Origin of the sequence: Enterobacter sp. JMULE2 (assembly GCF_013337145.1) — a bacterium.
Taxonomy (GTDB): Bacteria; Pseudomonadota; Gammaproteobacteria; order Enterobacterales; family Enterobacteriaceae; genus Enterobacter; species Enterobacter mori.
Window position 1 is genome coordinate 115344 of sequence record NZ_SGWD01000012.1, and the last position, 114296, is coordinate 229639.

At 54.6% G+C, this 114296-nt stretch carries 104 protein-coding genes, 4 tRNA genes and 4 pseudogenes (2 of these 112 cut by a window edge); 64 read left to right on the forward strand and 48 right to left on the reverse strand.

Annotation, left to right across the window (positions count from 1 at the left end; all coding sequences use genetic code 11):
- A protein-coding gene (gene ygfZ, locus EXW94_RS11615; protein WP_174340159.1) for a tRNA-modifying protein YgfZ crosses the window boundary here: on the reverse strand, positions 1-819 show its 5' portion. 162 nt of this gene lie to the left of the window's left edge; only the first 819 of its 981 coding nucleotides appear in the window; the start codon lies at positions 817-819; its stop codon lies off the left edge, out of view.
- A gap of 294 nt (positions 820-1113) precedes the next feature.
- Here ygfZ and sdhE point away from each other — a divergent pair, with 294 nt between their 5' ends.
- Positions 1114-1380, forward strand: a complete 267-nt coding sequence (sdhE, locus tag EXW94_RS11620) for an FAD assembly factor SdhE (RefSeq protein ID WP_010435322.1) — start codon at positions 1114-1116, stop codon at positions 1378-1380.
- A complete protein-coding gene (locus EXW94_RS11625; protein ID WP_010435320.1) occupies positions 1361-1771 on the forward strand; it encodes a protein YgfX in 411 nt (136 codons plus the stop codon). The genes sdhE and EXW94_RS11625 overlap by 20 nt, the downstream gene beginning before the upstream one ends.
- A 7-nt stretch (positions 1772-1778) precedes the next feature.
- Here the strand turns inward: EXW94_RS11625 and fldB are convergent, their stop codons facing one another.
- A complete protein-coding gene (gene fldB, locus EXW94_RS11630) occupies positions 1779-2300 on the reverse strand; it encodes a flavodoxin FldB (protein WP_010435318.1) in 522 nt (173 codons plus the stop codon).
- Between the two features lie 101 nt (positions 2301-2401).
- On the opposite strand from fldB, the gene xerD reads away from it, so the two are divergent.
- The 5 genes from xerD (at position 2402) to lysS (ending at position 8494) form a co-directional block, all read left to right on the forward strand.
- Positions 2402-3298 carry a site-specific tyrosine recombinase XerD gene (gene xerD / locus EXW94_RS11635; RefSeq protein ID WP_089600303.1) on the forward strand — a complete coding sequence of 299 codons (897 nt, stop codon included), beginning with the start codon at positions 2402-2404 and terminating at the stop codon, positions 3296-3298.
- 28 nt (positions 3299-3326) lie between these two features.
- Entirely contained in the window at positions 3327-4040 is a 714-nt protein-coding gene (gene dsbC, locus EXW94_RS11640; RefSeq protein ID WP_010435313.1) for a bifunctional protein-disulfide isomerase/oxidoreductase DsbC, read from the forward strand.
- Positions 4041-4045: 5 nt separating this feature from the next.
- On the forward strand, positions 4046-5779 hold the full coding sequence (recJ, locus tag EXW94_RS11645; protein WP_174340160.1) for a single-stranded-DNA-specific exonuclease RecJ: 1734 nt from the start codon (positions 4046-4048) through the stop codon (positions 5777-5779).
- 89 nt (positions 5780-5868) lie between these two features.
- Positions 5869-6967, forward strand: a protein-coding gene (gene prfB, locus EXW94_RS11650; RefSeq protein WP_108416304.1) for a peptide chain release factor 2 whose coding sequence is annotated in 2 segments (ribosomal slippage) — positions 5869-5943 and positions 5945-6967 — 1098 coding nt in all. Because the reading frame shifts where the segments join, the coding sequence is not laid out codon by codon here.
- A gap of 9 nt (positions 6968-6976) precedes the next feature.
- Positions 6977-8494 carry a lysine--tRNA ligase gene (gene lysS / locus EXW94_RS11655; protein WP_010435299.1) on the forward strand — a complete coding sequence of 506 codons (1518 nt, stop codon included), beginning with the start codon at positions 6977-6979 and terminating at the stop codon, positions 8492-8494.
- Positions 8495-8532: 38 nt separating this feature from the next.
- On the opposite strand, the gene idi is transcribed toward lysS, so the two are convergent.
- Positions 8533-9075, reverse strand: coding sequence for an isopentenyl-diphosphate Delta-isomerase (gene idi, locus EXW94_RS11660; protein WP_108416305.1), 543 nt, complete (start codon positions 9073-9075; stop codon positions 8533-8535).
- A gap of 160 nt (positions 9076-9235) precedes the next feature.
- Between idi and actS the strand changes: the two genes are divergently transcribed.
- Both actS and EXW94_RS11670 read left to right on the forward strand, forming a co-directional pair.
- Entirely contained in the window at positions 9236-9961 is a 726-nt protein-coding gene (gene actS, locus EXW94_RS11665; RefSeq protein WP_174340161.1) for an amidase activator ActS, read from the forward strand.
- Positions 9962-10041: 80 nt separating this feature from the next.
- A tRNA-Gly gene (locus EXW94_RS11670) sits at positions 10042-10115 on the forward strand.
- Here EXW94_RS11670 and EXW94_RS11675 read toward each other — a convergent pair.
- The 8 genes from EXW94_RS11675 to EXW94_RS11710 all read right to left on the reverse strand — a co-directional run bounded on the left by EXW94_RS11675 (position 10082) and on the right by EXW94_RS11710 (position 18374).
- The gene (locus EXW94_RS11675; protein ID WP_174340162.1) at positions 10082-10711 is read right to left on the reverse strand and encodes a Crp/Fnr family transcriptional regulator; all 630 of its coding nucleotides are present in this window, start codon (positions 10709-10711) and stop codon (positions 10082-10084) included. The genes EXW94_RS11670 and EXW94_RS11675 overlap by 34 nt on opposite strands.
- Positions 10712-10818: 107 nt before the next feature.
- Positions 10819-11298: a hypothetical protein gene (locus EXW94_RS11680; RefSeq protein ID WP_108416308.1), complete on the reverse strand. Its 480-nt coding sequence runs from the start codon at positions 11296-11298 to the stop codon at positions 10819-10821.
- Positions 11295-12074, reverse strand: a complete 780-nt coding sequence (locus EXW94_RS11685) for a winged helix-turn-helix domain-containing protein (protein ID WP_120158694.1) — start codon at positions 12072-12074, stop codon at positions 11295-11297. The genes EXW94_RS11680 and EXW94_RS11685 overlap by 4 nt, the downstream gene beginning before the upstream one ends.
- Before the next feature lie 17 nt (positions 12075-12091).
- Complete coding sequence (locus EXW94_RS11690; RefSeq protein WP_174340163.1) at positions 12092-13279, reverse strand: HD-GYP domain-containing protein; 1188 nt, start codon at positions 13277-13279, stop codon at positions 12092-12094.
- 54 nt (positions 13280-13333) lie between these two features.
- Positions 13334-14506, reverse strand: a complete 1173-nt coding sequence (locus tag EXW94_RS11695; RefSeq protein WP_238140097.1) for a fimbrial protein — start codon at positions 14504-14506, stop codon at positions 13334-13336.
- A 24-nt stretch (positions 14507-14530) separates the two neighbouring features.
- A complete protein-coding gene (locus tag EXW94_RS11700) occupies positions 14531-17035 on the reverse strand; it encodes a fimbria/pilus outer membrane usher protein (RefSeq protein ID WP_254797831.1) in 2505 nt (834 codons plus the stop codon).
- Positions 17036-17067: 32 nt separating this feature from the next.
- Positions 17068-17781, reverse strand: coding sequence for a molecular chaperone (locus EXW94_RS11705; protein ID WP_174340165.1), 714 nt, complete (start codon positions 17779-17781; stop codon positions 17068-17070).
- 32 nt (positions 17782-17813) lie between these two features.
- Positions 17814-18374, reverse strand: a complete 561-nt coding sequence (locus EXW94_RS11710) for a fimbrial protein (protein ID WP_174340166.1) — start codon at positions 18372-18374, stop codon at positions 17814-17816.
- A gap of 549 nt (positions 18375-18923) precedes the next feature.
- Here EXW94_RS11710 and EXW94_RS11715 point away from each other — a divergent pair.
- The 3 genes from EXW94_RS11715 to EXW94_RS11725 all read left to right on the forward strand — a co-directional run bounded on the left by EXW94_RS11715 (position 18924) and on the right by EXW94_RS11725 (position 21507).
- Complete coding sequence (locus tag EXW94_RS11715; RefSeq protein WP_174340167.1) at positions 18924-20099, forward strand: OmpP1/FadL family transporter; 1176 nt, start codon at positions 18924-18926, stop codon at positions 20097-20099.
- Positions 20100-20162: 63 nt separating this feature from the next.
- Complete coding sequence (locus EXW94_RS11720) at positions 20163-20792, forward strand: winged helix-turn-helix transcriptional regulator (protein WP_174340168.1); 630 nt, start codon at positions 20163-20165, stop codon at positions 20790-20792.
- Between the two features lie 100 nt (positions 20793-20892).
- On the forward strand, positions 20893-21507 hold the full coding sequence (locus EXW94_RS11725; RefSeq protein ID WP_148400619.1) for an outer membrane beta-barrel protein: 615 nt from the start codon (positions 20893-20895) through the stop codon (positions 21505-21507).
- Positions 21508-21693: 186 nt separating this feature from the next.
- Here EXW94_RS11725 and EXW94_RS11730 read toward each other — a convergent pair whose 3' ends face one another.
- The gene (locus EXW94_RS11730; protein ID WP_174340169.1) at positions 21694-22092 is read right to left on the reverse strand and encodes a hypothetical protein; all 399 of its coding nucleotides are present in this window, start codon (positions 22090-22092) and stop codon (positions 21694-21696) included.
- A gap of 171 nt (positions 22093-22263) precedes the next feature.
- Between EXW94_RS11730 and EXW94_RS11735 the strand changes: the two genes are divergently transcribed.
- Complete coding sequence (locus EXW94_RS11735) at positions 22264-24246, forward strand: alkyl/aryl-sulfatase (protein ID WP_174340170.1); 1983 nt, start codon at positions 22264-22266, stop codon at positions 24244-24246.
- A gap of 35 nt (positions 24247-24281) precedes the next feature.
- Here the strand turns inward: EXW94_RS11735 and EXW94_RS11740 are convergent, their stop codons facing one another.
- Positions 24282-25166, reverse strand: coding sequence for an SDR family oxidoreductase (locus EXW94_RS11740; protein WP_120158703.1), 885 nt, complete (start codon positions 25164-25166; stop codon positions 24282-24284).
- A 67-nt stretch (positions 25167-25233) separates the two neighbouring features.
- On the reverse strand, positions 25234-25623 hold the full coding sequence (locus EXW94_RS11745; RefSeq protein WP_174340171.1) for a YdeI family stress tolerance OB fold protein: 390 nt from the start codon (positions 25621-25623) through the stop codon (positions 25234-25236).
- Between the two features lie 139 nt (positions 25624-25762).
- Between EXW94_RS11745 and EXW94_RS11750 the strand changes: the two genes are divergently transcribed.
- From EXW94_RS11750 to EXW94_RS11765, 4 genes and pseudogenes are all read left to right on the forward strand, one after another.
- Entirely contained in the window at positions 25763-26266 is a 504-nt protein-coding gene (locus EXW94_RS11750; protein WP_174340212.1) for a hypothetical protein, read from the forward strand.
- Positions 26267-26275: 9 nt separating this feature from the next.
- Positions 26276-26722: a DUF421 domain-containing protein gene (locus tag EXW94_RS11755; RefSeq protein ID WP_174340172.1), complete on the forward strand. Its 447-nt coding sequence runs from the start codon at positions 26276-26278 to the stop codon at positions 26720-26722.
- An 11-nt stretch (positions 26723-26733) separates the two neighbouring features.
- Positions 26734-27248: pseudogene (locus EXW94_RS11760) on the forward strand (2-oxo-tetronate isomerase).
- Positions 27249-27261: 13 nt separating this feature from the next.
- On the forward strand, positions 27262-28248 hold the full coding sequence (locus EXW94_RS11765) for an SDR family oxidoreductase (protein ID WP_120158706.1): 987 nt from the start codon (positions 27262-27264) through the stop codon (positions 28246-28248).
- Here the strand turns inward: EXW94_RS11765 and EXW94_RS11770 are convergent, their stop codons facing one another.
- The 7 genes from EXW94_RS11770 to EXW94_RS11800 form a co-directional block, all read right to left on the reverse strand.
- Positions 28249-29874, reverse strand: a complete 1626-nt coding sequence (locus EXW94_RS11770) for an alpha-amylase family protein (protein ID WP_174340173.1) — start codon at positions 29872-29874, stop codon at positions 28249-28251.
- Positions 29875-29882: 8 nt separating this feature from the next.
- On the reverse strand, positions 29883-30893 hold the full coding sequence (gene cydB / locus EXW94_RS11775; protein ID WP_174340174.1) for a cytochrome d ubiquinol oxidase subunit II: 1011 nt from the start codon (positions 30891-30893) through the stop codon (positions 29883-29885).
- The gene (locus EXW94_RS11780; protein ID WP_042714542.1) at positions 30893-32296 is read right to left on the reverse strand and encodes a cytochrome ubiquinol oxidase subunit I; all 1404 of its coding nucleotides are present in this window, start codon (positions 32294-32296) and stop codon (positions 30893-30895) included. The genes cydB and EXW94_RS11780 overlap by 1 nt, the downstream gene beginning before the upstream one ends.
- Before the next feature lie 69 nt (positions 32297-32365).
- Positions 32366-33238 carry a manganese catalase family protein gene (locus EXW94_RS11785; RefSeq protein ID WP_010435239.1) on the reverse strand — a complete coding sequence of 291 codons (873 nt, stop codon included), beginning with the start codon at positions 33236-33238 and terminating at the stop codon, positions 32366-32368.
- Positions 33239-33255: 17 nt separating this feature from the next.
- On the reverse strand, positions 33256-33762 hold the full coding sequence (locus EXW94_RS11790) for a ferritin-like domain-containing protein (protein ID WP_010435238.1): 507 nt from the start codon (positions 33760-33762) through the stop codon (positions 33256-33258).
- A gap of 59 nt (positions 33763-33821) precedes the next feature.
- The gene (locus EXW94_RS11795; RefSeq protein WP_108416327.1) at positions 33822-34319 is read right to left on the reverse strand and encodes a ferritin-like domain-containing protein; all 498 of its coding nucleotides are present in this window, start codon (positions 34317-34319) and stop codon (positions 33822-33824) included.
- 91 nt (positions 34320-34410) lie between these two features.
- Positions 34411-34596 (reverse strand): general stress protein, encoded by a 186-nt coding sequence (locus tag EXW94_RS11800; protein ID WP_004136767.1) that lies wholly within the window; start codon positions 34594-34596, stop codon positions 34411-34413.
- Between the two features lie 559 nt (positions 34597-35155).
- On the opposite strand from EXW94_RS11800, the gene EXW94_RS11805 reads away from it, so the two are divergent.
- From EXW94_RS11805 to EXW94_RS11830, 6 genes are all read left to right on the forward strand, one after another.
- Positions 35156-36184, forward strand: coding sequence for an isopenicillin N synthase family oxygenase (locus EXW94_RS11805; protein ID WP_174340175.1), 1029 nt, complete (start codon positions 35156-35158; stop codon positions 36182-36184).
- A gap of 24 nt (positions 36185-36208) precedes the next feature.
- Entirely contained in the window at positions 36209-37012 is an 804-nt protein-coding gene (locus EXW94_RS11810; protein WP_371317575.1) for a MetQ/NlpA family ABC transporter substrate-binding protein, read from the forward strand.
- On the forward strand, positions 37005-37793 hold the full coding sequence (locus EXW94_RS11815; RefSeq protein WP_120158710.1) for a methionine ABC transporter ATP-binding protein: 789 nt from the start codon (positions 37005-37007) through the stop codon (positions 37791-37793). The genes EXW94_RS11810 and EXW94_RS11815 overlap by 8 nt, the downstream gene beginning before the upstream one ends.
- Positions 37781-38449: a methionine ABC transporter permease gene (locus tag EXW94_RS11820; RefSeq protein ID WP_120158735.1), complete on the forward strand. Its 669-nt coding sequence runs from the start codon at positions 37781-37783 to the stop codon at positions 38447-38449. Before EXW94_RS11815 ends, EXW94_RS11820 begins: the two co-directional genes overlap by 13 nt.
- A 62-nt stretch (positions 38450-38511) precedes the next feature.
- Complete coding sequence (gene yjdI, locus EXW94_RS11825) at positions 38512-38742, forward strand: 4Fe-4S mono-cluster protein YjdI (RefSeq protein WP_010435213.1); 231 nt, start codon at positions 38512-38514, stop codon at positions 38740-38742.
- Between the two features lie 10 nt (positions 38743-38752).
- Positions 38753-39025, forward strand: a complete 273-nt coding sequence (locus EXW94_RS11830) for a GNAT family N-acetyltransferase (RefSeq protein WP_010435212.1) — start codon at positions 38753-38755, stop codon at positions 39023-39025.
- Between the two features lie 35 nt (positions 39026-39060).
- Here EXW94_RS11830 and EXW94_RS11835 read toward each other — a convergent pair whose 3' ends face one another.
- Both EXW94_RS11835 and EXW94_RS11840 read right to left on the reverse strand, forming a co-directional pair.
- Entirely contained in the window at positions 39061-40290 is a 1230-nt protein-coding gene (locus EXW94_RS11835) for an amino acid permease (protein ID WP_010435209.1), read from the reverse strand.
- 119 nt (positions 40291-40409) lie between these two features.
- Positions 40410-40871, reverse strand: coding sequence for a multidrug/biocide efflux PACE transporter (locus EXW94_RS11840; RefSeq protein WP_042718447.1), 462 nt, complete (start codon positions 40869-40871; stop codon positions 40410-40412).
- 101 nt (positions 40872-40972) lie between these two features.
- Between EXW94_RS11840 and EXW94_RS11845 the strand changes: the two genes are divergently transcribed.
- From EXW94_RS11845 to EXW94_RS11855, 3 genes are all read left to right on the forward strand, one after another.
- Positions 40973-41839, forward strand: a complete 867-nt coding sequence (locus EXW94_RS11845; protein WP_042718446.1) for a LysR family transcriptional regulator — start codon at positions 40973-40975, stop codon at positions 41837-41839.
- A gap of 93 nt (positions 41840-41932) precedes the next feature.
- Entirely contained in the window at positions 41933-43111 is a 1179-nt protein-coding gene (locus EXW94_RS11850) for an acetyl-CoA C-acetyltransferase (protein ID WP_089600353.1), read from the forward strand.
- Positions 43112-43427: 316 nt separating this feature from the next.
- Positions 43428-44111, forward strand: coding sequence for an oligogalacturonate-specific porin KdgM family protein (locus EXW94_RS11855; RefSeq protein ID WP_010435198.1), 684 nt, complete (start codon positions 43428-43430; stop codon positions 44109-44111).
- Positions 44112-44296: 185 nt separating this feature from the next.
- Here EXW94_RS11855 and EXW94_RS11860 read toward each other — a convergent pair whose 3' ends face one another.
- On the reverse strand, positions 44297-45472 hold the full coding sequence (locus EXW94_RS11860) for an oligogalacturonate lyase family protein (protein WP_174340176.1): 1176 nt from the start codon (positions 45470-45472) through the stop codon (positions 44297-44299).
- 297 nt (positions 45473-45769) lie between these two features.
- On the opposite strand from EXW94_RS11860, the gene kduI reads away from it, so the two are divergent.
- The 3 genes from kduI (at position 45770) to EXW94_RS11875 (ending at position 49160) form a co-directional block, all read left to right on the forward strand.
- A complete protein-coding gene (gene kduI, locus EXW94_RS11865; protein ID WP_174340177.1) occupies positions 45770-46606 on the forward strand; it encodes a 5-dehydro-4-deoxy-D-glucuronate isomerase in 837 nt (278 codons plus the stop codon).
- Between the two features lie 63 nt (positions 46607-46669).
- Complete coding sequence (gene kduD / locus EXW94_RS11870) at positions 46670-47431, forward strand: 2-dehydro-3-deoxy-D-gluconate 5-dehydrogenase KduD (RefSeq protein WP_042717044.1); 762 nt, start codon at positions 46670-46672, stop codon at positions 47429-47431.
- A gap of 313 nt (positions 47432-47744) precedes the next feature.
- Positions 47745-49160 (forward strand): sugar porter family MFS transporter, encoded by a 1416-nt coding sequence (locus EXW94_RS11875; RefSeq protein ID WP_108416333.1) that lies wholly within the window; start codon positions 47745-47747, stop codon positions 49158-49160.
- Here the strand turns inward: EXW94_RS11875 and EXW94_RS11880 are convergent, their stop codons facing one another.
- Positions 49161-50156, reverse strand: coding sequence for a LacI family DNA-binding transcriptional regulator (locus tag EXW94_RS11880; protein ID WP_010435186.1), 996 nt, complete (start codon positions 50154-50156; stop codon positions 49161-49163).
- A gap of 221 nt (positions 50157-50377) precedes the next feature.
- Here EXW94_RS11880 and EXW94_RS11885 point away from each other — a divergent pair, with 221 nt between their 5' ends.
- Positions 50378-51619 carry an MFS transporter gene (locus EXW94_RS11885; RefSeq protein WP_089600938.1) on the forward strand — a complete coding sequence of 414 codons (1242 nt, stop codon included), beginning with the start codon at positions 50378-50380 and terminating at the stop codon, positions 51617-51619.
- Positions 51620-51638: 19 nt separating this feature from the next.
- A complete protein-coding gene (locus EXW94_RS11890; protein ID WP_174340178.1) occupies positions 51639-53072 on the forward strand; it encodes a glycoside hydrolase family 32 protein in 1434 nt (477 codons plus the stop codon).
- 85 nt (positions 53073-53157) lie between these two features.
- On the opposite strand, the gene EXW94_RS11895 is transcribed toward EXW94_RS11890, so the two are convergent.
- The 4 genes and pseudogenes from EXW94_RS11895 to EXW94_RS11910 form a co-directional block, all read right to left on the reverse strand.
- Entirely contained in the window at positions 53158-54444 is a 1287-nt protein-coding gene (locus EXW94_RS11895) for an ABC transporter substrate-binding protein (protein WP_174340179.1), read from the reverse strand.
- Positions 54445-54457: 13 nt separating this feature from the next.
- Complete coding sequence (locus EXW94_RS11900) at positions 54458-55585, reverse strand: ABC transporter ATP-binding protein (RefSeq protein ID WP_126815940.1); 1128 nt, start codon at positions 55583-55585, stop codon at positions 54458-54460.
- A 12-nt stretch (positions 55586-55597) separates the two neighbouring features.
- Positions 55598-56522, reverse strand: a pseudogene (locus EXW94_RS11905) (carbohydrate ABC transporter permease).
- Positions 56515-57405: a carbohydrate ABC transporter permease gene (locus tag EXW94_RS11910; RefSeq protein WP_010435175.1), complete on the reverse strand. Its 891-nt coding sequence runs from the start codon at positions 57403-57405 to the stop codon at positions 56515-56517. The pseudogene EXW94_RS11905 and the gene EXW94_RS11910 overlap by 8 nt, the downstream one beginning before the upstream one ends.
- Before the next feature lie 539 nt (positions 57406-57944).
- Between EXW94_RS11910 and wzz(fepE) the strand changes: the two genes are divergently transcribed.
- Positions 57945-59087: an LPS O-antigen length regulator Wzz(fepE) gene (gene wzz(fepE), locus EXW94_RS11915; protein ID WP_108416338.1), complete on the forward strand. Its 1143-nt coding sequence runs from the start codon at positions 57945-57947 to the stop codon at positions 59085-59087.
- 37 nt (positions 59088-59124) lie between these two features.
- Here wzz(fepE) and EXW94_RS11920 read toward each other — a convergent pair whose 3' ends face one another.
- A complete protein-coding gene (locus EXW94_RS11920; RefSeq protein WP_126815941.1) occupies positions 59125-59448 on the reverse strand; it encodes a cupin domain-containing protein in 324 nt (107 codons plus the stop codon).
- A gap of 137 nt (positions 59449-59585) precedes the next feature.
- Here EXW94_RS11920 and EXW94_RS11925 point away from each other — a divergent pair, with 137 nt between their 5' ends.
- On the forward strand, positions 59586-60278 hold the full coding sequence (locus EXW94_RS11925) for an aspartate/glutamate racemase (RefSeq protein ID WP_126815942.1): 693 nt from the start codon (positions 59586-59588) through the stop codon (positions 60276-60278).
- On the opposite strand, the gene EXW94_RS11930 is transcribed toward EXW94_RS11925, so the two are convergent.
- Positions 60273-61199, reverse strand: coding sequence for a LysR family transcriptional regulator (locus EXW94_RS11930; protein ID WP_010435167.1), 927 nt, complete (start codon positions 61197-61199; stop codon positions 60273-60275). The two genes, EXW94_RS11925 and EXW94_RS11930, sit on opposite strands and share 6 nt — an antisense overlap.
- Positions 61200-61324: 125 nt before the next feature.
- Between EXW94_RS11930 and lysA the strand changes: the two genes are divergently transcribed.
- Positions 61325-62587, forward strand: a complete 1263-nt coding sequence (gene lysA, locus EXW94_RS11935) for a diaminopimelate decarboxylase (RefSeq protein WP_174340180.1) — start codon at positions 61325-61327, stop codon at positions 62585-62587.
- Here the strand turns inward: lysA and EXW94_RS11940 are convergent.
- Entirely contained in the window at positions 62557-63594 is a 1038-nt protein-coding gene (locus EXW94_RS11940; protein ID WP_174340181.1) for a LacI family DNA-binding transcriptional regulator, read from the reverse strand. The genes lysA and EXW94_RS11940 overlap by 31 nt on opposite strands.
- 300 nt (positions 63595-63894) lie before the next feature.
- Between EXW94_RS11940 and EXW94_RS11945 the strand changes: the two genes are divergently transcribed.
- The 4 genes from EXW94_RS11945 (at position 63895) to EXW94_RS11960 (ending at position 67979) form a co-directional block, all read left to right on the forward strand.
- Positions 63895-65220, forward strand: coding sequence for a PTS sugar transporter subunit IIC (locus tag EXW94_RS11945; protein ID WP_010435159.1), 1326 nt, complete (start codon positions 63895-63897; stop codon positions 65218-65220).
- Between the two features lie 7 nt (positions 65221-65227).
- Complete coding sequence (locus EXW94_RS11950; RefSeq protein WP_174340182.1) at positions 65228-66655, forward strand: glycoside hydrolase family 1 protein; 1428 nt, start codon at positions 65228-65230, stop codon at positions 66653-66655.
- 77 nt (positions 66656-66732) lie between these two features.
- Entirely contained in the window at positions 66733-67506 is a 774-nt protein-coding gene (locus EXW94_RS11955; protein WP_010435154.1) for a GntR family transcriptional regulator, read from the forward strand.
- Positions 67503-67979, forward strand: coding sequence for a GNAT family N-acetyltransferase (locus tag EXW94_RS11960; protein WP_089601138.1), 477 nt, complete (start codon positions 67503-67505; stop codon positions 67977-67979). Before EXW94_RS11955 ends, EXW94_RS11960 begins: the two co-directional genes overlap by 4 nt.
- On the opposite strand, the gene galR is transcribed toward EXW94_RS11960, so the two are convergent.
- Positions 67940-68956, reverse strand: coding sequence for an HTH-type transcriptional regulator GalR (gene galR, locus EXW94_RS11965; protein ID WP_010435148.1), 1017 nt, complete (start codon positions 68954-68956; stop codon positions 67940-67942). The two genes, EXW94_RS11960 and galR, sit on opposite strands and share 40 nt — an antisense overlap.
- A 622-nt stretch (positions 68957-69578) precedes the next feature.
- On the opposite strand from galR, the gene aas reads away from it, so the two are divergent.
- Together aas and lplT are read left to right on the forward strand one after the other, a co-directional pair.
- The gene (aas, locus tag EXW94_RS11970; RefSeq protein WP_174340183.1) at positions 69579-71738 is read left to right on the forward strand and encodes a bifunctional acyl-ACP--phospholipid O-acyltransferase/long-chain-fatty-acid--ACP ligase; all 2160 of its coding nucleotides are present in this window, start codon (positions 69579-69581) and stop codon (positions 71736-71738) included.
- Entirely contained in the window at positions 71731-72924 is a 1194-nt protein-coding gene (lplT, locus tag EXW94_RS11975; RefSeq protein WP_174340184.1) for a lysophospholipid transporter LplT, read from the forward strand. Before aas ends, lplT begins: the two co-directional genes overlap by 8 nt.
- Positions 72925-73019: 95 nt before the next feature.
- Here the strand turns inward: lplT and EXW94_RS11980 are convergent, their stop codons facing one another.
- The 4 genes and pseudogenes from EXW94_RS11980 to EXW94_RS28210 all read right to left on the reverse strand — a co-directional run.
- Positions 73020-74060: an NADP(H)-dependent aldo-keto reductase gene (locus tag EXW94_RS11980; protein ID WP_174340185.1), complete on the reverse strand. Its 1041-nt coding sequence runs from the start codon at positions 74058-74060 to the stop codon at positions 73020-73022.
- 132 nt (positions 74061-74192) lie between these two features.
- Positions 74193-74411: a YgdI/YgdR family lipoprotein gene (locus EXW94_RS11985; RefSeq protein ID WP_010435144.1), complete on the reverse strand. Its 219-nt coding sequence runs from the start codon at positions 74409-74411 to the stop codon at positions 74193-74195.
- Between the two features lie 129 nt (positions 74412-74540).
- On the reverse strand, positions 74541-75233 hold the full coding sequence (gene mutH / locus EXW94_RS11990; protein WP_109081807.1) for a DNA mismatch repair endonuclease MutH: 693 nt from the start codon (positions 75231-75233) through the stop codon (positions 74541-74543).
- A 154-nt stretch (positions 75234-75387) separates the two neighbouring features.
- A pseudogene (locus EXW94_RS28210) lies at positions 75388-75462 on the reverse strand (hypothetical protein); the annotation flags it as partial.
- Positions 75463-75916: 454 nt separating this feature from the next.
- Here EXW94_RS28210 and rppH point away from each other — a divergent pair.
- The 12 genes and pseudogenes from rppH to recD all read left to right on the forward strand — a co-directional run bounded on the left by rppH (position 75917) and on the right by recD (position 94247).
- The gene (rppH, locus tag EXW94_RS11995) at positions 75917-76447 is read left to right on the forward strand and encodes an RNA pyrophosphohydrolase (RefSeq protein WP_089601146.1); all 531 of its coding nucleotides are present in this window, start codon (positions 75917-75919) and stop codon (positions 76445-76447) included.
- Positions 76448-76459: 12 nt separating this feature from the next.
- Positions 76460-78706, forward strand: a complete 2247-nt coding sequence (gene ptsP, locus EXW94_RS12000) for a phosphoenolpyruvate--protein phosphotransferase (RefSeq protein ID WP_108416347.1) — start codon at positions 76460-76462, stop codon at positions 78704-78706.
- Between the two features lie 206 nt (positions 78707-78912).
- A complete protein-coding gene (gene lgt, locus EXW94_RS12005; protein ID WP_010435139.1) occupies positions 78913-79788 on the forward strand; it encodes a prolipoprotein diacylglyceryl transferase in 876 nt (291 codons plus the stop codon).
- Between the two features lie 6 nt (positions 79789-79794).
- Positions 79795-80589, forward strand: a complete 795-nt coding sequence (gene thyA / locus EXW94_RS12010; protein ID WP_174340186.1) for a thymidylate synthase — start codon at positions 79795-79797, stop codon at positions 80587-80589.
- Between the two features lie 184 nt (positions 80590-80773).
- Positions 80774-81238 (forward strand): prepilin peptidase-dependent protein, encoded by a 465-nt coding sequence (locus EXW94_RS12015; protein WP_174340187.1) that lies wholly within the window; start codon positions 80774-80776, stop codon positions 81236-81238.
- Positions 81229-81789 (forward strand): prepilin peptidase-dependent protein, encoded by a 561-nt coding sequence (locus tag EXW94_RS12020; RefSeq protein WP_174340188.1) that lies wholly within the window; start codon positions 81229-81231, stop codon positions 81787-81789. The genes EXW94_RS12015 and EXW94_RS12020 overlap by 10 nt, the downstream gene beginning before the upstream one ends.
- Positions 81786-82187 (forward strand): DUF2509 family protein, encoded by a 402-nt coding sequence (locus tag EXW94_RS12025; RefSeq protein WP_174340189.1) that lies wholly within the window; start codon positions 81786-81788, stop codon positions 82185-82187. Before EXW94_RS12020 ends, EXW94_RS12025 begins: the two co-directional genes overlap by 4 nt.
- A complete protein-coding gene (locus EXW94_RS12030; RefSeq protein ID WP_174340190.1) occupies positions 82172-82495 on the forward strand; it encodes a prepilin-type N-terminal cleavage/methylation domain-containing protein in 324 nt (107 codons plus the stop codon). Before EXW94_RS12025 ends, EXW94_RS12030 begins: the two co-directional genes overlap by 16 nt.
- A 12-nt stretch (positions 82496-82507) precedes the next feature.
- Complete coding sequence (gene recC, locus EXW94_RS12035) at positions 82508-85882, forward strand: exodeoxyribonuclease V subunit gamma (RefSeq protein WP_174340191.1); 3375 nt, start codon at positions 82508-82510, stop codon at positions 85880-85882.
- A 140-nt stretch (positions 85883-86022) separates the two neighbouring features.
- The gene (gene ptrA, locus EXW94_RS12040) at positions 86023-88890 is read left to right on the forward strand and encodes a pitrilysin (protein WP_174340192.1); all 2868 of its coding nucleotides are present in this window, start codon (positions 86023-86025) and stop codon (positions 88888-88890) included.
- Positions 88887-92429 carry an exodeoxyribonuclease V subunit beta gene (gene recB, locus EXW94_RS12045; protein ID WP_174340193.1) on the forward strand — a complete coding sequence of 1181 codons (3543 nt, stop codon included), beginning with the start codon at positions 88887-88889 and terminating at the stop codon, positions 92427-92429. The genes ptrA and recB overlap by 4 nt, the downstream gene beginning before the upstream one ends.
- Positions 92426-94247, forward strand: a pseudogene (recD, locus tag EXW94_RS12050) (exodeoxyribonuclease V subunit alpha). The gene recB and the pseudogene recD overlap by 4 nt, the downstream one beginning before the upstream one ends.
- 35 nt (positions 94248-94282) lie before the next feature.
- Here the strand turns inward: recD and argA are convergent.
- A complete protein-coding gene (gene argA, locus EXW94_RS12055; protein ID WP_010435120.1) occupies positions 94283-95614 on the reverse strand; it encodes an amino-acid N-acetyltransferase in 1332 nt (443 codons plus the stop codon).
- 227 nt (positions 95615-95841) lie between these two features.
- Here argA and amiC point away from each other — a divergent pair, with 227 nt between their 5' ends.
- Positions 95842-97095, forward strand: coding sequence for an N-acetylmuramoyl-L-alanine amidase AmiC (amiC, locus tag EXW94_RS12060; RefSeq protein WP_089601161.1), 1254 nt, complete (start codon positions 95842-95844; stop codon positions 97093-97095).
- 88 nt (positions 97096-97183) lie between these two features.
- Here the strand turns inward: amiC and EXW94_RS12065 are convergent.
- The 3 genes from EXW94_RS12065 to EXW94_RS12075 form a co-directional block, all read right to left on the reverse strand.
- A tRNA-Met gene (locus EXW94_RS12065) sits at positions 97184-97260 on the reverse strand.
- A gap of 44 nt (positions 97261-97304) precedes the next feature.
- A tRNA-Met gene (locus tag EXW94_RS12070) sits at positions 97305-97381 on the reverse strand.
- Between the two features lie 44 nt (positions 97382-97425).
- Positions 97426-97502: transfer RNA gene (locus EXW94_RS12075), tRNA-Met, on the reverse strand.
- A 208-nt stretch (positions 97503-97710) separates the two neighbouring features.
- Here EXW94_RS12075 and mltA point away from each other — a divergent pair.
- On the forward strand, positions 97711-98808 hold the full coding sequence (mltA, locus tag EXW94_RS12080) for a murein transglycosylase A (RefSeq protein ID WP_108416355.1): 1098 nt from the start codon (positions 97711-97713) through the stop codon (positions 98806-98808).
- A gap of 75 nt (positions 98809-98883) precedes the next feature.
- The gene (tcdA, locus tag EXW94_RS12085) at positions 98884-99690 is read left to right on the forward strand and encodes a tRNA cyclic N6-threonylcarbamoyladenosine(37) synthase TcdA (RefSeq protein ID WP_008499651.1); all 807 of its coding nucleotides are present in this window, start codon (positions 98884-98886) and stop codon (positions 99688-99690) included.
- Here tcdA and csdE read toward each other — a convergent pair.
- Both csdE and csdA read right to left on the reverse strand, forming a co-directional pair.
- A complete protein-coding gene (csdE, locus tag EXW94_RS12090; protein ID WP_174340194.1) occupies positions 99681-100127 on the reverse strand; it encodes a cysteine desulfurase sulfur acceptor subunit CsdE in 447 nt (148 codons plus the stop codon). The genes tcdA and csdE overlap by 10 nt on opposite strands.
- Positions 100127-101332, reverse strand: coding sequence for a cysteine desulfurase CsdA (csdA, locus tag EXW94_RS12095; protein WP_174340213.1), 1206 nt, complete (start codon positions 101330-101332; stop codon positions 100127-100129). Before csdA ends, csdE begins: the two co-directional genes overlap by 1 nt.
- A 192-nt stretch (positions 101333-101524) precedes the next feature.
- On the opposite strand from csdA, the gene EXW94_RS12100 reads away from it, so the two are divergent.
- The 4 genes from EXW94_RS12100 to rlmM all read left to right on the forward strand — a co-directional run bounded on the left by EXW94_RS12100 (position 101525) and on the right by rlmM (position 104546).
- Positions 101525-101752 (forward strand): YgdI/YgdR family lipoprotein, encoded by a 228-nt coding sequence (locus EXW94_RS12100; protein WP_010435104.1) that lies wholly within the window; start codon positions 101525-101527, stop codon positions 101750-101752.
- Between the two features lie 348 nt (positions 101753-102100).
- Positions 102101-103018, forward strand: a complete 918-nt coding sequence (gcvA, locus tag EXW94_RS12105) for a glycine cleavage system transcriptional regulator GcvA (RefSeq protein WP_010435102.1) — start codon at positions 102101-102103, stop codon at positions 103016-103018.
- Positions 103019-103057: 39 nt separating this feature from the next.
- On the forward strand, positions 103058-103453 hold the full coding sequence (locus EXW94_RS12110; RefSeq protein ID WP_010435099.1) for a DUF423 domain-containing protein: 396 nt from the start codon (positions 103058-103060) through the stop codon (positions 103451-103453).
- Complete coding sequence (rlmM, locus tag EXW94_RS12115; RefSeq protein WP_010435097.1) at positions 103446-104546, forward strand: 23S rRNA (cytidine(2498)-2'-O)-methyltransferase RlmM; 1101 nt, start codon at positions 103446-103448, stop codon at positions 104544-104546. Before EXW94_RS12110 ends, rlmM begins: the two co-directional genes overlap by 8 nt.
- Before the next feature lie 39 nt (positions 104547-104585).
- On the opposite strand, the gene xni is transcribed toward rlmM, so the two are convergent.
- The 5 genes from xni to queF form a co-directional block, all read right to left on the reverse strand.
- Positions 104586-105344 carry a flap endonuclease Xni gene (gene xni / locus EXW94_RS12120; RefSeq protein WP_174340195.1) on the reverse strand — a complete coding sequence of 253 codons (759 nt, stop codon included), beginning with the start codon at positions 105342-105344 and terminating at the stop codon, positions 104586-104588.
- 112 nt (positions 105345-105456) lie between these two features.
- Positions 105457-106824 (reverse strand): L-serine ammonia-lyase, encoded by a 1368-nt coding sequence (locus EXW94_RS12125; RefSeq protein ID WP_089601170.1) that lies wholly within the window; start codon positions 106822-106824, stop codon positions 105457-105459.
- A 63-nt stretch (positions 106825-106887) separates the two neighbouring features.
- Positions 106888-108177, reverse strand: coding sequence for an HAAAP family serine/threonine permease (locus EXW94_RS12130; protein ID WP_010435092.1), 1290 nt, complete (start codon positions 108175-108177; stop codon positions 106888-106890).
- 513 nt (positions 108178-108690) lie between these two features.
- A complete protein-coding gene (gene ppnN, locus EXW94_RS12135) occupies positions 108691-110055 on the reverse strand; it encodes a nucleotide 5'-monophosphate nucleosidase PpnN (RefSeq protein WP_174340196.1) in 1365 nt (454 codons plus the stop codon).
- 116 nt (positions 110056-110171) lie between these two features.
- Positions 110172-111014: an NADPH-dependent 7-cyano-7-deazaguanine reductase QueF gene (gene queF / locus EXW94_RS12140; protein WP_108416361.1), complete on the reverse strand. Its 843-nt coding sequence runs from the start codon at positions 111012-111014 to the stop codon at positions 110172-110174.
- Between the two features lie 69 nt (positions 111015-111083).
- Between queF and syd the strand changes: the two genes are divergently transcribed.
- The 5 genes from syd to gudP all read left to right on the forward strand — a co-directional run.
- Positions 111084-111629, forward strand: coding sequence for a SecY-interacting protein (gene syd / locus EXW94_RS12145; RefSeq protein WP_100166312.1), 546 nt, complete (start codon positions 111084-111086; stop codon positions 111627-111629).
- Positions 111630-112261: 632 nt separating this feature from the next.
- The gene (locus EXW94_RS12150; RefSeq protein WP_108416535.1) at positions 112262-112591 is read left to right on the forward strand and encodes a YqcC family protein; all 330 of its coding nucleotides are present in this window, start codon (positions 112262-112264) and stop codon (positions 112589-112591) included.
- Complete coding sequence (gene truC / locus EXW94_RS12155; RefSeq protein WP_042713496.1) at positions 112588-113373, forward strand: tRNA pseudouridine(65) synthase TruC; 786 nt, start codon at positions 112588-112590, stop codon at positions 113371-113373. The genes EXW94_RS12150 and truC overlap by 4 nt, the downstream gene beginning before the upstream one ends.
- A gap of 15 nt (positions 113374-113388) precedes the next feature.
- Positions 113389-113838 (forward strand): flavodoxin, encoded by a 450-nt coding sequence (locus tag EXW94_RS12160; protein ID WP_042713494.1) that lies wholly within the window; start codon positions 113389-113391, stop codon positions 113836-113838.
- A gap of 328 nt (positions 113839-114166) precedes the next feature.
- A protein-coding gene (gene gudP, locus EXW94_RS12165; protein ID WP_089601178.1) for a galactarate/glucarate/glycerate transporter GudP crosses the window boundary here: on the forward strand, positions 114167-114296 show its beginning. The gene runs 1226 nt beyond the window's last position; the window shows 130 of its 1356 coding nt (coding positions 1-130); its start codon is at positions 114167-114169; its stop codon lies off the right edge, out of view.

Below are 114296 nucleotides of genomic sequence, written 5' to 3' on the forward strand. Positions count from 1 at the left end.
CCAGTTTTCACCCATTTTCAATTCGAGATCTTCACCTGCTTCCGGAACCCGGCTGGCGCGGCCCGCCAGGGTCCACAGGGCGCGTTTGTTGGCACCGCGGAATTTTGCACGTGCCACCATCTCCTGACCGGTGTAACAGCCTTTCTTAAAGCTGATGCCACCCAACGCCTGGATGTTTGTCGCCTGCGGAATAAACTGTGCGCTGTTTACCGCGTCAATGACGGGCAAACCCGCTTCAATGTTCAGCGCCAGCCACTGTTGGCTGTTATTCAACTGCGCTTCACCGCGCAGGGCGTCGGTCACGCGCTCAGCGGTGGCAACATCCGTCACCAGCAGGAAACGCTCGGCAGGATGCTCAAACCACAAAATAGAGGTTTCACCTTCGCTGACCACCTGTTTTTCCGCATCCGGCAGTTCGCTGAAGAGATTTTTGAGCGCTGCACGCGCCTGGAAACCTGCCACACCCAGCAATACATGCTCGTCGTCCGGCGCGATGGTGACTTTGGAAAACACCGCATATTTTTTCAGTTCGGTCAGTTGGGCATCACGCAGGCTGCGGCGTTCAATTAAGGCAAACCCATCCTGGCGGCGGAACAGGCGCAGATTGCTCCACATTTTTCCTTTTGGATCGCAGTGCGCTGCCAGCAGGTGCTGGTGTTCAGTCAGCTGCGCAACGTCTGCCGTCACCTGCCCCTGCAGGTATTTTTCGGCGTCGGCACCGGTAAGCGTCGCCAGCGCCCAGTCATCAAGAGTCATCAGCGTCAGCGGCAGACGCGCAGAGGCGGCGGGCTGGCGAGGAGTAAATGGAGTAAATGCCATAGTGATATCCTGAATTGCTTAACGCTTTGATAATGCCTAATGGTAAAAGAGACTACAGCCATTGCAAGCGCTTTCAGCACGCCATTCGTGCCATCGTGCGGTTATGCGTAGCGTCACGCAAAATAATGTAATTCACTGTCTTTAGAGTGGTTATTCTGGAATCCGGCTCGGCGATTGCAATATTCCAGTAAAGGAACGGCCAAAAACACGTTACACTAGCAACTGTTCCCGGAAAGAAATAATGAATACCTAACGGGATACCAACTGTGCCAAACGTAATGCAGGAAACAGAACATGGATATTAACAACAAGGCCCGTATTCACTGGGCGTGCCGTCGCGGCATGCGCGAACTTGATATCTCCATCATGCCGTTCTTTGAATATGAGTATGACAGCTTAAGCGATGACGATAAGCGCCTGTTTGTTCGCCTTCTTGAGTCTGACGATCCGGATTTATTCAACTGGCTGATGAATCACGGCAAACCCGCCGACACCGAGTTGCAACGGATGGTGCAATTAATTCAAACACGGAATCGGGAACGTGGTCCTGTGGCAATCTGATCTTCGCGTCTCATGGCGCTCGCAGTGGATGTCATTACTGCTCCACGGCCTGGTCGCGGCCTTTGTTTTACTGATGCCGTGGCCGCTAAGCTATACGCCTCTGTGGTTATTGCTGCTGTCGTTTGTGGTTTTTGATAGCGTGCGCAGCCAGCGCCGGATCAACGCCCGTCAGGGTGAAATCAAACTGCTGATGGATTCCCGTCTGCGCTGGCAGGGGAAAGAGTGGGAGATCGTCGGTACACCATGGATGCTTAGCGTTGGCATGATGCTGAGACTGCGTCAGCCTGAAGGTGGTCGTCGCCAGCACTTGTGGCTGGCTGCCGACAGTATGGATGCTGCGGAGTGGCGAGATCTGCGCCGGATGATGTTGCAACAACCGACGCAGGACTAAGTTCGCGTTAGCTGAACTTCTCGGCCATTTCACCCAGTATCTGTTCGCACCAGTTTTCCAGGCGTTCGTCGCTGAGGTCGTACTGGTTGGTTTCATCCAGGGCGAGCCCGACAAACAGCTGACCCTCCGCGATAATCGGTTTTTTGCTGGTGAACTCATAGCCTTCTGTTGGCCAGTAGCCGATAAACGTCGCGCCTTTTGGTGCCAGTTTATCGTGCAGCATGCCGAGCGCATCCAGGAACCACTCGCCATAGCCAAGCTGGTCGCCCATGCCGTACATCGCAATGATTTTGCCGTCGAGGTTGAGCGAATCGAGCTGATCCCAGATGGCTTCCCAGTCTTCCTGTATCTCGCCAAAGTCCCAGGTCGGGATGCCGAGGATCAGCACGTCGTACTGTTCCATCAGCGCGACGGCGTCATCTTTCAGGTTATGCAACGTCACCAGCTCCGGGCCGATGATGTCGCGAATTTTTTCCGCTGCCATTTCGGTATAGCAGGTGCTGGAACCATAGAAAAGACCAATATTCATCGCGTAACGTTCTCAATTCTTACTCTGACTTTGCGCGTAGTGTACCAGAAACCGATGGCAATCAGGCATAATGCCCGGATTGCAGAATCAAAGAGGTTGATGTGGAAAAGGATCTCGCACTCATCGAACAGTTTCTCGACGCGCTGTGGCTGGAGAAAAACCTGGCCGAAAACACGCTCAGTGCCTATCGGCGCGATCTCACCATGCTGGTGGAATGGCTGGCACACCGGGAACTGACGCTTGAGAGTGTCCAACGCGATGACCTGCAGGCTCTGCTGGGTGAGCGGATGGACGGTGGCTACAAGGCCACCAGCTCCGCACGCCTGCTTAGCGCAATGCGTCGTCTGTTCCAGCATCTCTACCGTGAGAAGATCCGGGCGGACGATCCTAGTGCGCTGCTGGCATCGCCTAAACTTCCGCAGCGGCTGCCGAAAGATCTCAGCGAAGCGCAAGTTGAGAGATTATTACAATCACCCGCTGTTGACCTGCCGCTGGAGTTACGCGATAAAGCGATGCTTGAACTATTGTATGCTACCGGTTTGCGCGTTTCGGAACTGGTTGGCCTGACGATGAGCGATATCAGCCTGCGTCAGGGCGTGGTTCGCGTGATAGGTAAAGGGAACAAAGAACGGCTCGTCCCGCTGGGTGAAGAGGCGGTGTACTGGCTGGAGACCTATCTGGAGCACGGCAGACCGTGGCTTCTGAATGGCGTGTCTATCGATGTGCTGTTCCCCAGCCAGCGCGCGCAGCAGATGACGCGACAAACCTTCTGGCATCGTATCAAGCATTACGCCACACTGGCAGGCATTGACAGTGAAAAGCTGTCGCCGCACGTTTTGCGTCATGCCTTTGCGACGCATCTGCTAAACCACGGCGCTGATTTGCGCGTGGTGCAGATGCTGTTGGGACACAGCGATCTCTCAACGACGCAAATTTATACCCATGTCGCGACGGAACGCCTGCGGCAGCTACACCAACAGCACCACCCACGCGCGTGAGTGCCGACGAATTGTTACAGGATTAAATATGAAAAAGTCTTTTGCGCTGTTCACCCTGCTGGCAGCCTCATTTACCGGTTTTGCTCATGCTGACGACGCCGCCATCAAACAGTCTCTGACGAAACTGGGTGTTACCAGCAGCGACATTCAGCCCGCGCCCGTTGCGGGAATGAAAACCGTCTTAACCAACAGCGGTGTGCTGTACGTGACCGAAGACGGAAAGCACATCATTCAGGGGCCAATGTATGACGTGAGCGGCGCGCAGCCGGTCAACGTGACCAACCAGCTGCTGATGAAAAACCTGAATGCGCTTGAAAAAGAGATGATCGTTTATAAAGCGGCGCAGGAAAAACACGTCATTACCGTCTTCACCGACATTACCTGCGGCTACTGCCACAAGCTGCATGAAGAGATGAAAGATTACAACGCGCTGGGTATTACCGTGCGTTACCTGGCCTTCCCGCGCGCAGGCGTGCAGAGCCAGCCAGAGCAGGACATGAAGGCTATCTGGTGTGCGAAAGACCGCAACAAGGCCTTTGATGATGCCATGAACGGCAAAGGCGTTAAGCCTGCTTCCTGCGACATTGATATCGCAAATCACTATGCGCTGGGCGTGCAGTTTGGCGTGACCGGTACGCCAGCCATCGTGCTGAGCAACGGCTACGTGGTGCCGGGCTATCAGGGACCAAAAGAGATGAAAGAGTTCCTCGACGCGCACCAGAAACAGACTGCGGGTAAATAATCCGCGTGAAAGCTCCGATAAAACTGCGCCGCCGCGAAGCGGCTGACACGGCTGATTTACCTGACGATCTTTCGCCGCTGCTTAAGCGGCTCTATGCCAGCCGCGGCGTGCGAACGGCGGACGATCTTGAGCGTAGCGTCAAAGGTATGCTGCCCTGGCAGCAGCTAAGCGGCGTCGAAAAGGCCACTGAAATGCTCTACAACGCGTTCCGGGAAGGGACGCGGATTGTGGTGGTGGGCGATTTCGATGCCGACGGCGCAACCAGTACCGCACTGAGCGTGCTCAGCCTGCGCGCGCTGGGCTGCGATAACGTCACCTATCTGGTGCCAAACCGCTTTGAAGACGGTTACGGTCTTAGCCCGGAAGTGGTCGATCAGGCTCACGCGCGCGGTGCGCAGATGATCCTGACCGTGGATAACGGGATCTCCTCCCATGCGGGTGTCGATCATGCGCATGCGCTGGGGATCCCGGTGCTGGTTACCGATCACCACCTGCCGGGCGAAACCCTGCCTGCCGCCGAAGCCATCATTAACCCCAATCTGCGCGACTGCGATTTCCCGTCGAAATCCCTGGCCGGTGTCGGCGTGGCGTTTTATCTGATGCTGGCGCTGCGAACGCTGCTGCGTGATAAGGGCTGGTTTGAGTCGCGCGGGATTGCCGTGCCGAACCTGGCCGAATATCTCGACTTGGTGGCGCTGGGTACCGTGGCGGACGTGGTGCCTCTCGATACCAACAACCGTATTTTGACCTGGCAGGGCTTAAGCCGCATCCGGGCGGGCAAGTGCCGTCCGGGGATTAAGGCGCTGCTGGAAATTTCAAACCGCGATCCGCTCAAGCTGGCGGCAAGCGATCTCGGCTTTGCCCTCGGGCCGCGTCTTAACGCCGCCGGAAGGCTGGACGATATGTCCGTCGGCGTCGCGCTGCTGCTGTGCGACAACATCGGCGAGGCGCGCGTGCTGGCGAACGAGCTGGACGCCCTGAACCAGACCCGTAAAGAGATCGAGCAGGGGATGCAGGCTGAAGCGCTGACCCTGTGTGAAAAGCTGGAACGCAGCGGCGAAACGCTGCCGGGCGGCCTGGCGATGTACCATCCCGAGTGGCATCAGGGGGTGGTCGGTATCCTGGCGTCGCGCATCAAAGAGCGCTTCCACCGTCCGGTGATTGCGTTTGCCCCTGCGGGCGACGGCACGCTGAAAGGCTCCGGTCGTTCAATTCAGGGGCTTCACATGCGCGATGCGCTGGAGCGCCTGGATACGCTTTACCCGGGTCTGATGATCAAGTTTGGCGGTCACGCGATGGCGGCAGGCCTGTCGCTGGAAGAGGCGAAGTTCGACGAGTTTCAGCGGCTGTTTGGTGAGCTGGTGACAGACTGGATTGACCCTGCACTGTTACAGGGCGAAGTGGTCTCCGACGGCGAGCTTTCACCGGCTGAAATGACCATGGAGGTGGCCCAGATGCTGCGTGACGCGGGGCCGTGGGGGCAGATGTTCCCGGAACCGCTGTTCGATGGCCGTTTCCGTCTGCTGCAACAGCGAATTGTTGGCGAACGTCACCTCAAAGTGATGGTCGAGCCAGCCGCTGGCGGCCCGCTGCTGGACGGCATCGCCTTCAACGTTGACACCTCTATTTGGCCGGACAACGGCGTGCGGGAGGTTGAGCTGGCCTATAAGCTTGATATCAACGAGTTTCGTGGTAACCGCTCCCTTCAGATCATCATCGACAATATCTGGCCAATTTAGCGTCAGTAAAGCTACAAAAAAGGGCGTGGATTCGGTACAATCCCGCTCTTATCACCGCATTTTGACAAGCCCATAAAAGAAAACAGACCATGTTTGAAATTAATCCGGTAAAAAACCGCATTCAGGACCTCACGGAGCGCTCTGACGTTCTTAGGGGGTATCTTTGACTATGATGCCAAGAAAGAGCGTCTTGAAGAAGTAAACGCCGAGCTGGAACAGCCGGACGTCTGGAACGAACCTGAACGCGCGCAGGCGCTGGGTAAAGAGCGTTCCTCTCTCGAAGCGATTGTCGATACCCTGGACCAAATGTCTCAGGGGCTGGAAGATGTCTCTGGTCTGTTGGAACTGGCTGTAGAAGCCGACGACGAAGAAACCTTTAACGAAGCCGTGGCAGAACTCGACGTTCTGGAAGAGAAGCTGGCACAGCTCGAATTCCGTCGTATGTTCTCCGGCGAATACGACAGCGCCGACTGCTATCTCGATATTCAGGCCGGTTCTGGCGGTACAGAAGCGCAGGACTGGGCGAGCATGTTGGCGCGTATGTATTTGCGTTGGGCAGAAGCGCGCGGTTTCAAAACCGAAATTATCGAAGAATCTGAAGGTGAAGTCGCGGGTCTGAAATCCATCACCATTAAGATTATTGGTGATTACGCCTACGGCTGGCTGCGTACTGAAACCGGCGTTCATCGTCTGGTACGTAAGAGCCCGTTCGATTCTGGCGGACGCCGTCATACCTCCTTCAGCTCCGCGTTTGTTTACCCGGAAGTGAAAGACGATATCGATATCGAAATCAACCCGGCCGATCTGCGAATCGACGTTTACCGCGCATCCGGTGCGGGTGGTCAGCACGTTAACCGTACGGAATCGGCGGTGCGTATTACCCACATTCCAACCAACACGGTAACGCAGTGCCAGAATGACCGTTCCCAGCATAAGAACAAAGACCAGGCCATGAAGCAGATGAAAGCGAAGCTTTATGAACTGGAAATGCAGAAGAAAAATGCTGAGAAACAGGCGATGGAAGACAACAAGTCCGACATCGGCTGGGGTAGCCAGATCCGTTCTTACGTCCTTGATGACTCCCGCATCAAAGACCTGCGTACCGGGGTTGAAACCCGCAACACGCAGGCGGTGCTGGACGGCAGCCTGGATCAATTTATCGAAGCAAGTTTGAAAGCAGGGTTATGAGGAACCAACATGTCTGAACAACAAGCACAGGGCGCTGACGCGGTAGTCGATCTTAACAACGAACTGAAAACCCGCCGCGAGAAGCTGGCAGCGCTGCGTGAGCAGGGCGTGCCGTTCCCGAACGATTTTCGTCGTGACCACACCTCAGACCAACTGCACGCAGACTTCGACGGTAAAGAGAACGAAGAGCTGGAAGCGCTGAACATCGAAGTGTCTGTGGCTGGCCGTATGATGACCCGTCGTATCATGGGTAAAGCGTCCTTCGTGACGCTGCAGGACGTTGGCGGCCGTATTCAGCTGTACGTTTCCCGTGACGACCTGCCGGAAGGCATCTACAACGAGCAGTTCAAGAAGTGGGACCTGGGCGATATCCTGGGCGCGAAAGGTAAACTGTTCAAAACCAAGACCGGTGAACTCTCTATCCACTGCACCGAGCTGCGTCTGTTGACCAAAGCCCTGCGCCCGCTGCCGGACAAATTCCACGGCCTGCAGGATCAGGAAGCGCGCTACCGTCAGCGTTATCTGGATCTCATCTCTAACGATGAATCCCGCAAGACCTTCAAAATTCGCTCTCAGATCATGGCCGGTATCCGCCAGTTCATGGTCAACCGCGATTTTATGGAAGTAGAAACCCCAATGATGCAGGTGATCCCTGGCGGTGCGTCTGCGCGTCCGTTCATCACCCATCACAACGCCCTGGACCTGGACATGTACCTGCGTATCGCGCCGGAACTGTACCTGAAACGTCTGGTGGTCGGTGGCTTCGACCGCGTGTTCGAAATCAACCGTAACTTCCGTAACGAAGGCATCTCCGTGCGCCATAACCCAGAGTTCACCATGATGGAACTCTATATGGCGTATGCGGATTACAAAGATCTGATCGAGCTGACCGAATCCCTGTTCCGTACCCTGGCGCAGGACATTCTGGGCACCACCGAAGTACCTTACGGTGAAGAAGTCTTCGACTTCGGCAAACCGTTCGTCAAGCTGACCATGCGCGAAGCGATCAAGAAATACCGTCCGGAAACCGAGATGGCCGATCTGGATAACTTCGACTCAGCGAAAGCCATCGCGGAAAGCATCGGTATCAAGGTTGAGAAGAGCTGGGGTCTGGGCCGTATTGTGACCGAGATCTTCGAAGAAGTGGCCGAAGCGCACCTGATTCAGCCGACCTTCATCACCGAATACCCGGCAGAAGTCTCTCCGCTGGCGCGTCGTAATGACGTGAACCCGGAAATCACCGATCGCTTCGAATTCTTCATCGGTGGCCGCGAAATCGGCAACGGCTTCAGCGAGCTGAACGATGCAGAAGATCAGGCGCAGCGTTTCCAGGACCAGGTAGATGCGAAAGCGGCAGGCGACGACGAAGCGATGTTCTTCGACGAAGACTACGTGACCGCGCTGGAGCACGGCCTGCCACCAACGGCGGGTCTGGGGATTGGTATCGACCGTATGGTGATGCTGTTCACCAACAGCCATACCATCCGTGACGTGATTCTGTTCCCGGCGATGCGCCCGGTGAAATAAGGCGTTAAGATGTAAAAAAAGCCCCGAAAGGGGCTTTTTTATTGCGCCGCAAAGGCTTTAAGTTTATCGCGGGCGGTTGTCGCTTCCATGATCATCCACGGGCTAAAGGCCCAGGGCGTCGCGTCCAGCGCGCGGAATAATGTGTCCAGCTCAACCCACTGATAGTCCATCACTTCATTTTCGTTTATCGTTACGTCATTAATGATGCGGGCAGCGAATACCGGGCAAATTTCATTTTCCACGATCCCGGACGGGTCGGCTTCCCGATAGCGAAACTCAGGGGCGACGGCGGTGATATCGGCCAGTTCCGCGCCCACTTCAAAGCGGCAGCGGCGGATTATTGCCTGTTCCATCTCTTCACCTGACTGAGGGTGGCCGCAGACCGAGTTGGTCCAGACGCCGGGCCAGGCTTTTTTGCTTAAGGCGCGTCGGGTAATCAGACATTCGCCGCGGGCATTAAAAAGCCAGGAAGAGAAGGCCAGATGCAACGGGGTATGCGAGGTGTGCGCGGCATATTTTTCCTGAGTGCCAATCACCTTTCCCTGGTCATTTACCAAAATAACGTGTTCTTGAATACTCATTGATGCTCCGGTACCAGATCAGCCGGATCATTATACGGCATTCTTATACGAACGGTTTGGCACCAGGAGCGGAAAAGGGCATGACCCCTGTTCGTTTTGGCTGCTATCATAGTGCGCCATTTACGCTGACCGAGGATCTGTTTTGTTTGCAGGAAGCCTGATGAGAAACCCCATCACTGCCATTTTTTGCCTGACGCTGACGCTACTTCTGGCGGGATGCTCGGGAAGCAAATCGTCGGATATGGGCAGCTATTCCGGTGCGGTCTATACCGTTAAGCGCGGGGATACCCTGTATCGCATTTCACGTGCAACGGGAACCAGCGTAAAGGATCTCGCGCGTCTGAATAACATCCCTCCCCCCTATACCATTGAGGTGGGGCAGAAACTGAAGGTCAATGGCGGCTCCTCTTCAGCCAAAAAATCCTCCTCAAAAGGCAAAACGGCCAAAGTGACGCCGTCGTACCAGGTGCCGAAGTCTTCCTGGCCACCGGTCGGGCAGCGTTGCTGGGTTTGGCCCGCCAGCGGTAAAGTTGTGGTGCCTTATTCACTTTCTGAGGGCGGTAACAAAGGCATTGATATTGCTGCTGCGCGCGGCACGCCGGTCTATGCCTCCGGCGCCGGGAAGGTGGTCTACGTCGGCAACCAGCTGCGTGGATACGGGAATCTGATCATGATTAAGCACGGCGAAGATTACATCACCGCTTATGCGCATAACGACACGATGCTGGTCAATAACGGACAAAACGTGAAGGCGGGGCAGAAGATAGCCACCATGGGCAATACCGGGACGGACTCGGTGAAGCTGCATTTCCAGATCCGCTATAAGGCGACGGCTATCGATCCGCAGCGTTATCTCCCGGCGCAGGGCAGCAAACCGAAGTGCTAAGTGGTTATTAAATCGCCACTTGGTGATGCTGACACTTGTATGAAAAAGCGTAAGGTCTATAATGCCTTACGCACCTCAAAGCGGGCGTAGTTCAATGGTAGAACGAGAGCTTCCCAAGCTCTATACGAGGGTTCGATTCCCTTCGCCCGCTCCAGTCCCTGCTTCATCATCCGGTCCATCAAGCACGACAATCTCTTTTTTATTGATCGACAGTTTACGCTGCGCCGCCAGCGTATCGAATGCGCGAGACAGCGTTGATTGAGAAATACCCAGCAGCTGCGCCAGCTCTTTTTTGCTGAGCGGCAGTTCAAGAATGTTATGCTCGAAGCCATACTCCCTGTTGATATCCACCATAAGTTGAATAAATCCACGCACTTTTTGCACGCCGTCATGATTCACCAGCACGCTGATAAACTGCTGTTTTTCCCTCGCGGAGCGGGAGAGGATAGCAATGATAAAATGGGTGAAGCTGCTGGTTATCTGGCTCAGGTGATAGAAATGGGTATTTTGTAACTCACAAATTTCTACCTCGGTGGCCGCCTGCACGCTGTACTGATAATGCTCGCTAAAGAGCTCCTCTGCCCCGATAACCTGACCGGGGAAGACAATTCCCTGAAGCGTTTGCTGAGCATCATAAATCTTCGCCACCCCACGCCTGAGCGCATACAATGCTTTTACTGTCGTTCCGTGCTGGTAGATAAATTCATTTTTAGCAATACGTTTTTTACGAGCGAAATCTTTAATAAACATGGGTTCCTGATGGTCGAAAAGATACGACTGGCATACCTCAGCAAACCCACATTTTGCACAGCTGACACAATTATTCTTCTTCATAAAATCGGGTTCTTACCAAAACGTCAGGACTGTATAACGCAATTCATCAACGGTGAAAGTGAATTTCCAATCGTAATAAAGTTATTATCATGCTTGTGCAGGTACATAGAATATTCGCCGGTAAGAAATAATATCTTAATGGCAAGAGGCGAGATGGCTGCCGGGACATTGTCATGCGCCATGGTTTCGTGCGAAATGATTTTTATTCTGTAGGCATTATTTTTAATATTGACATAGTTAAACTTTACATAGCGCGAGAACGTGTAGTTTTGTCCCTGATAGGAAACGTCACCGGATAAATTAAATTGTCCGGTTTTGTTCTTTGAAAATTCAAAGAATATGTTTCCTTTGAAATTGAATGCCTTTTCATTTGTGTTATCGGTATAGGTAAAATTGGCAAAGCACCGATCGTCGATATACGCTGAGGTGCGGTTAACCATTCCCCAGATAAGCGCACCTGTCAGGATCAGGACAGTCGCAGAAAGCGTTAGCGCAATCTTCATTTCATTTTCCAGTTAAAGGCGTAGTGATTTTCACAGTACGCTAGCGTTTCGTTTTCAGAATCTAAAGGACAAAAAGAGTAAAAAATGCGTCCGCTGCTGCCATAAAACACGCTGGGCTGAACGTTTACCGTTAACAGTGCTAAATGGTTTGCACATTTTTCTGCAAGCTGCGGCTGTGCCGACAGCAATACCTCATGTAACCGCTGCCGTTCATCGGCAGAAAGATGTTCATAGGTGGTGAGGGTACATTTTTCGAGCTTGCCTATCTCATTGACTCTGGAATAGCGTTCATTGGCTTTTGGCTGACTCCAGACCCATAAATTGGCCGCAATCAGCGCCAAAATAAGAAGCGCCGGGATGCTGTATTTAAGCGGCAACGACGGTATTTTCTTCTTGGCCGCAACGTTATCATCCCCGGGCGCTGGAGCACAGGGCTCATCCAGAAGCTGTACGTCAATATCGGCGGAAAAGTAAAACCCGACTTTGGGGACAACGATGATCGACTCTTCAATATCGGTCAGTGAGGTTAACGTCTTGCGTAAAATACTAATATATTGGTTGAGCGAAGAGCTAGACCCGGTATGCCCGGCGGATTCCCAAACGTGTTCCAGCAGATATTGACGCTCAAGCACTGTGCCCGGGGAAGCAATAAGCAGCGACAGAATACGGTTGGCCGTATTCGTCAGTTTTTGAGCCTCAAGGCGCTCTGCCCCGGGAAGAGTGAATTCCCCGCTCTCTGTATCGTAAATAACTTTGCTGGCAATCAAATATTTCATTAGCTGTTCTTTGGACGTTAACACATCGCGACAAGCGCTTTTACACTGCCAATATTATGGTCCAGCAATGTTACGATGTCCCTGTCCAGTCTGTAATTTCTTACTTCTTCGTGGAGTATAGCCATCGCCTTAGCGCTCTCCATCCCTTGTCTGTAGGGACGGTTTTCCGTCATGGCAGTAAACACATCCGCCACCGCAAGGATGCGAGACGGAATATCAAGTGAGGCGGCGCCTAACCTGAACGGATATCCACTGCCGTCCAGCCGCTCGTGATGGTTGGCGGCCCAACGGATAATATCCCCCAGTTCAGAGATAGGATGCAGCATCACCAGCGTTTTGTAGCTGTGCTGCTTCATCGTGGCGTACTCAAAGGATTCGAGCTTGCCATGCTTTTCCAGGATATGGAGCGGCGTAAAAAGCTTGCCGATATCATGCAGATAGCCTGCAATACAGATCTTTTCTTGCATATCGACATCATAACCGTAGAGTTCAGCCAGGCGGGCCGCAACATGCGCTACGCTGGCGCTATGGGTGCGGGTGAAGCTGCTGTACTTATCGACGATTTTTGAGATGAGCTGGCACACTTCGAGAAAATCATGATGGTCGAGCATGTGGTCGTGTAGCGGGCTGATGGCGTTCAACACCTGGGAAAGCGAAGGATTGCCGAGGCGAAACCAAAAGCCATCCTGACGGGTAGATTCTCGCAGCGCCTGCTCCAGAGGGGCGGGCCACTGAATGGGGTGGGCAAAGAAATCCGAAATGACCCTTTCACGTTGGGTAATAAAATCCCCGTCAATCCCGCGTAAAAAGAGCTCAAAGGTATCCGCCATATTAACCAAATGATGTACCACAGGAAGATCGTCCGAGCCCGAGGAAGACCATGCGGTATGATGGTTCTCAAGGATCGGCGTGACGGGTTGCAGGAAACGGATCCCCGCCGTCATTGAACCCGCCAGCTGTTCGTGCCCATCAAGAAACCCTTCGCTGCCGGGAGAAAGGTGTTCACGGTCTTTACTCAGCGTACCAATGTCGTGCAGCATGCCAGCCAGAAAAGCGTTGCCGATTCCGGTTTTATCCAGCCCAATGCGCTGGCTTAAATACCAGGTGATGATGGCCGTGCGTTGTAAATGATTAACCAGATCGGCAGAGACCGGATGAATAATGTTATGTAATAAGTTAAGCACGGTTTGAACAGATATTTTCATGGCGTTTAATTGGCAGAGGTCTTAAAAAAGAAAGTCATTATCTACGTAAGTGAATTAGTCATAGCCGAACATGATTTGTGCGGTTGCGACCACCGTGCCGGTCGATAAGGCCGAGGCGTCATACACTCTGTAGTAAGCATGCAGAAGAATGTATTGCGTATCCTGAATGTCATCGTCCTTAACAATATCAAGGATCTGAGTGGCATTTCCCATGCTTGTGCTGCTGGAGAGTTTGACCTCTTCGAAATCCCCCATAAAAGATCGACTACGAATAGCAATACCGACCCCGCCCGCGGTTGTTTCATCATTGACCATCGTTTGCGAACTGCCGTCCGTAGCGATCACATCATTGCTGGAAAGCCAGGCCTTAATATTCCGCGTAGATGTTTTTACGCCGGCAAGGTTTCCGCATTTGATAGGAATGGTGAAATCCGCCCCATTCGTTCTGCCGTACGTTTTAAGTTCTTTCAGCGGCGCAGGCGGAAGTTTTACCGTCATGTCACGCGTCATATTGCAGGTGGTTTCTTTCGGCTCGAATTGAATGGTCATTTTCTCGTACGCGAGGAAATAATCGGTATCCCAGCTTTTGCGCGCGGTATCTGACATCATGTTATTCCATGCCCTGGTCGCATACGTTTTAGAGGAGAGCAGGGGCGAGTCGGATCCCGAGCCGGTACCACTCATCACGGCAGGAATGACGCTCAGCGCACCGCTGGTGGTGGTTTTGGTATAGGTCGATACCCCAACAGGCGCCGAGGAAAGTAACTCTGCTCGCAAGGTATATTGCGTCTGGTAGGAGAGCGAGTGTATCCCCACAATACCGCTCACCGTGACTTTACTGCTGCCGGTTATTTCAGAGGTCACCTTAATCCAGTAACTGTTTTCACCATCAGCACTGTTAAAATTCAAATACACCGGGCTGTTATTAAACCCAGTGAAATAGTAGAGGTGATCCTGAAATACTCCCCCAATACCCACGTTGCCATAGGTACAGGTCATACTCCCCGACCAGCTGGTGGTATATGTCTTTTCAACCACCGTCGAGGTGATAAATGCAGACGATAAATTAAGCGACTTATCCGCTTCCGCCACGCTTTTAAATATAATGCCGCTATTACGGCAGGTATCCCCCGTCACGCCTCGGGTCTGTGGTGCCGCCTGGGCCGAAAAGCCAGGGATCGTTATCAGGCTGAATACGGCAACGATGAAAAATAAAGATTTGCTCATGATCGATTTCATACTCGTGGTCGGTTACCGGCAGATATTGACGGCATGCTCTGTCGGCTGCGTAATAACACAGGATTTTTTGACTTTGCCTTTACTGGTATTAATGCGAATTGCCTCTGGCTGTGCGTCAGACTTCACAAAGATTTGGCTCCCCTGGGCGACGTAACCCAGTTCCTGATGATGGCTATCGGAAACCAATGCGCCGAAGGGGAGTTGATTGCCCTCGCTGTCCAGCACGTCGAAGGTATAAACCTTGCGCGTATCGGTCTTGTACTTCAGGTACGTTATGCTGCCTTCGTAAGGGGCAATATTAAGTAAATTCCCCTGTAAATCGACGTCGCTGCTTTTTGAACCATCCTGTTCCAGATGGAAGTTATTCAGCCGGTAAGGCGTTGCGCTGGCGATAAGGGCAATACCGTTGCGATTCGTGCGCGTAGAGGTATCCCCATTGACCACGGCGTTTTCGACGCCAGGGGCCTCAAGAATGACAAAGTTTCGGCCATTGTTTGGTGAGGTGATGACCCCACCGCGCCACGCGAGAATATTGCCGCTTGCGCCGAGGCTGGCCTGACGATACTCGCGCGAAAGCGTCATCCCGCTGTTCAGGCTGGTGACGCTGTTTTTCCAGTTGGTATAGAGATCGGCGGAGCGGGAATTACCCTCACTGTCATGCGCCAGCATAAGGCTGTAATCGACATCCTGGGCGCTGCCGCTCATGCTTATATCTGATGAAGCGTATTTCCCCTGCTGAACCGTCGCATGCGAAGCAACGCTTCCCGGACTGCCGAAGAGTGACATCGGAACATTGACGGAGAAATAAAGATTATTTTCCGTCTTCCCACGGGTGCGCAGCGACGTAACAACATCACCTTCGTAATCTGTTTCATAGTTGTAGTACGACTGAGTGACTTCAGAGCGGCGCAGTGATACCGCATAATTCACGCTGTTAAACGCGTTGCTCCAGGTCAGATTATACTGGCGGCTGGTCTTTTGGCCGCGCCAGTAATCGCGCCAGTACGCCGTCAGGGAAAGTCGACCAAACCCATCGCCCAGCGGCTGGTTGAGGTTGGCGCTAAACGCCTGCTTGCTGTTAATGGTTGACGTGCCGGTGCCGCCATAATCCTGAATATTGGACTTCGCCAACACATAATCGTTAAACGATGCGTAATCCTGCGTGCGATAGTAATACGACGCCAGCGTCAGGTTAGTTTGCGTCGGGAAGGATTTACTCCATGAGAGCGCGTATTTTTCTCCCCTGCGTCGATTATCGCCCGGCAAGCGATACTGCGCTTGTTCAAGCGACGCTGATAGCGATCCTGCATAGGGAACAGAAAGAGCACCGCCGAGCAGAAAGGAGAAATAGTCCGCGCTCCAGATACTCCCGGCTGTGGCGGTTACGTAGTTATTCATTCCGCGAGAGTAGCTGAACTGCGCAAACTGGCTATGGTCATTGATGCCGCGCATGTCCACCTCACCGACGTTAAACTGGTAGTCGCTGGTGCCGGGACGCAGCATGTCCGGGATAGACGAAAAGGGAACCGCAAAGCGCTCTATCGTTCCGCCGCTGTTCTTTACCTCAACAGAGAGATCCCCACGCGAGCCGGTGGGCATTAAATCGCGGATCGTAAAGGGCCCGGCGGGGACAGTAATCTGATGGATAATGTGTCCATCCTGGTAAACGCTGACCACGGCCGAACTGGTGGCAATTCCGCTGATGACCGGCATATACACGCGTTCGCTGTCCGGCAGCATTTGACGGCTTTTATTCAGCGTCAGGCCGCGAAAACGAATCGTGTCAAAATAATCGGACGTGGTGTAGGTACGCCCCACGCGCATTAATGCCTCAATACCGACAATCGGTTTTTCAAGATAGCGTGTGGTGTTAATCCAATACCCTTTACCCATATTGCTGTAGCGCATCCACGTCGAGTTATCGAGGAGATGCCAGCCAGACATATTCAAACCGCTGTTTAGCGATAAATAGATATTATCGCTGTTGGTATACCCTTCACGCAGGCCATAAAAGTTGTAATAATTGAGGTTGTAGTTGGTAAATACCCCATTAATCCCCTGGTCCCATTTTTGTGGGGCCACCCAGTTCTGTTTTTCGGTCACCACAAAGGCCTGGGGTACTTCTAAATCCAGACGCAATTCTCCTGGCGCCAGCGTGCTTTTTCCGCCGTGTAGCAGGGTACTGATGTCGATTTGCCCGTCTGATTTATTCGCGACGAGATCGTCGAGATCGCGAATACCCAGTAGTGGCACATCATCTTTCGGAACAAGCACCGTCCCTTTACCGTCATTGGCAATCGTCATGTCGAATTTCCCGCGCCAGGCGTTATTCACATATACGTCGAGATCGTATGCGCCCGGTGTCATGACCAGTTTTGAATTACTCCAGTCCATATCGGCTGAATTACCGACCAGCAGGCTGCTATTAAATGTCTCACCGCTCGCCCCAAAGGAACATAAGGCGAGGCTGACGGAGTGAACCAACAGGCTTTTACGAAACAGGGATCTGTTCTTCATCAGAATTGAACCAGGCATAGCCATAAAAATAATCAGTGAAGGGTGCTGAATCTTTTGGCGCCGTAATCATCAAGCCATGTAATACGATACTGAGAACCGGCCTGGATTTTGTTGGAAACCAGCGCGCAACCGTAAGGCGGAATAAAAACGGTATCGCTCAGTAAATTATCGTCTCGATTCTGCTTCAATTTTCCGCCCTGCCAGGTCACAACCTGTGGAATGGTTAAATAGTAAGGGGAACTGTTTTTGAGACAGGTTTGACTTCCTGAGGTGGAAATAGTGACCTTTTCGACAATTTTACTGTCCAGTTCCTGCAACGAGGCGGGGCGATAAAACAGTTTAATGCGATTGCGGATCGCCACCTGGAGATAATTATCGTTGCTGCCTTCCGGCGTTGGCGGAACATCCAGCACGTTTAACCAAAATACGCTTTCTCTGTCTGAGGGCAGAGAGGAAGTATTGGTCGCGGCGATTTTCAGCGTTTGACCACTGTGGCCATCCATTTTGACAACCGGCGGCATGACGGAAAAGGGAACTTTAATCTTTTCCGGGGCGGCTGAAGCATCACCTTGATCAAGCCAGGACTGTACCAGGTGAGTTTTATCGCTCTCATTCACTAATTGCACGGTAACGAATTTTGCTTCGCTGGAATAAATCACGCGCGTCTGGTTAATTACCACGCTGGCCTGAGCCGCGTGTGAAGCGAACGCAACGAAGAGAAAGAAAATATGTTTTTTCATGGTCATTAAAAACCGGGGATTGCTCCCCGGTTGGGCTATTAATCGTAGCTAAAGGAGTAAGTTGCGTCGGTAACGACTTTACCGGTCGTCACGGCAGAACCGCCGAAGTTGTAGTAATTCGCGTGCATGGTCAGCGTAACGCCGTCGGTACCGGAAACATCATCAGAAGTCAGACCGGTGTTGAACGCGGTGTCGAATGGAACGGAGGTGGTGCCATCCTTGGTCAGGGTAATACCGACCCCTTCAGCGCCGCTTTCGCTGTAGTTCTTCAGGTATTTACCGTCATCAGACAGGTTGCTGCTTGAGAAGGTGATTTTCAGCGTTTTGGTTGCGGTGTCGGCGGCAGTGCAATTTTTCAGACTCATGGTGAAGTCTTTATTGTTGGCACTGACAACGCCAGTAGTGGTACCCATATCCGTCAGTGATATAGGCGCCAGGTTCACCGTAAAATCGGAACCATTGTTGGTGGTCACGTCACAGGTTGTATCGGATACAGAACCATTGAAGGTGATTGTGCCACCCGCAACGCCGGTGCTTTCCGCTGCCATTGCCGCGCCCGAAAACATCATAGCGACTGCGATAACTGTTTTATTGAACATGCTTTTATTTCCCGTTTTCATCATCATTTTTGTCTCCCAGGCGGTTGAGCGATGTGTTGCAGAACAACGTACCGCACCCCTTGCCTTTGGTTGGAATATAAGACCATCGCTGGTTGTTTTGGTAAACGTAAATATCGTTTAAAGGAATTTTTTAAACTTAAATATCCAGATTTAAGTTTATGTATAGATTTATATGCTGCTTGGTTGCGTTGGCGCAGTGGCAGGGAGAGAGGAATGGCTATTTAAAATTATCGTCAAAATCGTCATTTGACGGAATTTACGCGTGCGATGGAGGGATAATTGAACATGCTGTTAAATAATTTAGTGCTTAATATTAATATATTTAACATTGGATATACATTCATTGCCGTGCGCGCGTGGGTAAGGTGGGTAGAAAAAACGCGAATTGCGGACATGGCATCTAAATTCACATGCTCACTTTCTGCTACAGACGTGCGGGAATATTTAAAATTAAACATCCTTTCTTTTTACCCTTGTTGTTTCTGTTGATATACCTGTCGGCAAATTCGTTATTCACCAGGCTGACAGATGAAAACACGACTCCTTCTGTGCACGGGCTTGTTGGCAACATCCTGCGCCCACGCCAGCGCCCTCTATTTTTATGAAGCAGGCACCGAAGATACCGCACTTGCTGGCGCAGGGCAGGCAGCCCGCGCGCAGGATGCCTCCACAATAATGACCAACCCGGCAGGCATGACGCGATTACCCGATCGTATGATCACCGGTGGGCTACAGGTGATGGACGGCTCCATCGACTACCAGCTGAATAACGATGCGCAGAGAAGCCCCGGCGATGTGATGAAAACCGTTCCCAATGCCAGCGCCTTTTATAGCCAGAAAATGACCGACGATCTCTATGCCGGTATTGGGCTTTACGGCAATTATGGTCTGGGGATCGATTACGGTAACTGGACGGGCGACCGGCTGTTCAAAAAGAGCACCATGGTGGCGATGACGCTCAGCCCGTCCGTGGCGTACACACTCAACGATCGCCTCTCAATCGGGGCTTCCGCCAACGTTAACTACGGCTATTTTTCATTGACCCGCAATGTGAATGACGAAGACCGCCAGCAGAATGACCATGACTGGGCGATGAGCTATCGGCTGGGGCTGTTGATGCAACTGACCGAACAGACGCGAGCCGGTATCACATGGAACAGCAGGACGGACTATCACTACAGTATCGACGGCAAAGCACGCTTAGCGAGTGGCGCATACGAGCTCCCGGTGACGGCACAGGTGAGTGCGCCGCAGCAAATTATGCTCAGCGTTGTGCATGATGTTAACCAGCAATGGTCGGTGATGGGCGATCTCGGCTGGCAGGACTGGAGCCAGTTCGGCGCGCCGCAAATCACGGTGAGCGGGCAGACGCTTAACAACGTCAGCCGCATGAAAGATACCTGGCATGGTGCGCTCGGCGTGCAGTACCGCCCAACAGAACAGTGGCGGTTGAATGCCGGTGTCGCTTTTGATAGCTCGCCGTACCAGAGCCAGAGTGATGTGGCGATAACCTTACCGACCGGCGACGAATGGCGGTTCGGTACAGGCGCGCAGTATCAGATCACGCCAGCCAGCAATATTGGTGTTGCCGTCGAGTATCTTCACATGCAGTCATCGCATGTGAAATCACCCGCTGTCTTTGCTGGAAGCTATGATAACCCCCATCTTTGGTTTGCCAGCGTAAACTATAGCTATCAGTTTTAATTTGGTAACTGCTTAAATTATAGGGTCTATACTGGCAGTTACCCGATGTTATAAGGTTGTGCCATGCATATTTTACCGCCTGTTCGTCCTGAACAATCGATTGAACGACTGACCGCGATCCTTGAGCCGATAGCGGAGAAAATGAAAGTTGTGCCGCGCAAGCGCGTGACGTGGAAGCATAAAGGTCGGCAGCAAATGTATCTCTTTTTAGAGGGCGGATTGTCCCTGCTGCGCGCGTCCGACGGCCTGCTGCTGGTCACGGTATACGAACCCCATCTCTTCGGTATTGCAGAAATGATCCAGCCGACGCAGGGGCATATTCTGCGAGTGGAAACCGAGTCGACGCTTTTACGGGTGGATGCCGAACGTGCGGCGGAACTGTTCCGCGAGCAGGGGGTATGGGAAGAGGTGGCCGCACTTCTCTCCTATCATACAGCCTATTTAATTTATCGGGATGCCCAGGTCCTGCAGCAACGGACTTATTCCGTCATTCGCAACCATCTTCAGGAGATGATCTTATTACCTGAGGAAGCACGAATGCGCACGACGATCCTCGAATATATTCAGGACCGCACGCTGTTGTCGCGCAGCAGTATTCTCAACGTATTATCGGCCCTTAAGCAAGGTCAATATATCTCGTTCAAAAGAGGTGGGTATCTCCTTGAAATCAGAAATTTACCTGAGTCATTTTAATGTAAGTTTAAAATTAAACTAAAAACGAATTAACGATATTCTCGTTTTTGTTTATTGTTTGCTCACCGAAATGAATTTTGACGAAGCAAACAGGATACGTATGAAAAAGACATTGGTAGCTTTAATTCTGGTAAATGCATGTACCGCCACGACCGCTTTTGCCGCCGCAGATGCAGGCACCTGGTATAGCGGGGCGAAATTTGGCTGGTCACATTATTTTGACACCAATACAGGCTCTAAAGCACTCGAGAGTAATAACAGCTCTAACCATTTCGATATTGACCACGATAATGTTGGTGGCGGTATCTATACGGGTTACCAAATTACGCCATGGCTTGCGGTTGAAGGTGGTTATGATTATCTGGGTAATATGCAGATAAAAGGCCAGCATAGCGCGGGTGGACAAATGAAAGCCCAGGGCCTGCAGATGTCTTTAAAAGCCAGCTATGCCCTGACGAACAACTGGGATATCTATGGCCGTGCGGGTGCGATGGGTTACCGTGCTGAATCTGATGTAAGTGGTCACAATCGTTTTGAGACGGGTGTACGCCCGCTTGCCGCAGTCGGTACGGAATACGCATTCAATAAAAACTGGGCTGGCCGCATGGAGTACCAGTGGGTCAGCAACGTGGGCAATGCCAACCAGATTGGCGTTAGCAGCGATATTAGCTCCGTTACGGCGGGGTTGACCTATCGCTTTGGTCAACACGATTAGTCTTTATACCCGTCATACTTCAAGTTGCATGTGCGTTGGCTGCACTCGTTCACCCCAGTCACTTACTTATGTAAGCTCCTGGGGATTCACTCCCTTGCCGCCTTCCTGCAACTCGAATTATTTAGGGTATATGTTCTTCTCGATGATAAAAAAGCCCGGCTACCTTGTAGTCGGGCTTTTCATTGTTTAACCCGTTATTAAGGGTTTAAGGGCAAGATTGATATTTCTCAGACCAGCTTCATTTTTATCCTTCAGGTATTGCTGGTTCACCATATCTAACTGCTCCAGTTTCGTGAGGGAGGCGTAAACGCGCTGGACTGGACTGTCCTCTTTAAAAATATCTTTTGCCGAGGCATCCTGAAGATACTGTGATTTAAGGTTGCGTGTTAATGAATCAATTTGGTGTTTATTCTCCTGGTAGAGCGACGCAATATGTGACGTTTGTACTGCGGGTGGTTTCTCGCCAGGTAAAATTAAAGGAACCTGCAAATGGTTAATCTGTTCGACTTTATCGGGTGGAGCAGAGCGGCAGGCGGTTAAGGTGCTAAGGCTAAATATAACGAAAAAAAGCGGCGTTATCTTCATTGGTTATCCTGGAGTGAATAAATGGAGTGAACATTATCCTGACCGGAAATGACGACAACAGGTTAAGTTTGTTTATTTTTAAACGTTATTTGAATGGGGAAAGAAATAATTGGCTGGTAACCTTATTTCCTAAACACATATCCGAACGTAATGATGACGTGTAGGGGATTTATGAAACTGAAAACTCTCGTTAACGCAATGACCGTTGCCGGTCTGGTATCCACCTCGCTGGTGGCCGCTCCTGCCATGGCGCAGTCAACGGCAAAAGAAGCGACCACCCATACCAAAGCAAATAATGATGCGCTGTATGGCCAGCTGCCGTTTTTTGATAAAACCGATTTTAGCAACGCCCATAAAGGCTTTATTGCTCCGCTGCCACAGGATGTTATTAAGGGTGAAAAGGGCAATGTTATCTGGAACCCGCAGCAGTACGCGTTTATCAAAGAAGGGCAAAAAGCGCCGGATACGGTAAACCCAAGCCTGTGGCGACAGGCGCAGCTGATTAACATCAGCGGTCTGTTTGAAGTGACGGACGGCGTTTACCAGATCCGTAACCTCGACCTGTCAAACATGACCATCATGGAAGGCAAAGAGGGGATCACGGTTATCGATCCGCTGGTCTCTGCCGAAACCGCCAAAGTGGGGATGGATCTCTATTATAAAAACCGCGGTAAACGTCCGGTGGTGGCGGTGATTTATACCCATAGCCACGTTGACCACTATGGCGGCGTGCGCGGCGTGGTTGACGAAGCCGATGTGAAATCTGGCAAAGTGAAAGTCTATGCCCCGGCAGGCTTTATGAAAGAAGCGGTCTCCGAGAACATCATGGCCGGGAATGCGATGAGCCGCCGGGCCAGCTACATGTACGGCAACCTGCTGAAGCCGGACGCAAAAGGCCAGGTTGGCGCGGGTCTCGGGACGACCACGTCTGCCGGGACGGTGACGCTGATCGAGCCGACTCATTACATCACCGAAGATGGTCAGAAAGAGGTTATCGACGGTCTGACGTTTGACTTTATGATGGCGCCGGGGTCAGAAGCGCCGTCTGAAATGCTGTGGTACGTTGAAGAGAAGAAGATGATTGAGGCGGCGGAAGATGTGACCCACACGCTGCATAACACCTACTCATTACGCGGGGCGAAGATCCGCGACCCGCTGGCCTGGTCGAAATACATCAACAGCGCCATTGAGCGTTGGGGCGATAAGGCTGAAATCATCATGGCGCAGCACCACTGGCCGACGTGGGGCAACGACAACGTGGTGAAGCTGATGAAAAGCCAGCGCGATATGTACCGTTATATCAATGACCAGACGCTGAGACTGGCGAACAAAGGGCTGACGCGAGATGAAATCGCGGCCAATTTTGCGGTGCCGGACGGGTTAGCCAAATCCTGGTCGGGCCGCGGCTATTACGGCTCGGTAAGCCATGACGTGAAAGCGACCTATGTGTTTTACCTCGGCTGGTTCAACGGTAATCCGGCAACGCTCGACGAACTCCCACCCGTCGATGCCGCGAAAAAATATGTTCACTATATGGGTGGTGCGAGCGCCATCCTTGAAAAAGCCAAAGCCGATTATGCTCAGGGTAACTACCGCTGGGTCGCGCAGGTGGTAAGCAAGGTTGTGTTTGCCGATCCCTCAAACAAAGCGGCGCGTAATCTGAAAGCGGACGCGCTCGAACAGCTGGGGTATCAGGCGGAGTCGGGCCCGTGGCGTAACTTCTATCTGACCGGCGCGCAGGAACTTCGTAACGGCGTACAGAAATTGCCGACGCCGAATACCGCCAGCCCGGATACGGTTCGCGCCATGTCCCCGGAGATGTTCTTTGATTTCCTCGGGGTGCACATCAACGGCATGAGAGCGGCGAATGCAAAAGCGGTGTTCAACGTTGACCTGGGTAAAGATGGCGGTCAGTACAAGCTGGAGCTTGAGAACGGCGTGCTGAATCACAGCGCGAATACGGTCGCAAAAGCGGCGGATGCCTCAATCACACTCAGCCGCGATACGCTGAACAAAATCATCCTCAAGGAGACCACGCTGAAACAGGCGCAGGAGCAGGGGGATGTGACGGTGACAGGCAATCAGGCGAAGCTTGATGAGCTGCTGAGCTATATGGATAGCTTTGATTTCTGGTTCAACATCGTCACCCCGTAGACGAAAAAAAGGCTGCTCACGCAGCCTTTTTATTTTTAGATAGTCCCGTCGCCCCCGTCCGAGCACCACACTTGCCCGGAGGTAAACGAACATTCGTCAGAGGCTAACGTCACGTACAGCGGCGCGATTTCAACGGGCTGACCCGGACGTCCCAGCGGGGAACTCTCGCCAAAGTGTTTCACTTTCTCCATCGGCTGCCCGCCGCTCGACTGAAGAACCGTCCAGTAAGGCCCCGGCGCAACGGCGTTGACGCGTATCCCTTTAGGTCCCAGCTGTTTCGCTAAGGCCTTAGTAAACACCGCCAGACAGGCTTTCGTCTGCGCGTAATCGAGCAGCACGGCGCTCGGCTGTACCGCCTGCACGGAGGAGGTATTGATGATCGACGCAGGCGCTTTCAGGTGGCGCAGCGCCGCTTTGGTGATCCAGAAGGGCGCGTAGACGTTGGTTTTGAAGGTGGCGTCAAAATCTTCGGTGGTGAGTTCTTCCAGCGTTTCGCGATACTGCTGGCGACCGGCGTTATTGACCAGAATATCCAGCCCGCCAAGTTTTGCTACCGCCTCTTCCACCAGGTTCTGGCAAAAGGTCTCATCACGCACGTCGCCGGGAAGCGCGACGGCTTTCCGTCCCTCGGCTTCGATCAGCGCAATCACCTCAGCGGCGTCCTGCTCCTCTTCGGGCAGATAGTTGATGGCGACATCGGCACCTTCGCGGGCATAGGCAATCGCCACGGCGCGGCCAATCCCTGAATCGCCGCCGGTGATCAACGCCTTCTTACCGGCCAGTCGGCCATGCCCTTTATAGCTCTTTTCCCCGTGATCGGGCACGGGTTGCATCTCGGACGCCAGACCCGGCGGCGTTTGCGGCTGCTCAGGGAACGGCGGTTTTGGGAAAGCGTTGGTACGTTGTGTGGTATCACTCATTGCTGACTCCTTACAGGCCAAGGGGTGAGATTTGATGGATAGTGACAGCGTTAACGCTTCGCTGAATTTATTTCTGCAGATGATCGACGCGTACGACAGGAGGTGATGATTTCTTATCCAGTGAGCCGTTAATACTGATCATCTGATCGGGTTTGACGGTTCTGTCGTCAAACACCGCTTTAGGGATAATGACGTCTATTTTTCCCGTTTTATCCTGGAAAACATATTTGTCGCCGCTTCCGTCAATCAGGTTTCCGCGCAGTGAGATGGTTGCGCCGTCATGCATTCCTTTTGCCTGGTTAATGGTCATAATCCGCGCGTCATCCGTGCCCCGATAACCGTCGTCCAGCGCATGAGGCGGAGGAGGCGCTTCGCCTTTTTGTAACCCGCCGTTATTATCTGCCCAAGCGGAGGGAACCAGTAATATTAATAAGGCTGAAATGACTGATAATTTCATCCGATATCCTTCATTTTGGCTGTCTTGACTTATTAAGTATTGTTGCTATTCCTTTATGTGGCAAATGTGATAAGTCCTAAAAGCATTTGCTTATAGAAATCATAAATTTCGACAAATAAGCGAAGCGGTGAGGGCGACGATGAATCGTAAAAATGAAAAGCTGCCCGGGATAAATGAAAGTTATCGTTTGCTGTCGTTCGAGTATGCATTTCGGCAGGTCGGTTTTATCCTGTTGCTGGCTATTATTATCGCGGCAATTGCCGGTCTGTTTTCGAGCGGGGCGGTCAGTGATACTGAGAAAATCAATTCGGCAAAAACGCTTACTCTCAACTATGAGCGTTTTGGTCGCCGGGAAACAGAGTTTCCGCTGCAGATCGCCTTCCCGGTAAAAACCCAGGGGGAATATGTCATCAGCATGGCGAGCGAGAGCGGTGATGTCTATGAGCCGGGCAGCATCTGGCCGCAGCCTGACAGCATGTACAGCCGGGGAGATACGCTGTTTTTCGTCTATAACAACCTAAAATATAATGAAAAATTCACCGTCAGACTATTTCTGACGCCATCGAAGGCGGGGAAGTGGGCAAATGCAATTCGTGTAAACAACGAGCCAGAAATTCGCTTCTGGCAGTTCATTTACCCTTAGGAGACGAATATGGATATGGTCTTTCGAGCCTTGGCCATTTATCTTTTTTTGGTCGTGGTATTCAAAGTGGCTGGACGGCGCGCGCTGCTGCAAATGACCAGTTTCGACCTGATCCTGCTGCTCATCATCAGTGAAGCAACGCAACAGGCGCTGTTGGGACAAGATTTTTCGGTCACCGGTGCGATGATTACGATCGCCACGCTGGTGGTGGTAGATATTATATTTGGCTTAATGAAAAAGTATTTCTCTCCCGTTGAGAATATTCTGGACGGCACGCCGGTTATATTAGTGGAAAACGGTATTCCACTCATGGATAAGCTTAAAAAAGTGGATGTTTCTTGCGATGATATTCTGGTTTCAGCGCGTCAAAATAACGGCGTGACGGAGTTGAAAGAAATTAAATACGCTATTCTGGAAAGGAATGGTCATATTTCAATCATTCCTTTTGAAAATTAAGAGGCACCGGTATGCATAATCTGATGCATGATAAAAATGAAACCGTCGGGGAGTTAACGAAAAAGCTGGCGACAAAACTCACGGATTTAGGGCTGCGTTTGACCACGGCGGAATCCTGCACGGGCGGCAATCTGGCGGTTGCGCTCTGCGCCGAGGAGAACACGGCAGAATTCTATGATGTCGGGATGGTGGTGTTCAGCGATGAGGCGAAAGAGAGGATCCTGGGCGTTCGTCATGAAACCCTCGCGCGCTTCACCGCCGTCAGTGAACAAACGGTCACCGAAATGGCAGCGAAAATTCGCGATATTGCGCAGGCCGATATCAGTATCGCTATCAGCGGTTATGCGGGGGGCCAGAAGGCGGGGATGACGGTACGGCAGCCGGAACCGTCTGCTTCGCCTGGAATTTAGGCGAGCGTACGGAAACGAGTACCGTGCACTTTTCCGGTGAATGCCAGGATGTGGTGGAAAAAGCGGTCCGCTATGCCTTATCTGAACTGATCGAGAAGCTACCAGGCTTGAAATAAAGGCGGAGGTTGTATGGCTGTAATTGTCATTACCGGCGGGACGGCGGGCGTGGGGAAAGCGACGGCGCTGCACTTTGCGAAAGCGGGTTACGATGTGGGCATTATTGCCCGCGAGGAAGAGAGCCTGCACTCCACGCAAGAGGAGCTACGTCGTTTTGGCGTCAATGCGTATGCCGTGCAGGCCGACGTGGCGGACAGCCAGGCCGTCGTCGATGCCGCCAACGAGATTGAGTACCGCCTGGGTGCAATCGATGTGTGGGTTAATAACGCGATGGGGGCCGTGCTGGCACCGTTTCGCACGATGACGCCCGATGAATTTCGCCGCGTTACGGAGGTCACCTATCTGGGCTACGTGAACGGCACCCGCGCCGCGCTGGAACTGATGGTGCCCCGCGATCGCGGGACGATCGTTCAGGTTGGCTCCGCGCTGGCCTATCGATCCATCCCGCTGCAGTCTGCCTACTGCGGCGCAAAGGCCGCGATCCGCGGATTCACCGACGCGGTGCGTACCGAACTGATGCACGAAAACAGCCGGGTTCAGCTTTCAATGGTGCAAATGCCGGGTCTCAATACGCCGCAGTTTGACTGGGCGAGAAACAAATTTGCCTGGGCGATGCGCCCCGTTCCGCCCGTCTTCCAGCCCGACGTGGCGGCCAGCGCCATTTTTAAGGTCGCGCAGAAACCGGTGCGTGAACTCTGGGTGGGCAGCAGTACCATTCAGTCGATTGTCGGGCAGTTTCTCTTCCCCGGTTTTCTTGACAGGCTGATGGTAAAAAAGGCGTGGGAAGGGCAGATGACCGATAAGCTGAACGCCGAAGATCGCCGGGACTATCTGGATCAGCCGGTCAACGATCTGCACAAAATCCATGGACGCTTTTCTGCCGAAGCGAAGGATCGTGCCACGACCGTCTCCTCCGGTATGCCGGGGAAAGTGTTGCTCGGTTCGCTCGCGGTCGCGGGGCTGGTCATGGCTCGCCTGCTGTCGACCCGGAAAAAATAGTCAGCGCAGCGCGGTGCGGTTGGTCCAGAACCAGCGGTAGCCGTATCCGCCGATATTAAGCTCCACCGTTTTACCGGGCAGTAGCGCATCCTCGTACCGTTTGTCGGCCAGACAGGCGGTCCAGGTGGCGTGCCGGATCCCTTTCGCGGTGAACTGAACCGCCTTGTCGCTGAAGTTCACGAAGGTCAGAATGCTGCGCTCGTCGGTTTCATAATAGAGCCCCAGGACTGCATCGTTGTCGATGTTGATGAGTCGAAACGGCGCCATACCAATTTCCGGGAACTCTGAACGCGTATTGGCAATATCAATGATGCGATGCAGAAGCGAGTTGCGGTGCAGAAGGGAATCCGCCACGTTGATTTTTTGATAGCGGAAAGGACCGCGATCGATGACAGGGGCGATAAAGGTGTCGGGGTCGGCATCCGAAAAACCACCGCCCTGCGAGCCCGCCCACTGCATGGGGGTGCGGACGGCGTAGCGCTCTTCCAGCTCCAGATCGTCACCCATGCCGATTTCATCCCCGTAGCGCATCACCGGTACGCCCGGCAGAGAGAACAGCACCGCATGACAGAACGCCAGCCGTTTTTGATCGCCATTCAGCATCGGCGCCAGGCGGCGGCGAATACCGCGCTGATACACGTTCATGTCGTCATCCGGGGCAAAGGTATCAAGAACGGTCTGCTTCTCTTTTTTGCCGATCCCCTCCAGATCCAGCTCGTCATGATTGCGCAGCCAGTTGGCGAAACAGCAGGAATCCGGCGGCACGATCATTTTCTTCACCGCCTTGCGCAGCGGGCGGGCGCTTTTCTCGGCCAGGCTGACGTAAAAATACTTGTTGAGCCAGAAGTTCAGCACCAGATTCAGGCGATCGTTATCACCAAAGTAGTCTTTATATTCCTCGACCTCGACGTCTACTTCCCCGAGCAGGATCGCCTCCGGGTTGTGTTGCTCAATCAGCTGACGCATATGTTCGAGGATCCACAGCCCCTTTTTCTCATCCCCACGCCCGGCCTGTTTTGTCAGATGAGACGCCGCATCCAGGCGAAAGCCCGACACGCCGAGCTTGAGCCAGAAGAGGATGATGTTGTCGATCTCTTTGAGCACCGCAGGCGAGGCCAGATTCAGATCCGGCTCATGGCGATAGAACATATGCCGGTAGTATTGTCCGGCTTCCTCGTCCCATGACCAGATGCTTTTCTCCACGCCGGGAAACATGGGCGGCGTGTCGTCATCGTCGTTATCGGACCACAGGTAATAATCGCGAAAGGGGGACTGCGGGTTGCGGCGCGCCTGTTGAAACCAGGGATGCGCGTCCGAGGTGTGCTGGATCAGCAGCTCGATAATCACCTGCATGCCCAGCTCGCGGGCCTGCTCGATAAACGCGATGATATCCTTCAGTTTCCCAAAGCGCGGGTCGACCTGCAGGTGGTCGCTTACGTCGTAGCCTTCATCCAGAAACGGCGTCAGATAAAACGGGGTGATCCAGATAACCGTTGCCCCCATCCGGCGGATGTAGCGCAGCTTGGCCCCAATTCCGGCGATGTCCCCGCAGCCATCGCCGTTCAGATCGTAAAACAGGGCGGTATCAATCTGGTAGATAATCGCTCGTGTATGCCAGCCAGCCATAGCGTCCCTCAGTGATAGCCTTCCGTATCAGACACTTTGCCCCGGAAGACGTAGTAGCTCCAGGCGGTGTACACCAGAATCACCGGAATAATCAGCAGCGTCCCGACCAGCATAAACAGCTGGCTGGCAGGCGGCGCGGCGGCCTCCCACAGGGTAATACGCGGCGGAATAATATGCGGCCACAGGCTGATGCCCAGCCCGCTAAAGCCGAGAAAGATCAACCCGAGCGTCAGCAGGAACGGGCGGGCGTGGCTGTCTGGATTGCGGGTCAGGCGCCAGATCCACAGGCTAAACACCGCCACCAGAAGGGGGACCGGCAGGAACCAGAAGAAATTCGGCAGGGTGAACCAGCGGTCGGCCACGTACTGCCAGCCAAGGGGCGTCCAGATGCTGACCACCGCGATAACCACCATCAGCGCCAGCAGCACGTGACGGGTCAACTCGCGCATGCGGGTTTGCAGCGCGCCCTCGCTTTTCATGATGAGCCAGGTCGTCGCCAGCAGGGTATAAGCGACGATCAGCCCCAGCCCGCAGAACAGGTTGAACGGCGTCAGCCAGTCCAGCGATGAGCCGACAAAACGTCGTCCTTCCACATCGAAACCGTTGATCATCGCCCCGACGACGATCCCCTGACTGAACGTGGCGAGCAAGGATCCGCCAGCAAAGGAGTAGTCCCAGAATTTGCGGTGCGACGGCGTCGCCTTGAAGCGAAATTCGAATGCCACGCCGCGAAAGATCAGGCCAATCAGCATGGCGGTAAGCGGAATGGTCAGCGCATCAATGATCACCGCATAGGCCAGGGGAAACGCACCAAACAGCCCCGCACCGCCCAGCACCAGCCAGGTTTCATTTCCGTCCCAGACCGGGGCCACGCTGTTTACCATCACGTCGCGCTCTTTGGCATCACCCACAAAGGTGAAGAGCATTCCAATTCCGAGATCGAAGCCGTCCATGATGATGTACATCAGCGTGGCGAAGACGATGATTGCAAACCAGATAACCGAGATATCAACGCCCATCAGCTTCTCTCCTCTTCAGGAACAGATTCAGCGGCAGACAGCGGACGGGCAGGGGTGCCCGAGGTGTTAGAGGTTAGCGTGCCAACAGGCTGCGGCCCTTTCTTAATTAGCCGAACGAGATAGACATAGCCCACGCCAAATACCGAACAGTAGACCACGATAAAGGCCAGCAGGCTGATGCTCATCTGCAGCGTGCTGTGCAGCGACACCGCGTCGATGGTGCGCAGGTAGCCGTAGACTACCCACGGCTGGCGGCCCACTTCGGTGGTCACCCAGCCGGCCAGCAGTGCGAGGAGCCCGGCGGGCCCCATGCAGAGGGCAAACCAGTGGAACGGACGCGAGTGGTATAGCCGGTGCCGATAGCGCAGCCAGACGCTGAGCGCGCCGAGCGCAATCATCAGCAGCCCCATCCCGACCATAACGCGGAACGACCAGAAGACAATCAGGGAGTTCGGGCGATCTTCTTTCGGGAAGTCCTTCAGGGCGGGAACCTGTTTATCCAGGCTGTGGGTCAGGATCAGGCTGCCGAGCGCGGGGATCTCAAGACCGTATTTGGTGCGCTCTTCCTCCATGTCCGGCACGCCAAACAACAGCAGCGGCGTGGCTTCGCCCGGCGGGTTCTCCCAGTGTCCTTCGATGGCGGCAATTTTGGCGGGCTGGTGCTCCAGCGTGTTCAGGCCGTGCATATCGCCGACCACCGCCTGGATGGGGGCGACCAGCAGCGCCATCCACATCGCCATTGAGAACATTTTACGCACGGCGGGCGTGTCGTTGCCGCGCAGCAGATGCCACGCGCCCGACGCGCCCACAAACAGCGCGCTGCTCAGGAAGGCGGCGATAGACATGTGGATCAGCCGATAGGGGAAGGAAGGGTTAAAGATGATTGCCAGCCAGTCCTCAGGGATCACCTGGCCGTTCTGAATACTGAAGCCCTGCGGGGTGTGCATCCAGCTGTTGGAGGCGAGGATCCAGAAGGTGGACATCAGGGTACCCAGCGCCACCATGCAGGTCGCGAAGAAGTGCAGGCCAGGGCCGACCTTGTTCCAGCCGAACAGCATCACGCCCAAAAAACCGGCTTCAAGGAAGAAGGCGGTGAGCACCTCATAGGTCAGCAGCGGGCCGGTGATACTGCCTGCGAACTGGGAAAAGCCGCTCCAGTTAGTCCCGAACTGGTAAGCCATCACCAGCCCGGACACCACGCCCATGCCAAAGTTGACGGCAAAAATCTTTAGCCAGAAATGGTACAGCGAGCGCCAGACGTCGTTTTTGGTGCGCAGCCACATGCCTTCGAGCACCACCAGATAGCTGGCAAGCCCGATGGTGATGGCGGGAAAAAGGATGTGAAACGAGACGGTAAAGGCGAATTGTATTCTGGCCAGATGAAACGCATCGAGTTCGAACATGGGCCGTACCTCTGGAACGGAGGGCTAACGAGAATTGCCAGGCAGCGTCAGGCTACCTGGCAAAACCGATTACGGTTTTTTCTTCCCTGCGCCAAGCTCGGCGCCGGTTAGCGGATCGGCGTTGGGATCGGACTTCGTGCGTGCAGACATTGCTTTGACGAGCGTGGCCTGCTCGGTCGTTAGCGTTACGCTTGCACTGCCGTCTCCTCCGTCAACCGCTGGCTGGGGAGATTCGACGTAGTCGAAATGCTTATCGCTGTTCCAGCTTCCGCGAACTTCTCCACCTTCAGACATATTGTAGTACTTGTTGGTGTACTCCTCGATTGGCGGCAATTTTCCGGGCGGAAAATTATTGCGGATGGACTGCAGCGCTTTTTCAAAGGAGAGCTGGTGCGCCGCCTCACGCGTCATCAGAAACGCCAGCGCATCCTTAACCCCCGGATCGTCCGTCACGTTGATCAGTCGTTCATAAATGATCTTGGCTCTGGCTTCCGCCGCCACGTTTGAGCGCAGGTCGGCGGTGGGTTCGCCGATGGTGTCAATGTAGGCTGCAGTCCACGGCACGCCCGCCGAGTTGGTCAGCGGCGTCCCCCCGCCGTATAGCAGTGACGTGATGTGGCTGTCGTTGCCGTTTTCGGTCATTGACCGATACAGTTCCGCTTCGCTTTCTACGCCTTCCGCCAGTTCACCTTTGGCCCCTTTGTTAAGCATACCGACCAGGGTGCCGATAATTTCGAGGTGGCTAAGCTCCTCGGTCGCGATATCCATCAGCATATCTTTGCGGCCAGGATCGTCATCGCTCAGTCCCTGAGTGAAGTAACGACAGGCGGCGGCAAGTTCGCCCTGCGGCCCGCCAAACTGTTCCAGTAACAGATTGGCCAGGCCCGGATTGGGTTCGGCAACGCGAACCGTATACTGCAGCTGTTTTACGTGCCGGAACATAGACTCTCCCTCTCCCGTTATTTTTTCGCTTCAACGCCGTCCGCGTCCGAGCGCAGCAGGAACTGTTCCGTCGTTTGCGGAATATGGCGAATCAGCCAGTCGGCCATTTCGCGCTCTTCCGCCAGGATGGTCTCAATGGCGGGTATCGAGGCGGTATCACCCGCTTTTTTGGCGGCTGCCAGCAGGGAGGTATAACAGGCAATTTCAAACTGCTCGAAAACGTAGCCGCTGATTGAGCCTTTTACGATCTCATCGGAGGGGAACATGCCGCCAATGGACTGTCCCAGGGCCGCCATTTTGCTCATTGAATCTTTTAAAACCGAACGTGAAATATCATTGCGGTCGAGTATTTCTTCCAGCAATGTAATTTGGCGTTTTGTCTCATTAATATGTTGTTCGATACGAGCACGTAAATCGGGATAATTTTCAATACGGCTGGCCATGGATTCCAGCATCGATTCGGCTTGCTTTTCCATCGCATGGGCATCGCGCAGCCAATCATGGTAGTGTTCTACATGATTCATAATAAACTCCTGTGAGTTATTTGATTTAATTAAATGCTGATGCTCATTTATTTTCGGGGTTAACCTTTTTGGGCTTTTTGATTAATATTACCAACGGCCAGATCGGTTAATTTAAGATCGGTTTCTTTCTCTTCTTCCAGCGTTTCGGCGAGAAGTTTAACGGCTTTTTTATAGCCAAGCTGTTCAGCCAGTGTTGCAAGAGTACCGTAACTGGCTATTTCGTAGTGCTCGACTTTTTGTGCGGCAGCAATTAATGCTGCATCGCGCACTTCATTTTTCTCTGTGCTCTCAATGACTTCGTTTGCTTCTTCAATCAGGCCTTCCATTGCCACGCATTTCATGCGCTTTAATTTAATGCCGGATTCCTGCTCAATAATTTGGTCTATACGCTCAATTTGTCCCTGCGTCTCTTCAAGGTGTGCCGTAAACGCGGCGCTGAGCTGTTCGCTTGATGCTGCGCGGGAAAGTTTGCTTAGCGCACGAGTCAGCTGCTTCTCAGCGCTGTAGGTATCCGACAGGAGGTGAATAAAGACGTCTTCGATACTTTTCATGTTCATATTTATGTTCCCGTTAAATAAGTAAAGGGTACTGCGAGCCTGCAGGCCCGCAGCATGCTCTCTGGTTTATTTATAAGAGACTTAAATAAGATCAGGAGTTATCAGATTTACGGCCCCCGCCGTGACTGTTCTGTCCCCCTTTCTTACCTGCTTCAGACGCGCGTTGCGGATCGTTTTTGAAATTACCACCGCTGTGCTGGCCGCCTTTACGTCCAGCTTCTGATGCTTTATCACGGTCTTCAGCGAAATTACCGGAACCACCACGATGTTCTGCCATATATCAACCCTCTTGTTGCGTTTATGTCAGGAGATACGATTTTTAATTCGTATCATTTGTCGTTCAGCAATTAACATTAGTCGTTATGCTGGAAGAGTCAAATTACAGTTTCGCTTTATTTTGGGGCGAGGTGGTTGTCGCTGCGAAATATACCGCTTCGTTATTTTACAGGTCTGTGCCTATAAATGGTTACGATATCTGTTGCTTACAGGTTCGATTCTTCGGTGTCTGCCGCCAGGTGCAGGTTTTTTTACCGTAAACCCGCCGCGGAAATGAATTACATGAGTTTACAAATTGCGTGAAAGAGAATGAAACGGCAACGTGCGCAATGAGAATAGTCTCAAGGTGATAAATATATGGAGGTAATAATTTGGGGGTAGGTGCGTGCGTTATTTATAAATAAAATTGGTCATTGATGCAAGAACCAGTGAAATAAAATTTAACCCTTATTCTTGCAAGCCCATTGCTGGGTTTTTGATATCGATAGACAGAAAACTTCGTAGTGCACTATGTGGCGAAATGGCAAGGTGAGCGCATTGTCATAAGCTGGAAAAAAACGATGAGCACAGCGCATAAACTCTCCTTACCTGTTATTGAACTCTCCCGGTTGCAGGGCGATCCTCAACAGCGTAAAGCCTTTCTTGAAGACCTGGGGAAAGCAGCCCGCGAGGTGGGTTTTTTTTATCTTACCGGGCACGGTATTTCTCAGGCGTTGCTGGACGACGTGCAGCGCGTCTCGCGTGAATTTTTTGCCCTGCCGGAGCAGGAGAAGCTGAAGGTCAGGATGGCCAATTCACCGCATTTTCGCGGCTATAACCGCGCGGGTTCGGAAATTACCCGCAGCCAGCCGGACTACCGCGAGCAATTTGATATTGGCGCTGAACGCTCTGCCATCGAAAGCAGCACTGGCCCGGTATGGCAACGCATGCAGGGACCCAATCAGTGGCCCGAAGCGCTGCCGGACATGCGTGATGTGATCACTCTCTGGCAGCAGAAAATGACCGACGTGGCGCTTGAACTTCTGCGGGCTTTTGCCGAAGCGCTGTCCCTGCCGAGAAACGCCTTCGATGACCTTTACGGCGACTATCCCAACGAGCACATCAAGCTGATCCGCTATCCGGGGCGCAGTGAAAATGAATCCCGCCAGGGCGTTGGCGCGCATAAAGATTCGGGTTTCCTGACGTTGTTATTGCAGGACGAGCAGGGCGGTTTGCAGGTTGAGGTCTCGCCGAATGAATGGGTGGACGCGGTGCCGCTGCCTGGCTCATTCGTGGTTAATATCGGCGAACTGCTCGAACTGGCAACCAATGGTTATCTGCGCGCTACCGTACACCGCGTCGTCTCCCCGCAGGCTGGCCGGGAGCGCCTGTCATACGCTTTCTTCCTCGGCGCACAGCTGAATGCGGTCGTGCCGGTCTTTCAACTGCCCGACTCCCTCGCGCGGTTGGCACACGGACCAACCAGCGATCCGCTCAACCCCCTGTTACGCGAAGTGGGCTGGAATTATTTGAAAGGCCGACTGCGCTCACATCCTGATGTGGCAAACCGTTTTTACGCGGATCACCTCAACGGCGAACCACAGTTTTAATAAACAATAAGAGATAAGACGATGATGAAATCTGCATTCTTTACGCTGGCTGGGCTCGCTTTACTGGTTTCACAAACGCTGCACGCCGCACCGTTACGTATCGCCGCCGATCCTATTCCCCATGCGGAAATCCTGGAGTATGTGAAAAAAATCGATCCTAAACTCGATCTGAAAATTATCGAGATGAGCAGCGGCGGGATTAACCCGAATGAGTTACTGGCTTCCGGAGAGGTGGATGCCAACTATTTCCAGCATCTGCCGTACCTGAAAGATCAGGAGAAGGCGCTGGGAAAAACCTTCAGCGTGGCTGCTGAAGTTCATATTGAACCCCTGGGTATCTATTCCCGTAAGGTGAAATCACTGGATGAATTACCGGAAGGGGCAAGCATTGCCGTGCCGAATAACGCCACTAACCTCAGCCGTTCATTGTGGCTGTTGCAGAGCAAAGGCGTGCTGAAACTGAAGGCCAGCGGCGACGCGGCCTCTACGCTGGTGACGCCTGCTGACATCAGCGACAACCCGAAGAAAATCAAGATAGTGGAGATTGAATCGCCGCAAATCCCGCGTGCGTTAGACGATGTGGACGCTGCGGTGATCAACGGCAACTATGCCCTTGAGGCGGGGCTGGTTCCGGCGAAAGACGCTTTAGGGCTGGAATCCGCCAGCAACAATCCTTATGCCAACCTGCTGGTCACCACGCCTGAATTGCTGAAGGACCCGCGTATTGCCGAACTCGCGAAAGACTTAACCTCCCCGAAGGTGGCAGCCTTTATCCGCGAGAAATACAACGGCTCGGTGATCCCCGTTACGGCGCCACAGCATGATTAAACTCGAGCACATCAGTAAACAGTATCCCGGCGCAACCGCGCCGGCCTTGACGGACATTTCGCTGTCGATAGAAGAAGGAACGATCTTTGGCATTCTCGGGCGCAGCGGGGCGGGAAAAAGCACCCTGCTGCGCTGTCTGAATCGCCTTGAACAGCCGACGTCGGGTCGCGTACTCATCGATGGCCAGGATATCGCCACGCTGGGCGTGGCGCAGCTTCGCCAGCAGCGTCAGCAGATGGGCATGATCTTCCAGCACTTCAATCTGCTGCACTCGCGTACCGTCAACGACAATATCGATCTGCCGCTGGAGATTGCCGGTGTCCCGCGCCCGTTGCGTCAGCAGCGGGTTGCCGCCCTGCTCGAACTGGTGGGGCTGGGAAATTTTGGTCACGCGTGGCCCTCGCAGCTCTCAGGTGGTCAGAAGCAGCGGGTGGGCATTGCCCGTGCGCTGGCGGTACAGCCTCGCTACCTGCTGTGCGATGAAGCGACCAGCGCGCTCGACCCGGAAACGACTCGCGCTATTCTCGATCTGCTGGCTGATATTCAACAGCAGCTCAATATCACCATTGTGCTAATCACCCACGAAATGACGGTCGTGAAGCAGATCTGCCATGCAGCGGCCCTGCTGGAGCAGGGGGCGCTCATTGAGAGCGGGTCGCTTTCGCAAATTATGTCGCGTCGGGAAGGGCGGCTGCGTCAAATGCTGCTGCAGGATGGCGAAACCGATCGTGCTTTCCTGGCAAAATATGCGTCAGAGACGGGGGCGAGATGCGTAGCGTGAACTGGGATCGCTTTCAGGACTTAATGATTAACGCCACCCTGGAAACCCTCTACATGGTGGCGCTGGCGACGCTCTTTACGGTAGCCATTGGATTACCCATTGGCGTGCTGCTGTTTATCACGCGTCGGGACGGTGTGTTACCCAACCGGGCGGTGGCTGTCGTGCTCAATAGTCTCGTCAATATTGGGCGAGCCTTGCCCTTTGTTATTTTGCTCATTGCCCTTATCCCGGTCACCCGGTGGATTGTCGGCACCACGCTTGGCAGCACCGCCGCCGTGGTACCCATTACGCTTGGTGCCTTTCCCTTTTTCGCACGCATTGTTGAAAGCGCGCTGGATGAGGTGGATAGGGGGCGCATTGAAGCGGTGGAGTCGATGGGGGGCAGCCACTGGCATATTGTCAGCCGGGTGCTCTTGCCCGAAGCGCTGCCCGCGCTGGTGGCGGGAATTACGCTGACCATTGTGATGTTGATCGGTTTTTCCGCCATGGCGGGCGTCGTCGGCGGCGGCGGGCTGGGAGACCTGGCCATTCGCTATGGCTATCAACGCTTCGATAACACCCTGATTGCCGGCACGGTCATCGTATTGCTGCTGCTGGTGCAGACTATCCAGAAACTCGGCGACAGACTGGTACGATCGCTCGCTTACCGACGCTAACCGCCTCCCGCTTTCCTGTGCTATAACCCATTCACCAACATAATAACAACAGAGGCTATGTCGTGGATAAAGAGCTACTGGAAGCGGGATACCGGGCCTACACCGGTGAGAAGATCGACGTCTACTTCAATACCGGGATCTGCAAACATTCAGGAAACTGCGTGCGCGGCAGCGCGAAGCTGTTCAACCTGAAACGTAAACCGTGGATCGTGCCGGATGAGGTGGACGTTGAGACCGTCATACGCGTGATTGATACCTGCCCGAGCGGCGCGCTGAAGTATCGCCAAAAATAAGCGAGGAACCATGGATATTCTGGAAGGCCATAACAAATTTTACGTGAATGATGCAGACGGGAACCAGGTGGCGGAGATTGTCTTTGTTCCGACCGGTGAACACCTCAGCATTATTGAACATACCGACGTGGACGAGAGCCTGAAAGGGCAGGGCGTGGGTAAGCAGCTGGTGGCGAAAGTGGTGGAGAAGATGCGCGGTGAAAACCGTAAAATTATCCCGCTGTGCCCGTTTGCCAAACATGAATTTGATAATACGCGGGAATATGACGATATTCGGGCGTGAGAGAGGTGCCCGGCATTGCGCCGGGCACCGCGGGCTTATCCTACAAACATCACCGACACGCACAGCACGCCGACGATTAGCGTCAGCAGGTTGCCGATGGAACGATACTGCTTCAACGACGGGATCAGGTACGTCGACAGCGTCGGCATAATAAACAGGATCATCGCGATAAGCGGGCCGCTAATGGCATAAATCATCGAAATGGCGTTCGGATTGATGCAGCAGACCGCGAAGGTGATCAATGACACGCCAAGAATTGAAATCGCGCGGTTAAAGGCGCGGCTCTTTTTAACCCCCACCTGATTCAGCGACGATTTGACAATTTCCGTCGCCCCTTCAATCACCCCGAAATAGGTGCCGAGGAACGATTTCGACATCGCGATAATGGCCACAATAATCCCGGAAATGCCCAACCATGCAGGTGAAGAGGGCATCATCGACAGCGCTGAAAGGATCGTGACCCCTTGCTCTTTCGCCGACACAATGTACGACGGCGGGATAGAGAGCAGGCAGCTAAACACGAAGAACAGCACGCTCAGGCAGATAATCAGATACGCCACCTTCATGATTTTCTTGCATTTACCCATGGCCTCATCACCGAACTTCTCACGACGGTCGACCGCGAACGTCGAGATAATCGGGGTATGGCTAAAGGCGAAAACCATCACCGGGATCGAGATCCACACCTGATGCAACGTATGCCGATCGAACGCCATCTGGCTGGTGAGCAGTGAGGGCTGCCAGCTTCCCGTCAGGTACAGCGAGACAAACAGAAAATAGGCAATCAGCGGAAACACCAGGAATCCCATCACTTTGATGGTGATGTGCCGTCCCATCAGGAAGATCAGATTCAGTACCAGCACCACGCCAAAACTGACCAGCACGCGAACGGCGGTATCCACGGTCATCTGTTTTGCCAGTTGCTCGGTTAACGAGTTGGTGATAGCCACGGCATAAATCTGCACCACCACAAAAAAGGCGATGAAATAGAGCGTGGTGATCAGATTCCCAATCTTTCTGCCGTAGTAGTGGGAAACGGCACCGGTGATCCCCTCATTACCTTTTGTCTTCGACGACAGAATAAACTGCGCCAGCGCTCTGTGCGGCCAGTAGGTTAATGGGTAGGCCACGAGGGCGGTAATAAACAGGACAATGGCGCCTGCGGAGCCCAGCTGAATGGGCAAGAACAGCGTTCCTGCGCCCACGGCCGTGCCATAGAGAGCGAAACTCCAGAGAGTCTCATCTTTTGACCAAATTTTCGACATTAGAGCAACGTTTCAACTATCAAACCATCAGAATGGCGTGCAATTTACCATAATTATGCGTGGAGAGCGCAGTTGCTTCGAAGGAGTTTGGCCGGAACGGACGTCCGGCCAGAGGGCGTTTAGCCAGCCAGGGCGCGTCGTTGCTGGCGACGCTTAAGGAATTTTTCGCGCAGGGTATCGTACGCCCAGTTATAGAACATGGTGTACGGCAGGAAGAACAGGAAGAAACCTATTTCCAGCGTGAATGCCTGAAGCAACGTCACGCCGAGAACGGCGGCGACGATGGACACGCCAATCACAATAAACCCGCATTCGAAGCCCAGGGCGTGCAGGGCGCGCACTTTCGCCGTGCGTTTGACCCGCTGAACGGGCCAGAAACGGTCAAAGCCAAAGTTATAGATAATGTTCCACAGCATCGCCGTGGTCGCCAGGATAATGGTTAACCCACCCATTTCCACCACGGAGCGCTGCATGAGCCAGGCTGCGGTTGGGGCGAGGATCGCCGTGGCAATCCCTTCAAAGCAGACGGCATGGAAGATCCGCTCCGGCAGTTTACGGTGGAGTGCATCTTGATGTTGCATAGTGACCTCATTCATTCGCCAGGATGGGCGTCGATGGGGCCTATTTTTATCGCTAAAGCTGATATATTAAAGATGGTATCCATCGATAAAGTAGATAGTTCATGCGCTATTCCCCTGAAGCCCTCACCGCGTTTGTCGAGACCGTTGCCGCAGGTTCCTTTTCCGCCGCCGCCCGCCGCCTGCGTAAAAGCCAGTCCACAATTAGCACGTCCATAGCCAACCTGGAAGCCGATCTCGGGTTTGATCTGTTTGACCGCTCGGCGCGTCAGCCGGTGTTAACCGTCCAGGGCGAGCAGGTGCTGGGCTATGTGCAGTCGATCCTGGCCGCCAGCGCGCGGCTGGACGAACTGGCGGTGTCGTTAACCGCGCAGACCGAGGCGCGGCTGACGTTTGTGCTCTCCGATACGCTCAACCCGGACGTGCTTGAAAACCTGATGAAACAGTTCGACCAGCGTTTTCCACATACGGAATTCGAATGTCTGATTGGCGAAGAAGAGGATGTCATCGATCTGCTGCAGAAGGAGAGGGCGCAAATTGGCCTGACGGAAGCGCGCGGCAGTTATCCTACCGATATCGGCGTGACCCGGCTTCCCCTGCAGACCCGGATGGCGATTTACGTCAGCGCGGAACACCCGCTTGCCGGGCAACACGAAACCAGGGCTGATGAGCTACAGGGCTGGCGCGAGCTGCGCCTGAGCACCTATCTCGAACGCGAAGCCACCCTTGCCCGGGGGCCGGTCTGGTCAGCACCGAATTACCTGTTACTCTTGAGTATGGCGGTTCAGGGATTTGGCTGGTGTGTACTGCCGTGTGCGCTGGTCGATGAATTTGCGGCGGCGAAATCGCTGGTGCAACTCAATGTCCCCGGCTGGCCACGCGCGATTGGTGTCGATCTGCTCTGGAACAAACGATCTCCCCCTGGCGTCGCCGGAAGCTGGCTGCGACAGTATTTGCAGGACGCGCGCTGATCCTTGTGATTTAACTCACTAATTTTAAACAATCGCGATAATTGTTGATAACAATACTCTACTATCGTCAGGTCATTTAACACTGAGGTCGTGATGAAAGATGTCGTTATAGTGGGTGCGTTGCGTACAGCTATCGGCTGTTTTCAGGGGGCATTAGCGCGCCACTCGGCTGTCGATCTGGGTAGCGTGGTGGTGAAAGCGCTGGTGGAACGCAGCGGGATTGCCGCCCATGAAGTCGATGAGGTGATCCTCGGCCAGGTGCTGACCGCCGGAGCCGGGCAAAACCCTGCCCGACAGGCGGCACTGAAAGGCGGGCTGCCCAACACGGTTTCCGCCATTACCATCAACGACGTCTGTGGTTCCGGTTTAAAAGCGCTGCATCTCGCCACGCAGGCCATTCAGTGCGGCGAGGCGGATGTGGTGATTGCCGGTGGGCAGGAGAACATGAGTCGCGCGCCACACGTTCTGACCGACAGCCGTACCGGCGCGCAGCTTGGAAACAGCCAGTTGCTCGACAGCCTGGTGCATGACGGCCTGTGGGATGCGTTCAACGATTATCATATGGGCGTCACGGCGGAAAACCTGGCGCGTGAATATGGCATCAGCCGCGAGCTTCAGGACGCCTACGCGCTGAGCTCGCAGCAAAAAGCCCGCGCCGCAATTGATTCCGGACGGTTTCGCGATGAGATCGTCCCGGTCAGCACCCAGCGTCAGAACGGTGAAGCCGTGATGGTGGATACCGACGAGCAGCCGCGCACCGATGCCAGCGCAGAAGGGCTGGCGAAGCTTAACCCGGCCTTTGAAACGCTGGGGTCGGTGACCGCAGGGAATGCCTCTTCCATTAACGATGGCGCTGCGGCCGTGATGATGATGAGCGAAAGCAAAGCCCAGGAGCTGGATCTTCCCGTGCTCGCACGTATTAAAGCCTTTGCCAGCGTGGGGGTGGATCCGGCGTTGATGGGGATCGCCCCCGTCTATGCGACACGCCGCTGTCTGGAGCGCGCAGGCTGGCAGCTTAGCGACGTGGATCTGATTGAAGTCAACGAAGCCTTTGCCGCGCAGGCGATCTCGGTGGGCAAAATGCTGGAGTGGGATCCGCTGCGGGTCAACGTCAACGGTGGCGCTATCGCGCTGGGGCACCCTATCGGCGCGTCCGGCTGCCGTATTCTGGTCTCCTTAGTGCATGAAATGAAAAAGCGTAACGCCCGTAAAGGCATTGCCACGCTCTGTATTGGCGGTGGGCAAGGGGTGGCGCTGGCGATTGAGCGGTGATCCTTTCCTTTCAAAAAGCAAACCTCCCCTTGGGAGGTTTTTTTTACACATAGCGTGACGTTTTTACGATTATCAGTTCAATCTCAATGCAGAGTGGAATAATTACGCGCTGTATTATTATCCCCGCTAACGTCTTACTGTGATCTCTCCCCTGAAATTTAAGGTTAATAATCCCCTTTTGTTGACTGACATCACGTCCATCTTTGCCAAAAAAAATGAAACAAATAATTACGATCCTGATCACTAAAATAACGTTTATTAAAAATAAACTGCAGTTCCATAAAAACGAAACGCTATTTTATTTGAGGGTTTTTTCATGTTTAATAAATCTCTGGTCCTTGCCTCTCTTATTGGTGCGTCTTTTGCGGCTCAGGCGGTTACCGTCGATCTGCGCCATGAATATATTGATAACGGCGCGAACGCAGACCGCGTTGCGGTCTCGCATCGCTTTGCTAACGGCTTCGGCTTCTCTGTTGAAGCGAAATGGAAATCCGGTGGCGACAAGGCCGACCAGCCGTTTGCCGATGTTGTGGGTAACGGTCATGAAGACCAAATTAGCTGGCGCTGGAAAGCAACCGACAATATTGCGCTGACGCCTGCATTTACCATTGAGAGTAATGACAGCCGTACCATTTATAAACCGAACCTGCACCTGCAATACAGCTTCGATAATGGTTTTTACGTGGCGGCACGTTACCGTTACGAATATACCCGTTATCCGTCCAGCTCAAATAAAGACGATGACAAAGTTAACCGTGGCGATGCCTGGGTGGGTTGGGTCATGGGGGACTGGCGTACCGAGCTGAATTACGTTTATGCGAAAAGCACCGAGGGTATGATTCGTAATAATAATAAAGATTATTCTAACGAATATAACGCCAAGCTGGCCTATAAATGGGATCAAAACTGGGCACCGTATGTTGAGGTGGGTAACGTGGGCGTAAAAGACACCGACGAGCGCCAGACCCGTTTCCGTTTAGGCGTGGCGTACTCCTTCTGATAATCCTGCTCCTTTTCTAAAAACCGCCGGGTGGCGCTGCGCTGACCCGGCCTACTTTGATCCCTCCCATTTCACTCTGTAGGCCCGGTAAGCGTTAGCGCCACCGGGCAAAACGCGCGCACCAGGCCCAAAAAAAAGCCCTCCTTAGGGGAGGGCAAGGCCAGTTACAGAAACACTAACTCAAATCATGCATGCAACATTTCAGGTTGCTCGGGGAGTTTCGCGATATAGAGCGCCGGTTTGCCGTCTTTATCGGAACTGTACAGCACCGCTTTATCATCCGGGGTAAAGGATGGATGCGGGTGGGTGACCTGGCGGCTGTTTGCCACCGTCGCCCAGGAGGTGTCGTGACGCGCGATGCGGAAATACGCTTTTTTCGCGACGTCGAAGGCATACAGGTACGGGTCGTTATCGATGGTGTAACCCCCCGTGTCCTTCACGTCGACCGGCGTGCCGGAACCGTCGCCTACCAGCAGCGTGCCGTCAAAATTACTCATCAGATGCGAGCAGGCGGGCATCTGCATCACTGCCTCGTTAACGCCGGTTTCCGGGTTAAAACGGGAGATGGTGCGACCCTGCTGACCCTTCAGATACGAGACGTACACCAGCGCAGATCCGTTCGGCACCCAGAATTCGTGCGTGCAGCTTTCGCCTTCTGCATGCGTTTTCACCTTACGCACGTTGCTGCCGTCTTCGTTAACCAGCCACATCCGCGCGTCGACCAGGTCGTGCGGGCCTTCGTGGCAGAAGGCCACCGTGTTGTCGTCGAACGGACGGTAAATAGGATGGCCCAGCCAGTTCTTCTCTTCATGGATAGTGGCGCTTGCGCCCGTTTTCAGATCCACGCGCAGCAGGCGGCAGTGCGGCCCCTTGTGGAAGAAATCGTGGAAAATCTTCCAGTCGTTCAGCGGCGTCCAGTCGCTTTTGGCGATCTCAATACCCACCAGTTTGGTGCAGTCGCTGTTGGCAACCCAGGTGCCGTAACCGACCCAGTCGTCAGAGACGCGATACACTTCGCGTTCTTCCAGCGTCTGCAAATCCACTTCCAGCAGGGTGCGATCGTTCTTCACATAGTAGAAGGCAGTGTCATCTGGCGAAAGGAAACCACCAAACGTGTTATCCCCCGCGCCTTCCGTCAGCTGCACCGCTTCAGCCTTTTTCAGATCCAGCAGATAGTAGTTCCAGTGACCGTCGAACGCCCCTGCAAACAGCAGATGGCTGCCGTCGTTGAAGAAGCACTTCTGGTAAAAGTAGTTGCGATGACAGGTGACTTCCGGGGGGGTCAGGCGGGTGACTTCCACGCCTGTATCCGGATCGCGGCTGACCTCGTAGTTCAGCTTGACCCGCATACCTTTAGCCATAATGCACTCCTTTGGATGAGGTTGAGTTAAAAACTGGGTGTTAAATTATCAAAACAATGTTTCATTTTGTGTGACTGGTGGCGCAATTCGTAAGCGTCATCGGGATTGATAAGGATGTTCTGGCATTATCGTGATCGAAACATCATTTTCGGTATTAAGATGCAGAAAAAGTGAAACGTTGTTTTAAATGGAATTGAAAAGCCAAATCTCAGCGGATACTATGTGCTCATCAAGAAAACGGAACGTCGTTTCGTTAATCATCTTTGCCCTTGGGCACGATCATTTCTGGAGGTCAACGTGGACATCAGACAAAGCATCCACAGTGCGCATGCTAAGGCGCTGGATACGCAGGGATTGCGTAATGAGTTTTTGGTGGAACAGGTATTTGAAGCCGACAAGTACACCATGGTCTACAGTCACATCGACCGCATCATTGTGGGCGGGATTATGCCCGTGGCGAAAACCGTCTCCGTGGGTGGAGAAGTGGGTAAACAGCTGGGCGTGAGCTATTTCCTTGAGCGTCGTGAACTGGGCGTGATCAACATCGGCGGGCCGGGCACCGTTACCGTCGACGGCCAGTGCTATGAGATCGGCCATCGCGACGCGCTGTACGTCGGAAAAGGGGCGAAAGAGGTGGTCTTTGCCAGTATTGACGGCGGTAAGCCAGCGAAGTTCTACTACAACTGCGCTCCGGCGCATACCACCTACCCAACCAAAAAAGTGACGCCAGCGGACGTCGCGCCGGTCACGCTGGGCGATAACCTCACCAGCAACCGCCGCACCATCAACAAATACTTCGTTCCGGACGTGCTGGAAACCTGCCAGCTCAGCATGGGGCTGACCGAGCTCGGGCCGGGCAACCTGTGGAACACCATGCCGTGCCATACCCACGAGCGCCGCATGGAAGTCTATTTCTACTTCAACATGGATGAAGATGCCTGCGTATTCCACATGATGGGACAGCCTCAGGAAACCCGCCATATCGTGATGCACAACGAGCAGGCGGTAATTTCGCCAAGCTGGTCCATTCACTCAGGCGTGGGGACGAAAGCCTATACCTTCATCTGGGGAATGGTCGGTGAAAACCAGGTCTTTGATGACATGGACCATGTCGCTGTTAAGGATCTGCGCTAGTCGCAGGCAGTGAAGCATAAACCTGCCTGTTGGTGACAGGCGCTGAACGATTAAGGAACAAACATGATTCTGGATGCATTTTCTCTGCAAGGTAAAGTGGCTGTGGTTTCCGGGTGTGACACCGGGCTGGGTCAGGGTATGGCGCTGGGTCTGGCGGAAGCGGGCTGCGACATTGTCGGTATCAACATTGTTGAGCCAACGGAAACCATCGAGCGCGTCACCGCGCTGGGTCGCCGTTTCCTGAGCCTGACGGCTGACCTGCGTAAAATCGACGCGATCCCTGAACTGCTGGATCGCGCGGTGGCGGAATTCGGTCATATCGATATCCTGGTGAACAACGCGGGTCTGATCCGTCGTGAAGACGCGATCAACTTCAGCGAGCGCGATTGGGACGACGTCATGAACCTGAACATTAAGAGCGTGTTCTTTATGTCTCAGGCAGCGGCGAAGCACTTTATCGCCCAGGGCAAAGGCGGCAAGATCATCAACATTGCCTCTATGCTCTCCTTCCAGGGCGGTATCCGCGTGCCGTCTTATACCGCGTCGAAAAGTGCGGTGATGGGCGTTACCCGTCTACTGGCCAACGAGTGGGCGCAGCATAACATCAACGTTAACGCGATTGCGCCAGGCTACATGGCTACCAATAACACCCAGCAGCTGCGTGCGGATGAAGAGCGCAGCGCGGCAATCCTGGAGCGTATCCCTGCGGGACGTTGGGGTCTGCCGAGCGATCTGATGGGGCCGATTGTGTTCCTGGCATCCCCGGCTTCTGACTATATCAACGGCTACACCGTGGCCGTTGACGGCGGCTGGCTGGCGCGTTAATTCCGCCTGCATGACGAACCTCTGCCCCCGGGTGGAGGTTTTTTTGGGCTAAAAATTGCCATTATCCATATGGCATAAGATGAAAAATCCATACTGAAAATTCATAAATGATGCGCATCACAGTTTTATTGCTTAAATATTAGGTGATTAATAAAAAACGGTGCTATTTCAGCATTAGTTGAAATTGTAATGTCCATCACAGAACGCTATGCCATAGCGAAATAATCCATATCTTCACGAATTCCCGCCTGACACTTTTCTTCACTATCTCGTAATTTCACTTAACGAATTTTGCTGTTGAGGCAGGAAAAATATGACATCTATAAATGACTCTACCCTGATGCCCGCCGCGTTGCGCGATACCCGACGCATGAATCAGTTCGTCTCTATTGCGGCAGCCGTGGCCGGTTTGCTGTTTGGTCTGGATATCGGCGTCATTGCCGGGGCGCTACCGTTTATTACCGATCACTTTACGCTGAGTAACCGCCTGCAGGAGTGGGTGGTGAGCAGCATGATGCTCGGCGCGGCTATCGGGGCGCTGTTTAACGGCTGGCTCTCGTTCCGCCTCGGGCGCAAATACAGCCTGATGGTCGGGGCGATCCTGTTCGTCGCGGGGTCGATTGGCTCGGCGTTTGCCACGAACGTGGAGGTGCTGCTGCTCTCCCGCGTGCTGCTGGGCGTGGCGGTGGGGATTGCGTCTTATACCGCGCCGCTGTACCTCTCCGAAATGGCGAGCGAGAACGTGCGCGGGAAGATGATCAGCATGTACCAGCTGATGGTGACGCTCGGCATCGTGCTGGCGTTCCTGTCCGATACGTACTTCAGCTACAGCGGCAACTGGCGCGCGATGCTGGGCGTACTGGCAATGCCTGCGCTGCTGCTGATCGTGCTGGTGATTTTCCTGCCGAACAGCCCGCGCTGGCTGGCGCAAAAAGGGCGTCACGTGGAGGCGGAAGAGGTGCTGCGTATGCTGCGCGATACCTCGGAAAAAGCGCGTGAAGAGCTGAATGAAATCCGCGAAAGCCTGAAGCTGAAGCAGGGCGGCTGGGCGCTGTTTAAGGTCAACCGCAACGTGCGTCGTGCGGTGTTCCTCGGCATGCTGCTCCAGGCGATGCAGCAGTTCACCGGGATGAACATCATCATGTATTACGCGCCGCGCATTTTCAAAATGGCCGGGTTCACGACCACCGAACAGCAGATGATTGCCACGCTGGTGGTGGGGCTGACCTTTATGTTCGCGACCTTTATTGCGGTATTCACCGTGGATAAAGCCGGACGTAAACCGGCGCTGAAGATTGGCTTTAGCGTGATGGCCCTCGGTACGTTGATCCTCGGCTACTGCCTGATGCAGTTTGATAACGGCACGGCCTCAAGCGGGTTGTCCTGGCTCTCCGTCGGCATGACCATGATGTGCATCGCCGGTTATGCGATGAGCGCCGCACCGGTGGTGTGGATCCTGTGCTCTGAAATTCAGCCGCTGAAGTGCCGTGACTTTGGTATCACCTGTTCCACCACCACCAACTGGGTGTCGAACATGATCATCGGCGCGACCTTCCTGACGCTGCTGGATGCGATTGGCGCAGCGGGAACCTTCTGGCTCTATACAGTGCTGAACGTGGCGTTTATCGGTGTCACCTTCTGGCTGATCCCTGAAACCAAAGGCGTGACGCTGGAGCATATTGAACGCAAGCTGATGGCGGGGGAGAAATTGCGGAACATCGGCATCTAATTATAGCGACTCTCGGGGGAGCCACGGGCTGGCGACCCGAACCGTCTCACGATGGCTGTCACCGTTGATAATATGCAGGGCGCTCAGGCGCCCGATTTCATAATGAGGTAACTGCACCGTTGAGAGGGGCGGTAAGAACAAATCGCCAATCCCCACCATGTTATCGTACCCCACCACGGCCACATCCTGCGGAATGCGCAACCCGTGTCCCAGCAGCGTTTGATAAACCATAAACGCAATGCGGTCGTTGCCGCAAATCACGGAGTCGAACAGCGGCGTTTGCTGCTGAATATGCGCCAGAACGCGTGCCGGAATATCGCGATAGTGCTCATCGCCATATTCCATATAGCAGTGAACCAGGGTATTTGGGTCGATTCCCGCTTCCCGACAGGCGCGCTCCAGCCCCTGGCGACGGCGAAGGGTAGCCAGATGGTTAGCTGGCAGATGCAGGCAAAGGGGGCGGCGGTAGCCCGCAGCCAGCAGAGCCTGGACCGCAGAGAACTGGCCCTGCTCGTCATCGGGTATGTAGCTGGCCACCGGATCGTGCAAACTTTCGCAGTTTGCCAGCACGCAGGGAAGGGTTAGCAGCTTGGACGGGAGCGGCACCTTGCGCAGCCCCATGGTCGTGTAGATGATCCCGTCCGGGCGATGAGAGAGCAGAAGGTCTACCATGGTCTCCGGGCTATCGTCGGTAAACATGTTAACCACAAAGCTGTTCCACCCGTGCGCCCGCGCGGTTTCTTCAATCGACAGCGTGATGTCTACCGAAAAGGGCGTGGTCACCGTATCCAGCGCCAGCACCCCGATGGTGTTCGGCATGGCGTGAGCCCCGCGAATTTTTTTTGCTGACAGGTCGGGCACGTAATGGGTCTGTTCAATAGCGGCCTGAACCCGGGCCAGCGTCTCCGGTTTTAGCCTTTCCGGGCTGTTTAGCGCGCGGGATACCGTCATCAGTGACACATTGGCCAGCTTTGCCACATCCTTAAGCGATGCCATGTTGATTACTCCGCCCTTGCTAAGCTGCTGATGTAAAAGATCGTTCGATATTCTATCTTACGCGTGACGCGCGCGCAGGTAAGAAATAGTTGATCGCGATCGCACTCCATTAATGTTAACGTTAACTTTTGTGATTAACATCATGAATCTCAGCAAAATGACATGAGTTAACCCATTTGTTAACGTTACCATTTTCGACATTCCTCCACGATGAGAATGTCATGATGAAGAAACATCACTCTCACAGCTACCCGTTACTCAGTGCGTTACTGTTTTTCTTTTTTGTCTGCTGGTCCTCTTCCGGATCGCTGCTCTCTATCTGGCTGCACCAGGAGGTAGGGCTCAAGCCGGGGGATACCGGCATTATCTACGCGGTGCTCTCCGTCTCCGCGCTGTTTGCACAGGTCTGCTACGGTTTTATTCAGGACAAGCTCGGCCTGCGTAAAAATCTACTCTGGTACATCACCGTACTGCTGCTCCTCTCTGGCCCGGCCTTTTTACTGTTTGGCTATCTGCTGAAGATTAACGTGTTGCTTGGCAGCATTTTCGGTGGGATTTACATCGGCTTGACCTTTAACGGCGGTATCGGTGTTTTAGAGTCCTATACCGAGCGTGTGGCTCGACAGAGCCAGTTTGAGTTTGGCAAGGCGCGGATGTGGGGCTCGCTGGGCTGGGCAGTCGCGACGTTCTTTGCCGGTTTACTCTTCAATATCAACCCAAAACTCAACTTTGCGGTGGCCAGTTGCTCAGGGCTGGTATTTTTCATTTTGCTGGCGCGGCTGCGGGTTTTCTCCGCCTCGCAGGCGATGGAAGAAGCGGTGGCGGGCGGTAAGGTGACGCTGGAAGATGCGCTGCGCCTGCTCACCCTACCGCGCTTTTGGGCGCTCGTGTTCTTCGTGATCGGCACCTGCATTTACGGCGTTTACGACCAGCAGTTTCCGGTTTACTTCTCTTCTCAGTTCCCGACCCTACAGGAAGGGAACGCCATGTATGGCTATCTGAACTCATTCCAGGTTTTCCTTGAGGCGGCTGGCATGTTTTGCGCGCCATGGCTGGTTAACCGCATTGGCGCGAAAAACGGCCTCATCTTCGCCGGAATGGTGATGGCGAGCCGCATGGTCGCCTCCGGGCTGGTGGAAGGCCCGCTGCTTATCTCTATCACCAAGCTGCTGCACGCGCTAGAGTTGCCGGTTCTGCTGGTGGCCATCTTCAAATACAACAGCCTTAACTTCGATAAACGACTTTCATCCACGCTGTATCTGGTGGGCTTTGCGTGCACCAGTTCGGTCATCGCCACGGTACTTTCGCCGCTGGCAGGCTATAGCTACGAGAAGTACGGCTTCGCCCAGTCCTATCTGATTATGGGGCTGCTGGTGTTTAGTACCACCTTTATCTCCATTTTCTTGCTGCGCTCCTCGCGGTCGTCCTCAGACCCGCTGGTCTCGCAACCCTCCGCTATCTGAATCAAAAAGAGTGAAGACTATGATGTACACCATTTCTAACGCAGAACAGGAATTCCAGGCTAAACGCGAGGCGCTGAATCTGCGCTGGTATCCGCGCTACCACCTGGCCGCCCGTGCGGGCTGGATGAATGACCCGAATGGGCTGGTTTGGTTCGATGGCTGGTACCACGCGTTTTACCAGCATCACCCGTATTCAACCGAATGGGGACCAATGCATTGGGGGCATGCGCGCAGTAAAGATCTGGTGCACTGGGAACATTTGCCGGTGGCGCTGGCCCCGGAAGGCCCGGAGGACAAAGACGGTTGCTTCTCCGGTTCGGCGGTGGTCGATGGCGATACGCTGGCGCTGATTTACACCGGGCATAAATTTCATGGCGATCCCAGTGATGAGTCTAACCTCTATCAGGTCCAGTGTCTGGCGACCAGCCGCGACGGTATTCACTTTGAACGTCAGGGTATTGTGGTGGACACCCCGGCAGGGATACATCATTTCCGCGATCCGAAAGTGTGGCGTGAAGGGGATGACTGGTACATGATCGTTGGCGCTCGCGACGGTGATACCGGGCAGGTGCGGCTATATCGATCGGCCGATCTTCGCCAGTGGCAGGACGCGGGTGTGCTTGATGAAGCGGAAAAAGAGATGGGTTATATGTGGGAGTGCCCGGATTTTTTCACCCTCAACGGCAAGCGCGTTCTGATGTTCTCTCCCCAGGGACTGGAGGCAAACGGCTACCAGAACCGCAATCTTTTTCAGAGCGGGTATCTGCTCGGCGAATGGCAGCCAGGGCAGGCGTTTGCCCGCGAGGACGACTTTGTTGAAATGGATCACGGTCACGACTTTTATGCGCCGCAAAGTTTCCTGACGCCAGATGGCCGACGCATTGTCATTGGCTGGCTGGACATGTGGGAATCGCCATTGCCGGAGCAACGGGACGGGTGGTCGGGCATGCTTTCACTGCCGCGCGAGCTGAGTCTGAGTGCGGACAATCGCCTGCAAATGCGTCCAGCCAAAGAGGTTGAGGGAATGCGCGGGGCCTGGTTCCCATGGCCGATCGCCACCGTTAAAAACCAGCAAAGCGTTATGATGGAAAACGGCGAGGCGCTGGAGGTTATCCTTCACTGGGACTGCGCAAACAGCAGTGCAGAACAGTATGGACTCCGTTTCGGTAATGGCCTGCGCGTGTATATTGATGCGCAGATGCAGCGGCTGGTGCTGGAGCGTCATTATCCGCAGTATGGACTGTGCGGCGTGCGCAGCGTGCCATTAACCGCCGGGAAGGCGCTGAGGCTACGGCTGTTCTTCGATAGTTCGTCAGTGGAAGTTTTTGTTAACGACGGTGAGGCTTGCCTGAGCAGCCGTATTTATCCGGATGCCGACCATAGGGATTTAGCGTTATTCGCCTGGAGTGGTTTGGCCGTTTTAACCGAGGCTGGTGCCTGGCAACTTGAGTAATCTCTACTACCGCTGTGCCTTTCCGGATCGCGGAAAGGCACAGTTTGCCGCCCTGCTAAGCGCAGGACGGGCAGGGAGGAGACTATTACCGCATCGCGCGTTTCAAAATACGCTCTGCCTGACGCTGGAAGTCAGCCGCCGTCTCTTCCACGGTTTTCTGACCGTAATCGATATACTGCAGCGAGGTCCCGAACTGGGCCACAATCTGCGGGTCATCAAAGTAAGGCGACACGGTAAGCTTCGCTGGCAGCGACTGCGCCAGGCGCAGGCCCGCAACGGACGGGTCGTTCTCCTTGATGGTGCCGTCTTCGGTCAGGAACTGCACCGCCGCTTTGCTCAGCGGAACGCCGCGCTCCAGACCCAGCGTATCCACTCCCTCTTTGCTGTTCAGCAGGAAGTTAATCAGCTTCGCCGCCGCTTCCGGGTTTTTGGTGGATTTACCAATCGACAGCATCTGCGCCGGTTTGAAGAACAGTCCCGCATCGGTGGCGCCCGGCAGCATAGGGTAGCTGCCCAGTTCCAGCTTCGCCGGTGGCTTCAGGTTGTCGGAATACTTGTTGATGGTCGAGTTCCACATGTAAGTGCCGCCCCATTCGCCCTGGATCCACGGCTTCATCTCATACATGTTGCTCTTACCAAACGACGCGTAGTATTTGGTATCCGGCATCACGTGGCTATCCACCAGCTTTTTGTAGGTCTGGAAGAACTCCACCCACTGCTCTTTGGAGTAGCTGAATTTTTTGGTTTTCTCGTCCACCGCAGGGATGTTGTATTTCTGGATCATGTACGAGTTCAGCAGCGCCAGCGTGTCCTGATGCTCCAGCACGACCGGGTAATACTGCTTGCCGAGCTTGCTCTCGAATGTTTTGCCCGCCGCCATCAGCTCGTCCCAGGTTTTCGGGTATTCAACGCCTGCTTTTTTCCAGGTCTCGTCGTTGAAGTAGAACACGCGCGCGGTTACGGAAATCGGAATGCCGTTCAGCTTGCCGTTAACGGTGGTGGACTGCAGCTCTTTCGGATCGAACTGCGTTAAGTCGATGACGTCCTTCATCTTATTCAGATCGTAAAAGCCGTCGCCGGTTTTGGAGAAGATCGGCAGCCAGTTCCAGTTGGTCTGCATCACGTCCGGCTCGGTACCGCCCGCAATCTGGGTAGTCAGGCGGGAGAGATGACCGTCCCAGCCGGTGTACTCCGCCTTCACGTTGATGTCCGGGTTCTGCTTGTGGAACGCCTCCAGGGCTTTCAGGGTGACCTGGTGACGACCGTTGCCGCCCCACCAGGACATACGTAAATCAATATCTTGCGCCATCGATGGCAAAGCGGTAAGGCCCAGAGTCGCGGAGATTGCTGCGCTTAAAAGCACTTTTTTCATTTTTATCACTCCATCAGAGAGAGAGGTTCTGTTCAGTTTTTGCGTCAAAAATATGACACTTGTTCATATCAAACGTGAAATACACCTTACGGTGAAGTCCCTTATCAATCATTGGTTTAGCTTCATCGGAAGGAATTCGGGCGGTCAGTTCGTAGTCCGCGACTTTCAGATATACAAAGAATTCGTGGCCCATGTTCTCGACGCGCACCATCTCGCCGCTGCAACTGCCGTCCTGGAACGGCTCGTCAGAGAGGGACACGAACTCCGGGCGCACGCCGTAGAAGACCTCCTGACCGGCGTAAGCGGAAACCTTCTCCTGCTTTTCCGCGTTCAGCGGCATGGTTTCATTGCCGATGGCGATGTGCAGCTTCCCTGCTTTTTCCACCAGCAGGCTTTTACGAATGTTCATTTCAGGCGCGCCGATAAAACCCGCCACGAACATGTTCTTCGGCTTGTGGTAGAGGTTATCCGGCGTATCCACCTGCATGATGTGGCCGAGCTTCATCACGCAGATGCGGTCGCCCATGGTCATGGCTTCGGTCTGGTCGTGGGTGACGTAGACGGTGGTGGCCGGTTTACCGGAGGCTTTCAGCTGCTTGTGCAGGTCAGAAATACGGATTCGCATCGAGGCGCGCAGCTTGGCGTCGAGGTTAGATAACGGCTCGTCGAACAGGAACACGTCCGGCTTTTTCACAATCGCGCGGCCTACCGCCACGCGCTGCGCCTGGCCGCCGGAAAGCTGGCGCGGCAGGCGGTCGAGCAGCTCTTCCAGCTCCAGGATTTTCGCGGCTTCGTTCACCTGAGACTCAATCTGATCTTTCGGCAGCTTGCTCAGCTTCAGGCCGAAGGCCAGGTTCTCGCGCACCGTCATGTGCGGATAGAGCGCGTAGTTCTGGAACACCATCGCAATCCCGCGCTCCTTTGGCGCGAGGTTGTTCACAATTTTATTGCCAATACGCACTTCGCCGCCGCTGATGGTTTCCAGTCCGGCCAGCATGCGCAGGGTAGTGGATTTGGCGCAGCCGGACGGCCCGACAATCACCATAAACTCCCCTTCGGAGATGGAAAGGTCGATAGCATGTACCGCTTTGAAGCCGTTGGAGTAGACCTTTTCCAGTTTGTTGAAGATTACTTCAGCCATGATATTTCCCTCTTAACCTTTAATTCCGCTGCTGGTGACGCCCTGTACGAAGTAGCGCTGTGCCAGGAAGAAGACAATGATGGATGGCAGAATGGAGATGCTCGCCATTGCCAGAATTTCGTTCCACGGCGCACCTTCGGTGACGTCGATGGACATTTTCAGCGCCAGTGCAATCGGGTATTTATCCACGCTGTAGACGTAAATCAGCGGCCCAATAAAGTCGTTCATCGACCACATGAACTGGAACAGGGCGACGGAGATAATGGCCGGTTTCAGGATCGGCACCACCACGTACCACAGCACCTGGAAGGAGTTACAGCCGTCAATTTGCGCCGCTTCCTCCATGTCACGCGGCACGCCGCGCAGGAACTGGATCAGCATAAAGACGAAGAACCCCCTGCGTGGCGAAGACGAACCCCTGCGTGGCGAAGGCCAGCGGCAGGTACAGCGGCATATAGCTGTTGAGCATGCCCATTTCACGGAACATCAGGTACTGCGGGATCAGCAGCACGGTGCTGGGCAGCAGCATGGTGGTGATGAGCGTGGCGAACCAGAATTTCTTCCACGGGATCTCGAAGCGGGCAAAGCCGTACGCCACGATGGTGGAGGAGATAATGGTCAGGATCACTTTTGGGATCACATACTTAAAGGTATTGAGCATGTAATGGCCGAAGTTGTATTCGGTCCCGGTTTTCCAGCCGTTCACAAAGCCGTCCCAGGTGGCGTGCGCAGGCCACAGGCTCAGGGTGGTGAAGATCTCGTGGTTCGGTTTGAACGATGCTGAGAACATCCACACCAGCGGGTAGAGCATCAGCAGGCCGACAAACAGCAGGATCGCGTAGCGAATAGTGGCGTTGATTTTCTCTCTGCGCAGCGTACGGGCGACTTCGCGCTCTGCAACGCTTCTTGCCGTGGAGAGTTCCTGAATATCAGCCATTTTTGCCTCCTTTATCGGCGGAGTAGAACACCCAGTATTTCGACGACTTAAAGGCGATACCGGCAAAGACGGCCACCACCAGGAACAGGATCCACGCCAGCGCCGCGCCGTAGCCCATATCGAAGTATTTGAACGCGGTATCGTAGATGTAGAGCGAGAACAGATAGGTCGAGTAGGTTGGCCCGCCGCCGGTAATCACGTACGGCCCGGTAAATTCCTGGAACGCCTGGGTGGTCTGCATGATGAAGTTGAAGAAGATCACCGGCGTAATCAGCGGCACCGTCACTTTTGTGAACATTTGCCATTTGGATGCACCGTCGATCATCGCCGCTTCATACTGCGACTGCGGAACGTTTTGCAGCGCGGCCAGGAAGATGACCATCGCAGAGCCGAACTGCCAGACGCGCAGCAGGGTAACGGACATCAGCGCCAGCGACGGCTCGCCGAGCCAGTTCACCGGGTCGAAACCAAACACGCCGATAAAGCTGTTCAGCAGGCCATCAATGGCAAACAGCGCGCGCCACAGAACGGCAATAGCCACGGAGCTGCCGAGGATGGACGGAATATAGTAGGCCGTACGGAAGAAGCCGATGCCGCGTAATTTAAAGTTCAGAACAAACGCAATCCCTAATGCGAACGCGAGCTTTAACGGGATGGTTAAAAATACGTAAGCAAAGGTCACGCCCATGGATGTCCAGAAGAGCGTGTCTTCGGTAAACATGTAGCGATAGTTCTCAATGCCGTTAAACACCGGCGGACTCATTAAATCGTAATCCGTAAAACTGAGGAAAAACGATGAAACAAAGGGGAAGGCGGTAAAGAGTATCAACCCGATGATGTAGGGAGATATCCACGCTAACCCCAGCAGCTTGTTTTCATTCATACATACCTACCTGGCGATCAATGGTTAAAACGGAATCTGGTTTGTTACAACTTTCTCGCGCTTGCCCTGCTCAGCATGAGAGGAAATATGTCAGGTGATGTGTTGATCTTTTCTTTTTACATTATGTTTTTTAAGCCTTTTATGGGCATTGCCTTAATGCGTCATGGTCAGATTTCAAAACTTACGAACCGGCGTTCTTGAATACTAAAACAACGTTTTATTTTATATTATTGCTATTTATTTCTGCGTCATTCGCTTAATGATGGAAATGTGATCGGCGTCGAAACGCTGTTTCAATAAGGTGATGAGAGTGGCATTTTTGCGCTATTTCACACAATCGCACCCGACAGTAAGGAAAGGAGGGGGAAGAAACCGAATGATTAATAAGAACAATACCGCTTAGAAACTTCCTACTAAATCTGATAGTCGGTCTACAGATAGATCAATCTGGCGTTCAGATTATTCTTACTTTCTTGTATCATCCGACCACTGCAACCAATCAGGCAGAAATTTACTGCACTCCAAAAAGAAGAACGGTTATGTCAGCGATGGATTTCAAGAAAAACACGGACCTCGATTTTCCCCGTTATGCCACTCCGGCGGTAAGCACCAAAGAGATAGATCTCCTGGGGTTGTTAGACGTACTTCTGGCAGCCAAAAAACGTATTGTGACGATCGTCCTGGCGTTCGCCGTAGTAGGGTTGGCCATTGCGTTTTTAATCCCGCAAAAATGGACCAGTAAAGCCGTGATCACACCGGCCGAGCAGACGCAGTGGAACACGCTGCGCCAGATGATGGTGACGCTGCAGGTGTTGGACGTCGACGCGAAGGTGAGCCATGGAGACGTGTTTAACCTGTTCATCAAAAAGTTTCAGTCGCAGTCGCTGCTCGAAGAGTACATGAAAACCTCCCCGTACGTGATGTCTCAGCTGGAAGGCACCGAGGTAGACCCGCTGGAGCTGCATCGCGCGGTGGTGAACATTGCTGAAAAAATGAAAGCGACAGATAACACGCAGGTTAAAGACGCAGACAAAGCGCCGTATACCTCGTGGACGCTGAGCTTTACTGCCCCGACGGCGGGAGACGCGCAGACGGTTCTGGAAGGTTACATCAACTATATCTCCCGCATTGTTGAGCAGGAGACCATGGAAAATATCCGTAACCAGATCACGCTGAAAACGAAAGTCGTTCAGCAGCAGCTGGAGCTGGATCGCGTGCGTCTGACCAATATCCACAACACCAACCTGCAGCGCCTCAACTATTCGCTGGAAGTGGCGAACGCGGCAGGCATTAAGAAGCCGGTTTACAGCAACGGGCAGGCGGTAAAAGACGATCCTGACTACTCCGTGGCGCTGGGGGCTGACGGCATTGCGCAAAAGCTGCAGATTGAAAAGAATCTGAAGGACGTGGCCGAGCTGAACGCGGATTTCCAGAACCGTGAATTTTATCTGGCTCAGCTGCAAAAACTGTCAGTGGAAGACGTGAAGCTCGAGCCCTTCAGGTATCAGCTTTCACCGTCACTGCCGGTGAAAAAAGACGGTCCGGGCAAAGCCCTGATTGTGCTGCTGGCAGGGATTCTGGGCGGCCTGTTTGCCTGCGGCAGCGTGCTGCTGCGTGAGGCAATGCTCTCGCGCAATCCGCTGCCAGAACCGATAACGGCCGTAACGCCAGCAACAGAGTAACGACGATATTAAAAAGGCGCTGATTCAGCGCCTTTTTTTATTTCAGGAAATCGTTGCGCACCGGCGTAAAGGTATCCAGAAGGGTGCCGGGCTTCAGGCAAACGCAGCCGTGCATCACGTGCGGCGCTTTATAGAGCGTATCGCCCGCCGTCACGATCTGCTTTTCTTCACCTATCGTAAACTCGAACTCCCCGGAGAGCACATAGGTAAGCTGTTCATGCGGGTGATTGTGCATCGGGCCAATCGCACCCTGCTCAAAATTGACCTCCACCGCCATCATCTTTCCATCGTGCGCCAGAATACGCCGCGTCACGCCATTGCCCAGATCCTCAAGCGTGGTCTCTTTGTGGAAAATAAACATCTCTCCGCTCCGTTATGTAATGAAACATTGTTTCATTTAACTTATCTCACCCTGCGATAAAAAGAAATGACGCGACAAAGAAGTGGAAAGAGGATCACAAGTTTGCTTCACTGGCAGAAACACATAAGGAGGGATGCATGAAAACGATCGGCCTGTTGGGTGGGATGAGCTGGGAATCGACCATCCCCTATTACCGCCTGATTAATGAAGGGGTGAAACAGCGTCTGGGTGGCCTGCACTCCGCGAGCCTGCTGCTGCACAGCGTCGATTTCCATGAAATCGAAGCCTGCCAGTCGAGCGGCGAGTGGGATAAAGCCGGGGAGATCCTGGCGCAGGCGGCGCTGGGGCTGGAGCGTGCGGGGGCGGAAGGCATTTTGCTCTGTACCAACACCATGCATAAAGTGGCGTCTCATATCGAAGACCGCAGTTCGCTGCCGTTCCTGCATATCGCGGATGCGACCGGGCGCGCGATTCGTGCATCCGGGATGTCGCGCGTGGCGCTGCTGGGCACACGCTATACGATGGAGCAGGATTTTTATCGCGGCCGTCTGAGCAGTGAGTTCGGCATTGAAAGCTTAATCCCGGACGAGGCTGACCGGGCGCGCATCAATCAGATCATCTTCGACGAGCTATGTCTCGGCACCTTCAGCGAAGCGTCCCGCACGTACTACCTCAGCGTCATCGAGAGGCTCGCGCAGCAGGGAGCGGAAGGGGTGATCTTCGGATGCACGGAAATCGGTTTGCTGGTGCCGGCCGAGCGAAGCGCCATTCCGGTGTTCGACACTGCGGCCATTCACGCCGCCGATGCCGTCGAGTTTATGCTGTCATAGGGCGTTTTGCAGGTCAGGTAAGCGAAGCGCCACCTGACGCGCGTGCTCGGTCAAATGCCCGGTGAAAGCGTCCACCAGCGCCGAAGCCGGACGATGCAGGGGGCGAATCAGGCTCACGGTGAAGGGAACGGACACGCTAAACCGGCGAATGACGATCCCGCTTCCGGCATAGTCCAGCGCCGTGAGGGGATTGACGACCGCTACGCCCACGCCCGCGCGCACCATGGCGCATATTGACGCCGCGCTGTGCGTTTCCACTACCATCCGCCGTTTCACCTGATGTTCGGCAAACAGCGAATCCAGCAGCTGACGGTAGCTGTCGGTCTGGGACAGGCTGATGTAGTTTTCCCCGTGAAAATCTGCAGGCGTCAGCACGGCCTTACCGGCGAGCCGATGCCCGGCGGGCAAGACGCAAACTTCATCCAGCGAGAGCAACTCCGTGCGCTCGGTGCCTGCGGGTGTGGCGAGCGTTTCCGTCAGGCCCAAATCGTGGCGCTGGGCGGAAAGCCACTCTTCAAGCAGCGGTGACTCCTGCGGAACAATGGTGAGATTGACCTCAGGATAGCGGGCCAGAAACGGCTGCAGCAGCGTCGGCAGAAACGACTGGGAAAAGACGGGCAGGCAGACGATGGAAAGCTCGCCCTGGCGAAACTCCCGCAAACTCTCCGCCGCGCTGACGATCCTGTCCAGCCCGTACCACGAGCGCTGGACTTCTTCGAACAGACGTAATCCCTGCACCGTCGGGTGAAGCCTGCCGCGCGCGCGTTCAAACAGCTTAAGCCCCAGCACCTTTTCAAAACGCGCCAGCTCACGGCTGACCGTTGGCTGCGAAGTGTGCAGCATCTGTGCGGCTTCCGTGAGATTACCGGCAGTCATCACGGCGTGAAAAATCTCGATGTGGCGTAGGTTAACGGCGGGCATAGGGCACCTGAAAGCGGGTGAGAGTTCCATATCATTTTTGCATAGAGTCGGGATAAAACGATATTTTTTATTCCCTTCGTTTTGTGGCGTAATCATAAAAATTGATTCATGCCCCGGAGATAACCATGCCACGCCCGCTGAACCAGACTGATACTGATTTGAACGCCGATAACCTGCTGCGCCTGCCTGCCGAATTCGGCTGCCCGGTGTGGGTCTACGACGCGCAGATCGTTCGCGAGAAGATCGCCGCGCTGCATCAGTTCGACGTGGTGCGTTTTGCCCAGAAAGCCTGCTCGAATATTCATATTCTGCGCCTGATGCGCGAGCTGGGGGTAAAGGTTGACTCCGTTTCTCTTGGCGAAATTGAGCGCGCGCTGGCGGCCGGGTTTGATCCGAAAGCCGACGGTGACGCAATTGTCTTTACCGCCGACGTGATCGACGACGCGACGCTTGCGCGCGTGCATGAGCTGCAGATCCCGGTCAACGCCGGTTCTGTGGATATGCTGGAACAGTTGGGTCAGGTGTCTCCCGGCCACCGCGTCTGGCTGCGCGTGAACCCCGGTTTTGGCCACGGTCATAGCCAAAAAACCAATACCGGCGGCGAAAACAGCAAGCATGGCATCTGGTATGCCGATATGCCTGCCGCGCTGGAGGTATTGCAGCGTTATAACCTGAAGCTGGTTGGGATCCATATGCACATTGGGTCAGGCGTGGATTATGGACACCTTGAGCAGGTGTGCGGTGCGATGGTGCGCCAGGTGCTCGACTTCGGGCAGGATCTGGAGGCGATCTCCGCAGGCGGCGGGTTGTCCATTCCATACCGTGAAGGGGAAGAGGCGATCGATACCGATCACTATTACGGACTGTGGAGTGCGGCGCGCGACAAAATTGCTGCCCATCTGGGCCATCCGGTAAAACTGGAGATCGAACCGGGGCGTTTCCTGGTGGCGGAGGCTGGCGTGCTGGTGGCACAGGTGCGTAGCGTGAAAGAGATGGGAAGCCGTCACTTTGTGCTGATTGATGCAGGCTTTAACGATCTGATGCGTCCGTCTATGTACGGCAGCTATCACCACATCACGGCGCTCGCTGCGGACGGTAGCGATCTGATTAACGCGCCGCGCGTAGAAACCGTCGTGGCGGGCCCGCTGTGCGAATCCGGCGACGTGTTTACCCAGCAGGAGGGCGGCAAAGTGGAAACGCGCGCGCTGCCAGAAGTAAAACCGGGTGATTATCTGGTGCTGCACGACACCGGGGCGTACGGCGCGTCGATGTCTTCAAACTACAACAGCCGCCCGCTGCTGCCGGAAGTGCTGTTTGATAACGGCGTGGCGCGACTGATTCGCCGCCGCCAGACCATTCAGGAACTGCTGGCGTTAGAACTCGTCTGAGTAAAATACGGCCCCGTTGTCACCGAGTCGCGCAATACCAGCGTGCCGGTAAACGGCGGGATCGCTTCGACCGGCTGGTTTTTTGCCAGCCGGATCGCCTGATCGATGGCCGTGACGATCATGTTGTCAATCGGCAGATACACCGATGAGAGCGCAGGCTCCAGCCATTTTGCACTCGGCGCATCGTCAAACCCAAACAGCGAAATATCCTTCGGGATCTTCAGCCCGGCCTGGTGTAATGCTTTGGACGCGCCGAGCGCCATATCATCGTTACAGGCAAACAGCGCGCTGAACGGTACCTTTTCCTCAATCAACGCTTTGCACAGCTCATATCCCCGCGTCATTCCCGCATCGCCGTATTTAATCCGCCGCTCGTCCAGCCGAATACCGTGCTTTTCCAGCGCCTTGCGGTAGCCCATCAGACGCGCTTTTCCGGTTGGGGTGTGGATAGGAACGGTGATGCAGGCGATCTCCCGGTGGCCCTGGCTTATCAGGTAATCCACCGCTTTGAAGGCCGCATCCTGCTGTTCGAAGAAGACGCAGCGATCCGCCGCCTGGCTGACCTCGCGGTTGATCACTACCAGCGGGGTCTGCACCCTGTTCATCAGCTTGATGATCGCCTTTTCACTCATGTAGCGGGTGTACAGCACGATGGCATCGCACTGGCGATCCGCCAGCATCTGTACCGCCTGCTCTTCCTGCTCCGGCGCGTCGTGACCGTCGGTCACGATCAGCTGTTTACCGTGCGTTTCAGTTTGTCGGGAGGCCTGCTGTAGCAGGCGGCCGAAGTAAAATCCGTCGAAGGTGGAGACCACCAGACCAATGCTGTTGCTGGTCTGGTTGGCGAGCGAACGCGCGAGAAAGTTTGGGCGATAGCCCAGCTCTTCCATCGCCGCGAACACCTGCTGACGCGTACTCTCTTTAACCTGACCCGTGCCGTTCAGCACGCGCGAGACGGTGGCCTTTGATACGCCCGCACGCAGTGAGACATCCAGCATTGTTGCCATTCGAAATTCCTGCTTCCACGTAATGGCATGCAGTTTAACACAGACCATCCGGCGCATAAGCGACGCGGGAAGGGCAAAACGCCCACCAGGATCACGCTTTTCAGTAACGATCCATCAGGTCAGGACAAATGGCTGTAAGTGGTATGCCAAATCAGTCATAAATCATAATCTGGAATACCGGACGTCGCGTTGAGAGCTTAATCACAGAACAGATCGGGGCGTGAAGCTATTTTTGGTATGCCAATAGTATCCGGCTGTACACCTTATTCAATAAAAGCCCTTTTACTGAGGTATTACCCTATGGCATTACAGGAAAAACTGATCGACGCTCTGGGCAGTTTTGCCACCAAATTCAACAGCTATCGCTATATCATGGCGATCAAGTCTGCCTTTATTACCTTAATGCCGGTCATCATCGTTGGGGCATTTTCTGTGCTTATTTCCAACATGGTGCTGGATCCGAAAAATGGCCTGGCGAGCTTTGAGTCTTTGTCATTTCTCGCTGCGCTAAAACCGATTACCAGCGCGCTCAATTACGCCACGCTGAACTTCCTCAATATCGGCGCAGTGTTCCTGATTGGTATTGAGCTGGGGCGCATTAACGGCATTAAATCGCTGTTCCCCGGCCTGCTGGCGGTGATTTGCTTTATCTGTGTCACGCCGACCACCGTAGAGATGCTGGTGGACGGCGAAATGCATGTGGTGAAAGACGTGCTGCTGCGCCAGTTCTCCGATACCCGCAGCCTGTTCCTCGGCATGTTTATCGCCATTCTGTCGGTTGAGATTTACTGCTGGCTGGAGAACCGCAAGGGGCTGAAAATCAGAATGCCAGACACCGTGCCGCCTAACGTGGCGGCGTCGTTCTCCGCGCTGATCCCGGCCATTATCACTACCACCGCCATTGCCACCTTTGGCTTCGTGTTCCACCAGCTTACCGGCATGTACCTCTACGACGCGGTTTATCAGGTGGTGCAGCAGCCGCTTGAGCGCGTGGTGCAAAGCCTGCCGGGCATTCTGCTGCTGATGTTTGTCGCCCAGCTGTTCTGGGTGATCGGCATTCACGGCAACCAGATGATCAAGCCGATCCGCGAGCCGCTGCTGCTGGGGGCGATCACCGTCAACATGAGCGCGTTCGAGCAGGGCAAAGAGGTGCCAAACATCATCACCATGCCGTTCTGGGATGTGTATATGAGCATTGGCGGATCAGGGCTCACTATCGGTCTGCTGATCGCGGTGATGATTGCCACCAAACGCAAAGAGATGAAGGAGATCGCCAAGCTTTCCATCGGTCCTGGCCTGTTTAACATCAACGAGCCGGTGATTTTCGGCATGCCAATCATGCTCAACCCGATCCTTGCCATTCCGTTCATCATTACCCCGCTGGTGACGGGCTCCATCGGTTATTTTGCGACGGTGACCGGTTTTGCCGGCAAAGCCGTGGTGATGGTGCCGTGGACCACGCCGCCGCTCATTAACGCCTGGCTCTCTACCGCAGGATCGATGGGAGCGGTGATCACCCAGCTTATCTGCATTGTGACGGCGGTGATTATCTATCTGCCGTTTGTGAAAATTGCCTCACGCCGTGCGGAGCAGGCCGCGTTGAAGCAAGCCACCGATAACGTATGAGGACGTGATGAGCACAAAACAGATTACGATACCGCAGGATTTCATTCTGGGCGCAGCGGCATCAGCCTGGCAAACCGAGGGCTGGAGCGGTAAAAAACCGGGTCAGGATTCGTGGATCGATCTCTGGTACAAGAACGATCGTCACGTCTGGCATAACGGCTACGGCCCGGCGGTGGCGACCGATTTTATCAACCGCTTTCGCGAGGACGTGGCCCTGATGAAGCAGGCGGGGCTGACGCACTACCGCACCTCCATCAACTGGTCGCGTTTTTTGACCGACTATGAAAACGCGACGGTGGATGAAGAGTACGCCGCGTATTACGACGCGCTGTTCGATGAGATGCTTCGTCAGGGCATCGAACCGATGATCTGCCTGGAGCATTACGAGCTCCCTGGCGCGCTGCTTGAAAAATACGGCGGCTGGGCGTCGAAGCATGTGGTTGAGCTGTTTGTCCGCTACGCGGAAAAGGTGTTTGACCGCTACCACGGCAAAGTCACCCGCTGGTTTAGCTTCAACGAGCCGATCGTGGTGCAGACCCGCGTTTACCTGGACGCGCTGCGATGGCCGTACGAGCAGAACACCGGTACGTGGATGCAGTGGAATCACCACAAGGTGCTGGCGACGGCGAAGGTCGTGAAGCTATTCCGGGAAAAGGGATATGACGGTTCCGTCGGCTGTATTCTCAACCCGGAAGTGACCTACCCGCGTTCCCGCGCGCCACACGACGTGCGGGCGGCGGAGATCTACGATCTGTTTTATAACCGCGTGTTCCTCGACCCGCTGGTGCACGGCCGCTACCCGCAGGAACTCGTTACCCTGCTTGAGCAGCATCAGGTTGAATGGGACTACACGGCGGAAGAGCTGGCGCTGATTGCCGACAACACCGTGGACGAGCTGGGCATCAACCTCTATTACCCGCACCGGGTGAAAGCGCCTTCCCGCGCCTGGCACCCGGAGACGCCGTTCCACCCGGCGTACTACTACGAGCCGTTCGAGCTGCCGGGGCGGCGGATGAACAGATCCCGCGGCTGGGAGATTTATCCGCGCATTATCTATGACATGGCGATGCGGATTAAAAAGGAGTACCGCAATATCGACTGGTTCGTGGCGGAAAGCGGTATGGGGGTTGAAAACGAAGCCCAGTTCCGCAATCGTGACGGCGTTATCGACGATTCGTACCGCATCGATTTTATCAGCGAGCACCTCTACTATGCGCTGCTGGCGCATGAAGAAGGGGCAAACTGCCACGGCTATATGCTCTGGGCCTTTACCGATAACGTCTCGCCGATGAACGCCTTCAAAAACCGCTATGGGTTAATTGAAATTGACCTCGAAAACAACCGCGCCCGCCGCGCGAAAACATCGGCCACCTGGTTCCGTCAGCTGCGCGATGAGCGCGTGCTGACGCTCAGCGTTGACGATGAATGGAAGTAGGCATTCTGATAAAATAGCGCACAAACTGGCCGGGAGGACGCCCGGCCTGCGCTTAACTGAAAAACACAGGTGAAAACGTGGATAAGGCTGTCATCCTGCCGGAAAAAAAACAGTACCAGGAAATTGGCGAGGATTTACGGGCGCAAATTATCCAGGGGCATTATCCCGTTGGGTCGCGCCTGCCGCCGGAGCGCAACATAGCCGAGACCTACGGCGTAAGCCGTACTATCGTGCGTGAGGCGCTGCTGATGCTGGAGCTACAGGGCACGGTGGATATTCGCCAGGGGTCCGGCGTCTACGTGATGCGTATTCCTGAAGAACATGAAAACGAGGAAGAACGCTTCCTCAATAGCGACGTTGGCCCGTTTGAGATCTTACAGGCGCGCCAGCTCCTCGAAAGCAACATCGCCGCCTTTGCCGCCAAAATGGCAACGCGCGCGGATATCGACAACCTGCGCCGCATCATCGAGCAGGAGCAGCGGGCCATCGCCGCGGACGATCGCAGCCAGGACAACAACAAGATGTTCCACCTGGTACTGGCGGGAGCGACGCAAAACCAGATGCTGCTGGCGACCGTCGAGAGCATCTGGCATCACATGGACAGCAGCCCGCTGTGGCAGCAGTTTAACGTCCACATCGCCAGCCGCGCGTATCGCCTTAAATGGCTGGGCGACCGGCAGACCATCCTTGCAGCCCTGCGCCGTCGCGACGTCATGGGCGCGTGGCAGGCCATGTTCCAGCATCTGGAAAACGTGAAAAAGAGTTTGCTGGAGCTGTCGGATGAAGATGCGCCGGATTTCGACGGCTATCTGTTTGAATCTGTTCCGCTGTTCCAGGGGAAACTGGTATGACGATCCTGCCGCTGTACGCCGCGCCGCAGTTTGCAGAGCAGGCGATCGACTGGATTTGGCGGGCCTTCGGCGACGGCCTGCCGCGTGAATTTTTCCAGAGCGTTATCGATCACAGCCAGACACCCGGCGCGCTGCCGCTGACGTTTATTGCCGTTGAGGATGAACGGCTTCTGGGCACCGTCGGATTATGGCGCTGCGATCTCATCACGCGTCAGGATCTTTATCCCTGGCTGGCGGCGCTGTACGTGGATGAGGCGGCGCGAGGAAAAGGACTCGCGGGGAAGCTTCAGGAGCATGTTATTGCGTATGCCGCGCAGGCCGGGTACACCGAGCTGCATCTGTGGTCTGCCTGCCGCGACTTCTACGAACGCTACGGCTGGCAGTACATTGGCGATGGGCTGGAATACCCGAATACGCAGGTTCACCTCTACCGTTACTCGCTCTGTGCTTCTGCAAGAGACGCAACGGAATGACGGCGCACCAGCGTCGGGCTGAACAAATGCGTAATATCCGGCGGCTGGCGCTGTTCAGCCAGCGCTAACGCCAGCTCGGCGGCCTGCGTCGCCATGGTGATAATGGGGTAACGCACTGTCGTCAGGCGCGGGCGCACGTAGCGTGAGACCAGCACGTCATCGAAGCCAATTAGCGAAATTTCTGCCGGAACCTCGATGCCGTTGTCATTTAACACGCCCATTGCCCCTGCGGCCATCGAGTCGTTATAGCTGGCCACCGCCGTGAAATTTCGTCCGCGACCTAACAGTTCCGTCATGGCCTGCTCGCCACCGCTTTCATCGGGTTCACCATACGCCACCAGCCGGTCGTTACACGGCAAACCATTTTCACGTAGCGCGTCGTAATACCCCTGCAAACGATCTTCCGCGTCGGAAATAGGGTGGTTTGAGCACAGGTAGCCAATTCGGGTATGACCTTGCTGAATCAGGTGTCGCGTGGCAAGCCAGGCGCCGTAGCGGTCATCCAGCGCCACGCAGCGCTTTTCGAAGCCGGGAATGATGCGGTTGATGATCACCATACCGGGCATTTGCTTCATCAAATGAATGAGTTCGGCATCGGGGATCATTTTCGCGTGAACCACCAGGGCGGCACAGCGGTGACGAATCAGCTGTTCAATGGCCTGGCGCTCTTTGAGTTCATTATGATAGCCGTTGCCGATCAGCAGAAAATTACCCGTCTGGTAAGAAACCTGCTCAACTGCTTTAACCATCGCCCCGAAAAACGGATCGGACACATCGCCCACGACCAGCCCGATGGTTTCGGTAGATTGCTGCGCAAGGGCGCGCGCATTGGCGTTGGGGTGATAATTCAGGTTTTCCATGGCGTCCTGCACGGCCTGGCGTGATGCGTCACTGGCTTTAGGAGAGTTATTGATCACGCGGGAGACGGTCGCGACGGAAACACCAGCCAGACGAGCCACATCCTTAATTGTCGCCATTTATTACCTTCTTATTAGGGGTAAGCGTTTACACACTAACTAGTGTTACGGAAAAGCGGCACGCATTCAAGGGGAGCGGGGTAACACCCTCACCAAACGTGACGCAGAACACCCCTGGTCGTGTAATCGTTACACGGGAAGACGTGTCAAAATAATGTTAATCCGAACCTTTAGTTACACTTTGCCTCAGGCTGTTGCGATTGTCCGGTAGCGAGGACAATGTCGGGGTTGATAGAGTCGAGATCCCAGAGGTATTGATAGGTGGAATCAACTCCGGTTGATTAACACGATTTACACCAACCTGCGTTTATACGCAGGTTTTTTTTGCCTGTAAGTTCAACCTGTAACAGCAAAGAGAATATACACACCTGGTTGCACTTAGGCTCATTCCCTTGCGTTTTCTCACTGGCGAAGCGCCGGGTGAACAGCCACAATCAAGATCCCAGAGGTATTGATTGGTGAGAATTCTTAGTACGGTTTCGTACTCATCTCTTGCACCAACCTGCGCGGATGCGCAGGTTTTTTTTCGCCTCCGTTTTTGCTGTCGCTCCCTCCCCACTTCTCGTGTAATCTGCCACCATTTACTATCAACCCTTCATTCTGGCTGGCAAAGGGAGTTGAAATGCTTTTTGGGTTCTTCCGCACACTGTTCCGTATTCTCTTCCGTCTCCGCGTCACGGGCGATGCGCAGGCACTTTATGGCGAACGTGTTCTTATCACGCCGAACCACGTTTCTTTTCTTGATGGCATATTGCTGGCGCTGTTTTTACCCGTGCGGCCCGTCTTTGCGGTCTACAGCTCCATCAACCAAAAATGGTACATGCGCTGGCTGGCGCCGCTGATTGATTTTGTCCCGCTCGACCCAACAAAACCGATGATGATCAAACATCTGGTGCGTCTGGTTGAGCAGGGGCGTCCGGTGGTCATTTTCCCCGAGGGGAGAATTTCCGTGACCGGTTCGCTGATGAAAATTTATGACGGGGCCGCTTTTGTCGCGGCGAAGTCACAGGCCACCGTGGTGCCGCTGCGCATTGATGGGGCAGAACTGACCTATTTCAGCCGCCTGAAGGGGTTAGTGAAGCAGCGCCTGTTCCCCAAAATTACCCTGCATATTCTGCCGCCCACAACGCTCCCTATGCCGGAAGCGCCGCGCGCGCGCGATCGTCGTAAAATCGCCGGTGAAATGCTCCATCAGATAATGATGGAAGCGCGCATGGCCGTCCGTCCGCGCGAGACGTTGTACGAATCTCTGCTGTCGGCGCAGTACCGCTACGGCGCGAAGAAAAACTGCATTGAAGACATCAACTTCACCCCGGACACCTATCGCAAACTGCTGACCAAAACCCTGTTCGTGGGCCGTATTCTTGAGAAGTACAGCAAGCGGGGCGAAAAAATTGGCCTGATGCTGCCTAACGCCGGGATCAGCGCGGCGGTGATTTTTGGTGCCGTTTCTCGCGGGCGTATTCCGGCGATGATGAACTACACGGCGGGTGTGAAAGGGCTTACCAGTGCCATCACTGCCGCCCAGATTAATACCGTCTTTACTTCCCGCCAGTTCCTGGAAAAAGGCAAGCTCTGGCACCTGCCGGAGCAGCTTACCCAGGTACGCTGGGTCTTCCTGGAAGATCTGAAAGCGGACGTCACGACGCTCGACAAGCTGTGGATTTTTGCTCACCTGCTCGCGCCTCGCCTGGCGCAGGTCAAACAGCAGCCGGAAGATGATGCGATTATCCTTTTCACCTCCGGCTCTGAGGGCAACCCGAAAGGCGTCGTCCACAGCCACAAAAGCATTCTGGCGAACGTTGAGCAGATCAAAACGATTGCCGACTTTACCGCTAACGATCGCTTTATGTCCGCGCTGCCGCTGTTTCACTCTTTCGGCCTGACCGTCGGTCTCTTTACGCCGCTGCTCACCGGTGCTGAAGTATTCCTCTACCCAAGCCCGCTGCACTACCGCATTGTGCCGGAGCTGGTTTATGACCGTAACTGTACCGTGCTGTTCGGCACGTCAACGTTCCTTGGCAACTATGCGCGCTTCGCCAATCCGTATGATTTCTTCCGCGTGCGCTATGTGGTTGCCGGTGCGGAAAAACTGCAGGACAGCACGCGGCAGATTTGGCAGGACAAGCTTGGCCTGCGCATTCTGGAAGGCTACGGCGTCACGGAGTGCGCGCCGGTGGTCTCTATCAACGTGCCGATGGCGGCGAAGCCGGGGACGGTTGGCCGCATTCTGCCGGGGATGGATGCGCGCCTGCTGGCGGTACCGGGGATTGAAGAGGGGGGGCGCCTGCAGCTGAAAGGACCCAACGTGATGAACGGCTATCTTCGCGTAGAAAACCCAGGCGTGCTCGAAGCGCCAACGGCGGAAAACGTCAACGGGGACGTTGAGACCGGCTGGTACGACACGGGTGATATTGTTCGCTTCGACGAGCAGGGCTTCGTGCAGATCCAGGGACGGGCAAAACGCTTCGCTAAAATTGCGGGCGAAATGGTCTCCCTTGAAATGGTGGAGATGCTGGCAACAGCGGTTTCCGCTGACAAACTGCACGCCACGGTTGTGAAGAGCGATGCGAATAAAGGTGAGGCACTGGTGCTCTTCACCACGGACAGTGAGCTTAAGCGTGACGCGTTGCTTAAGCATGCGCGCGAGCATGGTATCCCTGAACTGGCCGTGCCGCGTGATATTCGCTACCTCAAACAGCTTCCGGTGCTGGGCAGCGGTAAGCCCGATTTCGTGACCCTCAAGGGCATGGTGGAAGAGGCGGAACAGCAAAATGCATGAGTCAGCACAGGCTAACAACTCACTCCGGTCGAAGGGCATGATGGCGGTTATCGCCGCGCAGTTTCTTTCTGCGTTCGGTGATAACGCGCTGCTGTTTGCCACGCTGGCGTTGCTCAAGGCCGAGTTTTACCCCGACTGGAGCCAGCCGATCCTCCAGATGGTGTTTGTGGGTGCTTACATTATTTTCGCGCCGTTTGTGGGGCAGGTGGCGGACAGTTTCCCTAAAGGTCGGGTGATGATGTTCGCCAACGGCCTGAAGCTGTTGGGTGCGGCAAGCATCTGCTTTGGTATCAACCCGTTTATCGGCTATACGCTGGTAGGCATTGGCGCGGCATCTTACTCTCCGGCGAAGTATGGCATCCTGGGCGAGCTAACGACGGGCGATAAGCTGGTGAAAGCCAACGGTTTGATGGAGTCCTCTACCATCGCGGCGATTTTGCTCGGGTCCGTGGCGGGTGGTGTACTGGCGGACTGGCATGTGCTGGCGGCTCTGAGCGTTTGTGCGGTGGTGTACGGCGGGGCGGTTGTCGCGAACCTGTTTATTCCCAGACTGCCGGTGGCGCGTCCGGGTCAGTCCTGGCGTTTCGGGCCGATGACCGGCAGCTTCTTTAACGCCTGCCGCGTACTGTGGCGCAACGGTGAAACGCGTTTCTCATTGATGGGAACCAGCATGTTCTGGGGGGCGGGCGTCACGCTACGTTTCCTGCTGGTGCTGTGGGTACCGATGGCGCTGGGGATCACCGACAACGCAACGCCAACCTACCTGAATGCAATGGTCGCCGTTGGGATTGTCGTCGGGGCAGGGGCGGCGGCGAAACTGGTCACGCTTGAGACCGTTGCGCGCTGTATGCCTGCAGGGATTTTAATCGGTGTCGGCGTACTGTTCTTCTCGCTTCAGCATGCGTTGTTGCCAGCGTACGTGCTGCTTATCCTGATTGGTATACTGGGTGGTTTCTTTGTGGTGCCGCTGAATGCGCTTTTGCAGGAGCGCGGAAAGCAGACCGTGGGGGCCGGAAATGCCATTGCCGTGCAAAACCTTGGCGAAAACGTGGCGATGCTGCTGATGCTGGGCCTTTATTCGCTGGCGGTCAAAGTGGGTGTGCCGGTGGTGGCCATTGGCGTCGGGTTTGGCGCGCTGTTTGCGCTGGCGATTACGGGATTATGGATCTGGCAGCGTCGGCGTTGATAAGTATAGCCGGGTGGCGGCTTCGCCTGACCCGGCCTACGTTTAAGTACCTGTAGGCCCGGTAAGCGTAGCGCCACCGGGCAAAAAGCATCAGGCTACGGTGCAGGATAAGTATAAACCTGATGCACCGCTTCAATCTCCGCTAACACCTCTTCACTCAGGTTCAGATTGAAACTCTCAATATTGGTTTTCAACTGTTCCATTGTGGTCGCGCCCAGCAGGGTGCTGGCAACAAACGGCTGACGCCGCACGAAGGCCAGCGCCATCTGCGCAGGGTCAAGACCGTGACGCTTCGCGATATCCACATAGGCCGCAACGGCTTTCTGCGTTTGCTCACCGCTGTAGCGGGTAAAGCGGCTGAAGAGCGTGTTACGCGCCCCGGCAGGCTTCGCGCCGTTCAGGTATTTGCCCGTCAGCGTGCCAAAGCCGAGACAGGAATAGGCCAGCAGCTCCACCTCTTCATACTGCGTCACTTCCGCCAGACCGACCTCATAGCTGCGGTTAAGCAGGCTGTACGGGTTCTGGATGGTGACGATGCGCGGGAGATCGTGTTTATCGGCAAGGTGCAGATAACGCATCACGCCAAATGCCGTTTCGTTAGACACGCCGATGTAGCGGATTTTCCCCGCGCGCTGGCACTCGGTCAGCGCTTCCAGCGTTTCCAGCAGCGTAACGGCGGGCGCGCTCTCGTTCCAGCTGTAGCCGAGCTTGCCAAAGCAGTTAGTCGGACGCTGCGGCCAGTGTACCTGGTAGAGATCGAGATAGTCGGTTTGCAGACGCTTCAGGCTGGCATCCAGTGCGGCGCGAATATTCTTACGATCGAGGATCTGGTTTGGGCGGATCCCGGCATCGTTATTACGAGAGGGGCCGCTGACTTTTGAGGCGATAACGAGCTTTTCGCGATTGCTGCGTTTTGCCAGCCAGTTTCCCACATAAGTTTCAGTTAGCCCCTGCGTTTCCGGGCGAGGAGGGACAGGGTACATCTCTGCGACATCAATCAGGTTAATACCCTGGCTGACGGCGTAATCGAGTTGTGCATGGGCATCGGCTTCGCTGTTTTGTTCACCAAATGTCATCGTGCCCAACCCCAGTTGGCTTATCTCCAGAGCGCTATGGGGGATACGGTGATAATGCATAGCCGGCTTCCTTCATTAAACATACAGACGCGTCAGGAACTTCCCGACAAAGGAATATAAACATGGCAGAGGGGAAGCAAAAGGGGAAGGGAAAAATCAAAAAGGCCAGCAAGCGACTGACCTTTAACGGGTTTAGCGCTCGATAATTTGCGAGACTTCGTCGCGGTTAATCTGCATTTTATTCCCTGCCGGGTCGCGGTAACTCACCAGCCCGGTATCGTCGTCGACTTCGGGTTTACCATCGGTCAGGATCATCCGACCATCTTTTGTAGACATAACATAATCACTGCTACAGCCCGATACCGCAAACGCCAACCCGACTGCAGAAATTAACACTGCCCATTTTTTCATCGTTATCGTCCTCACCTGGCTTGTATTAAATCATAGTGTAGTAATAACCTGATATGACGAAAGCAGGAAGTAGTAAAATCTTAAAAACCAGGTGATTATGTTTGTTAGCTCGCAAAATTCGTTAAAAACCTACGTTTTTAGTAAAAAATGGCGTGCGAGCAGCGTGCCAGTGAAATTCTTTTTGAGATAAAAGCCGCGAGGTAACGTCAGGATCGGCTCGCCATGAGCGCCGATCGCTTCGGTAAGGGCCTTGCTGTTGGCCGCCTTTGGACGCAGCTGCAACACCTCACCATGACGGGCGGTGATGCGCTCAACTTGCCCAAGGACGATCATGTCCATTAACTCTTCCCAGTCCAGACGCAACTGCTGCTCTTCGTCTTCATCAGGGCTCCAGAGCAGCGGCGCGCCCACCCGCCGTTCGGCTAGCGGGATCTGCCGTTCACCTTCCACCGGAACCCACAGTACGCGTTTCAGTTTATGACGTACGTGGCTGGTTTCCCAGGTTACGCCGGTATTGCCGGTCAACGGCGCCACGCAGACAAACGTGGTTTCCAGCGGTCTTCCCTGTCTGTCGATGGGGATCGTTTTTAACTCCACGCCCAGTGCGGCGAAATCTTGTTCTGGCTTACTGCCCGCGCTGGCACCTAACCACAGTTCCAGCAGCATGCCGATCCAGCCCTTGTCTCTTTTCAGATCGTCAGGGATCGGTAGACCCGCCATTGCCGCCAGATCGCCAAGTGAATAGCCTGCCAGGCGCTGCGCCTGAGTCAGCAACTCGGTTTCGCTGGAAGGGGGAGTAAGCAAGGGAGCAAGCGGAAGCATGACGGTAACCTTCTGATTAAAAAATAAACTAAGAAATTATCCCTTGTGGATAGAGTCTACCGTTTTCTGTACGAATAATCCATGTGTATGATTTATAGGTTTTTTTACTACTGAAAAATTATTATGTCCGCGGCTAAAAACAGGTTGTTCAAATCTGGTCACTGACAATAAACAGGATCTTACACCCTGTTATCCACAGAAAAGTGGGATAACTGGGAATAACCCACACTACTGTTTCGATTTACAGCCTTGACGTGCGACGAAAATCGAATTTTCAGACAAATTGTGCCTAACTTATTGGCACAATCTGTGGATAAAACCGACGCTGTTCGATCTTTCATCAGTACAACGATCGCTGATGTGATGATCGTCACGCTATCAGTTCTGGTATCAATAATTAAAGGTATAACCTAATGAAATATAGCATTTTTTATAATGAGCGGTGTAAGCGGCTCTAAACGACGATTCAGGTTGTTCATCGGTAATTCCATACTTCTTCACAACTATATCCACAGAAAAGGTGAATAAAATTGCCCTTACGGTCCTTCATCTGTTTATAACTCCCCACATATTTGTGAGTTATTCAAATGTTATTAGGTTGCAAGCCTGTAAGAGAGTGGTTTACCGCCTCCCTGTAGTGTGAAACAATCATTCATATATAAGGTTTAGTTTGGGGTAGTCCGGTGATTGATGACGATGGCTACCGCCCGAACGTAGGAATAGTAATTTGTAATCGTCTGGGTCAGGTCATGTGGGCCCGTCGATATGGTCAGCACTCCTGGCAATTCCCGCAAGGCGGGATCAATCCAGGAGAGTCCCCAGAACAAGCGATGTACCGGGAGCTGTTTGAAGAGGTCGGTTTAAGCCGAAAAGATGTTCGCATCCTGGCTTCGACCCGCAACTGGTTGCGTTACAAGTTACCGAAACGTTTGGTGCGTTGGGACACAAAGCCGGTTTGTATCGGCCAGAAACAGAAGTGGTTTCTTCTGCAGTTGGTGGGCAACGATTCAGATATCAATATGCAAACCAGCAGTACGCCGGAGTTTGATGGCTGGCGTTGGGTGAGCTATTGGTATCCTGTTCGTCAGGTCGTGTCATTTAAGCGCGATGTTTACCGTAGGGTGATGAAAGAGTTCGCAAGTGTTGTCATGCAGCTTCAGGAGATCCCGCCTAAGCCGCAAAGCGCACCTGCCTGGCGACGTAAAAGAGGTTAAGCTACGCAAATCATGCTCACCCGCTTGCGCGAAATAGTCGAGAAGGTCGCCAGTGCGCCTCGCCTGAACGAGGCGCTGAATATTCTGGTGACTGATATCTGTCTGGCGATGGAAACCGAAGTTTGTTCGGTGTATCTGGCCGACCATGACCGGCGTTGCTATTACCTGATGGCGACTCGTGGCTTGAAAAAACCACGAGGCCGCACCGTTACGCTCGCTTTTGATGAAGGTATTGTTGGGCTGGTTGGTCGTCTGGCCGAACCCATTAACCTTGCTGATGCGCAAAAACACCCTAGCTTCAAATATATTCCTTCCGTAAAAGAAGAACGCTTCCGCGCCTTCCTGGGCGTGCCGATTATCCAGCGTCGTCAGTTGCTTGGCGTTCTCGTTGTTCAGCAGCGGGAACTGCGCCAGTACGATGAAAGCGAAGAGTCATTCCTTGTGACGCTTGCCACGCAGATGGCCGCCATCCTCTCTCAGTCTCAGCTTGCTGCCCTGTTTGGCCAGTATCGTCACACGCGCATTCGTGCGCTCCCGGCGTCACCGGGTGTGGCAATTGCCGAAGGCTGGATGGACGCCACGTTGCCGCTGATGGAGCAGGTTTACGAGGCCTCGACGCTTGATGAAGCGCTCGAGCGCGAGCGTCTTACCGCTGCACTGGAAGAGGCTTCCAACGAATTTCGCCGTTACAGCAAACGCTTTGCTGCGGGTGCGCAAAAAGAGACGGCGGCGATCTTTGACCTCTATTCACACCTGCTTTCTGATGCGCGTCTGCGCCGTGAGCTTTTCGCGGAAGTGGATAAAGGTTCGGTGGCCGAATGGGCCGTTAAAAAAGTCATTGAAAAATTTGCCGAGCAGTTTGCGGCACTGACCGATGGTTATTTGAAGGAGCGTGCCGGGGATTTACGCGCGCTGGGGCAGCGTTTGTTGTTCCATCTTGATGACACCATTCAGGGCGCGAATGCCTGGCCAAAACGGTTTGTGCTGGTAGCAGATGAACTTTCAGCGACGACGCTGGCAGAGCTACCGCAGGACAGGCTCGCCGGGGTAGTGGTGCGTGATGGTGCCGCCAACTCCCATGCTGCCATCATGGTGCGCGCGCTCGGTATTCCAACCGTCATGGGGGCCGATATCCAGCCCTCGGTGCTACACCGCCGCACGCTGGTGGTGGATGGCTATCGCGGTGAACTGCTGGTCGATCCTGAGCCCGTACTGCTGCAGGAATACCAGCGTCTCATTAGTGAAGAGAATGAATTAAGCAAGCTGGCAGAAGATGACGTCAACCTGCCCGCGCAGCTCAAAAGCGGTGAGCGGATCAAAGTCATGCTCAACGCCGGGTTAAGCCCCGAGCACGAAGAGAAGCTCGGCAGCCGCATCGACGGTATCGGCTTATACCGCACTGAAATCCCGTTCATGCTGCAAAGCGGTTTCCCGTCAGAAGAGGAGCAGGTGGCGCAGTATCAGGGGATGCTGCAGATGTTTAACGACAAGCCGGTCACGCTGCGCACGCTTGACGTCGGGGCGGATAAACAGCTGCCGTACATGCCAATCAGTGAAGAAAACCCGTGTCTGGGCTGGCGCGGGATCCGCATCACGCTCGACCAACCGGAGATCTTCCTGATCCAGGTTCGTGCCATGCTGCGTGCAAATGCGGCAACGGGCAACCTCAGCATTTTATTGCCGATGGTCACCAGTATTGACGAGATCGACGAAGCAAAACGCTTGATCGAACGCGCGGGCCGCGAAGTGGAAGAGATGATCGGCTATGCGATCCCTAAACCACGTATTGGCGTGATGCTCGAAGTGCCGTCGATGGTCTTTATGCTGCCGCAGCTGGCAAACCGCGTTGATTTTATCTCCGTCGGGACCAACGATTTAACGCAGTACATACTGGCCGTTGATCGAAATAACACGCGCGTCGCGAGTATCTATGACAGCCTGCACCCGGCAATGCTCCGGGCACTCGCCATGATTGCCCGTGAAGCGGAGCAGCACGGTCTTGATTTGCGTCTGTGTGGTGAAATGGCGGGCGATTCGATGTGCGTCGCCATTCTGATTGGCCTGGGCTTCCGTCACCTGTCCATGAACGGCCGTTCTGTCGCGCGTGTGAAGTATCTGTTACGTCATATTGAAATAGAAGATGCCCGCGAGTTGGCGGAACGCAGTCTGGACGCACAGATGGCAGCCGAAGTACGGCATCAGGTTGCGGCGTTTATGGAAAGACGCGGCATGGGTGGCCTAATTCGCGGCGGCCGCTAATTTGCATTTCTCCCTCTCCCACAGGGAGAGGGCCCGGGTGAGGGCATCAGGCCGCACAATACCCTATACACATCTTTTACATCTCAGGCGCATCCTCCATGCCTGCCTTATGCTATGATTCGCACCTTTGGAGCCTCTGCGACACGCAGCAGCGCATTTCTACCGCTGTCCACTTTCAGCGGAATAACAACATCTTGTGGTGACAGATGAACAGTGGTTATCTGCATTTTCCGGAATTTGATCCGGTTATTTTCTCAGTTGGACCTGTCGCGCTGCACTGGTACGGTTTGATGTACCTGGTGGGCTTCATTTTTGCGATGTGGCTTGCGGGCCGTCGCGCGGGTCGTCCCGGCAGTGGCTGGACAAAGAACGAAGTTGAGAACCTGCTGTATGCTGGCTTCCTCGGGGTATTCCTGGGCGGGCGTATTGGCTATGTCCTGTTCTATAACTTCCCGGTATTCCTCAACGATCCGCTCTATCTGTTCCGCGTCTGGGATGGGGGAATGTCCTTCCACGGTGGCCTGATTGGTGTGATCCTGGTGATGGTGATCTTCGCCAAACGCACCAAACGCAACTTCTTCCAGGTAGCTGATTTTATTGCTCCACTGATCCCATTCGGGCTGGGAGCGGGGCGTCTGGGTAACTTTATCAACGGCGAACTGTGGGGCCGCGTTGACCCGAGCGTGCCGTATACGATGCTCTTCCCCGGCTCTCGTGCAGAGGATATCGCGCTGCTGCCATCGCATCCGGAGTGGCAATCCATTTTCGATACCTACGGCGTTCTGCCGCGCCATATGTCCCAGCTTTATGAGCTGGCGCTGGAAGGTGTGGTGCTGTTTATCATCCTGAACCTCTTCATCCGCAAGCCGCGTCCTATGGGGGCTGTCTCCGGTCTGTTCCTGATCGGCTACGGTGCGTTCCGCATCATCGTTGAATTCTTCCGTCAGCCGGACGCACAGTTCACCGGCGAGTGGGTGCAGTACATCAGCATGGGGCAGATCCTCTCCATTCCGATGATTGTCGCGGGTGCCATTATGATGATTTGGGCGTATCGTCGTCGTCCACAGCAACAAATTTCCTGAGGAACCATGAAACAGTATCTTGAATTGATGAAAAAAGTGCTCGATGAGGGCACGCCGAAAAATGACCGCACCGGTACCGGTACGCTCTCCATTTTTGGCCACCAGATGCGCTTTAATCTGCAAGAAGGCTTCCCTCTGGTGACGACGAAGCGCTGCCATCTGCGCTCGATCATTCATGAACTGCTCTGGTTCCTGCAAGGCGATACCAACGTTGCCTATCTGCATGAAAACAACGTCTCTATCTGGGACGAATGGGCAGATGAAAACGGCAACCTGGGTCCGGTTTACGGCAAGCAGTGGCGCGCCTGGCCAACGCCTGACGGTCGCCATATTGACCAGATCACCACCGTGATGAATCAGCTGAAAAATGACCCGGATTCGCGCCGAATCATCGTTTCCGCCTGGAACGTGGGTGAACTGGACAAAATGGCGCTGGCACCCTGCCACGCGATCTTCCAGTTCTATGTGGCGGATGGCAAGCTCTCCTGCCAGCTTTATCAGCGTTCTTGCGACGTGTTCCTCGGTCTGCCGTTTAACATCGCCAGCTATGCGCTGTTAGTTCACATGATGGCGCAGCAGTGCGATCTCGACGTGGGTGATTTCGTCTGGACGGGGGGGGACACCCATCTCTACAGCAACCACATGGAGCAGACGCATCTCCAGCTGACTCGCGAACCGCGTGCGTTGCCGAAGCTGATTATCAAACGTAAACCAGACTCGATCTTCGATTACCGCTTTGATGATTTTGAGATTGAGGGTTACGACCCGCATCCCGGCATCAAAGCGCCCGTCGCTATCTGATACGGCAGATACTCACACAACCGGTGCTTTTTAGCGCCGGTTTTTTTTCGTTCTCGATGTGTTTTACGAGCCGTTTTCCAGAGACGCTGCAACGTCCTGCAACAGTCGACATTCACTGGATGACGGCTCGTAAAAACCTGATTTGCCCCTCGCTGCTTTTCCCGCATTTCGCCACACTCCCGGCATGAAAAAAGAGAACGGATTTACGCTTATCGAAACCCTGGTGGCCATTTCGCTGGTCGTGATCCTGAGCACAACGGGTTTATACGGCTGGGACAGTTGGCAACGACAGCAGCGGCTCTGGCAAACTGCCCTACAGATACGCGACTACCTGGTGTTTCTTCGCAACGATGCGAATCGGCACAATCGCGACCACCACATCACGCTTCAGCGAGATGAAGCTGGCGTCTGTCTGTTGAGTTCTGTCGTACAAGGTTGTGTGAAGGAGAGTGCCTTTGTGCTGATTCCACTTTGGGCTGACGTCACCATAAGTGAGTTAACACCCTCATTAGGGTTCTATGGATTAAGAGATACAGCGTGGGCAGGGCGGATACGTGTGAAAAGCCGTGCAGGAGAATGGCTGATTATTGTCTCAAATGGAGGGCGCATCAGGATGTGCAATGCCTCAGAGGGAGGGGGATGTCAATGAACCAGCACGGTTTCTCACTTACAGAGGTCTTGATTGCCACGGCTATCAGCAGCCTTTTGCTCATAAGCGCATCGCGTTTTTTACCGGGTTTACAGCGGGCTGTATTACTGCAGTCCGGTCAGCGGGAGGTGGAAGAAGAGGTCTGGCAAAGGCTTTTTGCCCTCGGCAAACAGCTGCAGAGAGCGGGATATTGCGCGGGTAACTGTCCAGGGCAAGGCCTGGTGACGGCAAGGCAGGGGAGCTGCGTCATTGTGCAGTGGGATGCAAACAGTAACGGCATCTGGGATGCCTCTGCAGCAGAAAACGACAGCACAGGGTTTCGTCTTGAGTCTGGTGCGCTAGAAACGCTGCGTGGGGCGACATCCTGTGAAGGAAAAGGATGGGAAAAGCTCACTGACCCGAACAGGCTGGTGATCCAGCACTTTAGGGTGGATAAGGTGGAACACGCCGGTTTCGCGCCTGAGCTGAATATCGAACTGGCCGCCATTCGCCAGGGTGAAAAGGGTGAGCCCTTCCAGGCTGTTTATGGCGTCACGGGGTATAACTTGTGAACCGTCAGCGCGGGATGTCTTCGCTGGCGCTGGTACTGCTTTTACTGGTGTTAGGCACGCTGATCCTCACGGGACTTAATCAGCAACTGACTACATTTAGCGCACTCGTTGGCGGCGAGAGCCGTTCACTCCAGCAGCAGGCATCTGTGCAATCAGCGCTTGAGTGGGGGCGCGTTCAGGATTGGCTGGTCTCCCCAGGGGTTCAATGCAAAAAGGTGTCGACGTGGCGAGCATGCCTGCGGCGGCTGAGCGAGTCGCGTGTTTTGCTCATTGCCGGAAACAATGACCTTTTGCTCTGGCGCGCAGGAGAGATCGTCGATGGGAAGATTCACTTTTTGCCACACGGCTGGAGTGATTTTTGCCCGCTTAAGGAGAAGGCGCTATGCCAGTTGCCGTAAACAGAGAAAAAGGATTTAGCCTGGTTGAGGTTCTGCTGGCGATGATGCTGCTGGTGATAATCGTCACGGCACTGTCGGGTTATCATCGGGCACTGGCGGCGCGATTTACCCTGTTTAACCAGTATCGTCAGCTTTGGCATCATGCCTGGAATCAGGCTCAGCTCTCAACACCCATACTCCCCGAAGGCTGGCAGGCCAGTCGGGTGCAGACAACGCACGCCAGATGTGTCAGCATCACGGTTACACTTATTTCTCCTCTGGGGCGGCGCGGCGCGATGACGCGTCTGCATTGCCCGGTTAGCCAGTAGTCGGGAGCGTCTATGTTAAGGGTCTACCACTCAAATCGTCTGGATGTGCTGGAAGCACTGATGGAATTTATCGTTGAGCGCGAGCGGCTTGACGATCCTTTTGAGCCTGAAATGGTGCTGGTGCAGAGCACCGGTATGGCGCAGTGGCTGCAAATGTCGCTTTCCCGGAAATTTGGCATAGCGGCAAACATTGATTTCCCGCTGCCCGCGAGTTTTATCTGGGAGATGTTTGTGCGCGTACTGCCCGACATCCCTGAACAGAGCGCCTTCAACAAGCAGAGCATGAGCTGGAAGCTGATGGCCCTGCTGCCCGATATGCTGTCAGGCGATGCGTTCGCCATGCTGCGCCACTACCTTGATGACGATACCGATAAGCGCAAGCTGTTCCAGCTGGCGTCGCGCACGGCCGATCTCTACGACCAGTATTTAGTGTACCGGCCTGAATGGCTGACAGCCTGGGAAGCGGGTGAACGGGTGGAGGGCTTGCCGGAGGCACAAGTCTGGCAGGCACCGTTATGGAAAGCACTGGTGGAACATACTGAGGCGCTCGGTCAACCAAAGTGGCACCGTGCAAACCTCTATCAACGGTTTATCTCGATACTCGAAAATGCGTCGGAGCGACCGGCTCGTCTGCCGTCACGCGTGTTTATCTGCGGTATTTCGGCTTTGCCGCCGGTCTATCTGGACGCGCTAAAAGCGCTGGGTAAACACATTGATATCCATATTTTGTTCACGAATCCCTGCCGCCACTACTGGGGCGATATCCAGGATGCGCGCTGGCTTTCACGGCTGGTCACGCGACAGCGTCGACGCCTCTTTGAAGACCGCTCCGTGCCCTTGTTCAAGGATAGCTCGACAGCTGCGCAGCTTTTCGATGAAGAGGGCATTCAGAACCTGCCGAATCCGTTGCTTGCCTCATGGGGCAAGCTGGGACGTGACTACATTCACATGCTCTCTGACATTACGTCATCTGGCGAGGGGGACGTGGATGCCTTTGTCGAAATCGAATCTGACAGCCTGCTGCACAACATTCAGTTAGATATTCTGGATCTGGAAAACCGGGCCGTTATGGGCGTGACGGAGGAAGAGTTCGAACGCAGCGACAGGAAACGGAAGCTGGATCCTGACGATCGCAGTATCACCCTTCACGTTTGCCATAGCCCACAGCGTGAGGTGGAAATCCTGCACGATCGCTTGCTGGCAATGCTACAGGACGATCCTGAGCTCACGCCGCGCGACATTGTGGTGATGGTGGCAGACATCGACAGCTATAGCCCCTTTATTCAGGCCGTTTTTGGCAGCGCGACGGGGGAGCGATACCTTCCTTACGCCATTTCTGACCGTCGGGCACGTCAGTCCCATCCGGCCTTGCAGGCATTTATCTCCCTGCTGTCGCTACCGGACAGCCGGTTTATCTCTGAAGATGTGCTGGCGCTGCTGGATGTCCCTGTTCTGGCTGCCCGTTTCAACATTAATGAAGAGGGGCTACGCTATCTTCGCCAGTGGGTTAACGAATCCGGCGTTCGCTGGGGGATTGATGACGACAACGTGCAGGAGTTTGAACTCCCACCAACGGGGCAGCACACTTGGCAGTTTGGCCTGACGCGAATGCTGCTCGGGTACGCAATGGAGAGCAGCCAGGGCGAATGGAATGACGTTCTGCCATACGACGAGTCCACCGGGTTAATCGCGGAGCTGGTCGGGCATTTAGCCTCGCTGCTGATGCAGCTCAACCGCTGGCGACGGGAGCTGATGCAGCCGCGCCCGCTGGACGCCTGGCTGCCGGTGTGCCGGGAAATGCTCACGGATTTCTTCCTGCCGGACAGTGAAACAGAAGCGGCGATGGCGCTCATTGAAAAGCAGTGGCAGGCCATCGTGGATGAGGGCGTGAATTCGCACTATCAGGAGGCGGTGCCATTGTCGCTTCTGCGTGATGAGTTGACCCTACGTCTCGATCAGGAGCGTATTAGCCAGCGTTTCCTGGCAGGGCCGGTCAATATTTGTACCCTGATGCCGATGCGATCCATCCCGTTCAAAGTGGTGTGTCTGCTCGGGATGAATGACGGCATTTATCCTCGGGCACTACCGCCGTTAGGCTTTGACTTGATGAGTCCAAAACCGAAGCGGGGCGACCGCAGCCGCCGTGATGACGACCGTTATCTATTCCTGGAAGCGCTTATTTCAGCGCAGAGCAAGCTGTATATCAGCTATATCGGCCGGTCGATTCAGGACAATAGTGAACGTTTCCCGTCGGTTCTTGTGCAGGAGTTGGTGGACTATATCGGGCAGAGCCACTATTTGCCGGGAGACGAAGCGCGTAATTGTGATGAGAGCGAGCAGCGGGTGAAGGCCCACATCACCTGCTGTCATAGCCGTATGCCTTTCGATCCGGTGAACTATGTCACCGATGAACACCAGAGTTATGCGCGCGAGTGGCTCCCGGCTGCGAAGAAAGAAGGGATGGCGCATACCGATTTCATTCAGGAACTGGATGAACTCCCCCTGGAAACGTTGACCTTCGAACAGCTTCAGCGTTTTTGGGCACACCCGGTGCGCGCGTTCTTCCAGCAGCGTTTGCAGGTCAACTTCCGTTCTGAAGAGAGTGAAATTCCTGATGCCGAACCCTTTATTCTGGATGGGTTGGAGCGCTACAAGCTGAACCTCCAGCTCCTGAATGCCCTGGTAGAACAGGAAGATGCTGCCACTCTATTTCGCCGCTACCGTGCCGCGGGCCAGTTGCCTTACGGTGCGTTCGGGGAGATTGTCTGGGAGGCGCAGTGTCAGGAAATGAAGGCACTTGCTGAACGCGTCATTGAGTGCAGACAACCCGGTAAAAGCATCGAAATCGACCTTGACTGTAACGGTGTCCATTTGACCGGCTGGCTGACGCAGGTTCAGCAGGACGGACTGCTGCGCTGGCGGCCCTCGATGCTCAGCGTTTCACAGGGTTTGCAACTCTGGCTCGAACATCTTGTCTACAGTGCTGGCGGCAATACGGGTGAAAGCCGAATTTTCGTGCGCAAAGAGGGCGAATGGCGTTTTCCGCCGATGGAGGCTGAGCAGGCGTTGTGTTATTTGTCGCTTTACATCGACGGTTACCGCCGGGGAATGAATAAACCTCTGCTCCTGTTGCCGGAAAGCGGTGGCGCGTGGATAAAAGCCTGTTATGACGCGCAGAATGATGCCATGTTAACGGATGATGCTTCACTGCAGAAAGCGCGGAATAAGTTTGTGCAGGCCTACGAAGGTAACATGATGGTGCGTGGCGAAGGGGAAGATGTCTGGTATCAACGTTTGTGGCGAACGCTTGAGCCAGAATACTTCGATATGATCACTGTAGAGGCACAGCGCTACCTGTTACCGTTGTTCAAATTTAATCAGTCCTGAGCGCTGTATAAAAATTGCGCAGTATGAGGTGTTCATTTATGATGCACTTCTTATCACGGACTGATGTACCCAATAAAAAGATGTTGGCGTGCCCAGCACGCAATGTATTAATGATGTAGCCGTGATAAAGAGGTAGCACCTTGTTTAAAGCGTTTGTTTTGTTTTTCGCCCTCTGGGTACCCATCACTCAGGCAGACTCCGGTTGGCAACCCGTTCAGGAAACTATTCGTAAAAGCGAAAAAGATACCCGCCAATATCAGGCTATTCGTCTTGATAACGGCATGACCGTACTGCTGGTTTCCGATCCGCAGGCGGTGAAATCCCTTTCGGCATTAGTGGTGCCGGTTGGATCGCTGGAAGATCCTGACGCTCATCCTGGGCTTGCACACTATCTGGAACATATGACCCTGATGGGGTCAAAAAAATACCCTCAGCCAGATAGCCTGTCCGAATTTCTGAAAATGCATGGCGGCAGCCATAATGCCAGCACGGCACCGTACCGCACGGCTTTTTATCTTGAAGTCGAAAATGATGCGCTGGAAGGCGCAGTCGATCGCCTTGCTGATTCCATCGCCGCCCCCTTGCTGGATAAAAAGTATGCCGATCGTGAACGCAATGCGGTGAATGCCGAGCTGACCATGGCCCGCACGCGAGACGGTATGCGCATGGCCCAGGTTAGCGCTGAAACCATCAACCCTGCGCACCCGGGTTCGCGTTTCTCCGGCGGTAACCTGGAGACGTTAAGCGACAAACCGAACAGCCCGGTGCTTGATGCCCTGCACGCGTTCCGCGATAAATACTACTCCGCCAACCTGATGAAAGCGGTCATCTACAGCAATAAACCGTTGCCAGAACTGGCAGGCATGGCGGCTAAAACGTTTGGCCGGGTGCCGAATAAAAATATCGACAGGCCGCAGATAGACGTCCCGGTGGTCACGGACGCGCAAAAAGGGATCGTTATCCACTACGTGCCGGCGCTGCCGCGCAAAGTGCTGCGTGTGGAATTCCGCATCGATAACAACACCGCACAGTTTCGCAGTAAAACCGATGAGCTCGTGACCTACCTGATAGGTAACCGTAGTCCGGGTACGCTTTCTGACTGGCTGCAAAAACATGGGCTGGTGGAAGGTATTCGCGCCGATTCCGATCCGGTTGTGAACGGCAATAGTGGCGTGCTGGCGATCTCCGCCACCCTGACCGACAAAGGGCTGGCAAATCGTGATGAAGTGGTAGCAGCGATTTTCAGCTACCTCTCTTTACTGCGCGAGAAAGGCGTCGATAAGCGCTACTTTGATGAACTCGCCCACGTGCTGGATCTCGATTTTCGTTACCCGTCCATTACCCGCGACATGGATTACGTTGAGTGGCTGGCGGACACCATGATCCGCGTGCCGGTGGAACACACTCTTGATGCGGTCAATATTGCCGACCGGTATGACGCCGAGGCGGTAAAAGCCCGCCTGGCGATGATGACGCCGGAGAATGCCCGCATCTGGTACATCAGCCCGAACGAACCGCATAACAAGACGGCGTATTTTGTCGATGCCCCCTATCAGGTGGATAAAATAAGCGCGCAGACCTACGCCGACTGGCAGAAGAAGGCTGGAGAGATTGCGTTAAAGCTGCCGGAGCTGAACCCTTATATTCCGGATGACTTCTCGCTGATCAAAACGACTAAAGATTACCCACATCCGGCGCTTATCATTGATGAGCCGACGCTGCGCGTGGTGTATACCCCCAGCCGCTATTTCGCAAGTGAGCCAAAAGCCGATGTCAGCGTGGTGCTGCGTAACCCGAAAGCGATGAATAGCGCTAAAAATCAGGTGATGTTCGCGCTCAATGACTATCTCGCCGGGATTGCGCTCGATCAGCTTAGCAACCAGGCGGCCGTGGGCGGCATCAGTTTCTCCACCAACGCCAACAACGGTTTGATGCTCAATGCAAACGGCTATACCCAGCGTTTGCCTCAGCTGTTCCAGGCACTGCTGGAAGGGTATTTCAGCTACACGCCGACGGAAGAGCAGCTTGAGCAGGCCAAATCGTGGTATGCGCAGATGATGGATTCCGCGGAGAAGGGCAAAGCCTACGATATGGCGATCATGCCTGCGCAAATGCTGTCGCAGATCCCTTACTTCCAGCGTGAAGAGCGCCGTGCGCTGTTGCCTTCGATCACCTTAAAAGACGTGCTGGCTTACCGTGACGGGCTGAAGGTCAATACGCGCCCGGAGTTCCTGATCGTGGGGAACATGAGCGAAGATCAGGCTAAAACCCTGGCGCAAAATGTCCGTACACAGCTGGGTTCAAAAGGTGACGAGTGGTGTCGCAATCAGGACGTGCTGGTTGAGAAAAAGCAAAATGTGATTTTCGAAAAAGCGGGTAGCAGCACCGATTCCGCGCTGGCCGCCGTGTTTGTTCCGACCGGGTATGATGAGTTTGCCAGTTCTGCGCAGAGTGCTGTTCTCGGACAAATCATCCAGCCATGGTTCTACAACCAGTTGCGTACTGAAGAGCAGCTTGGCTATGCGGTCTTCGCCTTTTCCATGAACGTGGGCCGCCAGTGGGGTCTTGGCTTCCTGCTGCAAAGCAGTGATAAACAGCCTGCCTACCTCTGGCAGCGCTATCAGGCTTTCTTCCCGCAGGCGGAAGCAAAACTGCGCGCCATGAAGCCAGACGAGTTTGCCCAGATCCAGCAGGCGGTCATCGCGCAGGTGATGCAGGCACCGCAAACGCTGGGTGAGGAAGCTTCTCAACTGAGCAAAGATTTTGATCGGGGTAATCTGAAGTTTGATTCGCGTGATAAAGTAGTGGCCGAAATAAAACAGCTGACGCCTCAGAAGGTTGCCGACTTCTTCCATCAGGCGGTGATTAAACCGCAGGGGATCGCCATTCTGTCTCAGGTTTCCGGTAGCCAAAATGGCAAAACGGATTACGTAAACCCGAAAGGCTGGAAAATCTGGAAGAGCGTCACTGCGCTGCAGCAATCAATGCCCTGGAGTAAGAAAGAATGACCGATACCGCTGAGTCCCTTGATCCCTTACGTTTACCTCTACAGGGTGAACGATTGATTGAAGCCTCAGCGGGAACGGGAAAAACCTACACTATCGCCGCGCTCTATCTGCGTCTGCTGTTAGGGCTTGGCGGTACTGCCGCTTTTCCGCGTCCGTTAAGCGTGGAGGAGCTGCTGGTGGTGACCTTCACCGAAGCAGCTACCGCCGAGCTGCGTGGCCGTATCCGTGCCAATATTCACGAGCTGCGCATCGCTTGCCTGCGACAGAGCACCGATAACCCGCTTTACGCCAGCCTTCTGGAAGAAATTGCCGATAAGCAGCAGGCTGCGCAGTGGCTGCTGCTGGCGGAACGGCAAATGGATGAAGCGTCCGTTTTCACCATCCACGGTTTTTGTCAGCGCATGCTGAGCCTGAATGCCTTTGAGTCCGGCATGCTGTTTGAACAGCAGCTCATTGAAGACGAGTCTGAGCTTCGCTATCAGGCCTGCGCAGATTTCTGGCGTCGCCACTGCTACCCCCTGCAGCGTGACATCGCCGAAGCGGTGCATGCGTTGTGGAAAGGCCCTGAAGAGCTTTTGCGTGCTATCGATCGCTATCTACAGGGGGAAGCGCCCGTCATCAAATCACCGCCGCCAGCGGACGAAACGCTCGCATCACGCCATGAAAAGATCGTCACGCAAATTGCGACCTTGAAGCAAAAGTGGAATGCGTCCGTCGGTGAAATTGCCTCGATCCTCGAAAACTCCGGTATTGACAGGAAAAAATTTAACCGCGGCAATCAGGGCAAATGGATCGACAAGATCAGCGCCTGGGCACAGGAAGAGACGCGAGGCTATCAGCTTCCGGATGCTCTGGAAAAGTTCTCCCAGCGTTTTTTGACCGAGCGGACGAAAGCCGATGGCATCGTGCCAGAGCATCCTCTTTTTGTTGCCATCGAGAGTCTACTGGCTGAGCCGTTAACGCTTAACGACTTAATGATTACCCGCGCCATGACGGAAATCCGTGAAGCCGTGGCGCGTGAAAAACGCCGTCGGGGTGAGCTGGGCTTTGACGATATGCTAAGCCGTCTGGACGCCGCGCTGTGCAGTGAAAATGGCGAAGCGCTCGCTGCGGCAATCCGCACGCGTTTTCCGGTGGCGATGATCGATGAGTTTCAGGATACGGACCCCCAGCAATACCGTATTTTCCGCCGTATCTGGCGTCAGCAGCCCGACACCGCGCTGCTGTTGATCGGTGACCCGAAGCAGGCGATTTACGCCTTCCGTGGCGCCGACATTTTTACCTACATGAAGGCCCGTAGCGAAGTTGCAGCCCATTACACCTTAGAGACTAACTGGCGATCCGCTCCGGGTATGGTGGAAAGCGTCAACACGCTCTTTAAGCAGATGGACGCGGCGTTTATGTTCCGTGAAATTCCTTTCCTGCCGGTCAAGTTTGCTGAAAAAAATGCCTCGTTGCGCTTTGAGTTCAATGGCGTGACTCAGCCAGCCATGAACCTTTGGCTACTCGACGGTGAAGGCTGTGGCGTTGGGGATTATCAAAGTGCGATGGCGCAGCACTGTGCCGCACAGATCCGCGACTGGCTGAGTGCCGGAGCGCGTGGCGAAGCCGTGTTATGGCGAGGGGAGCAGGCGAACCCCGTCAAGGCATCCGATATTACGGTGCTGGTGCGCAGTCGCCAGGAGGCGGCGCTGGTCCGCGATGCGCTGACCTTGCTCAACATCCCGTCCGTCTATCTCTCGAATCGCGACAGCGTCTTTGAAACTCTGGAAGCTCAGGAAATGCTATGGCTGCTGCAGGCCGTGTTGGCTCCCGAGCGTGAAAGCACGCTTCGCAGCGCCCTGGCCAGCGCAATGATGGGGTTGAATGCCCGAGATATTGACGCGCTAAACAACGACGAGGAAGCATGGGATAACGTCGTAGAAGAGTTTGCTCACTACCGGGAACGCTGGCAAAAACGCGGCGTAATGGCCATGCTGCGCGAGCTGATGGCGAAGCGTCAGATTGCGGAGAATATGCTCGCCACTGCAGGCGGTGAGCGCCGCCTGACCGATATTCTGCATATCAGCGAGCTGTTGCAGGAAGCGGGAACGCAGCTCGAAAGCGAGCATGCGCTGGTGCGCTGGCTGTCACAGCAGATTGCCGATCCGAACAGCAATTCATCCAGTCAGCAGATGCGCCTCGAAAGCGATAAGCATCTGGTGCAGATCGTCACCATTCACAAGTCGAAAGGTCTTGAGTATCCGCTGGTCTGGCTCCCGTTTATCGCCAACTACCGCGTGCAGGACCAGGCCTTTTACCACGACCGTGAATCATTTGAAGCCGTGCTCGATCTCAGTAAAGCGGAATCCAGCGTTGAGCTGGCGGAGGCTGAACGTCTGGCAGAGGATTTACGCCTGCTCTACGTGGCGCTGACCCGCTCGGTCTGGCACTGCAGTCTGGGTATTGCGCCGCTGTTTCGTCGCCGCGGTGAGAAGTCAGGAGAGACTGATTTCCATTTAAGCGCGCTGGGACGTCTTATTCAGCTCGGAGAGCCAAAAGATGCGGCAGGGCTGCGCCAGTGCATCGAGGCGCTGTGTGGTGACCATATTGCTCTGCATATTCCCTCATCGCCGGATAACAGCCGCTGGCAGATGCCGGAGCAGTCTGTTGCCGATCTGAATGCCCGGCAAATCAAGCGAACTCTCGCTGACGACTGGCGCGTAACCAGTTACTCCGGTTTACAGCAGCATGGGCAGAGCATTGCGCAGGATCTGATGCCGAAGCTGGATGTGGATGCCGCCGGAGTGGGAGACGTTCATCCTGAGCCTGCCCTGACTCCGCATCAGTTCCCACGCGGCGCGTCACCCGGCACTTTTTTACACAGCCTGTTTGAAGAACTGGATTTCACCCAGCCGGTTTCTACGGAGTGGGTGCTGAAAATGCTCCAGAGCGGCGGCTTTGACGAGAAATGGCAGCCCGTCCTCACCGACTGGGTCACTGCGATTTTACAGGCACCGCTCACGCAGCAGGGGATTTCGCTCAGCCAGTTGACCGCTAAAGACAAACAGGTGGAAATGGAGTTTTATCTCCCTATCGCCAGCCCGCTTAAAGCCGATGCGCTTGATGCGTTGATCCGTGAGTACGATCCGCTTTCCGCTGGCTGCCCGCCCTTGAACTTCCGCCAGGTTCAGGGGATGTTAAAAGGTTTTATCGACCTGGTTTTCCGCCACGAAGGGCGTTACTACCTGCTGGATTACAAATCGAACTGGCTGGGGGACAGCAGCGACGCCTACACGCAAGACGCGATGGCATCAGCCATGCAGCAGCATCGCTACGATTTGCAGTATCAGCTTTATACGCTGGCTCTGCATCGCTATCTGCGCCACCGCATTGCCGATTACCGTTATGAAGATCATTTCGGCGGCGTTATTTATCTCTTCCTGCGCGGGGTGGACGCTACGGATCCCAACTCCGGCATTTTCAGCACACGCCCGGACGCGGCATTGATAGAAAAGATGGATGAGTTGTTTGCCACAACCACGGAGGAGATGGCATGACGATGCAGGAACTATTGCTGGAAGCCGTGGAACAACGCGTGCTGCGCCCCCTTGACGTTCAGTTCGCCATGATGGTGTCGGGCGAGGAGCCGGAGGTGATGCTCGCTGCCGCTCTCCTCAGCAAAGACGCGGGAGAAGGGCACGTTTGCCTGCCGCTTTCGCGTCTGGTGCCAGATGAACAAATGCCTGCGGCATTGCAGTCCTGTTTCGTTCTGCTGGGGGAATCGGTGGACTGGCAGGCTGTATTACTCCGCTCTCCCGCCGTCAGCGGGGCCGAAACGCAAACGCCGATGATCCTGAACGGCGAGCGTTTATACCTTAACCGCCTGTGGCGCAACGAGCTGACGGTGGCGCGCTTTTTCAGCGAAACGAATGCCCCGCTTCCGTGTGATGAAGCGCAGCTTCGACAAACGCTGGATGGCCTGTTTAGCTCGGGTGAGGCCATCGACTGGCAAAAAGTGGCGGCGGGCCGTGGCCTTAACGCGGCGGATTTCGGTGATTTCTGGCGGCCCGGGCACCGGGAAAACCACCACGGTAGCAAAACTTCTCGCGGCGCTGATTCAGCTATCTGGCGAGCAGAAATGCCGTATCCGGCTGGCCGCACCTACCGGTAAAGCCGCGGCGCGACTCACGGAGTCGTTGGGTGGGGCGCTGCAAAAACTGCCGCTAACCGAGGCGCAGCTTGCACTTTTTCCCAATGAGGCCAGCACCTTACACCGTCTGCTTGGCGCACAGCCGGGCAGCCAGCGGCTGCGATATCATGCCGGCAACCCGCTGCATCTGGACGTGCTGGTGGTGGATGAAGCCTCAATGATCGACCTGACGATGATGTCGCGGCTGATTGATGCGCTGCCGCCTCACGCGCGGGTTATTTTCCTTGGCGATCGCGACCAGCTTGCCTCTGTGGAAGCCGGAGCGGTGCTGGGGGATATTTGCACCTACGCCAGTTTTGGCTATACCGCTGCGCGTGCTCAGGAGCTGGCACGCCTGACCGGCTGCGCGCTCGAGCCCGATAACTCCCCGGTAGCGGGGGCGCTGCGCGACAGCCTGTGCCTGCTGCAAAAAAGTTACCGTTTCGGCAGCGACTCCGGCATCGGCCAGTTGGCTGCTGCGGTAAACTGCGGCGATCGGCACAGCACGCGCGGGGTGTTTGACGGCACCTTTACCGACATCGAGAAAAAATCGCTGCAAAGCAGTGAAGAGTATCAGGCGATGCTGGATGACGCGCTGGAGGGATATCAGCACTTCCTGACCTGTGTACAACAGCAGAATACGCCGGAGCAGGTCATTGCTGCGTTCGGTGAATATCAGCTCCTGTGTGCGCTGAGGGAGGGGCCGTTTGGCGTCAGTGGGCTAAACGACAGGCTGGAACAGCTGCTGGCGCAGAAGCGTAAAATCAACCGTTTGCCGCATTCGCGCTGGTATGAGGGGCGACCGGTAATGATCTCCCGCAATGACAGCGCGCTGGGCTTGTTTAACGGGGATATCGGAATTGCGCTCGATCGCGGTCAGGGGCTGCGCGTCTGGTTCATGATGCCTGAGGGAAGCGTGAAGTCCGTACAGCCAAGCCGTCTGCCCGAGCATGATACGGCGTGGGCGATGACGGTACACAAATCCCAGGGCTCTGAGTTTAATCATGCGGCGCTGATCCTGCCTACGCAGCTGTCACCCGTCATCACCCGAGAGCTGATTTACACCGCCATTACCCGCGCGCGCCAGCGGCTGTCGCTCTATACCGATGAACGCGTTCTGGTACAGGCCATTGCCGCGCGAACGGAACGTCGAAGTGGCTTAAGTGCGATATTCGAGTCCCTCTAAGTAAAACGCCCTCACCGTCCAGTGAGGGCGCTGTATTATCCCAGGTCAGCCATTAGCACTTTTGAACGACGCTGATAGTTGTACATCTCTTTCTTGCTTTCCGGCAGTGAATCAATGTCGACCGGCGTAAAGCCGCGTTCCTGGAACCAGTGAATGCTGCGGGTCGTCAGAACAAACAGCTTGCTGAGCCCAATCTGCCGCGCCTGAGCTGCCACACGCTCCAGCAGCATCTCGCCGCGGGAAGAGCTGCGGTAGTCAGGATGCACGGCAACGCAGGCCATTTCGCCGATCTTCTCCTCCGGGAACGGATAGAGCGCGGCACAGGCGATGGTCAGGTTATCGCGCTGGATGATGGTGAATTTGTCGATCTCCATCTCCAGCTGCTCGCGTGAACGGCGAACCAGAATTCCCTGCTGTTCCAGCGGACGGATCAGTTCCAGAATGCCGCCAATATCGTTGATGGTCGCGCGGCGGATCTGCTCGGCGCTCTCCATCACAATCTGCGTACCAATACCGTCGCGGGAGAACAGCTCTTGCAGCAGCGCACCGTCTTCCTGATAGCTGATCAGGTGGCTACGGCGCACGCCGCTGCGGCAGGCTTTCACTGCTCCGCGCAGAAAGCGCACGGTGCCGGAGTGGTAATCTCCCGCTTCTTCGAGCGCTTCAACGCGCGCCTGCGCTTCGTTGGGAAATAGTTCAGGCACAATCATCCCTTCATCGTTTTCGACACCCTGCGAGGAACAAAACCCAATCATTTTTTCCGCTTTCAGCTTGATAGCAAGCTGGGTGGCAATCTCTTCAGACGTCAGGTTAAAACTTTCGCCCGTTACAGAAACCGCGACCGGACCCATCAGCACGATGGCACCGCTGTCCAGCTGGCGGTGAATGGCCTCTTCATCGATACGACGAATACGACCGCTGTGGCAATAATCCACGCCGTCGTCCACGCCAAGCGGCTGAGCGATGATGAAGTTGCCGCTCACGACGTTAATATGCGCGCCCTGCAGCGGCGTATTGTTCAGGCTCATCGACAGGCGGGCGGTAATGTCCAGCTGCAGCAGACCCGCAGCCTGTTTCACCAGTTCAAGCGTTTTCGCATCCGTCACGCGGGTATGTTTGTGATAAATAGGCTCATGCTGATGAGAGGCCAGGTTGGCATCGATCTGCGGGCGTGCGCCATACACAACAACCAGGCGGATGCCGAGGCTGTGCAGAAGGCCTATATCATTGACGATACTGGAAAAATTTTCATGCTCAATGGCTTCGCCGCCGAGCATGATGACGAACGTTTTCCCCCGATGGGCGTTGATATAGGGAACAGAATGGCGGAATCCCTGGACCAGTTCGGTTCTACGTTCCTTCACCATGGCACAACCCTTAATGAATGTTTATTCGTAATTTCTGTATTTTTATTCGATTATAGCCGCGTGTGCAAGCCTAAATTTTCCGCGACACACAGAAAAGAATAAGTAATCCGTGCGTTAACGTATGATTGTTTACCCTTTTATAGATGACAGTTTATGCGTCATTCGTTAAAGTTTTCGGTCAATCTGGACATTTTGTATATCAGTTCGTTTTCTTGCTCGGGAGAAGCATGTCGGGATCCAATTCAGCAATAAGCCGCCGCCGTTTGTTAAAAGGGGCCGGGGCAATGTGGTTGCTTAGCGTCAGTCAGGTCGGTCTTGCTGCCACAAGCCAGGTGGTGGCGGTGCGCGTCTGGCCGTCGTCGACCTATACGCGCGTGACGGTCGAATCCAATCGCGTGCTGAAATATAAGCAATTTGCCCTCAGCAATCCTGAACGTGTGGTCGTGGATCTCGAAGGTGTAAACCTCAATTCTGTGCTTAAGGGGATGGCGGCGCAGATCCGCGGTGACGATCCTTTTATCAAGTCAGCGCGCGTTGGCCAGTTTGATCCGCAGACGGTTCGTATGGTGTTTGAACTGAAGCAGAACGTGAAACCGCAGCTGTTTGCGCTTGCGCCGGTAGCAACGTTTAAAGAGCGTCTGGTGATGGATCTTTATCCCGCCAACGCAACGGACATCCAGGATCCGCTTCTGGCGCTTCTGGAGGATTACAACAAAGGCGATCTCGAACGTCAGGTTCCGCCCGCGCAAAGCGGCCCACAGCCGGGTAAAGCAGGGCGCGATCGTCCTATTGTGATCATGCTCGATCCCGGCCACGGCGGGGAAGACTCCGGTGCCGTCGGGAAATATCACACCCGTGAAAAAGATGTGGTGCTGCAGATCGCCCGTCGCCTGAAGGCATTGATTGATAAAGAAGGCAATATGCGCGCCTACATGACGCGTAATGAGGATGTCTTTATTCCGCTGAAAGTTCGCGTGGCGAAAGCGCAGAAGCAGCGCGCGGATCTGTTCGTCTCCATCCATGCGGATGCCTTTACCAGTCGCCAACCGAGCGGTTCATCGGTTTTTGCACTCTCGACCAAAGGGGCGACCAGTACTGCGGCAAGATACCTTGCGGATACGCAGAACGCCTCGGACTTAATTGGTGGCGTGGGCAAGAGCGGCGACCGCTACGTCGATCACACCATGTTCGATATGGTGCAATCATTAACCATCACCGACAGCCTGAAATTTGGCAAAGCGGTGCTGGGCAAGCTGGGTAATATCAATAAGCTGCATAAAAACAGCGTCGAGCAGGCTGGGTTTGCGGTACTGAAAGCGCCGGATATTCCGTCCATCCTGGTCGAAACCGCGTTTATCAGTAACGTGGAAGAGGAGCGCAAGCTGAAGACCGCTAAGTTCCAGCAGGAAGTGGCGGAGTCGATTCTGGCAGGGATACGGGCGTATTTCTCAGACGGGGCGACGCTGGCGCGACGTGGTTAGTGCTGTACGCCGGGTTATCGCCCGGCAGTTTCACAAACTGCAGATACAAAAAAACACCCTTAAGGGTGTTTATTGTTTTTAGAAGTGTTGGTTGCGGGGGCCGGATTTGAACCGACGACCTTCGGGTTATGAGCCCGACGAGCTACCAGGCTGCTCCACCCCGCGTCCGTCTTTCTACAGTCGTAGAAACTTACTTCTTCAAATTTGATTGGTTGCGGGGGCCGGATTTGAACCGACGACCTTCGGGTTATGAGCCCGACGAGCTACCAGGCTGCTCCACCCCGCGTCCGTCTTTCTACAGTCGTAGAAGATACTTCATCAAATTTTAATTGGTTGCGGGGGCCGGATTTGAACCGACGACCTTCGGGTTATGAGCCCGACGAGCTACCAGGCTGCTCCACCCCGCGTCCGTGGATGCGCACTATACTCGGATAGGTTTGTGATGCAACCCCTTTTTCACATAAATCATGATTTTGTATGCAAATTGAACGACATGGCTTGGTTTGGACTATTTTTTGCGCAAAATTTGCCAAAGGGCATGTGATTGCATTTCATTAGCCCTGGCGGTTTGTTATCTTCATCACGCGGATAAGGGCAACTTAAAGACGAGATATAATGAAAGGACGTTGGGCGAAGTATCTGATGACGGGCGCAATGGTAGCGATTCTTGCGGCCTGTTCTTCCAAACCGACCGATCGTGGTCAACAGTATAAAGACGGGAAGTTATCCCAGCCTTTCTCTTTAGTTAATCAGCCTGATGCGGTCGGCGCACCGATCAATGCCGGAGATTTCTCCGAGCAGGTCTACCAGATCCGCAATGCGTCACCGCGTCTGTATGGCTCACAGAATAATGTCTATAGCGCGGTGCAGGACTGGCTGCGTGCGGGCGGTGATACGCGCAATATGCGCCAGTTTGGTATTGATGCCTGGCAGATGGAAGGGGCGGATAATTACGGCAACGTTCAGTTCACCGGGTATTACACGCCAGTGATTCAGGCGAGACACACCCGCCAGGGCGAGTTCCAGTATCCTATCTACCGTATGCCGCCAAAACGCGGCCGCTTGCCGTCTCGTGCGGAGATCTACGCCGGTGCGCTGAGCGAAAATTACATCCTGGCCTACAGCAACTCGCTGATGGATAACTTCATCATGGATGTTCAGGGCAGCGGGTACATTGATTTCGGTGATGGTTCGCCGCTTAACTTCTTCAGCTATTCCGGTAAAAACGGTCATGCCTATCGCAGCATCGGCAAGGTGCTGATCGACCGTGGTGAAGTAAAGAAAGAAGATATGTCGATGCAGGCGATCCGCGAGTGGGGCGAAAAACACAGCGAGGCCGAAGTGCGTGAGCTGCTGGAGCAGAACCCGTCGTTCGTCTTCTTTAAACCGCAAAACTTCGCGCCGGTGAAAGGGGCGAGTGCGGTACCGTTGATTGGTCGCGCATCGGTCGCCTCGGATCGGTCGATTATTCCTGCGGGCACCACGCTGCTTGCTGAGGTTCCTCTGCTGGACAACAACGGCAAATTTAACGGCAAGTATGAGTTACGCCTGATGGTGGCGCTGGACGTCGGCGGTGCAATCAAAGGCCAGCACTTCGACATCTATCAGGGTATTGGCCCTGACGCAGGCCATCGTGCGGGCTGGTATAACCACTACGGACGCGTATGGGTGCTGAAGGCGGCACCGGGTGCCGGAAACGTATTCAGCGGCTGATTGTGGTATTCTGAGCGCAATACGGATTACTGTTCAGGGTGAGGAAAACCTCACCCTTTTTACATCTGAGGTTTTATGTCTGTGGTAATCAGCGACGCCTGGCGCCAGCGTTTTGGCGGTACGGCACGTTTATATGGTGAAAAAGCCCTCCAGCTGTTTGCGGATGCGCATGTCTGCGTCGTGGGCATTGGTGGTGTAGGGTCGTGGGCGGCAGAAGCGCTGGCGAGAACCGGTATTGGCGCAATCACGCTGATTGACATGGATGACGTTTGCGTGACCAACACCAACCGTCAAATTCACGCCCTGCGTGATAGCGTCGGCCTGGCGAAGTCTGAGGTGATGGCGGAGCGTATTCGTCTCATCAACCCCGAGTGCCGCGTGACGGTGATCGACGATTTTGTGACGGCAGATAACGTCGCGGAGTACATGAGCAAAGGCTACAGCTATGTGATTGACGCCATCGACAGCGTGCGGCCAAAAGCGGCGCTGATCGCATACTGCCGTCGCTACAAGGTGCCGCTGGTCACGACGGGCGGGGCGGGCGGTCAAATCGATCCGACGCAGATCCAGGTGGCCGATCTGGCGAAAACGATCCAGGATCCGCTGGCCGCCAAGCTTCGCGAACGCCTGAAAAGCGACTTCAACGTGGTGAAGAACAGCAAAGGCAAGCTGGGTGTTGACTGTGTGTTCTCAACTGAAGCGCTGGTTTATCCCCAGGCAGATGGGTCTGTCTGTGCGATGAAGAGTACGGCGGAAGGGCCAAAACGAATGGATTGCGCCTCCGGCTTTGGTGCGGCCACCATGGTGACCGCCTCCTTTGGCTTTGTGGCGGTCTCTCACGCCCTGAAGAAGATGATGGCGAAGGCGGAACGTCAGGCCTGAGTCTGACGCGCTGCGTCCTGTACCGCGTCGCTGAGCGCGATCAACCCCTGACCGCGCGAGGCGCTGAGCTGCGCGCGCAGCCCAAGCTCATCAAACAACGCCAGCGGCGAATGTGCCAGCAATTCTGTCGCGTTTTTCCCTTCCACTGCGGTTAACAGCACCGCCAGCAGCCCTCTGACGATACGGCCTTCGCTGTCGCCAAAGAAGTGCAGTTTCTCGCCGGAGAGGCTATACCCCAGCCAGACGCGGTTTTCACAGCCTGCAATCTCTTTCGCTTGCGCTTTGAGATCGTCTGAAAGCGCAGGGAGCTGTTTACCCAGCAGGATCAACTGACGATATTTATCTTCCCACTGTGTAAGCGGGGCGAAGGTCTGTTTTAACGTCTCTTCGGTGATCGCGGTGCCGAACGGATGCCCGGCTAAAGCAGCGCTAGTCATTAATCCACCAGTAATTCAAGGGCGCGGTCAACGGCGGCAACCAGCGCGTCAACATCGCTTTGTGTGTTATAGGGCGCGAAGGAAGCACGTAGCGTACCGCTAACGCCAAGCGCCGTTAGCAGCGGCTGGGCGCAGTGCTGTCCGGCGCGCAGGGCGATGCCATATTCCGCCAGCAGCGTGACCATATCACTGTGATGCACGCCTGCAAAATCAAAGGCGAGCAGGCTGGAATCCTGCACGCGGAACGAGCGGAAACCGGGGCGTTTTTTAAGCTCTTCTTCTGCAAGCGTAGCCAGACCCCGGCTCCAGCTTTCAGCCTGAGCCACGTCCGTTTCTTCCAGCCACTCAAGCGCTGCGCTGAAGCCAATCACGCCCGCCACGTTCGGCGTACCGGCTTCCAGACGGTAAGGCACCTCCTGGGTTTTAAAGCCGTCGAAGGTGACTTCGGCGATCATCTTTCCGCCGCCGAGCCACGGCGTCATTTGCGCCAGCAGTTCAGGCTTGCCGTACAAGGCCCCGATGCCGGTTGGCCCGTACAACTTGTGTCCTGAAAAGGCATAGAAATCAATATCCAGTGTTTGCACATCCGCCGGAAAATGCACCACGCCCTGCGCACCGTCGACCATCACCACCATATTGCTGGCATGAGCGAACGCAATGGCTTTAGCCAGATCTGGACAGCCACCGGTAACGTTAGACATCTGCCCCAGCGCCAGAATCCGGCTGCGGGGGGTGGTAAGCTCTGGTAAACGCGCCACGTCCGGCAGTAAATCGGCACCCAGCGGGAGCTTCACAATGCGCGCGCCCGTTTGCTCTGCCACCATCAGCCACGGCACCAGGTTGGCATGATGTTCAGCCTCGCTGACGATGATTTCATCGCCCGGTTGAAGCCGCGGACGTGCGTAGCACTGGGCCACCATATTGATGGCCTCGGTGGTGCCGCGCGTCCAGACAATATTTTTCCCGCTTTCGGCATTAATCAGCCGTGCGACCCGATCGCGAGCGGCCTCATAGCGCGCAGTAAGACGCTGCGCTTCAGCGTACTGGCTGCGATGCACATTGCCTGCACTCAGGCTGTAGAATTGCTGCGTTGCTTCAATGACCGCCTGAGGCCTCAGGGCCGTGGCAGCGCTATCAAGGTAAATACCGGCATCGGCCAGCGCCGGAAACTGTGCGCGAAAGTGCGCAGGACTGAAAGCGTTCATGGAATTCCTCGTGTCGATAAAGAGATCGTCGCGCAATTTCATCGGCAGGGCAAGGAGGTTGGTATCTATAAGATTTGTCTGCATATCCTGGCGACCTCGGAAAAGCAGGTTATGCTAAATAGTGTTAGGTGGATGTTTTAGCCTGTTATAAATCGAGGTTTGAATAGCATTAATTGCTAAAGGAGAATAATCATGAAAAAGACAGCCGCAATCATCTCAGCCTGTGTGTTTACTTTTGCCCTGAGCGCCTGTTCCGGTAATAACTACGTGATGCATACCAACGATGGTCGATCTATCGTTTCGGAAGGGAAACCGTCTACCGATAATGATACTGGGATGATTTCGTACAAAGATGCAAACGGGAACAAACAGCAAATCAATCGCAGTGATGTGAAAGAGATGAAAGAAATCGAGCATTAACAGCGAGATAAGCGAAAAAAAAGCACCGCAAGTTGGCGGTGCTACATTAATCACTATGGACAGACAGGGTAAATGTACAGGAAGTGAAAAATTGGTAGCGTTGCTACCGTGGTCTGAATCGCAGACCAATTGCAAACACAACAACACAACATCACAACCGTAAGCCAAAAGCCCTTCAGAACACGCATTCCAAAAAACTTTTCGTTCCGGCTCAGGAAGTGCCGCCACTATAGGTATTTGCTGGTAGTTCCTCAACGGACAAATTATAATGGCTCAGATAAAAAAAACTAATAGGTTAAACGTTGTTTCCTATATGTTAAATCTCGTTAACATCTAAGCCAGATAACCATGTCGAAGCGATTGCCACCTCTTAATGCATTACGTGTTTTTGATGCAGCAGCACGTCACCTGAGTTTCACCCGCGCAGCAGATGAGCTTTTTGTGACTCAGGCCGCAGTAAGTCATCAAATCAAGTCCCTGGAGGATTTTCTGGGGCTTAAGCTGTTCCGTCGACGCAACCGCTCCTTGCTTCTGACTGAAGAAGGCCAGAGCTATTTTCAGGATATTAAAGAGATTTTTTCCCAACTGACGGAAGCCACGCGGAAACTGCAGGCCAGAAGTGCCAAAGGCGCGCTGACGGTCAGTTTATTGCCCAGTTTTGCCATTCAGTGGCTGGTGCCAAGACTCTCAAGCTTTAACTCAGCTTATCCGGGAATCGACGTTCGAATCCAGGCCGTGGATCGTCAGGAAGACAAACTGGCTGACGATGTGGATGTCGCTATTTTTTATGGCCGCGGCAACTGGCCGGGCTTGCGTGTTGAAAAATTATACGCAGAATATCTGCTGCCTGTTTGTTCGCCGCTGCTGCTGACAGGCGACAAGGCGCTGAAAACGCCCGCTGATTTGGCGCAACATACGCTTTTGCATGATGCTTCTCGCCGTGACTGGCAAACTTATACCCGCCAATTAGGTCTTAACCATATAAATGTGCAGCAGGGACCCATTTTTAGCCACAGCGCGATGGTGTTACAGGCTGCTATTCACGGGCAGGGCGTCGCGTTGGCGAACAACGTGATGGCACAGTCCGAAATTGAGGCTGGCCGTCTGGTCTGCCCGTTTAATGATGTTCTGGTCAGCAAGAATGCGTTTTATCTGGTTTGTCATGACAGTCAGGCAGAACTGGGTAAAATAGCCGCCTTCCGACAGTGGATCCTGTCTAAAGCGGCAAACGAGCAAGAAAAATTCCGCTTCAGGTATGAACAATAACTTTTGTGTGCTGTGCACGCATCACTTTAGGACTGAAACATGACCAGCCGATTCATGCTGATTTTTGCCGCGGTGAGTGGCTTTATTTTTGTGGCACTGGGTGCTTTTGGCGCGCATGTGTTAAGCAAAACTTTAGGGGTGGTAGAGATGGGCTGGATCCAGACCGGCCTTGAATATCAGGCGTTTCACACCCTGGCAATCTTTGGGCTGGCGGTGGCAATGCAGCGCCGCATCAGCATCTGGTTTTACTGGAGTAGCGTGTTTATGGCGCTGGGTACCGTGCTGTTCAGCGGTAGCCTGTACTGCCTTGCACTCTCTCATTTGCGCCTGTGGGCGTTTGTTACTCCTGTCGGCGGCGTCAGCTTCCTGGCGGGATGGGTATTAATGTTTATCGGAGCTATCCGTCTGAAACGCAAGGGCGTTGTTCATGAATAAGGTTGTTTTATATTGTCGCCCGGGGTTTGAGAAAGAGTGCGCCGCGGAAATTACGGATAAAGCCGCGAAGCGCGAAGTCTTCGGTTTTGCTCGCGTAAAAGAGAACGCGGGTTATGTGATATTCGAATGTTATCAGCCTGAAGACGCCGACAAGCTGGCTCGTGAGCTGCCGTTTAGCTCGCTGATCTTCGCGCGTCAGATGTTTGTCGCGGGCGAGCTGCTGAAAGATCTGCCGCCGGAAGACCGCATCACGCCGATTGTCGGCATGCTGCAGGGCGTGGTGGAGAAGGGGGGCGATCTGCGCGTTGAGGTTGCCGATACCAACGAAAGCAAAGAGCTGATGAAGTTCTGCCGCAAATTTACCGTGCCGCTGCGTGCGGCGCTGCGTGACGCGGGCGTGCTGACGAACTACGAAACGCCGAAGCGTCCGGTGGTGCATATCTTCTTTATCGCCCCTGGCTGCTGCTATACCGGCTATTCCTATACCACCAACAACTCGCCCTTCTTTATGGGCATCCCGCGTTTGCGCTTCCCGTCCGATGCGCCGAGCCGTTCCACGCTCAAGCTGGAAGAGGCGTTCCACGTCTTTATCCCGGCGGATGAGTGGGATGAGCGTCTGGCAAACGGCATGTACGCCGTCGACCTTGGCGCGTGCCCGGGCGGCTGGACCTATCAACTGGTGAAACGCAATATGTGGGTTTCGTCTGTCGATAACGGCCCAATGGCGCAAAGCCTGATGGATACCGGACAGGTCACCTGGCTGCGTGAAGACGGTTTCCGCTACCGTCCAACCCGCAACAACATCTCCTGGATGGTGTGTGATATGGTTGAGAAACCGGCGAAAGTGGCTGCGCTGATGGCCTCCTGGCTGGTGAACGGCTGGTGTCGTGAGACAATCTTCAACCTTAAGCTGCCGATGAAAAAGCGCTACGAGGAAGTCTCTCAGAATCTGGCGTACATTCAGGAGCAGATGGATGAACACGGTATTAACGTGGAGATTCAGGCGCGTCAGCTGTATCACGACCGTGAAGAAGTGACGGTGCATATTCGTCGCTGGTGGGCTGCGGTCGGCGGACGTCGCGACGAGCGATAGTCCCCTCACCCTAACCCTCTCCCCACTGGGGAGAGGGAACTAGCTGCGTTCTAATCGCAACTGCTGTAAATTCCCGTCCAGCTGTAAATCCGTCTGTAGCGTTGCGATTTCCCGGCAGATAAACGCCATCTCTTTATGCGCCTCCAGCTTCTTGCGCCACTTTTCCGGTACCTCATCCAGACGGGCGTAAATCCCTTCCAGACTTTGAAAATCCGTTAGCAGCTGCGCGGCGCTTTTCGGCCCAATACCGGCAACACCCAGAACCTTAGAGCTGCTGATGCCTGCCAGCCCCCAGTAATCCGGCAGTTGCTCAGGCGAGACGCCGAACTCACCGGCAATAAACGGCGCGTCCAGCCAGCGTTTTTGAAAATAGTCGCGAATGCGGACAGTCGGCGAGAGCAGCTGACAGTAGCCTTTGTCAGTTGAAACGATAGTGGCCTGATGCCCGGCGCTCGCCACCTTTACGGCCAGAGTGGCCGCGAGATCGTCGGCTTCATTTCCGTGTGCGCCCCAGCAGGGGACGCCGCGCTGTTCAAATGCCGCGCGTATCATGGGTAACTCTGCATGAAGATCGTCCGGCATCGGCGCGCGTCCGGCTTTGTAGTCAGGCAGACGCTGGTGTCGCCAGCCCGTGTTGCGGGCTTCGTCATCAAATACCGCGACCGCGTGGGTGGGTTCACTGTGGCGGATAAGCTGTTCCAGCGCGTGCAGGCAAGTGTCCTTACAGGGCGTGCCCTGTACCGCATGGATACGGCGAATCAGGTTGAGTGCATCGACGATAAGTAAATGAACGGCCACAGATAATCTCCCTTCTATCTAATGCGTGAAGGGTAACACTGTCAGCAGCATGAAACTATGAATGGTGGGGAAAACAGGAAGAAGCCTCGCAAAACGAGGCTTCCTGAGAGGCTTAATCGCAGGTCACGATCTTCATCGCCAGGCCACCGCGTGAGGTCTCGCGGTATTTGGCGTTCATATCTTTACCCGTTTCGTACATGGTTTCGATAACTTTATCGAGACAGACGCGCGGTTCGCTGGTGCGGCGCAGCGCCATACGTGCCGCGTTCACCGCCTTCACGGAGGCAATCGCGTTACGTTCGATGCACGGTACCTGCACCTGTCCGGCGACCGGGTCGCAGGTCAGCCCCAGGTTATGCTCCATGCCGATTTCAGCCGCAATGCACACCTGCGCCGGGCTTGCACCCAGCAGTTCAGCCAGACCCGCCGCCGCCATGGAGCAGGCCACGCCGACTTCACCCTGACAGCCCACTTCCGCACCGGAAATGGAGGCGTTCATTTTATACAGTGAGCCAATTGCGCTGGTGACCAGCATATAGCGCGCCAGTGAGTTTGCGTTCACTTCGCGGATAAACTTGTCGTAGTACGCCAGCACCGCCGGAACGATACCGCACGCACCGTTGGTTGGTGCGGTAACAACGCGGCCGCCCGCGGCGTTCTCTTCGTTTACCGCCAGCGCGAACATGTTGATCCAGTCCACCACCGCCATCGGGTCAGTCGTGGTTTTGTCGGTGCTCACCAGCATACGACGCAGCGCTGCCGCACGGCGCGGCACGCGCAGTTTACCCGGCAGGACGCCTTCCGTGGTGATCCCGCGCTCGATACCGCCGCGCATCACGTCCCAGACGTTTGCAAAGTGCTGTTCCAGCTCTTCTTTGCTGTGCAGCGCCAGTTCATTTTTCATCATCAGGCCGGAAAGGGACAGGCCTGTCTCCTGGCAGTGACGCTGCAAATCCGCCGCGTTTTTGTACGGATAAGGCACGTCAACGGCGGAAGTGTTGGTTTGACCAAAGTGGTCTTCGTCGACAATAAAACCGCCGCCGATAGAGTAATACGTCTGGCTGTATACCGCTTTGTCGCCCGCCAGCGCGGTAATGCGCATGCCGTTTTCGTGCAGCGACAGGTTGTCCGCATGGAAATTCATGCAGTGGTCAACCGGGAATTCAACCTCATGCTCGCCGTTTGCCAGCAGCAGGCGACCGTGGGTGTTTACGTCCTGGATGAAGCCAGGGATCGCGTCAATATCAACGGTATCCGGCAGGTTACCCGCCAGGCCCATGATAATGGCGATATCGGTATGGTGGCCTTTACCGGTCAGGGAAAGGGAACCGTATACATCGACGACCACGCGGGTGATGTCGTGCAAGATGCCGCGTGCAATCAAGTCATCCGTGAATTGTTTACCGGCTTTCATTGGTCCGACGGTGTGAGAGCTGGAAGGACCAATACCGATTTTGAAAATATCGAATACGCTAATCATGATGCGTCCATTGCTATCAGTCAGAGGGGAGGAGTGCGCCGCCCGAAGACGGCGCAGGAGGTATTAGCTGAACAGCGAGTAGAAAATGGCGGAGATGGCAATCAGGCCCATAATCACAACGAATACGTTGCTGATATGGCCGCTGTATTTACGCATCGCAGGGACTTTCTGAATCGCGTACATTGGCATAAGGAACAGAATCATCGCGATGACCGGGCCGCCCAGGGTTTCAATCATGCCCAGGATGCTTGGGTTCAGGGTCGCTACCGCCCAGGTGGTGAGCAGCATGAACAGTGCAGTGATTTTGTTCAGCTTGTTGATTTCAATGCTCTTGCCTTTACCGCGCAGAGATTTAATCACCATACCGTTGAAGCCTTCACGCGCGCCCAGGTAGTGGCCCAGGAAGGATTTGGTGATAGCGATAATCGCGATGATTGGCGCCATCCAGGCAATGACCGGTGCGTTAAAGTGGTTCGCCAGGTAAGACAGAATAGAGATGTTCTGCTCTTTCGCTGCCGCCAGATCCACCGGGGAGAGGCTCAGTACGCAGCTGAAGACGAAGAACATCACGGTCAGTACCATCATCACGTGAGCGCGAGCCAGGATGCTGGAGCACTTCTTCTCTGCGCCATTGCCGTACTCTTCGCGCTTCGCTACCGCGAAGGAGGAGATGATTGGCGAGTGGTTGAAGGAGAATACCATGACCGGAATGGCCAGCCACAGGGTCATCAGCAGGCCGTTACCGGTTGCGGATGCGCTGCTCAGGGACAGGGTTTCCAGCGCGGCACCGTTCCACTGCGGGATCAGGTAGCAGGCCAGTACCATCAGAGCAATAACGAACGGGAAGACCAGTACGCTCATTGCTTTCACAATCATCTGCTCACCGAAACGCACGATGGTCATCATGCCGACGATCAGGATCAGAGACAGAATGGCGCGCGGTGGCGGCGTCATCTGCAGCTGGTGCGTCATGAAGCTTTCAACGGTGTTAGTGATCGCCACGCTGTAAACCAGCAGAATTGGGTAAATCGCGAAGAAGTAGAGCAGGGTAATCAGTTTACCTGCGCCGACGCCAAAGTGCTCTTCAACCACTTCAGTGATGTCTTCGCCCGGGTTTTTACCGGACAGCACGAAGCGGGTCAGGCCGCGGTGTGCAAAGAAGGTCATCGGGAAAGCGATGATAGCCATGATGATCAGCGGGATCAGACCGCCGACGCCTGCGTTGATAGGAAGGAACAGTACACCAGCGCCGATTGCTGTGCCGTAAAGGCCAAGCATCCACATGGTATCCGTTTTGCGCCAACCACTTCGGGAATCAATCGAAGCAACGGTGCTGGTTTGAGTGGTTTCCATCTGTATCTCCTGGAGGAAGCAAATTGTCAGGTTTTTAGTCAAATCCGATGAAAAAGTGCCTGACGGTAATATGAAATTCGTTCAGTGACGGTTTTTTAATAATTTTCACCCGTAACTATTGGCGGGCGGAAAGATACATTTTCGTTATGAATCCTTCAGTGATCCTGATCCCAATTGCAATAATCCACTCTCTATGTGGGCATGTTTAGACCATTTATCTGTCAAAAAAACGTCAAAGAGAATTTACGGGCGCGAAGGCTACCATTAACGACATGTAGCTTGAAAGGCTGGCCCGTGAGTTAGGAGGGTTACGCTGTAAAGAAATGGGTTTTTAGGATTTTCTGGCAGGTAATTTTGATTAAGGCTGATATTTTACGGTTACGAAAACGAGGTAATCGTTTGCGTATGGGGGAAAGGTATAAATAACATAAATGATGTCTATGAATTGCATCAGTAATAAAAAAGCCGGACCCTGATGGACAGGATCCGGCTTTGAAAGCGCAGGTTGAAATCTTATTTGATGATTTCGTAGCAAGGAATATAGGCCGAACCCGGCAGCTTCATGCGGTGCTGTGCGACAAAGCCCTGCAGCATGTCATCCATGCGACGCATCATTTCCGGGTCACCGTGGATCTTATACGGCCCAAATTCTTCAATGGCGCGGATCCCCACCTCTTTCACGTTACCTGCTACAATGCCGGAGAAGGCGCGGCGCAGATCGGCGGCCAGCACTTCCACTGGCTGATCGGGATAGAGCTTCAGGTTCGCCATATTTTCATGCGAAGGTTCAAACGGGATCTGCAGATCCGGCGCGATGCGGATTGACCAGTTAAAGCTGTAAGCATCCCCGGTATCACGACGGTTCTCTTTCACCAGCGGCATTGATTTCTTCATCTGGCGAGCCACTTCTGCGGCATCGTCAATGATGATGCGATAGTGACGACGCGCGGCTTCACCCAACGTATGCACGATAAATTCGTCCAGTACGCGGAAGTAGTCTGCGCTCTCTTTCGGCCCGGTCAGGATCAGCGGCAGAACCTGATCTTTGTTGGCCGGGTTCATCAGAATACCCAGCAGATAAAGCAGCTCTTCCGCCGTGCCCACGCCGCCAGGGAAGATGATAATGCCGTGAGCGATACGGACAAACGCCTCAAGACGTTTCTCTATATCTGGCATGATAATCAGTTCGTTAACCAATGGGTTAGGCGGCTCAGCCGCGATGATGGACGGCTCGGTCATACCGATAAAACGTCCTTCTTTATAGCGCTGCTGCGCGTGTCCCACTGCGGCACCTTTCATTGGCGCTTCCATCGCGCCCGGACCACAGCCGGTACAGATATTCAGTTCGCGCAGGCCAAGCTGGGTGCCCACCCGACGCGCATACAGGTATTCGGTCTCGTTAATGGAGTGACCGCCCCAGCAGACGACCATGTTCGGTGCTTCGCCCACGTGCAGGGCACGGGCGTTACGCAGAATCGAGAACACCAGGTTGGTGATATGGACCGAGCTTTCCAGGTCGAGATGCTGGAAACGGCCAGCGTTGTGGATCTGCCCGTTAACGAACAGAATGTCGCGCAGCACGGCAAACAGGTTGGCCTGCAGAGAGCGAATAATGCGCCCGTCGACAAAGGCGTCTTCCGGCGGGTTGATGACTTCAAGCTTCACGCCACGCTCGCGCCGCAGCACGTTGATATCAAAGCTTTCGAAGCGAGACAGCAGCTCTTTACTGTTGTCGGTCAGGCTTCCGGAGTTCAGTACGGCAAGTGAACAGTTACGAAACAGTTGATAGAGATCGCTACTGGCCGTGCGTTTAAGCATGTCCACTTCCAGCTGCGACAACATATCCATTGAGCCAAGCGGGCTAATATGTGTAATCAAGTGAGCTCCTTACGGGACGATTATCGTCTTTCCCTGTTGATTACAATAGCCCTGGCGCGTGACGTTTCACAACCTAAAGCGCGGAAGATACCGCGCATATTGTGAAAATATTTATATTATTGACGCACCAGACGGCCCGTTGCAGGCACAAAATCGGTATTGGTACGCCACGGGTTGATGTCCAGTCCACCACGGCGGGTGTAGCGCGCATAAACGCTCAGCTTTTCTGGCTGGCAGAAACGCATAATGTCGTTAAAGATGCGCTCCACGCACTGCTCGTGGAATTCGTTGTGATGGCGGAACGACACCAGGTAGCGCAGCAATTTTTCCCGGTCGATTTTCGGCCCGCGATACTGGATCTGCACCGAGCCCCAGTCTGGCTGGTGGGTGATCAGACAGTTGGACTTCAGCAGATGGCTCACCAGCGTCTCTTCAACCACCTTTCCGCTTGCCGCGTTTTCGAGGTAGTCGGTACTGAACTCATAGCTTTCAACGTCAATGTCCTGATCGTCAATGCAGGCACCGTTAAAGTGGGCGATAGGCTGCCCTTCCAGCTCATTCAGGCGATACAGCGATACGGCAACGTTTCCTTGCGCACAGGCGCGTAAATCCCGCTCCAGCGTAGCCTGGACGTCTTCCCAACTGTTGAATGTTGTCTGGTTAAAACTGTTGAGATAAAGCTTGAAGCTTTTCGACTCGACAAGGTTAACGCTGGCGTAATCCAGCTCCACATGGCCGACGGCCACCTGCGGCAGCCCGCGCGCGTTAAGCCAGGAGAGTTCGTACAGCGTCCAGATGTCGCCGCCGACAAACGGCAGTGCGTCCGCGTGTAACCCAAGCGGGTCGCGGTTCAGGCTGCGGGGCACGCCCTGCAGAAGGCTTGCATCGTAGGTGTCGCGGTAATCGGTCGATTTACCCAGCGTTAAGCCGGTTAACGCCTGATGATTTTCGTAAGACATGTTTCATAGCCACTTTACAGGTACACTTATGGCCTGAGTTTATCCTGTCTTACAAGAAGAGAGAAATCGGTGGATATTGAAACTGCAAATGCCCTGACGACCTTCACGACCCGCTATTGCGATGCATGGCATGAAAAACAGGGGACGTGGCCGCAAAGCGCTGATTTATATGGCGTACCCTCGCCGTGCATTATCTCTTCGCTCGACGATTACGTTATCTGGCAGCCGAAACCCTTTGCAGGCGAGCAAAATGTAAATGCGGTTGAACGGGCAATGGACATTGTGGTACAACCAGCGGTTCACGCGTTTTATACCGCGCAGTTTGCAGGGGATATGCCTGCGCGCTTTGCTGATATTACGCTGACGCTGTTGCAGACCTGGAGCGAAGACGATCTGCAGCGTGTACAGGAAAACCTGATTGGTCACCTGGTCACGCAAAAGCGCCTTAAGCTTTCTCCGACGCTCTTTATTGCCACGCTGGACAGCGAACTGGATGTTATCTCCGTCTGCAACCTGTCCGGTGAAGTGGTTAAAGAGACTATCGGTACCCGCAATCGCGAGACTCTCGCCCCCTCTCTTGCGGATTTCCTCACCCAACTTGAGCCACTTCTGTAATCCATGATGCTACGGCGCGTGTGAGAGATCTCTTACAAGGTTTGTGAGAGATCGCTGGATCATTCAGTATTACCTCATTTAATTAAGATTAATATTACGCTGTTTTTCAATGGATTACTTATTCATTGCATCGTTTTTAGGGATTTCTGACGTCTTACAGCGCTCACGGGGTGGGTTGTAAGACGAAGCGGAATAGCGGATTCTATCTCCGTCGACAGGAAGCCGACACGAGAAACGAACATCAGGATGATGGCGTTTCTTACTCAGGACTCGTCAGGATGGCGCTGCAGGAAGGCTTCAGGATGAAGCAAAGTGGATCGCGCAGGATGCGTAAAGGACACCTCCAGGAAGGAGAACGAGAGCCGGTCAGGATGGTCGGTGGGTCTGGACGGCCAGGACGTTTCAGGATGAAACAATCACGTCAGGATGATGTGAGCAGGATGCGAAAGGTAGACGGATGACCGGGCCTTCGGGCTTCAGGAAAAGTTGTCACGGATGAGCAGGGAGCACGAATTGTAGCTGGAATGCTGCGGAACGAACCGGGAGCACTGTTTTTACAGTGCTCCCTTTTTTTATTTCTGCGTTCTGCAATGCTATGCTGCGCGCCGTTCAGTTTTTCAGTTGAGGTGACTATGACGCAACACGATAGCGTTCGTGCCCAGTTGCACGCCATCGAAGCACTCTTGCGCCAACATCAGCTGTGGCAGGAGATCGCGCCGCAGCCAGAAGCATTCGCAAGTACCCAGCCATTCTGCCTGGATAAGCTGGCTCCCGTTGAGTGGCTGCAATGGGTATTGATTCCGCGCATGCACGCTCTGTTGGACGGTGACCATCCGCTGCCGCAGGCATTTGCCGTCTCTCCCTATTATGAAATGGCGCTGGAAGCGACCCATCCCGCCCGCGAGGTTATGCTGGTTGAATTAGAACGCCTGGATGCGCTCTTTGCCGGTGACGATGCATGACGCTTGAGATCCTCTATCAGGATGAGTGGCTGGTGGCAGTCAACAAGCCGTCAGGCTGGCTGGTGCACCGCAGCTGGCTCGATCGCGATGAGAAAGTGGTGGTGATGCAGACCGTTCGCGACCAGATTGGTCAGCATGTATTTACCGCCCATCGTCTGGACCGTCCAACCTCCGGCGTACTGCTGATGGGACTTTCCAGCGAGGCGGGACGTCTGCTTTCGCAGCAGTTTGAACAGCATCAGATGCAAAAGCGCTACCACGCGATTGTGCGCGGCTGGCTGACGGAAGCCGCCACGCTCGATTATCCGCTGGTGGAGGAACTGGATAAAATCGCCGATAAATTTGCCCGTGATGACAAGGGACCACAGCCCGCAGTGACGGATTATCGCGGCATGGCGACGACCGAAATGCCGGTGGCGACCAGTAAGTTTCCGACCACACGCTACAGCCTGGTTGAGCTTTTGCCTAAAACCGGGCGCAAGCATCAGCTTCGCCGCCACCTTGCGCATCTGCGCCACCCGATTATTGGCGACAGCAAGCACGGTGATTTGCGCCAGAACCGCAGCGCGGCCGAGCATTTTGGCTGCCATCGCCTGATGCTGCACGCCAGCGAGCTGAGCCTGACGCACCCGTTCACCGGCGAACCGCTGACTATCCGCGCGGGGCTGGACGACGTCTGGATGCAGGCGCTGTCACAATTTGGCTGGCTGGGGCAACTCCCCGAAAATGAAAGGGTTGAGTTTGTATCAGGCAACGTTCAGGATGAACAGCAAGCGCAATAATTAAGGGAGCAAAGCATGGCTGAAGTAGGCATTTTTGTCGGCACAATGTACGGCAACTCGCTGCTGGTCGCGGAAGAAGCAGAGGCAATACTCGCCAGCCAGGGCCATAAAGCCACGGTCTATGAAGACCCGGAACTGGCAGACTGGGAAAAGTATCAAGATAAATACATTCTGGTGGTGACCTCCACGACCGGGCAGGGCGATCTGCCGGACAGCATCGTGCCGCTGTTCCAGGGCATTAAAGACCGGCTTGGCTATCAGCCGAACGTGCACTACGGCATCATTGCCCTGGGCGACAGCTCTTACGCCAACTTCTGCGGCGGCGGTAAACAGTTCGATGCCCTTTTGCAGGAGCAGAGCGCCCAGCGCGTCGGCGAGATGCTGCTGATTGACGCAGGCGAACACCCGGAGCCAGAAAGCGAATCAAACCCGTGGGTTGAGCACTGGGCAACGCTGCTTAACTAGTTTTGTCGTTTGTAGGCCGGGTCAGGTGAAGCCGCCACCCGGCAACAAAGCCGCACGAAAACCTCAATTCCGTGAACCATCTTCCACTGCTTTGGGCTTATGCCCCAAACCACGTCTCACTCCCCCTTCAATGTTGTGTCGATGCACGGTGAGGAAGAGCGACACTCCTTCATATACTTTTCCCGTCAGTTACCCAATAAGGCAGCGCTTCACCATAAAACGGCCTTCAGCCGTACCAAAACTGCCGAACACTTATCTCTCATTCTGATTACCCTACAGGTGCTGTACAGAATGAACCAGGCGAAAGCTATGATTCAGGAGTGCAACTATGAGTTCATTAAGCCAGGCGGCGAGCAGCGCAGAGAAGCGCACTAACGCTCGCTACTGGATAGTGGTGATGCTGTTTATCGTCACATCCTTCAACTACGGTGACCGCGCCACGCTGTCGATTGCTGGTT

Excerpts from the sequence above, each read along its gene's own strand:
- EXW94_RS11765 (WP_120158706.1), top strand. The coding sequence starts at position 27,262 with ATGGCTGTAATTGTCATTACCGGCGGGACGGCGGGCGTGGGGAAAGCG.
- EXW94_RS11820 (WP_120158735.1), top strand. The coding sequence starts at position 37,781 with ATGCGTAGCGTGAACTGGGATCGCTTTCAGGACTTAATGATTAACGCC.
- lgt (WP_010435139.1), top strand. The coding sequence starts at position 78,913 with ATGAACAGTGGTTATCTGCATTTTCCGGAATTTGATCCGGTTATTTTC.
- EXW94_RS11715 (WP_174340167.1), top strand. The coding sequence starts at position 18,924 with ATGAAAACACGACTCCTTCTGTGCACGGGCTTGTTGGCAACATCCTGC.
- EXW94_RS11885 (WP_089600938.1), top strand. The coding sequence starts at position 50,378 with ATGATGAAGAAACATCACTCTCACAGCTACCCGTTACTCAGTGCGTTA.
- actS (WP_174340161.1), top strand. The coding sequence starts at position 9,236 with ATGAGAAACCCCATCACTGCCATTTTTTGCCTGACGCTGACGCTACTT.
- EXW94_RS12125 (WP_089601170.1), bottom strand. The coding sequence starts at position 106,824 with ATGATTAGCGTATTCGATATTTTCAAAATCGGTATTGGTCCTTCCAGC.
- amiC (WP_089601161.1), top strand. The coding sequence starts at position 95,842 with ATGTCGGGATCCAATTCAGCAATAAGCCGCCGCCGTTTGTTAAAAGGG.
- sdhE (WP_010435322.1), top strand. The coding sequence starts at position 1,114 with ATGGATATTAACAACAAGGCCCGTATTCACTGGGCGTGCCGTCGCGGC.
- EXW94_RS11720 (WP_174340168.1), top strand. The coding sequence starts at position 20,163 with ATGCATATTTTACCGCCTGTTCGTCCTGAACAATCGATTGAACGACTG.
- EXW94_RS11785 (WP_010435239.1), bottom strand. The coding sequence starts at position 33,238 with ATGTTCCGGCACGTAAAACAGCTGCAGTATACGGTTCGCGTTGCCGAA.
- EXW94_RS11780 (WP_042714542.1), bottom strand. The coding sequence starts at position 32,296 with ATGTTCGAACTCGATGCGTTTCATCTGGCCAGAATACAATTCGCCTTT.
- EXW94_RS11735 (WP_174340170.1), top strand. The coding sequence starts at position 22,264 with ATGAAACTGAAAACTCTCGTTAACGCAATGACCGTTGCCGGTCTGGTA.
- EXW94_RS11950 (WP_174340182.1), top strand. The coding sequence starts at position 65,228 with ATGAGCACAAAACAGATTACGATACCGCAGGATTTCATTCTGGGCGCA.
- EXW94_RS12100 (WP_010435104.1), top strand. The coding sequence starts at position 101,525 with ATGAAAAAGACAGCCGCAATCATCTCAGCCTGTGTGTTTACTTTTGCC.
- csdA (WP_174340213.1), bottom strand. The coding sequence starts at position 101,332 with ATGAACGCTTTCAGTCCTGCGCACTTTCGCGCACAGTTTCCGGCGCTG.
- EXW94_RS11700 (WP_254797831.1), bottom strand. The coding sequence starts at position 17,035 with ATGAAGAACAGATCCCTGTTTCGTAAAAGCCTGTTGGTTCACTCCGTC.
- EXW94_RS11980 (WP_174340185.1), bottom strand. The coding sequence starts at position 74,060 with ATGCATTATCACCGTATCCCCCATAGCGCTCTGGAGATAAGCCAACTG.
- EXW94_RS11840 (WP_042718447.1), bottom strand. The coding sequence starts at position 40,871 with ATGCAACATCAAGATGCACTCCACCGTAAACTGCCGGAGCGGATCTTC.
- lplT (WP_174340184.1), top strand. The coding sequence starts at position 71,731 with ATGCATGAGTCAGCACAGGCTAACAACTCACTCCGGTCGAAGGGCATG.
- kduD (WP_042717044.1), top strand. The coding sequence starts at position 46,670 with ATGATTCTGGATGCATTTTCTCTGCAAGGTAAAGTGGCTGTGGTTTCC.
- EXW94_RS11910 (WP_010435175.1), bottom strand. The coding sequence starts at position 57,405 with ATGAATGAAAACAAGCTGCTGGGGTTAGCGTGGATATCTCCCTACATC.
- EXW94_RS11805 (WP_174340175.1), top strand. The coding sequence starts at position 35,156 with ATGAGCACAGCGCATAAACTCTCCTTACCTGTTATTGAACTCTCCCGG.
- mltA (WP_108416355.1), top strand. The coding sequence starts at position 97,711 with ATGAAAGGACGTTGGGCGAAGTATCTGATGACGGGCGCAATGGTAGCG.
- EXW94_RS11680 (WP_108416308.1), bottom strand. The coding sequence starts at position 11,298 with ATGAAGATTGCGCTAACGCTTTCTGCGACTGTCCTGATCCTGACAGGT.
- EXW94_RS11890 (WP_174340178.1), top strand. The coding sequence starts at position 51,639 with ATGATGTACACCATTTCTAACGCAGAACAGGAATTCCAGGCTAAACGC.
- EXW94_RS12160 (WP_042713494.1), top strand. The coding sequence starts at position 113,389 with ATGGCTGAAGTAGGCATTTTTGTCGGCACAATGTACGGCAACTCGCTG.
- recB (WP_174340193.1), top strand. The coding sequence starts at position 88,887 with ATGACCGATACCGCTGAGTCCCTTGATCCCTTACGTTTACCTCTACAG.
- EXW94_RS11880 (WP_010435186.1), bottom strand. The coding sequence starts at position 50,156 with ATGGCATCGCTTAAGGATGTGGCAAAGCTGGCCAATGTGTCACTGATG.
- dsbC (WP_010435313.1), top strand. The coding sequence starts at position 3,327 with ATGAAAAAGTCTTTTGCGCTGTTCACCCTGCTGGCAGCCTCATTTACC.
- EXW94_RS11790 (WP_010435238.1), bottom strand. The coding sequence starts at position 33,762 with ATGAATCATGTAGAACACTACCATGATTGGCTGCGCGATGCCCATGCG.
- EXW94_RS11900 (WP_126815940.1), bottom strand. The coding sequence starts at position 55,585 with ATGGCTGAAGTAATCTTCAACAAACTGGAAAAGGTCTACTCCAACGGC.
- idi (WP_108416305.1), bottom strand. The coding sequence starts at position 9,075 with ATGAGTATTCAAGAACACGTTATTTTGGTAAATGACCAGGGAAAGGTG.
- EXW94_RS11675 (WP_174340162.1), bottom strand. The coding sequence starts at position 10,711 with ATGTTTATTAAAGATTTCGCTCGTAAAAAACGTATTGCTAAAAATGAA.
- EXW94_RS11750 (WP_174340212.1), top strand. The coding sequence starts at position 25,763 with ATGAATCGTAAAAATGAAAAGCTGCCCGGGATAAATGAAAGTTATCGT.
- EXW94_RS11740 (WP_120158703.1), bottom strand. The coding sequence starts at position 25,166 with ATGAGTGATACCACACAACGTACCAACGCTTTCCCAAAACCGCCGTTC.
- EXW94_RS11710 (WP_174340166.1), bottom strand. The coding sequence starts at position 18,374 with ATGTTCAATAAAACAGTTATCGCAGTCGCTATGATGTTTTCGGGCGCG.
- lysA (WP_174340180.1), top strand. The coding sequence starts at position 61,325 with ATGCCACGCCCGCTGAACCAGACTGATACTGATTTGAACGCCGATAAC.
- thyA (WP_174340186.1), top strand. The coding sequence starts at position 79,795 with ATGAAACAGTATCTTGAATTGATGAAAAAAGTGCTCGATGAGGGCACG.
- aas (WP_174340183.1), top strand. The coding sequence starts at position 69,579 with ATGCTTTTTGGGTTCTTCCGCACACTGTTCCGTATTCTCTTCCGTCTC.
- mutH (WP_109081807.1), bottom strand. The coding sequence starts at position 75,233 with ATGCTTCCGCTTGCTCCCTTGCTTACTCCCCCTTCCAGCGAAACCGAG.
- EXW94_RS11695 (WP_238140097.1), bottom strand. The coding sequence starts at position 14,506 with ATGAGCAAATCTTTATTTTTCATCGTTGCCGTATTCAGCCTGATAACG.
- EXW94_RS11895 (WP_174340179.1), bottom strand. The coding sequence starts at position 54,444 with ATGAAAAAAGTGCTTTTAAGCGCAGCAATCTCCGCGACTCTGGGCCTT.
- rlmM (WP_010435097.1), top strand. The coding sequence starts at position 103,446 with ATGAATAAGGTTGTTTTATATTGTCGCCCGGGGTTTGAGAAAGAGTGC.
- gcvA (WP_010435102.1), top strand. The coding sequence starts at position 102,101 with ATGTCGAAGCGATTGCCACCTCTTAATGCATTACGTGTTTTTGATGCA.
- EXW94_RS11940 (WP_174340181.1), bottom strand. The coding sequence starts at position 63,594 with ATGGCAACAATGCTGGATGTCTCACTGCGTGCGGGCGTATCAAAGGCC.
- EXW94_RS12030 (WP_174340190.1), top strand. The coding sequence starts at position 82,172 with ATGCCAGTTGCCGTAAACAGAGAAAAAGGATTTAGCCTGGTTGAGGTT.
- cydB (WP_174340174.1), bottom strand. The coding sequence starts at position 30,893 with ATGGGCGTTGATATCTCGGTTATCTGGTTTGCAATCATCGTCTTCGCC.
- argA (WP_010435120.1), bottom strand. The coding sequence starts at position 95,614 with ATGGTGAAGGAACGTAGAACCGAACTGGTCCAGGGATTCCGCCATTCT.
- EXW94_RS11960 (WP_089601138.1), top strand. The coding sequence starts at position 67,503 with ATGACGATCCTGCCGCTGTACGCCGCGCCGCAGTTTGCAGAGCAGGCG.
- EXW94_RS12110 (WP_010435099.1), top strand. The coding sequence starts at position 103,058 with ATGACCAGCCGATTCATGCTGATTTTTGCCGCGGTGAGTGGCTTTATT.
- EXW94_RS11815 (WP_120158710.1), top strand. The coding sequence starts at position 37,005 with ATGATTAAACTCGAGCACATCAGTAAACAGTATCCCGGCGCAACCGCG.
- EXW94_RS11930 (WP_010435167.1), bottom strand. The coding sequence starts at position 61,199 with ATGCCCGCCGTTAACCTACGCCACATCGAGATTTTTCACGCCGTGATG.
- csdE (WP_174340194.1), bottom strand. The coding sequence starts at position 100,127 with ATGACTAGCGCTGCTTTAGCCGGGCATCCGTTCGGCACCGCGATCACC.
- ptsP (WP_108416347.1), top strand. The coding sequence starts at position 76,460 with ATGCTCACCCGCTTGCGCGAAATAGTCGAGAAGGTCGCCAGTGCGCCT.
- EXW94_RS12015 (WP_174340187.1), top strand. The coding sequence starts at position 80,774 with ATGAAAAAAGAGAACGGATTTACGCTTATCGAAACCCTGGTGGCCATT.
- queF (WP_108416361.1), bottom strand. The coding sequence starts at position 111,014 with ATGTCTTACGAAAATCATCAGGCGTTAACCGGCTTAACGCTGGGTAAA.
- EXW94_RS11860 (WP_174340176.1), bottom strand. The coding sequence starts at position 45,472 with ATGGCTAAAGGTATGCGGGTCAAGCTGAACTACGAGGTCAGCCGCGAT.
- EXW94_RS11830 (WP_010435212.1), top strand. The coding sequence starts at position 38,753 with ATGGATATTCTGGAAGGCCATAACAAATTTTACGTGAATGATGCAGAC.
- EXW94_RS11745 (WP_174340171.1), bottom strand. The coding sequence starts at position 25,623 with ATGAAATTATCAGTCATTTCAGCCTTATTAATATTACTGGTTCCCTCC.
- EXW94_RS12130 (WP_010435092.1), bottom strand. The coding sequence starts at position 108,177 with ATGGAAACCACTCAAACCAGCACCGTTGCTTCGATTGATTCCCGAAGT.
- EXW94_RS11685 (WP_120158694.1), bottom strand. The coding sequence starts at position 12,074 with ATGAAATATTTGATTGCCAGCAAAGTTATTTACGATACAGAGAGCGGG.
- EXW94_RS11725 (WP_148400619.1), top strand. The coding sequence starts at position 20,893 with ATGAAAAAGACATTGGTAGCTTTAATTCTGGTAAATGCATGTACCGCC.
- fldB (WP_010435318.1), bottom strand. The coding sequence starts at position 2,300 with ATGAATATTGGTCTTTTCTATGGTTCCAGCACCTGCTATACCGAAATG.
- EXW94_RS11770 (WP_174340173.1), bottom strand. The coding sequence starts at position 29,874 with ATGGCTGGCTGGCATACACGAGCGATTATCTACCAGATTGATACCGCC.
- EXW94_RS11705 (WP_174340165.1), bottom strand. The coding sequence starts at position 17,781 with ATGACCATGAAAAAACATATTTTCTTTCTCTTCGTTGCGTTCGCTTCA.
- EXW94_RS11755 (WP_174340172.1), top strand. The coding sequence starts at position 26,276 with ATGGATATGGTCTTTCGAGCCTTGGCCATTTATCTTTTTTTGGTCGTG.
- EXW94_RS12150 (WP_108416535.1), top strand. The coding sequence starts at position 112,262 with ATGACGCAACACGATAGCGTTCGTGCCCAGTTGCACGCCATCGAAGCA.
- EXW94_RS11810 (WP_371317575.1), top strand. The coding sequence starts at position 36,209 with ATGAAATCTGCATTCTTTACGCTGGCTGGGCTCGCTTTACTGGTTTCA.
- recC (WP_174340191.1), top strand. The coding sequence starts at position 82,508 with ATGTTAAGGGTCTACCACTCAAATCGTCTGGATGTGCTGGAAGCACTG.
- truC (WP_042713496.1), top strand. The coding sequence starts at position 112,588 with ATGACGCTTGAGATCCTCTATCAGGATGAGTGGCTGGTGGCAGTCAAC.
- lysS (WP_010435299.1), top strand. The coding sequence starts at position 6,977 with ATGTCTGAACAACAAGCACAGGGCGCTGACGCGGTAGTCGATCTTAAC.
- EXW94_RS11855 (WP_010435198.1), top strand. The coding sequence starts at position 43,428 with ATGTTTAATAAATCTCTGGTCCTTGCCTCTCTTATTGGTGCGTCTTTT.
- EXW94_RS11875 (WP_108416333.1), top strand. The coding sequence starts at position 47,745 with ATGACATCTATAAATGACTCTACCCTGATGCCCGCCGCGTTGCGCGAT.
- EXW94_RS11835 (WP_010435209.1), bottom strand. The coding sequence starts at position 40,290 with ATGTCGAAAATTTGGTCAAAAGATGAGACTCTCTGGAGTTTCGCTCTC.
- EXW94_RS11925 (WP_126815942.1), top strand. The coding sequence starts at position 59,586 with ATGAAAACGATCGGCCTGTTGGGTGGGATGAGCTGGGAATCGACCATC.
- EXW94_RS11730 (WP_174340169.1), bottom strand. The coding sequence starts at position 22,092 with ATGAAGATAACGCCGCTTTTTTTCGTTATATTTAGCCTTAGCACCTTA.
- EXW94_RS11985 (WP_010435144.1), bottom strand. The coding sequence starts at position 74,411 with ATGAAAAAATGGGCAGTGTTAATTTCTGCAGTCGGGTTGGCGTTTGCG.
- EXW94_RS11945 (WP_010435159.1), top strand. The coding sequence starts at position 63,895 with ATGGCATTACAGGAAAAACTGATCGACGCTCTGGGCAGTTTTGCCACC.
- EXW94_RS11795 (WP_108416327.1), bottom strand. The coding sequence starts at position 34,319 with ATGAACATGAAAAGTATCGAAGACGTCTTTATTCACCTCCTGTCGGAT.
- EXW94_RS11845 (WP_042718446.1), top strand. The coding sequence starts at position 40,973 with ATGCGCTATTCCCCTGAAGCCCTCACCGCGTTTGTCGAGACCGTTGCC.
- EXW94_RS11690 (WP_174340163.1), bottom strand. The coding sequence starts at position 13,279 with ATGAAAATATCTGTTCAAACCGTGCTTAACTTATTACATAACATTATT.
- EXW94_RS11800 (WP_004136767.1), bottom strand. The coding sequence starts at position 34,596 with ATGGCAGAACATCGTGGTGGTTCCGGTAATTTCGCTGAAGACCGTGAT.
- EXW94_RS12020 (WP_174340188.1), top strand. The coding sequence starts at position 81,229 with ATGTCAATGAACCAGCACGGTTTCTCACTTACAGAGGTCTTGATTGCC.
- EXW94_RS11920 (WP_126815941.1), bottom strand. The coding sequence starts at position 59,448 with ATGTTTATTTTCCACAAAGAGACCACGCTTGAGGATCTGGGCAATGGC.
- EXW94_RS11850 (WP_089600353.1), top strand. The coding sequence starts at position 41,933 with ATGAAAGATGTCGTTATAGTGGGTGCGTTGCGTACAGCTATCGGCTGT.
- galR (WP_010435148.1), bottom strand. The coding sequence starts at position 68,956 with ATGGCGACAATTAAGGATGTGGCTCGTCTGGCTGGTGTTTCCGTCGCG.
- tcdA (WP_008499651.1), top strand. The coding sequence starts at position 98,884 with ATGTCTGTGGTAATCAGCGACGCCTGGCGCCAGCGTTTTGGCGGTACG.